Genomic DNA, 115,343 nt, shown 5'->3' on the forward strand with positions numbered 1-115,343 from the left:
CACGTTGTCTTTGACCGCCAGAAAGCTCCCTAGGTTTCCGTTTCAGCAAACCACTTAACCCTAGCATTTCTGCAGATTCTATAAGCCTTCTTTGTTGTTCTTTTTTATCCACTTTCCTTGCTTTTAAGCCAAACAGGATATTTTGTTCTACAGTTAAATGTGGATATAATGCATAGTTTTGAAAGACCATAGATAAATCTCGGTTCTTTGGGGGGAGCAGATTCACGACTTCATTATTGATCTTCAATATTCCACCCGAAATCTCCTCAAGACCCGCAATCATCCGAAGCAATGTACTCTTTCCCGATCCAGAAGGACCAACAAGTACGAAAAATTCACCCTCTTCTATCGAAACATTGATACCGTCCAATACACCCTTCTGTTTATCATAGGATTTAGAGATGTCAGTTAACTCAACTCGACTCATGCCAAACCTCCTTTCTAATCACATCAACATTTAACCATAATTTTTGCTATAAAAAAGCAAATTTACAGTTTTTTGACAATCTCTTAAATCTACTTGATTAACTAAAAATTAAATTCACAAATTAAACGAACCTTTACACAAAACAGGACCGATGCACTATTTACAAAAGAGGACAGGGATATGCCTATTCCTCTGGTTTTATTCACCTTGCATCGTATAGGTAGCCATTTTTTGCAAGTTCCTCTGATAGTACTACGATTTTTATGTGTTCAAGATGTGGAAATCGACCAATTTGATTGGACATCCGTCTTGAAATTTAAAAAATTGTTTTTCCCTCTGATGTAAAATTCATGTAGGGTTTTCCTCTAGATGCCCCACCGTTAAATTGATTGCCACCTTTTCCTTGAAAACTTCCTGGGGACAACAAGTCTTTCTTCCTCTATCCTTTGATGAAGATTCACTTTTCCCGTCAGATATATCAATAGCCGCACTGATTACAAATCCACTTTCTTCTATTTCTACACAATCCAACAACCTGTCACCAGTATTAGCAAGCAAAGGATTAATAAGCTTTTAATTACTTTCATTCCCCTTCCCCCCACCTATTTTAGAAATTAACAGAAGTAGTAGTGGAATCAACATACTTAATACAATTCCGAAGTACCTTTACCACGGGAAACCTGTTGAACAATTTCACGTGTACTTTGGTAACTTCGGACTGCGCTAGGCAATTTCTGCTGAGCTGTGTCCGAAGCTTTGGTATCTTCGGACAACGCTAGGCAATTTTTACGCATGGGTGTCTGAAGGCGAGGTATCTTCGGACAGTACATGGCAATTTCTGCTGGGCTGTGTCTGAAGTTGAGGTATCTTCGGACAACGCTAGGCAATTTTTGCGCTTGTGTGTCTGAAGGCGGGGGATCTTCGGACAGCACAAAGTAATTTCTGCTGAGCTGTGTCCGAAGTTTGGGGATCTTCGGACAACGCTAGGAAATTTCTGCTGAGCTGTGTCCGAAGTTTTGGTATCTTCGGACAACGCTAGGCAATTTCCACAAGAGTGTGTCTGAAGTTGAGGTATCTTCGGACAACGCTAGGCAAGATCTGCTCATGGGTGTCTGAAGTCAAGTAATTCCTTTTAATGATAAAGTTTTGTAGTACTTCAGCAGCAGCTGCTGGTTCTCAAAAAAATTAAAGCGTGAATTCGTATGTGGATTCGTGCTAGAAATGTATTGTAATTTACTGTTTTGATCGTTGAATCGGAATCCGTTAACTATTCAGTAGGCCCTTTGTCTAAGTTCTTATACAATTCATTACTCAAGTGACCGAATCCGATAATGTTTCTCCGCGACGTTTTGGATCGATATTTGAAGTGGCTAAACACCCTTCAATTACTTCTTTTAAAGCTTTCCCGTTTGATCCATTCACCAAACTTCGAGGTTTCTAATACATTTTGCGGTGCCATCGCAATGATATACATAATAGGAGAAAGAATAAAAATGAATTTCACTCGTTTCACCTTCTTAAAAACAGACCCCAACGCAAGAAGCGATACATCAAAGGTCATTGAAGCGTGCTGAACAGTGTCATAACCTAAATTGTAAAAAAGATTGATTCAAACCTCTCAAAGAATCCTCCCGGATCCTTAGATTTTATTCCATAATTTGTTTTAAGTTTTTTTGGTAAATTTAAAAAAACAATTGAAATATTTTTGAATCATGTTATTGTTGTTATATCGAAATATTATTCTATAAATAACAATTCTACTTTACTATTAATAAATGTTTATATTTTTTTTAGTGTTTGTAACCGATTACAAAAATAACAGAAAAGTCTATTAAAATCGATTTCAATAAAAAATCAATCAGCTTTCGGTCCAATCGACTAGTATAGAAGGCATGACCGAGAGAGTCTTACACAACTTTTGAAAACGCATTCAAATAAACTATTTTAGAATAATAAAAATCAATTTAAAGGAGATTTATTCATGGATATTATTAAAGGTACCGCATTATTGTTACTAGTTTTAGCCTGCTTTTCCCTATTTAGCTATAAAGCACCAAAGGGAATGAAGGCAATGGCAGCTCTTGCTGGAGCGGCATGTGCTGCGTTTCTTGTTGAAGCATTTCAATTATTTGTAGGTGGAGATTTATTAGGAATTGAATTTCTTGGTGAAGTTGGAAAAGCAGCAGGGGGTATGGGCGGCGTTGCAGCAGCAGCTCTTGTTGCACTTGCAGTTGGAGTATCACCAGTATATGCCTTGTTACTTGGGGTAAGCTGTGCTGGGCTAGGATTATTGCCAGGGTTTGTTGCTGGATATTTAATTGCATTCCTTGTTAAATTCATTGAAAAGAAAGTACCTGGTGGTTTGGATCTTATTGTCATTATTATCCTTTGTGCACCTTTAGTTCGTTTAATTGGAGAATTCATGACCCCTGTAGTGGATGCGACTTTATTAAATATTGGTGGAATTATTACAGAGACAGCAAATAGTAATCCAATTTTGATGGGAATCATTTTAGGTGGAACAATTACAGTGGTTGCAACAGCGCCACTTAGTTCAATGGCTTTAACTGCAATGCTTGGACTAACGGGAGTACCAATGGCCATTGGTGCCTTGGCAGTATTTGGATCATCTTTTATGAATTACGTGCTTTTTGATCGAATGAAGTTTGGAGATCGTAAGACGACTATTTCAGTAGCTGTTGAACCATTAACTCAGGCTCACATTATTTCTGCAAACCCTATTCCAGTATATGTAACGAACTTTGTAGGCGGGGCAAGTGCCGGTGTTATTATCGCGCTATCTGGTCTCATCAATAATGCAACTGGGACAGCAACGCCAATTGCTGGTCTAGCTGTTATGTACGGATTTAATGATCCAATGAAAGTAACCATGATTGCACTCGCATGTGCAGCAGTTGGTGTATTGTGTGGGTATTTAGGTTCACTAGTCTTTAAGAATTACAAAATTAAGACAGTTGATCAATTACAAGGAGAAGCAGCATCAAAAGAAGCGGCATAGACTTGCATTATTTTTTTGATAAAAGGAGAGTTTTACATGAAATATCGTTCGGCTTTTGACATTATTGGTCCAGTGATGATTGGCCCTTCTAGCTCTCATACAGCTGGAGCAGCACGAATTGGGAGGATCGCTCGTACTTTATTTGAAAAACAACCGAAGAAAGCCATTGTTTCTTTATATGGTTCATTTGCAAAAACCTATAAAGGACACGGGACAGATTTAGCTATTGTAGCTGGCTTGTTGGATTTTGATACCTTTGATAAACGAATTCCGGATTCTTTGGCAATAGCAGAAAAGTCAGGAATGGAAGTTATTTTTCAAACCGAGGAAGCTGTACCAGACCATCCTAATACGGTTAAGATAAATTTATTCGACAATGATAATGAGTTAGAATTAATCGGGATTTCCATCGGTGGAGGCACCATTGAAATTACAGAAATTAATTCCTTTAAGCTTAAACTATCTGGTGATCCAGCCATACTGGTTATGCATAAGGATCGATTTGGAATTATCTCGTATGTGACTTCAGTTCTAGCAAAATATGAAATTAATATTGGTCATATGGAGGTCGCCCGTAAGGATAAGGGAGAAACGGCGATCATGGTGATTGAAGTCGACCAAAAAATAGCGGATGAAGTGATACAAGAATTAAGAAGTCTTTCTTACGTATCCAGAGTCATTAGAATGGTTGAGTAAAAATAGAGATTAAGAGTAAATTTGGACAACAGGAGGACAAACGATGTTTCGAAATGTAGCGGAACTTGTTACGTTAGCAGAACAACACCAAGTGAAAATTGCTGAAATTATGATACGGCAGGAAATTGAAGTTACGGGGTTAACTCGCGAAGAGATAATTGCAAAAATGGAAAACAACTTAACGGTAATGGAACAAGCATTAGAGCGCGGACTTCAAGGTGTGAAGTCTCAGACCGGGCTTACTGGCGGTGATGCTGTCTTGCTTCAAAAATATATCAAAAGTGGGAGAGCATTGTCTGGCCATATATTATTGGATGCCGTGAGCAAGGCAGTTGCAACAAATGAAGTAAATGCAGCCATGGGAGTTATTTGCGCTACTCCAACAGCAGGTTCAGCTGGAGTTGTACCAGGCACATTATTTGCCGTCAAAGAACAGTTAAATCCGTCACGCCAGGAAATGATCGAGTTTTTATTCACAGCAGCTGCATTTGGTTTTGTTGTCGCTAATAATGCAACAGTATCCGGCGCTGCTGGTGGATGTCAGGCAGAGGTTGGTTCAGCAGCAGGTATGGCCGCAGCTTCGATTGTTGAGATGGCAGGCGGTACACCACAACAAGCGGCCGAAGCCATGGCCATCACACTAAAAAACATGTTAGGACTCGTTTGCGATCCTGTTGCAGGCCTAGTGGAGGTCCCATGTGTAAAGCGTAACGCTATGGGTGCATCGAATGCAATAACTGCTGCTGATATGGCTCTTGCAGGAATTACGAGTAGAATTCCATGTGATGAGGTAATAGGTGCAATGTATGCGATTGGCAAATCAATGCCCTCATCTTTACGGGAAACGGCAGAAGGTGGATTAGCAGCAACACCAACAGGACGGAGATTGGAGGCAGAAATTTTCGGACAACCCAAGGAAAGCTTGATGGATTATCTAGTTAAATAAAAAAAGGAACGTGATCCAATTGGATCCGTTCCAACTTCCTCATATATTAAGATTCTTTCAATACAGGTTTTCCCGCTTCAATTAATACATGATTTCTACCTAGGAAAATAGCTAATATAATAATGAATATACCCGTTCCTACTAACAGCCATTCAATTTTGATGAAATCCGCAATTGGACCGAATATTAACATTCCAAGTGGCATCATCGATGTTGAAATCATCCCCATTACACCAAAAACTCTTCCTAAATATTCTTCTTCTACTTTCTCCTGCAACAAAACAGTTGCTGGTGTATTAAAAATTGGCATCGCAACCCCGAATAAAGCCATGAACGCAAAATAAATCCAAAAGTTCGGAACAATACCAAGTCCAAATGTGCAGACACCCATTATGACACTTGCGAATCCCAAGGTTTTAATTTTATTTTCAAATCCTCCCCAGGAAGCAATGATTCCTCCTCCTACCATCATACCAAGGGAGAAGGCAACTTCGATTGCAGCAAGTCTCCATTCATCACTACCAAAACTGCGTGTAACCTGCAGTGGCGTCAAAAATGCTGCTGGTGCCATTAACACAAAGAATACAGCAAAGAATAGAAAAAATGTCTTCAGAAAAGCATGACTGTTCACATAGTGTAAACCTTGTTTAAAGTCACTAAAGTAACTAGTAGTTTGTTTTTCAGCTGCTTTCTGATGTACAGGAATTTTCAAAAAGAAAAGCAGTGTAAAAATCGCTATCGCTGCCGTTATGACATCAATAAAAAATATCATTTCTAACGAAGCGAAACCTAAAAGTGCTGCACTAACCATTGGAGATACGAACATGATAACCGCTTGAATACTTCCATTTGCTCCATTCACTTTTGTCAGTTTATCCTTCGGAACAATTTGCGGTAAAATCGCACCAACAGCTGGCATTTGAATTCCCGTTCCAAAGGCACGAACCGCTGCCATCACAAATAGCAACCAGATTGCATTAAATCCCAATAAGAAGAGAATAGCAAGGATTAATGTTGAAATTGCAATAAGTCCGTCTGCTATAATAATGAGCATCTTACGGTTATAGCGATCCGCCCAAACCCCAGCAACAGGTGACAAAATAAAGGTTGGAATAAAGCCACAAATGATAAACAACGTCATCATCAAACCTGATTTCGTTTCTAAAGTTATGTGCCACATTATGGCGTATTGAACCAGTGACGATCCGAAAAGTGAAATCGTCTGGCTACTTAAAAAGAGAATGATATTCTTTAACCAATTCTCATGTAGCTTACTTTCTACTGTATTCATTTACTATCAACTCATTTCTATCGAATTTTTGTATTTACTCTACACCTACATTCATATTTTTAGACAACAAAAAAAGAGGGAATCCTCGTCCCCTCTTTAATTAACCGTAAAATATTGGTTTTCTTAAAAAATGACAGACCAATCCCATTGCTCTGAACGTAGGCAGAGCTTCAAAACGTATTAAATTAACGAATGATACCTGGGAATTGTAATCTCATTGATGCTGTCACAAGAAAAACCTCCATTTCTTTATAATCGTTATTATCATAACAAATTCCCTTTTTTATTACAATTACTTTTTTGGGGATATCATGTTGAAGCAAGAATGTATCACTTAAGCTGGTATAATACGAAAGGGAACCGATTTTTTCTTTATATTTTTAGTAGGATAATGAGCCAATTTCCCCTCGTATTTCAATTTAAGTGACGAAATGGCCATTAAGTCATTTGGTTCAATAAGTGAAAGTGGTTTTTCAAAATCAATGCTGGTACATTCATTTAGTACGGATGCTACAAACTGAGAACAGAAAAAGGCTTTCTTTCTTCTCAGTGGCCTATTTAGCACAACTCCAAATAACCCCAATAAATTGTAGCGATAAGATTCCTTCTGCTCTTCAATTTCATTAATATAGCGTCTCATCTTTTGGATTTCGGCTTCTGTTACTGTAAAAGAATAGATAACACAATCAGCATGTTTAAATAATCCTTGTTTCACATCCTCTTTTACAAATCCCCCAATAAATGGATTTCTGGCAGTCTTTCTACCAAAACTATATACCTCGGTCAATTCTGTATCGAAGGAAATCGAAGCATGATTATATGGCTTTTTCGTATATAGCTTTATCAGTCTTGTAAATACTGTCCCCGTATCTGTTAAAAGAATATATACCTTCTTATCTCTCAAAATAATTCTCCCCTTTTATTTATCAAAAGCTACCTTATAAATAACAATATACATATGAAATCTTAAGAAGAGCCTAATTGTTTTCTTAAGAAAATCTTAAGATTATAACCTTATTAATTGCCGTTAGTTCAAATTAAATTTCTTGTACTGAAATTGTAAGTGTCAAATGAAATCATATAATTTATCATACAAAATGTTAGGAATACGTTTAACCAACCGGAGTCTAAATTAAGACTAAGTCCCTAGACCTATTTAGAAAGGTGGACTGCATCATATTTCAGAAACAAAGAAAAGACTGAACCCTAATTGGTTCAGTCTCGAAATTATGTTGTTTTTTATTGAATGGGAAATTACAGCACTTCTACAATACATATTTTGTGACTAGGAATAGCGAAGAATTGATCATCTTTGCAGATAAACATTTCTCTGATATTTCTCTCTCTGATTTTCCTTTAGTCCGTTAGCAAGAAGATAGAGAGAAAATAGAAATAACAAATACCCTAACAGTGGAAAACCAATAATCCATTTTGCAGAATAATATGCGAGCCTAGATTGACCAATTAGTCCAGCCCATTCATTTGTAATAGAAAGATATATCGTTGGGGAGACCTGCAACTCGGTTCCTCCAAAGAATAAATTAAAAATAGCTAATTGACCGATTAAATTTAATACAAGAATAACCTCGTTAACTAATATAAGTAGTAAGTTCCCTTTTAATGTGGGAAAAATATGTTCTTTTACTATATGAATCTTATTACCACCGACCGTTTGAGAAGCCAACACAAACGGACTCTCCCTTATTTCAATCGTTTTAGCAAGTACAACTTGATAGACTCCTGGAATTCCAAGAATAATCATCAACATGCATTGAAACAACACTAACGACATCGTTCCAACCGACGGCTGAATATTAATTCCTATCATCACAAAATAAATGATCACAAATGGTGGAATCCCACTTAATACAGTGACTCTTGGCGTCCATTGATGCTCCTTTTTTTGCAAGCCGTGGTACATCCCGAAGAAACCACCAATGATTACTCTGATAATAGCTACTGCTATTGAAGCAAACACTGTATACTTTGCTCCATAAAGCATTAATGTTAAAATATCATATCCCCATTTATCCGTACCAAATACATGCTCCTTTGAAGGCGGGAATGGCGCTGCGCGAAGCTGCTCCCCTTCATCTGTTTGAACGTATTTAATTTTCTTTGAATAATCCTCTTCGTACGGTGCAAACGATGGCCCAAATATGGCCAGCACTACAAATAAAAGTAGCATCACTAATCCCACGACCAGCTTTATATTATGTAGCGTACGCATGTTTAAGTGCCCTTTCAATCAGAATCACAATAAACTTCATTACAAAATACACTGACATATACAAGATGAAAAATGAAAGAAAACATAGTACGACTAAATTGTATTGGTATTCCATTCCCATTGGAAATAACATGGACGTCAGCCCTTTATTATTATATAGATATTCAATGATAAATAGGTTTCCTACCATAATTGAAACTACTTTATGCAAATCAGCTTTTAAATAAGGAATTACATTAGGTGTCACATGAAAAAGATAGATATGTCTTTTGCGAAATCCTTTTGATAACGCCGTTCGAATATAATCTTCTGTTAATACATCAAAGGATTTTTCACTTAAAGATCTAACTAAATAGACAAACGGAAGGATAAACATAGTAACCAAAGGAAGGATTATTGCAGGTTCGTCCATATTTGATGATGCTACTCTTACAGTTTTCAAACCTGTTGCTTCATAAATATAGACCACAAGTAGTTGAAGTAAGAACACAAGAATAAAATCCGGAATTACTCCGATAAAACCCATTATGGTATTTAATCCCTTTTCACTTCTTCTCCATAGCCAAATTCCAAAAATAATGGAAAGAATAATCACAAAAACTCCAGCAATTAGTAAATAGATAAATGAAGTAAGGAAATACCCTCCTACCGATTGAAAAAAGTACAGTTCTCTCTGCCCATCCATGTAGTAATAGGAACTACCATCAAATAGTCCCTGTAGAAAAGGGACTATTTCTTTCGGAATTCTTTCTACCAGAAATACCACCTTATCCTTACCGCTAAAAATAACTAAAGGGAGAGTCCCCAATATGAGTAGAAAAGTCAGGCTCCACACTTGAAACAATATCTTTTTGATATTCATTTTGCCCCTTTCAAAAATACATCTTATATCTTCAATATTATATTCTTATTGGATAATAAGAATGCGCATATGCACTTGACTTTTAATACGAACATAGGATATAAAAGAGGAGTAAGAAAAAACGCCTTAAATAAAGGGGTATGAGTTTATGTTATCGGTGGTTCTTAACTAATCCATAATTGGATAACTGGAAGAAGCGAAAAACGTAGCAAGGCTATGTTTATTTCACTATGGCTTCTTTTAGATTGTTAAGAACACGCATCATAGCTACGAAAAATGGATCTTGCTATGGCATGTTTGTCATGGTTTTTTTGTGTCTAAAAAAACCATCGATATCTATGCCAGGGCTAGGTTTATCTTCAGCCGTCATGAGCGATTTGTTCATGACGGCTTTTTTTGATTATCGCCTGTGAACATCTCCTCATGAACAATGTTTTTTATTAAAAGGAGGATTTACCATTGAATAATCAAACAATGGAAGCTTTAGGTTATTATCAAATTTTGAATGAGATCTCACAATACGCAAGAACAAGCCGGGGAAAAGAAACGTTACATTCTTTAAGACCTACACAAAACAAAAAGAGAATCGAGCATTCTTTACATGAAATTTCAGAAGCGATGAACATCCTTGAAATCAGCGGAAGTATCCCGATACACTCCTTGGATCAAATCGAGCACTATATTGAGCAAGCAAAAAAAGGAATCGCAATAAAAGTGGACCAATTCACACGGATTGTTTCATTCCTAGATCACTGTCAAAAGCTAAAGCAATTTATGAAGGATAAAGAATATGCCGGTCCAATGGTAAGCATGTATGCTGCATCCATTGGAGATGTATCAGAACTAGAAGGAGAAATTAGCCGTTGTTTGCGCAATGGCCAAGTGGATGATTATGCATCAAGTGACCTTAATTATTTACGACGGCATCTCTCCAGTCTACAGGAGAAATTAAAAGAAAAAGCACAGTCACTGGTGAAAAGCGGAAGAATTTCTCCATATTTACAGGAAACAAATGTTGCAGAACGATCGGGGCGCTATGTTCTTGCGGTAAAAAAAGAATTTAGGAAGAAAGTTCAAGGAACCGTATTAGATACTTCAGCTTCGGGTTCTACCCTCTTTATCGAACCTGTTGAATTAAGCTCGCTTCAGGAGGATATTGAACTTATTAAAATTGCAGAAGAAACTGAGGTAGAGCGGATTTTATATGAACTAACTCAGCTGTTTCTATCCTATGAACAGGTTATCCAGGTTGCAGTTGAAACCATGCATCATTACGATGTTCTTTTCGCAAAAGCTAAGTACAGTCAAAAGATTCAGGCAAACACGCCTTTAATTAATGAAGAGTTCAGGATCCATTTAAAAGAAGCACGTCATCCGATGCTTGGAACCAATGCCGTTCCGCTCACGATTCCAATCGGAGGAAAAGAACGGGCCCTTGTCATTACTGGCCCGAACACTGGAGGTAAAACCGTTACGTTAAAAACGGTAGGACTTCTCACATTGATGGCTCAATCCGGTCTCCCTATTCCGGCTAAAAAAGGGAGTCAAATTGCCATCTTTCAACATATCTTTGTCGATATTGGAGACGGTCAAAGCATTGAGCAAAATTTAAGTACGTTTAGCTCCCGTATGGTTAATATCATTGAGATTTTGAAAACAACAAACGATTCTTCACTTGTATTAATTGATGAACTTGGTTCCGGCACAGATCCAAGGGAGGGTATGGCCCTAGCCATCGTTATTCTAGAACAACTTTTTGAAAAAGGCGCTACCTTATTTGCGACTACCCATTACAGTGAAATGAAGAAATTTGCGGATGAAACGGAAGGATTTTTAAATGGTTCCATGGAGTTCGATATCCACACCTTGCAACCCACGTACAGACTTTTACTAGGGAAAAGTGGGCAAAGCCAAGCGTTTGATATAGCTGCTAAACTTGGGATGCACCCAACACTTATCGAACGTGCACATAAGAAAGCGTATCAACAGGATAAGGATTATCATCAAAACATTGCACACGAAACATTGCAATCACCTGCCTATCAAAAGCAAATCATTGTAAATAAGTATGCTCGAAGCAACGTTGAAAAAAGAAAACAAGAGCCGCCTGCATCTAAGATCACGATCTACAATCAAGGGGATAACGTCTTGGTTGTTGCAACTGGTGAAACCGGCATAGTGTACAAAGGACCAAATGACCGTGGAGATTATATTGTGCAAATTAAAGGGGAAAAACGTACTGTTAATTATAAGAGAATGGAGTTAAAGATCTCGGCAGCAGAGCTTTACCCTTCTGATTACGATTTTGACATCATCTTCAAAAGCAAAGAATATCGAAAAATAAAAAAAGACATGAACCGCAAATTCGTAGAAGACAAATGGTTAGAAGAAGATGAGTACTCTTAAGCTAAAAAACGGTCAGTAACAGGTTCGATTTAAAAACAGAAACTCCCAATCCATTATTAGCGTGAATTCTCATACGAATTCACGCTTTAATGCGTTTTTTATAAAAAATGGGTTGGTTAAAGTCGCGATTGACTTTAAATTCGGACACAATACCGATGATTTTACTTTCGCTTGTCTGAAGATACTCCAACTTCGGACACTACTCCTTTGAATCCGCCTTCCCTTGTCCGAAGATAACTCAACTTCGGACACTACTCCTTTGATTTCCCCTTCCCCTGTCTGAAGATACCTCAACTTTGGACATAACTCCTTTGATTTCGCCTTCCCCTGTCTGAAGATACTCCAACTTCGGACACGACTCCTTTGAATCCGCCTTCCCTTGTCCGAAGATAACTCAACTTCGGACACGACTCCTGTGATTTGGCCTTCCCCTGTCTGAAGATACTTCAACTTTGGACACTACTCCTTTGATTTTCCCTTCCCCTGTCTGAAAATATTGCACCTTTGGACACAACTTCTTTGATTTTGCTTTTCCCTGTCTGAAGATACCTCAACTTCGGACACGACTCCTTTGAGTTCGCCTTTCCTTGTCTGAAGATACTCCAACTTCGGACACTACTCCTTTGAGTTCGAGTCAAGTCCTTAATATTGTGTAAAAGTGTCAACAATGATTTTCAACTTATTTATAAATTTGTATAGCGAGTTAGAATTATTTCGAATTTACATTGAGGGGTGGGCATGATAGCCTGGTGGCAAGCCAGGTGTTGTTAAACTCCTGGCTTCCTGGCTTTTATTCATGCCCACCGGAGGCTCAATGTCAATTCGAAATTAGGCGTTCACACTTTACTTGGTAGGTGGCGCTTTTCTCAACCTTTCCTACTTCTAATGATTTTTTTCATTTCTTGTTCCTCATTTATTTGCATGAGGACTGCTCCAATCATTCTAAACGCGGATTGAGTATTTGGAAATATTCGGATTACCTTTTCCCTTCTTCTAACCTCTTGGTTTAAGCGTTCCAGTGAATTTGTGCTGCGAATATATTGTTGAAACTTATTGGGTTCATTTAAAAACTGGATAGCATCTTCGAAGCCATCTTCTAAAATTCGGGTCGCTTTCTCCAGCTTTGAATCTTCTCCAAATCGTTCAAGAAATTCATCTTTAAACCTTCTGGCATCATTCACACTAACAGCTTCAAAAATTCTCTTTAATCCTAGTTTTTCTTCATCTACCCCTTTTTTAGGTAGTACATTAAAAATATTTCGCTTGAAATGGACAGTGCAACGTTGCCAAACAGTTCCAACGAATACTTCTTTTAGAGCCCTTTTTAATCCGGGATGTGCGTCTGTAATAAATAGTCTTGGAGATTGTACTCCTCGAGATTGTAAGTGATGTAAAAATGCTTTCCAAGCATCATAGCTTTCTACGTGATCGACTCTTATTCCTAATATTTCTCGGCGGTTTTCTTCCGTAATGGCAGTAGCGATATAGACAGCCTTTGATACAACACGATTATGTTCACGCACCTTAATATACATGGCATCAGCGAAAATATAAGGGTAGTATGTTGTATTTAAAGGCCGGTTTGCCCAAGTTTGAACAATTGGGTCGAGTTGTTCCGTAAGAGAAGAAACAAAAGACTTCGAAACACTTTCTCCACAAAGTTGTTGGACAATATTCTTTACTTTACGAGTAGACACACCGTTTATAACCATTTCGAGCATTGAAAGCACAAATGCTTGGTCACAACGTGCATATTTTTCAAACAAGGAAGGTGAAAATCCCCCATTGCGAGTACGAGGAACTCTGAGATTCACCCTACCAATACTCATAATGAGCTCTCGCTCATAGTAACCATTTCGAGAATCAAATCGGTCAGTAGAACGTTCATAAGATCCAACTTGAAGAAAGTCATCACGTTCTTTCTCCATCACAGAATTTAAAACAAGAACAATCGAAGCTTTAATAACGGAGTCAATATCAGAATTCATTACTGATTCTTTTAAAACATCAATATCTAGGTTAAACTGTATTTGAGTCATTTTTATTCCTCTTTTCAATGTTTTACTTGGTCGTTAAACATTGTTGACAAAAAGGAATAAAATGACTCTTTTCTTTTACACAATTATATGGACTTAATCTGAGTTCGCCTTCCCTTGTCTGAAAATACTCTAACTTCGGACACTACTCCTTTGATTTCCCCTTCCCTTGTCTGAAGATAACTCAACTTCGGACACTACTCCTTTGAGTTCGCCTTTCCTTGTCTGAAGATACTCCAACTTCGGACACTACTCCTTTGAGTTCGCCTTCCCTTGTCTGAAGATACTCTAACTTCGGACACTACTCCTTTGAATCCGACTTCCCTTGTCCGAAGATAACTCAACTTCGGACACTACTCCTTTGATTCCGACTTCCCTTGTCCGAAGATAACTCAACTTCGGACACTACTCCTTTGACTTCCCCTTCCCTTGTCTGAAGATACTCCAACTTCGGACACAACCCCTTTGAGTTCGCCTTCTCTTGTCTAAAGATACTCCAACTTCGGACACTTCTCCTTTGAGCTCGTCTTCCCTTGTCTGATGATAACTCAACTTCGGACACTACTCCTGTGATTTTCCCTTCCCTTGTCTGAAGATACTCCAACTTCGGACACTACACCGATGATCTTGCTTTCCCTTGTCTGAAGATACTCCAACTTCGGACACAACCCCTTTGAGTTCCCCTTCCCTTGTCTGAAGATACTCCAACTTCGGACACTACTCCTTTGATTTCTCCTACCCTTGTCAGAAGATACTCCAACTTCGTACACTACTCCTTTGTTTTTACCTTCTCCTGTCCGAAGAACCCCAACACCAACTTTTGACAAAACACCGGAGATTTTCTGTTTTATTTCTTAGTTTTGACTTTGATTTTTTTGTACTTTTTACGTTAAAAACGTATGCTTTTTTAATATTTTTGTTGGACTGTTCGCAACTCAATACGGAAACGTTGATCCTTTATTGAATTATTGTTTTTTCTATCTAGTGGGATATCACAAGCTTCTTAGTTGACATATATTAAGTTTAAAAACGACAGGAGCCACCTCAATGATTTATATTGTTCTACCTGGAGATACTCTTTATCAGATAGCCCAAAGATTTAAAACCTCTATTGCATTATTGCTCATGTACAATCCCCAAATTACGAATTCAAATTTCATTTACCCTGGGCAAATCATTAATTTACCTCCGACAGGTCATTCCTACAAGCTCTGCCCTATTTTACGACAAGGCGATCGCGGTCCAGCTGTAAGTAGAATACAAATTCTCTTAAGAAATCAAGGACTTTACACCAGAGCAATTGATGGCATTTATGGACCATTGACACAGAGAGCACTTTTAACCTGGCAACAAAATACAAAGGAGCTTGAGGTTACAGGGATTGTAGATGAGGAGACTTGGGTATCGTTAGGTTTTGAATGTAACGAACGTCCGGAGATTGTGCAATACATTGTGCGTCCTGGGAGTTCCTTATTTGCAATCGCCATTTGGTTTGGAGTATCTGTGGATAGCCTTTTACAAGTAAACCCTCAAATTACAAATCCTAACCAAATTCTTCCTGGACAGATAATTAATATACCGGCATCATTTTTAGATTTCTAAACACAGTAAAAACTCACAGGGAAAACATTCCATCAATAAATACAACAAATAATCCCCAACCTAGTAAAGTGAAAAATTATTATTTGGAGGTAATTGATATGGCACAATTAAGAGAAATCATGACATCAAATGTAGTTACAATTAACGAAACACAGTCAGTCCAAGAAGCTGCTGCATTAATGAGCCAACACAATATCGGGTCTGTTCCGGTAGTAAATAACAATGGACAAATGGTCGGAATTGTTACTGACCGTGATATTACACTGCGTACAACTGCGCAAGGAGAAAGTGCACAAACACCCGTTTCTCAAGTTATGACTGCTCAACAAATTGTTCAAGGTACTCCTGACATGGATGTACACGATGCAGCAAATTTAATGGCTCAGCAACAAATTCGTCGCTTACCAGTCGTTGAAAATGGGCAAATAACAGGAATGGTTGCTTTAGGCGATTTAGCAGTACAAAATCAGTACGCAAACGAGGCCGAACAAGCGTTACAAAACATCTCAACCCCATCCGCACCACAAGAATAACGGGTTTGGGTCAGAGGGACAGGTCCATTATCCCTAAATTAATGGGACGCAGTAACAGCGTCCCTAAAATAAGATTTGAAACATTACCATAATAGAATTGTTCCCCCATCTAGCTCTCCCCCCCCAAATATTATCAATCAAACACTTGTAGGCCCAAGCCCTAACAGTAAAGGACTTCTGAATTTTATACTCTGATTCATTTAATACCATTAAATCCATTCAAAAAATAATTGTATGTATTACAATTATTTTTGGTTGCACAGTATTGTGTTTGTTAAAATGGTAGTACTATACGAATGGGACAGAGGGACAGGTCCCCTGTCCCAGATATAAAATCATTTGTTAAAAAATGGTGGGACGCGGGACCTGTCCCCACGTCCCTTAGAGAAGGAGAACGACATGAAGAATCGCCCCAACATCCGTCTTTTTTATTTTATTTCTATAATGGTTTGTGTGCTGTTGTTTGTTGGGGTTAATGGGGTAATCGAAACCTTCCTTTTACCTCAGGAAAGTAAAGCAACGATTCAAGAATCTGGATCAGTCCACGATTCTTCAGTCATTCAAAAGCTATATAATAGTCAACCAGTGACGATTGTTGCGTATGGTGATTCCATTACATGGGGGTATGAACGAGATTCTAATACCGGAAGAGTAACTCAAGTAAAGAACCCTTATCCAAAAATCCTAGAGAATGAGCTAAGAAAAAAATATGGCTATCGTCATGTAAAAGTGATTAATAGAGGTCATCCCGGCTGGACATCGATCCAGGCACTTAAAAATGTTGAGAAGGAAGTGCTTAGCTACCAACCCGACCTCGTCATTTCAATGTTTGGTATAAATGATGCAAGAGGTCATTCAAAATACAGTCCTCATTCTCAACCTATCCCTGTCGATCAATATAAAGAGAATAATCAACAATTATTACGAAAGCTTCAGGAAAAAGAAATCGAAGTGGTTGTCATCTCACCGACATTGTTTACTAGTAAAAAAAATAGTGCAAATAAAACTCAGGAACACTATACAAATGTGATAAAGTCCTTAGCCATAGATGAAAGAGTCTACTATATAAATGGTTCGGAAATTCCTGTTAAAAATAATCTTAAAGACGGGATTCACTTTAAAGCCGATCAATACAAGCTAATCGCGGAAAAAATAATATCTGAGCTATTTTAACGATTGCAGGAGTTCCCTTAGCTCAATTTCCGAGATATGGTGGGACGCGGGACCTGTCCCCTTGACCCACTTGGGAGTTCGCTGAGTTCTATGTTCCGTTACATTTGTTATTTAGAAGTAATTTACGTCATAAAACGTAGCTTTCTTCAGTCCTGTCAATAGTCATATTCTAGTATTTTCTACCTCTATTACCAATGGTAGACAAAGGCTAGTTATGAATTTCAATTAGTCAAATCTATTAATTTTCAATGATTGCTAGAAGTTAATATAGTAAAAAAGTTTTAAGTTATCATTGAAGGAAAAGTCTTCCTCAAATATTACAAAATTCACATGCTATGATTGGGATGTATCTTGGTACAAACAAGAGGAGGACTGAACATGAAGAAAACTGTATTATCATTAGTAGTGGCAGGTGCACTATTAGTTACTGGGCCATTAGCTAGTTCCGCGGAGCAAGTAAGTGATCAAAAAAATGTATATGAAGGTCGTTATGTTGTATCTGTTAACAACTCTACTGATTGGAATAACCTTATTCAAAACTTACTTAAAAAATATTATTCTGGGAACTATCAAACTCAGCCTAAAGTAGAGACCCCTTCCCAACCAACTGAGGAACCAACTCAACCAAAAGCTGAAGAACCTGTTCAGGAAAAACCTGTTGTTCAACAACCTGTACAACAGCAACCATCAGAACAGCCAAAAGAAACTGAGAACCAAGGCGCTTATTCATTAAGTCAGTTTGAGCAAGAAGTTGTAACTCTAACAAATAATGAACGTGCGAAATATGGCTTACAGCCACTAAAAATTGATTTAAAATTAAGTGAAGTTGCAAGAACCAAATCTACTGATATGAAGAATAAAGGGTATTTTTCACATACAAGTCCAACTTACGGATCACCATTTGAGATGATGAATCAATTTGGTATTCAATATCGTGCAGCTGGTGAAAACATTGCAAAGGGTCAACGTTCACCCCAAGAAGTTGTAAATGCATGGATGAACAGTGAAGGGCATCGGAAGAATATCTTAAACTCAAACTTCACTCATATTGGTGTAGGTCATGTAGAAGGCAATTATTGGACACAGATGTTTATCGGAAAATAAATAGTAATGTTTTTAATAAGGTCACATTAAAGAAAAACTAACTAAAATTTTCTATTCTAGAAAAAAAAGAAGCAGGTAACCTCTATAAACTGTACCCTGTGTAGTAGACACATTAAAAAAAGTCTGCTGCACAGGGTCTTTTTATGTACAATAGATTAAAAATAGTGCGGGAGAGATAGTATGAGTAAAAAAATATTCTCGGAAAAAGAGATCGAATTACTAGCTAAAAATCCATATGTAAAATCAGTAAGTCCCAAAGGTATTACCTATTCAGATGAGTTTAAGGAGCACTTTATAACTCAAAATGACCTGGGGAAGTTTCCTAGAGAGATATTTGAGGACTGTGGGTTCGATACTGAGGTATTAGGTATGAAACGGATTGAGTCTTCTGGAAAAAGATGGCGAGAAGCTTATCGTAAGCACGGAATTCTAGGACTTCGTGATACAAGATCAGGAAACTCAGGTAGACCAAGGGAAAGAGAGCTTTCCACTGAAGAAAAATATGCAAGGTTAGAGGCCGAAAATAACCTGTTGAAAGCAGAGAATGAACTATTAAAAAAGATACGATTCGCAGAAAGGGGGATGAAGAAGAAATAAAATTGTCAGCTGACCAGAAATTTAACCTTATTCATTCCGTTATCGAGAAATACAATCTAACAAGGATGGTAACCCACCTCTGTAAAGTAGCTGGTGTGTCCCGTCAGGGATACTATAACTACTTTTCTGCTAAACAAGTTCAGAGAAGGAAGGATCGGGAGAAAAAGGATGAATCCCTTCGGGACCTGGTTTTAAAAGCATACAATTTCAAGAACCGTAAGAAAGGGGCTCGTCAAATTAAGATGGTATTGGCAGGTCAGTTTAGTGTTGTTTTCAATCTTAAGCGAATCAGAAGAATCATGAAGAAATACGGGATTGAGAGCCCTTTTAGGAGAGCGAACCCCTACAAGCGCATCATTAAGGCTACGCAGGAGCACAAGGTCGTCCCGAACTTACTTAACAGGGAATTCAAACAAGGAATCCCACACAAGGTCCTTCTTACGGATATAACCTACCTATATTTCGGAAAAGGTAAAAAAGCTTATTTATCAACCATTATTGACGCTTCCACCAATGAAGTCTTAGCTCATCAGGTCTCTGATCGAATTACTTTAGATATCGCTACGGATACACTTAAGAAGTTAAAGAAAAACAGGAGAATCAAACTGGCTAAAGGAGCTTATATACATTCTGATCAGGGAGGTCACTATACCAGCCCTGTTTATCAAAAGCTGGTGAAAAAATTCAAATTGGAACAATCAATGTCTAGGAGAGGTAACTGTTGGGACAACGCCCCACAGGAATCATTCTTTGGTCATTTTAAGGACCTGGCTGATATAAAATCATGTGAAACTTTAAAAGAACTTAAGCAAGAAGTGAAAGCTGCCATCCACTACTACAATCACTACAGATATCAATGGAATATGAAAAAGATGACCCCTGTTCAATACAGAGATCATCTTCTTAAAGTAGCCTAGCTTTTTTTAAAATGTCCTTTACAAGGGGTACAGATTACTATTGGGTTCCTGCTTCTTTTTGTTTCAGCAAAGCATTTCCTCATTTTGAAGGAATCTTATTTGCGATCCTAAAGATTTTAGGTTTCTTCATTTAGTAGAATAAAACTATGCAATTTTACTTTCTGATTTCGTATCAGGAAAGGCTAAACTTACAACAATTCCAACAATTAAACATATGAAGAAGGTTCCCGCTCTCGCTGAGACAATTGCTTCTAATGGAGAAAGTGTCCATATAATGGCACTAATAAAACCGGTAATAATAGTAGCAATAACTCCTAATCCAGATGTTTTCTTCCAGAAAAATATTAATAAAACAACAACAGAGAAGGTATTACCAATTCCAGCCCAAGCAAAGCCCACTACGCCACCAACAAATGAATCAGATAATAATGAAATAATAATTCCTAGAATACCACCTACAACAACCGTGATTCGAGAAATAGTTACTATTGTACGTTCATTTAACTTTATACCCATAGATTTATGAATAATATCCTCACTAACTGAAGTTGTTACAACTAATAATTGTGAGGAGGCAGTTGACATAATAGCAGCCAAAATAGCTGCAAAAATGATTCCGGCAATCCAAGGTGGTAATAAATGAGATACCATATAAGGTAAAATCATTTCTGAGTCTGCAATTGTATCTTGCTTATAAAGAACAGAACCGAATATCCCTACTAAAAATGCACCAATATAAACAATAATTGTCCATATGTACGCAACCCACTTAGCAGTTTTAAGTTCCTGTTCGCTTTTGATTGCCATAAAACGTGTACTTAATTGTGGTTGACCACCTAGAAATCCAAAGAACCATGAAAAGTTCGTTAATAACATGGCGCCAAGTGCCAAACCAGAAATTCCACCGAACCATTGGTCAGCTCCATTGTCCATTGAAGCTAATGATGCTGTGATTGATAAATCATTATTTTTTATTTCAATAAATGCTGCAATTGGCACAATAATAAATGCCAATACCATGAGAGCACTTTGTACAGCATCTGTCCATACAACAGACATAAATCCTCCCATACAAGCGTAGGCGATAATAATGATGGCAACTACTATCGTTCCGAAGGTAATATTAATACCTGAAATGGAATATAATGTTTTCCCTGTTCCTGAAAATTGGCCTGCGATATAAAATAGAGAAAATGCACCCATAATAATTGCAGATAACAAACGTATGATTGTTCCATGTTTTGGATATTTAGCAGCAAAATAGTCCGGTAGCGTAAAAACACCGTACTTTTTCCTCTCATTCATAAATTTCTTAGATAAGAAAACCCAAGAAAAAATAACTCCTAAAAACATTCCGGATAATAACCAGATCCCTGATAATCCGGCAAGATAAATGAATCCGACAGCTCCTAAAAACATATATGCTGATTCAGCTGTGGCCCTTTCTGAAAAGGCTAGAACCCAACCAGATAATTTATCTCCACCAAGAAAATAATCTGAAGAATTTAACCTTTTTCTACTAAAGTAAATACCAATTCCTATCAATATTAAAAGATAAATTGCAATTTCCGCATAAATAATAACACTATCTGACGTGAAATTCATGATGCTGCTATATCCCCTTTATAATTCATATTATCCCTATCTGATTTACAACGTAAACTCAGTACTATATACTATAGTTGTTCAAGACCTGTGTCAATATATTAATATATAAATATTTTAATAAGGAAGTGCTTTAAATGAATAAAGAGAGGGTTCAGATCCCCCCTTTGTCAATGCATAATATTACAACTAAACTCTTTACCCATGTTGAAAAGTCTGTAGTTTCAAAGTTTGGGGAAGAAGGAAAAGCTTTGATACAAAAAGGTGTTGAGAACTTTGGATTTAAAGATGCAGAGATAATTGCCACACAAGGTACTGTAGATGGCGAGAATCATACACTATTTAATTACATTCCTCTAAATCATTCTATGGAGAATAAATATCAAAATCTAACAATCTATGCTTTAATGGCGAAATTATTTGCTCAAATCAGCAAAGCAGTTGCTGACAGATTTGGAGAACAAGGGAAAGATGCCGTTCGTGAAGGTGTCCGTACATTCGGAGAAGAACGTGGTCGTGGGATTGCACAACGGGCACGTGTTAATGGAGAAGTGAATTCACGAGAAAATTATTTAACAAACTATGATATGGGTAGAAGTGAATTATTTACCTATACCACAGAATATAAGCTAGGCGAGATTGAACAAAACTTTACTGTTTGCCCATTTGGACAACAATGGGCTGATGACGATATGCATGAGTACGGAATTTTATATTGCCAAATGATTGATCCAGCTGTTGCAAAAGGATTTAACCCTGAATTTGAGGTTGAACATGATAAATATATCTTGAAAGATGGAAACTGTCATTTCCGCTTTAAATTGGCTGACAAAAAGTAACTTTAATTGGAACGAATAATTAAGATACGTATACGCACTCAGTTAGTCTAAGAAATTGATGAAAGTTAAAATCGGTTTTCTAAAGTGCCTAATACAAAAAAGATTTGAAGGTAGGGTGATTTCCCTACCTTCTTTTTGGGGAGAAAACTGCTTTTCATTCAGAAATCACCCACTTTTATAACCAATTCGTTATTGAAGTTTTCCTCTACAGAGGATTGGGATTTGGTCTACGACTTCGTCTCCAGAGATAAGGTAGGCGTGGTCATAGAGGTTGCAGACTGGGCATATATGATTTGGTATGACTTCTAATGTTTCACCAATTGCAACTTGATTTCTAAATTTTTCATTATAGATGATTGCATGCTCATCATAAAGTTGGTCAATATGAACCCCATAGTTCTTGATATAACCTATCCCCGTAGTTGCACATATTCCTTCACTTCGCGATTGCATGGTGAGTCCCTTTGCACCGACATCTGTAATGACGCGTTCATTTGTTGGTTTGCTTATGACGGTAGTGAGGACAGTTGCCGCACATCTATCGTATGAACCAATTGCATTTCCTTGTGAAACATCCATGAGGATATAAGTACCAATACGAAGTTCAGTGATTCCCTCCATTACTCCAAAATCATGCATGAGCGGTGGAGTCGATCCAATGCTAACGGTTTCAAGTTTACAACCTAACTCCTCAGCTAAATGTGCAAAATGAAGGGTACGTTTTTGCGCTTCATCATAAAGGCGGCGACATTCCTCAAGGTCCTTGGCTTTGTATGTATGACCATCGTGAGAAAAGATCCCTTTTACATTCAGATGAGAGCAATTTTTAATATAGTCTACTAAACTTGTATAATCACTTTCTTCTATAACACCTGAACGATTCTCACCCACTTCAATCTCGATAAGAACTTGAGCTGGCTTTTGACTATCACTAAATACTTTTTCAATCATTTCACATTGCTCAATACTGTCGACACCAAAGGAAATATCAATTGTTTCAGCAAGCTTTTTAATGCGATTTAATTTGACCTCTCCCACGATTTCGTTTGCTATAAAAATATCCTTCAGCCCGTGTTCAGCCATGACTTCTGCTTCGCCAACCTTCGCTACTGTAATACCCTTTGCACCTGCTTGCACCTGTAATTTAGCTAGTGCAGGCATTTTATGCGTCTTCGTATGCGGGCGTAGTTTTACACCATATTTATTAGCATAATTTTGCATTCTATTAATGTTGTCCATCATGATTTCTCGATCAATTAATAAGCTCGGTGTATCTAGTTCATACTTTTTCATTAAAACCACTCCTCACAAATTAATATAGTCTAGCTTCTAGTTACTTTTTAGACCTGCTCCACATAAAGGAAAGACTAGTTGTTGGTCTTTTAATTCGGGATATTTCTCTACATATTGTAAGTATCCGGCATAATTGGCTGCTGAAGTGATTTCAACATATATTCCTTTTAATGCAAGCTGCTTTCTTGCTTCTACTATACTTTCTTCAGACACACCGATTATGTCTCCACCCGTTTCTCTCACAGCCTGCAAGATTTCTGTTCCTCTTGCCGGTGCTGCAATGGCAATGCCCTCCGCTAAGGTTCCTGAATGTTCAATAGGTTCCACCGTGTTTTTACCTTCAACAAAAGCCTTCATAAGAGGTGCACAAACTTCTGCCTGTACAGCGAGGAGTTTTGGCATTTTCTCGATTTGCCCATTTGCTAATAGCTCTTGAAAGGCAATATAGGCTCCCATAAGCAATGTCCCATTTCCTACCGGGATGATGAATGCTTCAGGCATTTTGTTATTCAATTGCTCAAATACTTCATACACATATGTTTTCGTACCTTCCCAAAAAATCGGGTTGTAGATATGACTTGCATAGAATGATTTTGTAGTTTCAACCATCGATATTGCTGCGTTTGCAGTATCTTCTCTATTTCCAGGAATCTTATGAATAACCGCACCATGTGCTTCAATCTGGGCTATTTTTTTACTAGAGGTTGATTCTGGAACGAAAATATCACATTGGATTCCGGCCCTTGCTCCATAGGCTGCAATGGCCGTTCCAGCATTACCGCTACTATCTGCAACGACCCTCTCAATGCCGAGTTTTTTCGCCATGGCAATGAGCAGTACAGCACCACGATCTTTAAAAGACAAAGTAGGCATATAGTAATCAGCTTTGGCGTAGACATTATCATCAATTTTAATGAGTGGAGTCCCCCCTTCCCCTAACGTTATCTCCTGCCATACATCCTCCTGTTCAAATGGAAGTGCATCGATATATTTCCAAAGAGAATGATTTCTAGATGACGAGGTACCAGTAAAATCTACTGCCTTTTTCTCATATTCAAGGTTTAATAATCCGCCACAATCACATTTCCATTTATTACTTTCCAACGGATATGTTGAATGACATTCAAAGCAGATATAGTTCATCATCAATCTTCCTTTTCTTAATCAATATAGGCTACCGCTTCAAGTTCTATCGAATATCCATAGTGTAATTGGTTAGTTGGAACAACTGCTCGTGCAGGCTTATGATCGCCAAAATACTGTTTGTATAATGAATTAACTGTTTCCCATAATGAAATATCTGAAATATAAATCGTAACCTTCATGATGTCCTCTTTTTTGGCTCCTGCTGCTTCTAAAACATGGTCTAGATTGGTTAATACTTGTTTAGTTTCGGCAGTAATATCACCACTGACTCCTGCTCCTGTAAAAGGATCAACCGGAAGTTGACCTGATATAAAAAGTAAATTCCCCTTTTGTGTTGCAGCGGAATAATGCCCTGGGTTTGGCTTCGCACCGTTAATTGTGATGAATTTCATTGAAAAAGCCTCCTTGAGATTAGAGTTTTTATGAATAAGAGGTTTTACCTTTTGTTACTTTTTTTCTTTAATTTCTTCAATATAGCTGTACACCGTTACTTTTGAGATATTCAACTTCTCGGCAACTCTATCGATTGTTCCACGAATTAAGAAGATACCTTTTTGTTCCATAAATCGAACCATCTCAACCTTTTCATCACGTCTCAGCTGTTCTACTGGTCTATTGCCAATAATTTTATCAATCAAATCATTGGCTATTTCCTGAATATGCTCCGTTTCTTGCACATTTACCTGCTGAGGACTGTATTTTGAAGGCTGATCCGGATGTTGAGGAATTAAGCTACTTAACCAGTTTATATTTGCAGTAATTTGTGTAGTATCAATGTTAATGCAAAGGGCGCCAACGACCTTTTTGTCCTGATCTCTAATTAATAAAGTAGAAGATTTTATTAATCTTCCATCATCAGTGTGGAAATAATAATTTGCTGAATAATCATTCGTAAAGTTTTGAGATAATAACACTTCTGTAACGAGATGGTTAAAGCTTTGTCCTACATTCCTTCCGGTTACATGGTTGTTAACGGTGTACACAACTGAACTTTGAGGCACTGTTAAATCATGCAGTACAACTTCGCAATCATTGCCAAATGTTTTGGCAATCACCTCTGCCACTGGAATGTACTGTTCAAGTATAGAATTCATAAGTAAATTCCTTTCATTAGGTCTGTTCAATTAAAATATATATAAATTTTTATATAAAATCAATATTTTTTTATATATAAAAATTAGAGTTAACGCTTATTATAAATAATTTAATAAATTTATATTGACTATTTATATAATTTTTTATATAAAAAGAATAAGCAGTGTATAAGTTTATATATTTTTTATTCCAAAATGTAAGCGGTATCATAGGAAGGGGGGATTTAAGGAATTTAGCAACATTTTTCACCTATTATTTTCTTAATCTTAAAGTATATATTTAAGGGCGAGGCAACTTGTCCTACAAAGGAGGTTCTTATGAGAAAAATTGGTTTGCTTTCACAAATTTTAATTGCTTTTGTAATTGCTATTATTGTTGGTGCTATCGTTGGACCGAGTATTGAGGTTGTTAGACCTCTTGGTGACTTATTCTTGCGGATGATCAAGTTTATTATCGTTCCTTTAGTTTTAGCTTCCCTTGTAGTGGGTGTGGCTGGTACGGGAGACATCAAAAAAATCGGTCGTATGGGTGGAATCACATTCTTTTATTATATTTTAACCACTGCTTTTGCTGTCACCATTGGATTAATTCTTGCAAATATCTTTTCTCCAGGTAAAGGTTTAAATATTGATGCAACTGTTGACAAAGTCGAGCCGTCCGAGGCACCGGGGGTAATTGATACCTTGTTAAATATTATCCCCACTAATCCGATTGCTTCATTAGTAAACGGGGATATGTTGCAAATCATCTTCTTTGCCATCTTCCTTGGCCTAGCAATTACAATCTTAGGAGATAAAGCAAAAACGGTTTATAACTTCTTTGATGAACTTGCTGAAATTATGTATAAAATTACTGGTATCGTAATGAAATTGGCTCCAATCGGGGTTTTCGGTCTAATTGCACCAACTGTTGGAGAATATGGGGTTTCAGTACTCCTTCCACTTTTAAAGGTAATTGTAGTCGTTTATCTCGGATGTATACTTCACGCTATAATAACTTACTCAACCTCTGTTAAACTTTTCGCTAACATGAATCCACTTAAATTTTTTAAAGGAATTGCACCTGCTAGTCTAGTAGCATTCAGCACAACAAGTAGTTCAGGAACTCTGCCAATAACAATTAAGAACAGTGAAGAAAACCTTGGTGTTTCTAGAAAGGTAAGTAGCTTCGTTCTTCCGTTGGGAGCCACCATAAATATGGATGGAACCGCATTATATCAAGGGGTATGTGTGTTATTCATCGCACAGTTTTTCGGATATGATCTCTCATTCGCTCAACAGTTAACCATTGTACTAACAGCAACTCTTGCTTCAATTGGTACAGCAGGTGTACCAGGGGCTGGGTTGATTATGCTTACGATGGTTGTGACTTCAGTTGGACTTCCAGTAGAAGGTATTGCTCTCATTGCAGGAATTGATAGAATCCTAGATATGATTCGTACTTCTATAAATGTCACAGGGGATGCCTCCGCTGCTGTTGTAGTTAATGCGATTGAGGAAAAACGAGATATTAAAATATCAAATCAAGTAAGCGTATAATGACATATAGTGAAAAGAATAAGGTTGTTGGAGATTTGTATAGTAAATCTTCAACAACCTGTTTTTATAAGGCGGGGATTACATGACCAAAAAAACACTAGGTATATTGGGCGGAATGGGGCCGCTTGCCACTGTTGATTTAATGACTAAAATCATTGCATTAACACCTGCTCAAAAAGACCAAGATCACATTCATATGATTGTTGATAACTACCCACAAATACCGGACCGGACCGAAGCCATATTGGGTAAAGGTACGAGCCCCCTATCTTTTATGATTGATTCCGCAAAACGATTAGAAGCAGCAGGGGCAGATTTCATTGCAATAGCGTGCAATACTGCCCACTATTATGTAGATGACATTCAAGATTCAGTCAACATCCCGATAATGAGCATGCCTAAAGAAACTGTAAAATTCATAGACACAGCCGGCTTTAAAACAATTGCGTTGTTAGCTACCGACGGGACAATTTCAACTAATTTATACCAAGAGTCACTTCGAAAACGCGGATTTACTGTTGTGGTACCGGACAAACTTACACAAGTGAGCATCATGGAAGGAATTTATGCTGTAAAAAGTGGAGATCTTAACAAAGGAAAAAAACTATTCCTTCATGCATCGAAAACAGTCATCGAACAAGGGGCGGAAGCAATAATCGCAGCTTGTACTGAAATCCCGCTCGTGTTAAGTGAATTAGACGGTACTAGCCTGATAGACCCGACACAAATCTTAGCGAAAAAAATTGTAGAAGCCAGTATATAAACAAATAACATGAAATCTTAACCAAGCACCCTCCTCTACTTGTATCACAACTCTTTTGGTATGATAATGGGACAGAGGGACAGGTCCCGTGTCCCACCTTGAAAAGTTGGTCGGACACGGGCATTGTACCAAACATAATAAAGAGGTGTGTATTTGATGGAACAATTAATGTTTATTGAAACAGGAATGGGAATTGATGTTCATGGCCAGAACATTACGAAGGCAGCCGTTCGGGCCGTAAAAAATGCAATTCATTTTAATTCAATGCCAGGAATTCGATCTGTACTACCAGGCAATAGCTTAGACAATATGGTCGTGAACGTAAAGCTAGCGGTCCCTTGTGATAAAGAGGCATTGGATATCAATGCAGTTAAAGAGTGTATACCGTTTGGAAAAGTGTCAGTGGAAATTATGGATGGTGGAATGCTAACAACAAGTGGCATCGTCATCGAGGAAAAAGGCGATCAAAACGATTTAATGTACATAGTGGTTGCTTCAGTTGAAGTTGGGTACTAATGGGACACAGGGACAGGTCCACTGTCCCTCACCCAAAAAAGTGGATCAAGGGACCTGTCCCCTTGACCCACTTAATGTCTTCTTTTATAAACTATTTGTTTAGGTATGCCCAAGCGTATTGAGCGTAGAGCTCTGCTCCTGTGACCATTGCATCTTCGTCGATGTTGAATTTGCCGTGGTGGTGTGCCCATTGAGTGTCTTTTTCTGGATTACCTGAACCAACTAAGGCAAAGCAACCTGGGACTTCATCCAGGTAGAAACTGAAGTCTTCACCGCCCATTGTGGGCTTTTCTTCATAAAGTACTTCTTTTCCAAATGCTTCAGCTGCAACTTTCTGTACGAGCGTTGCACTTTCTTCACCATTAATGACAGCCTGTGTGCCACGGATATAGTCTACTTCAGCGCTTGCTCCGTAAATTGCAGCAACCTGTTCTGCATACACCTGGAGCTGCTTTTCAATATGATCACGAACTTCCGGATCAAAACAACGAACGGTTCCTTCAATTACTGCATTTTCAGCAATTACATTAAAGCGCGTGCCCACCGTCATTTTTCCAACCGTTAATACAGCTGATTTTTGAGGGTCAATCGTTCTTGAAACAACAGATTGAACATTCATCACAAAGGATGAGGCAACTATTGCGGCATCGATGCAATCCTGTGGAATTGCCCCATGTCCCCCTCTTCCTTTAAATTTCACCGTAAAAATATCTGCTGACGCGAACGAAGGTCCAGGGTTGCAGGACACTTTGCTTGTTGGCATTTGTGACCAAATATGCATTCCAAATACATTATCGACTCCCTCAACCGCTCCTTGTTTCACCATTTCTAAAGCGCCTGTTGCCACTTCTTCAGCCGGTTGGAAAATCAAGCGGACATTGCCTTGCAATTCCCCTTTTATGTCATTCAATGCCTTTGCAGCAATGAGAAGCATTGCAGTATGAGAATCATGGCCACATGCATGCATTTTGCCTTTTGTCTTAGAGACATATGGCAAATCCGAATTTAATTCTTCAACAGATAAAGCGTCCATATCCGCTCTCAATGCTACAGTTTCTCCTGGTTTTCCGCCCTTTATTTCTCCGATAACACCTGTCGGACTTGTTTTACGATACTCGATTCCTAGATCATCAAGATATTGTGCTACAAAAGCAGATGTGTTGTACTCTTCCCAAGACAATTCTGGCTCACTATGCAACTTCCTACGGATAGCTGTTAATTCTTCACTATAATGCTCGATTGCTTGTTTTACTTTTTCATTTACCATGCTATTCAACTCCATTTACATCATTATTTGCAGTTAAAAGGTTATTTAAGTTTTATAAAAATGATACAAATACTCCAGCTAGAATGACTGAAACGATTGTCACTGTAATAAATCCACCAACGAGCATCGGCGGTAACATATGACTAGTTAATACTTCTCTTTCTTTTTCATCCTTCGTCAATGAGTTAATAACTTCATTTGTGATAATATAATCAGCCGGAAAGCCATATAAGGCTGTTAGTGATACAGCAAATGCCATGTGTTTGCTGACTTTGAGTAATTTTCCTACGATGAATGAAAAAACATACATCCCGATCACGGCTAATCCAATTAAAACCACAAGAGGAGTTAAAATTTCAAGCATCATCCCAGGTGTTGCATTCTTGAGCCCATCAAAAACAAAAAGCATTAACCCCATAATCGCTAATCCGAATCCATTTGCCTTTTGTAGTGAGTGTGTTTCTAGGAAACCAATGCTCTTTCCGATAACCCCGAAGAGTAAGCACAGAACAAGAGCATTCACAGTCACAACCGGTGCTAATAAAGTTGAAACTAAATAAGCAAGATATCCAACAACTGCTAATCTCAAAAACTTGAAATATTCAGTATTATATTTTTCTGGAATTTTATCAATCCACTTAATCTTTGGAGCAATTTCGGAAGTTGCCGCAACTTCTGCTTTTACTTCTTCCACTTTTGAAAGCTGACCACTGCGATATTGCTGTAATAGTTTTTTTCCTTCTTTTTTCAAAACAATTGAAGTAATTGGGTATCCTGCAAAACCTTGCATTACATAGATCACAATCGCAAAAACAGATAAGCTTGTAAGTCCTGCATTCGCTGCACCTTCTGACATGATTAATGCCGAAACAAGGCCACCAACTAATGGTGGAATGGCTACGATTACTGTTTGTAAATCAAAAATTAATGTTCCTATTCCAAAAAGAATCGCAATAATTCCTAGAATACCAGATAAAGCTATTACAATTGTTTTCCACTGTGCCACTAATTCTTTAATTGATAACAATGTTCCCATATTTACAATTAAGAGATACATCAACATCGTAGCTACAACAGACGGTATTCCTGCTAATGCGACAATGTCTTGCGGAAAAAAAGTCCAATATCCTATTAAAAATAAGACTGCACACACAAACACGGATGGGATCCATGCTTTTGTTTTTATAGATATAAAGTCTCCGATAAAAAGTACAATAAGTAAAAGAACTAAAGCTAGCATTTGAGACATTATAAGTTCAACCCCTTTTTGTGTAAATTGTTATTATTTTTTAAATATAATAACATCTCAATGATAGAAATGAAAGATTTTTTTGAAAATAATTGAAATACCAAGTAATTACCAACTTATCATTCTTTTATTATCTTCATTTATTGTATGCGTTTACTATTTTAATATATATTTAACAAATCCCAACACCTCTTAAAAAAGAGTAAATGGTTGTTCTTAGTCATGGCATTCGTTCGGATTACTTTCAACCGATGAAGGACTTTACGGGCTCGAGCTCTGCTCATGCGGGACTTCATACACTCGATGAAGGACTCTACAAGCACGCACTTCGCTCCGTCGGGACTTCATCCACTCAATGAAGGACTCTATATGCGCGGGCTACGCTCAAGCATGACTCCATCCACTATGTAGAATTAGAAGATATATATTAATGCATAATGACACTATTTTTCACAAAAAAAAAGAGATTGGTTCATTGCCAATCCCTTTAAAATCAATAACTGTGTTCATTATTCAACAGGTGAAAGTTCGTCTTCGGTGACCCACATATGATTGTTTATCTTTTCTCCGGTAGCTTCATCGGTGAAATCCACCATATAAACAGTTGTTTGTTCTGCTGTATCAATGGTTGCCTTAGCACCTTTCATGCCTTTCATATGATCAGCATGTAACACAACTTCATCGCCTGGTTTATAAGGTTCAGCACCTGCAGTTTCAATTTCTTCGTGAACCACCCATTTATGATTTTCTACTGGTTCACCACCATTTGTTGGAGTATATGTAACTGAATAGACTGTTGTAGTGAAGGCTCCTGATACTGTTGCTTCAGCACCATTCATCCCTGGCATATGATCCGCATGCATGATCACTTTACTACCAACTGGATAGGTTGGATTTTCTGCCTCCTCTAAACCTTCCGGAACCTCGTCAGAACCTGAGTGATGCATACCTGAATGATCCATTTCCTTATTAGAATCAGATTCTCCTCTATTATTATCCATAATTTCATGAGTGTCAGATTCTGTATCCGCATTTTCATTAGGTGTTGTTGCTTCATTACCTGCACATGCTGCTAAAAGGAAAAACAACAATAATGAAGCTAATCCTAATAATCTTTTTTTCATCATTACCTTCCTTTCAAACTTATTTAATTGTCCATATTAAATTATCAATAAATTGTGCAGATTTTATACAGTCATCATAGAATTTAATTTCCTATTTTCAATACTAAATTCCACACCCCTTTTTTGTAAAAAAAAAGACCCATCCAGGTCTTTTATCTACTTCTAACAAGCAGTTCTACTGCTTCTTTTACTAGTTCTTCTGTATTTTCACCTTTTTCATCTGCTTCTCTTACACATGAAACGAGGTTCGAGCTTACAATCACACCAATTGTACGATCAACCGCAGTTCTTGCAGCAGATAACTGAGTAATAACATCCTTACAATCTTTATTCTCCTCCATCATCCTTAAAATCCCACGTAACTGACCTTCGATTCTTTTAATCCTATTTTTTGTTTTATCATCATATTTCATATAAATGCCTCATCTCTAATAGTTTAATGTATCGGTATGTGACCGCATATTTACGGCAAAATTTACGAGAATTGATTATTGAGTATCCACTTTCTTGAAATGCTTTCAGTCTTAAAATTCGTATGGCAACATTTTTCTCAAGTCTTGCTGATGCCACAACAGTTATTTCATAACAATGCCTTGCCAAATAAGCGAATTCTCGATTACAACTTTGTATGAAATATTATAGTCTCTTATATCTATAACCTCAATATTCGTAAATCAACTTTTAGTACATCTTCACAGTGTATTCCGATTAAAGGAAAATACCTTTTGTATAGTTCCCATACTATAAATAGTAGCAAAAGACTAAATAAAATCAAATGCTACTAACCTCATTCCTATAAAGTTGAATCACTATAAAATATCCATCCAAATCTTTACTGCAGTTGCAGTGATTAATACGGCAAGGATAATTTGTAAAACCTTTGTGTTCATCTTCTTCCCTGCGTTTGCACCAAGCGGTGAAGCAATTAAACTTGCCACGATCATGATTACTGCTGGAAAATAATCAATTTGTCCTGTCGTGATTTTTCCTACAGTAGAACCAATTGATGAAATAAATGTAATCGCAAGTGAAGATGCGATTGTCATTCTAGTAGGAATTTTTAAGACAACGAGCATAATCGGAACGAGTAAAAATGCGCCGGCTGCTCCAACTATCCCCGCACCTAACCCTACGATAAAAGCAAGTATAGCAGCTAACCACTTATTAAACATCACTTGATCAAACGGAGTATCGTCAACATTCTTTTTCGGAATGAACATCATGATAGCAGCAATTAACGCTAATATTCCATAGACAACGTTAATACCACCTTCTGACATATATTTAGAGCCAAATCCCCCAACAAAACTACCTACTAAAATACTAATTCCCATATAGAGAATAAGTGTTTTATTTAAATAACCACCCTTACGATAAGCCCAGACACCGCCGATTGTTGCAAAGAATACTTGAACAGCACTGATTCCTGACACCTCATGAGCACTAAAAGCTGCTAATCCAAATAGAGGCGGAATATATAATAGCATTGGATATTTAATGATAGATCCACCGATTCCTAACATTCCAGAGATATATGAACCAATAAAACCAATTAAGAAGATTGTAATAATGAATGCAAAATCCATCGTATTTCCCCCATTCTATAGAAAAGGGAACCCAATAATGGTTCCCTAGACATATTCATTAACGTACTGCACAACGATTTGGTCCGATTTCCATTTCACGTTGTTTTTCATCATCAGGAGAAATTTTCCCCATATTTGTTTCACGAATCTCTTGATATGCATTTGGTTGTGGTGGTAGATTTTCTGTTACGATTTTTCTAAATTCTGCTTCTTCCTTAATATTCAGACCGTGGTTTTTTGCAAATAGTGTTCCAAGTTTTTCAGATACACTTCCATCTTCATTTAATTCGTCAATAATCATGAAGTGAGCTGGTAAAACCACAAGATCATCAGACAACTCCCTATAACGGTTATAAAGAGTTTCTCTTAGGTCCCCTACCCAATCCTGCGCTAAACCAGCAAGGTCCGGTCTACCGATTGAATCGATGAACAGAATATCTCCAGAAAGTAAGAACTTCTCATCTACAACGAAAGAAGTAGAACCAATTGTGTGACCTGGAGAATACAAGGCATGAATATTTATTGTCGTATTACCAATTGTCACGTCTTGACCACCTTCTAGAGCCGTGTATTCAAACGTTACTTCTGTAGCATCTTTTGGTGGTAACCAGTAAGTTGCATTTGTGGCTTCTGCGATTTTTCGTCCTCCTGAAATATGGTCAGCATGTAAGTGAGTATCAAATACATGTGAAATTTTTGCACCCTTACTCTCGGCAAAATCAAGGAAGATATCAGTCATACGAGTTGCATCGATAATCGCTGCTTCACCGTTTGATATAACCATGTAAGACAGACAGCCTTTTCCGATACGAACGAATTGATAAATTTCTCCGCCATCATTTAATTCACCCACTTTAACTGGCTCTAAATGCTCACTCCAAGCCTTCATACCACCTTTAAGGTATGATACTGTAAGTCCAGCTTCAGAAAGCATATTGGCTACCATGACAGATGAACCTTCTTTAGCACACACAACTAAGATTTCCTTATCTTTTGGCAGCTTTTCTAGGATTTCCTCAACCCCATCTAGTAGTTCAAAGTAGGGAATGTTTAAATAGTCGAAGTTTTCACCTTCAATTTTCCAATCGTTAAAATCATTTTCGTTACGAACGTCTAAGATAAACAATGAATCTTTATTAAACACTTTTTTCGTAACATCTTTTGCAGTCATTATGTGAATAGTCATTTCTCAAATTACCCCCTATGGTATATTTTTGATTAAAAAAATTTATACTTCTTATTTTGTAATACTTGTTGTGTTACCTGCCCAATTGCTCATTCCAGGTACGACATTCTTTACGTTCACAAATCCATTTTCAGTTAATTTTTGTGATGCTAAATCACTTCGACTACCAGTACGGCAAATCACATAAATCTCTTTCTCTTTACTTAATTCAGCATATCTATCTTCTAATTCTCCTAATGGAATAGAGATTGCGTCAGGAATGTGACTAAATGCATATTCAGCAGCTTCACGTACGTCAAGAACAAGAATATCCTTTCCTGAAGAAATAGTAGCCTCCAGTTCTTCGTTTGATACTACATGAGGATGTTTTTTCTCTGCTACTTCTTCACCGCTAGCTTTACGAATATAATGTTTCAGTACATCACCTTCTTCGATCGTACCAAGGTATTGATGTCCCGTACCCTCAGCCCATGCTTTAAGATCTGCTTTTGAACCCTTATCAGTTGCTTGGACCTCTAGAACCTGACCGCCCTCTAGATTATTCATTGCTTTTTTCGTTTTCACGATTGGCATTGGGCATGCTAAGCCTTTTGCATCTAATACAGAATTTGTTTTTAATGATTCCATTTATATTCCTCCCAAATATTCGTCAAGTAGACATATATGCAATGATTGCATATATGTCATGATATCTATCGCCTTTACCCACGAAGGTATTCTTACATCAAAAAAATTATTCTACTTTACCTTCCCAAGCGAGCATGCCACCTTCCATGTTGATCACTTTGAACCCTTGGCCTTCAAGGAATTGTGAAGCTCTGCCACTTCTACCACCTGAACGACAAACCATTACATACTCCTTTGACTTATCTAGTTCATGCATACGGAATTCAATTAAACCTAATGGGATATTCACTGCTCCAGGAATTTTACCTTCTTTCACTTCGTCCACTTCACGTACATCAATAATATTTAATGTTTTTCCTTCTGTTAAAATTTCTTCAACTTCTTTTGTAGTTAACTGTTTCATGGTTATTCCTCCTAAAATAGATTATCTCCAGGCGCTTACTCCGCCTTTTACATTTGTAATATTCTTAAAGCCCATTCTCTTAAGTTGTTTACTCGCTTTTTGACTTCTCATGCCACTTTGGCAAATGACAACGACCTCTTTTTCCTTTGAAAGTTCAGTTGCTTTTTGACCAAGTTGATGAAGCGGCATATTTTTAAATCCGTTAATATGGAACCCTTTGTACTCTCCAGGAGTACGAACATCAATAAATTGTTTATCTTTATTTTTAAGTTCATTCTTTAATTCAGTTGTGGTTATATTTCGAACACCTTTAGTAGGTATCAAACGTTGTACGATAAAAATGGCAATTAGTGCAATTAGAATGTAATTGATATAATCCATTTTTTCAGCCTCCTGTTTTGTTAGGAAATTTTATTTGTGTTACCCTTTTTTAATATAAAACTTTAATACTCCATCTTCTTCTTTTGAATCGATTATTTCGTGTCCAGTAGATGAAGCCCAAGCAGTTAGATCATTTTTTGCTCCTTTATCCGTTGCAAGTACTTCTAGGACTTGACCTGACTCTAATCCGTCAATTGCTTTCTTTGTTTTCACGATTGGCATTGGACACGCTAAACCTTTTGCATCTAAAACTTGATCAATATTCATATTACATACCTCCAAGTATTTTGTTTTTACCATTACCCCTATGGGTATATTATTATCGAAAATAAAAATGGGCGTCAACCCGATTTTTCGTATCAATTAACAATGATCACAAGACTTATAATATACCCCTAAAGGTATTTTGTCAACACCTTATTAGTCATTCATTTATTTATGCACAACCACTTTTTTTATAAAAAAGATAGGGTTTAGAATATCCTAAATCCCTACCATTCAATTTTAGAGTGGAGATTATTTAAAATTATACTCAGTTACTATTTTTTCTCGACCTGTAACTACATCATTAAAGTATTCATAAAGATTAACACCTAAATAGGATCCCGAAATATTGTATACATTCTCATATCCTAAATGCTGTAAGGCCAACACCATATTATAACTTCTTTGACCAGAACGACAGTGAATATAGACAGGTTGGTCTTTTGGAATTTCATCTAACCTGTTCCTGAATTCACTTAATGGGATATTGACCGCATTATTAAAATGGCCTGCTTTATATTCACCTTTTTCTCGAGCATCCACAATAAACGCATTGTTTTCAACTAATCCTCGAACTTGCGAAACTTTTACTTCTTTATATCTTCCTTGAAGTAGATTTAAACCAACTAAAGCTGCGTGATTTACGACATCCTTAGCCGTTCCAAGCATTGGAGAATAGGTCAGTTCAAGCTCCTTCAGATCTTCCAGTGTTCCGTTCATCGTTATCATAGTTGCGATGACGTCGATTCGTTTATCTACATTTCCTTTTCCGATTGCTTGTGCACCCAGAATTCGACCTGCTGGGTATTCAAAAATTAATTTAAAGTGCATTGGATTACTATTTGGCATTAGTCCTACTTTATCCCCTGGCATGAGATAAACATAGTCATACTGAATTCCTGCTTGTTCAGCTACTTTCGCATTTATTCCAGTAGAAGCAGCATTTAATTCAAAAAGATGGATGGATGATGACCCAATTACCCCTATATTTTTACTTGGAATTCCGTACATATGGTCAGCGGCCGCTCTTGCTTGCTTCTGAGCCGGGCCAGCTAATGCTAAACGTGTTGGCTTGCGTAATAAGCGATGGTACACTTCTATAGCATCACCAACGGCATAAATATCTTTATCACTTGTTAAATAATTGTGATCAACCTTAATTGCACCCGTTTCACCAATCTCAAGTCCCGCTTCTGTAGCCAGACTAGTTTCAGGTCTTACACCAATTGCTAAAACAACTGCCTGTGCCTCAATTTTTTTACCTGAATTGGTTGTGATGAATCCATCACCGATTTTAGCTAATCCATCATCTAGAACAAGTTTTACACCGTGATCTGCCATTTCTTTATGAAGAATTTGTGCCATATCGTAATCAAAAGGTGCCATAACTTGATTAGCAAACTCAACTAAAGTGACATTATAGTCGGCTAATTTTAGGTTTTCCGCAACCTCTACTCCGATAAAGCCACCGCCAATAACTGCAATATCTTTAATTCCGTTATGCTTAATATATTGATCAATTCTCTCGATATCTACCACATTACGGACCGTAAATACATTGGAATTGTTAATCCCTTCGATGTTTGGACGAATTGGTTTCGCCCCAGGAGAAAGGACTAATTTATCATACTTTTCTTCATAAGTTGTATCCTTCATTATATCTTTTACCGTGATCGTTTTCTTATCGCGGTTTATTTGGATAACCTCTTGATGAACCCTAGCCTCAATATTATAACGATTTCTAAACATATCAGGAGACATTAAAACTAGTTTTTCACTATCTTCGACAATACCGCTTAAGTGATAAGGTAACGAACAGTTCGAAAAAGATACGTGAGGACCCTTTTCAAACATGATAACCTCTGCACTTTCATCTAATCTTCTAACTCTCGCAGCAACAGAGGCACCACCAGCGACTCCACCAACAACTAATACTCTTTTTGACATAGATATGATCCCTCCGTGTTTAATTTACTACCTATATCTTACCTGAAAATCCTGTGATTATTTAGTTGAAGAATGAAGAATACATCCTTAACTCTCATTTACCCTCCACGGGTATATTAATGCGTTTTTTTTTTGCAGCGAGGAACCGCTCACTGCAAGTAGTAAATCATTAGAAAGTTAATGTTGGTGACGCATCTTTTGCGTATTCTAGGAACGTTACGGCTCCTCCAACCTCAATACCATCAACGAAATCATCTTTAGTTAGTCCCATAACATCCATTGTCATTTGGCAAGCAATAAACTTCACACCTAATTCTTGTGCCATTTCAACTAATGCTGGAATACCTGGTACATTTGCTTTTGAGAAACCTTCTGCAAAATGTTCTTTCCCTGCTGGCATTTCTAATGCATGCATTCCTTGTTTATGGATTAGATTTAAACCTTCAAATGTGAAAAAGATTGCAACCTCTTTATCCGAAGCCGCCGCTGCAGTTGCGATATTAAATACCTTATAAGCATCAAACATTCCACCGTTTGCTGCAATAATTGCTACTTTATTTGACATATTATATTCCTCCAATAACATTTTTTTATTATATTCGCTCCACTCGGTTCACCTAGTAGAACGAAGTATATACTTTTTAAAAACGCCTCATCAAATACCCCACTAGGTATACATACAGTTAAAAAAATAGTCTTAATTGAAAATCACTACATGTGTAATGATATACCCCACAGGGTAAAATGTCAACCCGTCCTTCTTAATTATTTTTAAAGTTAACTATCTCCCTGACTCGCACCTTATTCTTCAACAAAAAAGATACCCCGAACCATGATTAGTCCGAGGGTACATTTAAATCTAGAGAACTACAATATTTTGCAATCAGGCTATCAATAGCCTTTGATACATCATGTAAAATCGTTATCCATTTTTCACTTAATGTTTGACTTAAGCCAATATGGAACTTTACCTCATCAGGCTCCACTCCTATGAGATAACCCTTTATTGAACTTTTTTGTTGATACAAGGCTTGAAACAAGTGAAAGTTATGCGCTGATATATCTAAATTTTGATATTCATGTAAATTGGCAAGAGGAAAAACAGTAACATCTCCTGTTTTTTTTCCTGAATATACAGCATCCACAATAATTACAAAAGTAGCTTTCATGATTAGGTCCAAGCTGTAATCAATATCTGATTCTCCAATCAAGAAAGACACATGAGATGTAGGGTTCTGCTTGGATAGTTCCTCAGTTAGATAAATTCCAATGCCATCATCCATCATTAATCGATTGCCAATTCCTAAAACGATTATATTCTCCATTAAAACACCTTTATCGTTTTTACTTGTTTTCCTGGACTATATACATGAGTCGCACATGACATACACGGATCAAAGGAACGAAGGATTCTGCCAATCTCTGCTGGTTTATCTGTATTCTGAATCGGTGTACCGACTAATGCTTCTTCAGCAGTACCTCGATACCCATTATTATCTTTAGTTGAAAAATCCCAGGTGGAAGGTGTAATGATTTGATAGAAGGAGATTTTTTTATCTTGAATCTTTAACCAATGACCAAGTGCCCCTCTCGTTGTATCAACTAATCCTCTTCCAGATGCCGATTCTGGAAGAGCATATTTTTTTTGCACATCCACCCCTGGAATAATTTGCTGAAGTAATGTCTTCATAATTTCTGCAATTTTCTTTGCTTCTAGCGCTCTGGCAATCGTTCGGTCCATTGCGGAGATTCCGTTGTTATACTCTCCACTTAAGATTAATCGTGCCAACGGTCCTACCTCAAAGGGCAGACCATTATATCTTGGCGCCTTCACCCAAGAATATGCCTCACTTTTATCCATATCTGGCTCTGTCAATGCTTCAGCTGGTTCATTGGTGTTATTCATTGAATTAAAATAAGAATAATCTACTTTTTCTTGAATTTTATTTTCGTCAAATGGCTCGATTGTTTCCATAGTCGATACAAGCGGATCGACATATAATGTGCCCAATTCTTTATAATGATTAAAAGCACCGTATGTTAAAAGATTGCCATATCCTCCGCCTAAACGAAAATAGTCCGGATAATATCGTGCAATGTCATAGACATCTGGAATCATTTTTTCATCAATGAACCGAATAATCTTCCCTAAAATAGAATCGATATGAACAACTTGCTCTGCTGTTGCCTGCGTCGTGATTCCTCCAATAAACACCCCATGATTATGAGGAGCTTTACCTCCTAAAACAGCTAACATCTCGTGTGCTAGACGACTGAATGTGAGGGAATCAAAATAATGCTGTGATATCCGGTCATTGATATTTATAGGTAATCGAAAATCATCATGGTCCGTCTCTAAAAGAGAGTTTTGTTCAATTTTCACAAAATCAGGAACAGTGTATTGATAAAAATGGCGAATATGGTTTTGTAAAAACTCACAACAATGAATGATATCTCGTAAGTATTTCCCCTGTTCCATTGGTTCTATTTGTAAAGCATCTTCTAAAGCATGCGATGAGGCGATTGAATGTGCTGCAGAGCAAATACCGCAAATACGTTGAGTAAAATAAACGGCATCGAACGGACTTCTACCTACTAACATTTGTTCAAAGCCTCTAAATAGATTTCCTTTTGTTTTGACATCAACGACTTGATTCTGATCAATCATCACATCAATTTCCATAAAGCCGCTAATTCGGGTCAACGGATTAATGACAATTCGCTTACTCATTCTTCACCACTCTTGTTGTGTCATAGCTAATGAATGGCGCCATGGCATCTGGAAAACCAAACTGGGCGCAACCAATGCATGGCGTATTAGCTCCTATCGGCCAATTTACATGACCGTTCCATTGCCTTGTTGGACAATCCACTCTCGTCACTGGCCCTCGGCATCCGAGCTTAAATAAACAAGTTTTATCCCCTAATTTTTCAGCAAAGATCCCCCGGTCAAAAAATGGTCGTCTTGGACAGCGGTCATGGATAAGTGTGCTATAGAACATTAAAGGACGGTCTAAGTTATCTGTTTCTGGCTCACCGTATAATAAAAGATGCGCTAAAGTCCCTAGGAACCAATCCGGATGAACCGGACACCCCGTAAGTTTAATTACATTTTTGTCAGGCAGAACCTGTTGTAGCCCCACCGATTGGGAAGGATTTGGCTTTGCTGCTGAGACCCCACCATCTACGGCACAAGCCCCAACTGCTAAAATATGTGAGGCTTTTTCTCCGAGCATCTTAGCTGCTTGAAGACCTGTAAGAGGCTTTCCTTGCCAACTACCGATAATATTGTATAAACCATTATTTTTTAATGCGACAGCTCCTTCCACTGCTAAAATATACTCTTCCTCCATTGCCTTCATTAGCTTGTCGATAGCCAACTCACCTTCAGCAGCCATTAAACTATTCGAATACCGAAGATTCACCATCGAATTCAACGTATACTCAAAGTCGGGATTTTGCCCGTTTAATAAGGAAATGATATTCCCAGAACAACCATTTAATTCTAAGTAAATGAGGTTTTTTTTCTTAATAATCCCCTTATTCAGGCTTTCCAAAGCATCACCTGTTAACCTTGCCGCAATAGCTTCATTTGTTAATGACTCTGGTGGCAATACTTGTTCTTTCATCAAACCAGCCTCCCTACAATAGGTAGTGTTGCTAAGATTGATTGTTGCCCAGCATGACACGATGCGAATTCCTTTGTATAGTCTTTACCCGCAATTAATCCAAAATGGGTAGCTGCTGCCCATGCCCGGTTATTTGTCACATCATAGACGATGCCATTCACCGCAACATAAGCTGGCCTCCCATTTTTTCCTGTAAATGTGGACAATTCTTCAATGGTAAACGTGCGTTGATTCGATTGGGACATTGGTGTAGGTAAAGGTGTAATTGGAGGAATTTGTGCTTGATTTCCATTTCCTGTTGGATTTTGAGTATATGGTTGTGCAGGTAAAGTAGGATGATTGGAATTTGCTTCTTTTGCGAGCCATTCACTAAGAAAATGAATCGTTGATAGTGCATCCCATAACCGCTGAAGAATTTGCGGCTTCAGAGAATTGTCACTCAATGTTGATAACGTGTAGATATCTTGACGGGCTTGAGTAACAAGAAAATTCAATTGCATTCTTATGATTTCGATGTTTCTCATGGTGTTCTCCCCTTTTGACCATTTCCCCCTATCCTATGCATACCTATAAAAATGATTAACAAATCCTAGGTAAAAGCTGACCAGACAACCGATTAAGTCTTCTAGTTGTACCAACAGATGTCTTTAAAAGCAGTTTCCCTGTTTGAACATGACATGATGTAATCTGACCAATTTCACTTGCATCCTTTCCTAATTCATGGTTCTGCAATATTTCAAGGGCCTTTTGTTTTTCATTTGAATCAACGATGATAACTACTTTCCCTTCATTTGCAAGATAAAGAGGATCATAGCCTAAAATATCACATGCACCTTGAACATCTTTACGTATTGGCAGAGAATATTCATCGATTTCAACTGTAAAATGAAAATCTTCACATAGTTCAACTAGCGTTGTAGCTAACCCGCCTCTAGTCGGATCGCGCATGATCCGAATCCCGTTGATTTTTGTCAAGAGTTCTTGAATTAGGTGGTTTAACGATGCACAATCACTCTTAACATCTGTCAGTAACCCAAGCTCGTTACGTGCACTCAAAATCGCGACCCCATGATCGCCGATTGTACCGCTTACGATTACAGAGTCTCCTTCTTGAATCATTTCAGGCTTCAATCGATGCTGTTTTTGGATCACACCGATTCCAGTCGTATTAATAAATAAGCCATCCACACTCCCCTTTTCGACTACCTTTGTGTCACCAGCAATGATGTTAACCCCAGCTTTTTCTGCTTCTCCCGCCATCGTATGAACAATCTCTTTTAGACTTTTAATTGGAAACCCTTCTTCGATCATAAATCCAGCTGTTATCGCATGTGGAATAGCCCCACTTACAGCTAAATCATTGACTGTACCATTTATCGCAAGCTTTCCGATATTCCCCCCCGGAAAGAATAGAGGCTTTACTACGTAACTATCTGTTGTGACAGCGATGGTTTGTGATGAAATGGTAAGAATCGCAGAATCAAACTGTGTTTGCTCAGAATGTCCAAATGCTCGGATAAAAATGTCTTGTATGAGTTTGTGGGTTAATTCTCCACCTTCTCCATGGGCTAGACTAATTCGCTGCACTAGGTATTACACCTCCCTCATGAATTGATAATGGGCCGCACAGGTTCCTTCTGACGATACCATACAAGGACCAATCGGATTTGAAGGAGTACAACCTTTATTAAACAGTACACACTCTTCTGGTGTAATCAATCCCCGCACAATTTCACCACAGCGGCATTTGGTTACTCTCGGCTCCCCTATCGAAATAGTAAACTTCTTTCTTGCATCATATTGGGCATATCGTTCTTTTAACACTAAGCCGCTTTTAGGAATCGTTCCCATTCCTCTCCAAGCTTCATCATCTGCTTCTAAATATTCTTCTAGTAACTTTTGTGCAACCACGTTCCCCGTATCACTTACAACATATGTATAATCATTGATAATCTTAACCTTTGTTTCCAACTGAAGATGCAGCAGCTTATAAATCGCACTTAGCAATTGAACAGGTTCAAAACCGGTAATGACACCCGACATACCAAATTCCTCCGCTAAATAACGATAGCTTTGTTTTCCTAAGACAACGGAAACATGACCAGGCAAAAGAAAACCATCGAGTTTCACATCATCTTCAGAACTAAGGAGTGCTCTTAACACGGGTTCGACCAATTTTGTTGTCATCCATACTGAGTAGTTTTTTAACTCCTTACTCGCTGCATCGCGTACCGCAAGTGCAAGAATCGGAATGGTTGTTTCAAATCCAATCCCTAAAAAAACGACTTCCTTATCTGGATTTTCTTCTGCTATTCTCACACTATCCAATGGAGAGTAAACCACTCTAATATCCTTTCCTTCGGTTTTGGCCTTCATTAACGTAGCTTTGGAACCGGGCACACGCATCATATCGCCAAATGTACAAAGAATGGTGTTAGGTTCTTCAGATAATTGAATCATCGCATCAATTGACTTCTGATCTGTGACACAAACAGGACAACCCGGCCCTGCAATCAACTGTACATACTCTTTCAATCTCGTTTTTATTCCTGTTTTTGCTAAAGCCATCGTATGTGAACCACATACTTCCATGAAAACTGGAACTCTGCCTTTTTCTTCTTTAAACCTTTTTGCTAAATCGATAACTGCTTCAACTGATTTACGAGTTAAGGTCGGTTCTGAAAAAAGCTCCATGTTTGCCATCTAACACATTCCTCCATTCTTTTATACTCTCTGTAGCAAATTCCTCATTTACGATCGTCATGGCCTGCCCCGCATGGAGTAAAACATAATCATCAATCCTAACCTCTGGAACAAAAAAGATCCCAACATACATCCTCGAACCCATTACATCAACTAGTGCTCTTTGCCCTTCTATTTCAATGACTTTCGCCGGTACTCCTAAGCACAAAGGATTTCACCACCTTCCTATTCTTTTATCAGCCATTTACCTGATGAGCAGCAATGATGATTTGACCTAAAGACAGGCCTCCATCGTGACAAGGAACATGTCTATGTGTATAGACGTTAAATCCCTCTTTTTGAAGACCTTTCTGAATCTCATTGGCAAGAAATACATTTTGAAACGAGCCCCCAGACAGTACGACCTTTCTATTTAATTCCGGTCTAGTAGTAACTAGTTTTAGGACCATCTGAATACAACTAGACACCAATGTGTTATGAAACTTTTGGATGATTTTAGGAATGGATAGTTGTTGAAATTTGTCTTGAATGATTTGATAAATCATCGGAGATAAGTCTAGTTGAAGTTGATTTGGATTGTGTGTGTTTAGATGATATGAATACATCTCACTTGTATTTTCAAGCTCGATCTTGTTCATATAATCAGATACTTTGATCGCAGCCTCTCCTTCATACGTTGAAATCGAACATATACCGAGAATGGCACTAATGGCGTCAAATAAACGGCCGCATGTTCCAGCCAAAGGCGTATTCATCCGATGGACGATCATTTTTTCGATAATATCTATTTCTTTTACTCTCTCAGGAAAAAGCTTTTTACATAATTCTTTTCCCTCTTGTGGCCAATAATGCAGCAACATCCCTACTGCATTTCTCCATGGTTCTTTGACGGCTTTTTCTCCACCAGGAAGGGGCGTGTATGTGAGGTAAGCCAACCGTTCAAAAGACGTTGCATCCCCATATAGAAATTCAAACCCCCAAATATGTTGGTCTTCACCATATCCTGTACCATCTAAGATGATTCCTAGACAAGGTTTGTTAAGACCGTTATCTTCCATACAGGATACATGGTGTGCATGATGGTGTTGAATGGTGATAATGTTACGATTGAGTTTTTTTGCGATTGAAGTAGTTGTGTAGAGTGGATGTTTGTCGACGGCTAGCTTCACATCTTTAACCTTTAAAAAAGCTTTATAATGTTGGAGCTGTTCTTCAAAGGCGGCAATCATCTCTTCATTTTCTAAATCACCTATATGAGGACTCATGACAATGTGATTCTGTTTTCCGACGGAGAATGTATTCTTTTGATTTCCTCCCAGTGCGATTATCTGATCCACATTGGATGTAGTTTTGAATGGCTCCGGAGCATAGCCTCTTGCACGACGTACAAATATCGTATTTTCTCCATCACATTGAACAACTGAATCGTCAATTGGAAATTCGATTTTACGGTTATGAGTTAAGATATAATCACATATGTTTTCAAAATAATTTAATTGATCATCTTTATAAAAAATGGGAAGACCAGACGAATTCGCGCTCGTCATTACCATACAGTCTAGCTTACTATCTTTAAATAAAAGGTGATGTAATGGAGTATAGGGAAGCATCACTCCAATCGTCGTTAATCCGGGAGAAATAGTTTGTGGTAATACTCCATCTCTTTTTTTCTGCAAGACAACAATTGGCATCTCAGGACTCGTTAAGAGCTTTTCTTCTTTACTGGAAATATGACAAATAGCACGTGCCACCTCTAGAGACTTGACCATGATAGCTAGAGGTTTCTGTGGTCGCTTCTTTCTAAGCCTTAATTGGTCAACTGTCTTCTCTTGATATGCATCACAAGCTAAATGAAAGCCGCCGATTCCTTTAATTGCAATAATTTTTCCTTGTTTGAATAGGTCAACTGTTTGGCTGATCGCTGTTTGGTTTTCAGCCAACGCTTCCCCACTTTGGTTATAGAGCATAACAGTAGGTCCACAAACGGAGCAACAAATAGGCTGAGCATGATGACGTCGATTTGATGGTTCTTCATACTCCACTTGGCAATCTTGACACATCGTAAATTCCTTCATCGTCGTATTTGGACGATCATATGGAAGGCGCTCAATAATCGTATAGCGTGGTCCGCATTGGGTGCAATTAATGAATGGATATTGAAAACGTCGGTTAGATGGGTTGTTCATTTCTTCTAAACAATTCTCACAAATGGATGCGTCACTAGGGATCCAGGGAATAGAACCTCCGTTTTTGCGGCTGGGGATAATGGTAAATTGTTTATAATTGGTGCGTGGAATTTGATGGATGTTGATCTCATTAATTTTCGCCAATTTAGGTGGATTCCTCTTGATTTCATCCACCATTTTTTCTAACTGGCCCTCCTCTCCTTCAGCCAAAATGATGACACCATCAAAATTATTTTGAACCGTACCATGAAGTTGAAATTTTTGTGAAAGAGCGTAGATAAATGGACGAAAACCAACTCCCTGCACCCTGCCTTTCACGATTATTTTTATTGCTTTGCACATTGACGATAAGCATCCTTTATCCAATTGATCCATTCTTTCATCCCTTCACCTGTTTTTGCGGATAATGCCTTCAATTTCGCTTCTGGGTTAATTTCGTTTAAGTTTCTTTTCGCTTTTTCTAGATTGAAAGATACATAAGGTATAAGGTCAATTTTATTAATGATCGTGACATCTGTCCGTCTAAACATGACAGGATATTTCGGAATTTTATCATTTCCCTCAGGTACACTCAAAATCACAATTTTATAATCTTGTCCTAAATCATAACCAGATGGACAAACTAAGTTCCCAATGTTTTCGATAAAAAGAATATCAATGGAGTCTAGTTCAAATTCTGGTAATGTTTTCGTAATCATTCTTGCATCAAGATGACAGCCCCCTACCGTATTGATTTGAACGGTTTTGACTCCCAGTGAACGTAATCGTTCTGCATCCAGTTCCGTTGCTAAATCGCCTTCTATCACAGCCATCTGAAATTCATTCTGTAAGGCTTTAATGGTTTCTTCAAGTAAAGTCGTTTTACCCGCTCCTGGAGAGCTCATTAAATTAATGACAAGCATATGGTTTTTCTTAAACATTTCTCTATTGAAGGCAGCTGCCAAATTTTGATCTTTTAGCACATCTTCTTGTAGCATGATTTTCACTGTTCATCACATCCTTCATATGATTCGACCCTAAATGTTTCACCAGAGATGAGTAAACAATTAGGTAGTCTGCACTTTGGACACAGTGCCAATCTATAATCGGGTGTAAACTCAAACATACATGTTTGACATTTTGCTTTCGCTTTCTCACGTATAATATGTAATTCCGTTGTTTCATCAAGAATCTCTAACCCTTGTTTTTGAAAATAGTAAAATGCTAACTCAAGAGCATCAGGCAGTACATTAGATAAATCACCCACAATCACATCGATCTTATCCACTTTGCGAAAGCCCTGTAATCTAGCATCTTCGGAAACTATCTTAATAACCTCCGACATAAGCGACATTTCATGCATCCTTCACACACCTTCAGTTGTAATCTCTCTTAAATGTTTATGCATATCTTTAGTAAAAAGAACACTGTGGGACAGAGGTTCCCTGTCCCAGTTCCCAATATATGGTGGGACGAGGGACCTGTCCCTGTGACCCAGATGAATTAATTTGTTAAGCCACCTGCTACGATATTTCCTTTATAGAAAACGGCTTTTCTTTCGGAGCGTCTAGCAATTGTTTCTGCCGAACAGCTTGAATCAACTAAAATCATATTCGCTTCTACTGCTGGTTTTGGCCAAATTTGATTGCCCTCTCGATCTAATGGTGTTATTCCTCCCGTGATAAAACGTAAAGCCTGGGATAGTGCAACCTCATTCGTCCAGCGGTATTTTTCAAGTAACCGTCCTGCTCTCTCAAGAATATCCCCATTCCCTGTTGGCCACCATGAATCAAAGATATTATCGTTTCCAACAGCCACATCAACCCCACATTCATCAAGAAGATCGACAGGGACTCCTCTACCAATCGGAAGACTCGTAATGATTGAAATACCCGCGTCTTTTAAGATATAAGCCATTTCACGCGCTTCTTCTTTTGAGACATCACCTAATCCAAAGGCATGACTCACTGCAACTCTTCCCTCCCAACCAGCTTGCTTTGTTAAATATGCAAGGCGTTTCATGGTAAAGGTGCCCAAATGACCAGGATCATGTAGATGTAAATCAATATCAACATTTCCTTCAACAGCTATATCGAGTAACTGGACCAATGATTCCTCGATATTATTATCTACCGTCGCTGGGTCTACAGAGCCAACTATTCCTGCACCGTTTCTTACGGCTTCCCTCATTAATTGTACGGTTCCATTCTTAAGCAACCCGTGCTGTGCGAAAGCTACAACCTCTGAACTTACTTTATCGGCATATGTTTCAAGCGCTTGAATCACACCTTCTAGGTTTTGGAGTTGCACTTCAGGGTAGATATCAACATGCGTTCTCACATGCGTAGAGCCTGCAGATAATAAGACATCTAACAATCTTTGAGCACGAGTCTTTGTACTGGAAGGCATCGAAGCTAAAATATTCTTTTCAATTTCACATCGCTCTAGTACACCTGCAGCAGGGGTACATGCCTTCCATTTTTCACCCATATACGTTTTATCCAAGTGAACATGCTTTTCAACGAATGAAGGAAGCAGTAGCAACCCCATTCCATCCTTAACTTTTACATCACCCGGTATAGGCTCATTTGAGTCTACAATCCTACTAATTTTCCCATCTTCAATAACTAGATGCTTTATCTCCGTTTCTGTGCCCGTTACGATTCCATTTTCTTTTTTATAACCCGTTTCTAATCTTACGTTTTTTAACCAGTAACCCATTATTTAATGATCTCCTCTCTTTTTTTAACTTGTATGTATTCTTGATTCAAAGTAAAAAGGCATTCTTTATCTATACATGCCTTTCTACCATTTTCACTATTTTCATTATAATCGCAAGTTTTTTATAATTACTACCTCATTTGTTTAGAAATGTTCAAGGAGCCTTCCACTCAGAGAAGACTCACAAGGTTTATGGTTATTCATGCATCTCTCTTTTATCCTTTTCAAACCAGCCGAATGCAACTTCCGCTTGAATGACTTCATTATTCGGCGACACTAAAAATATCATAAAGGATCCGCCAGGCGGAAAGATAAATTTCCCATCTTCATCACTGGCCAAAGTACTTTGCGGAGGTACAATCCGTCTAAATGCCATTACCCCTCTTGTTGGAAATCCTTTAACAAATTCAGCATATGCAATTTTCACTGCGGGTTTTGGAAGCGGAGAGAGGGCTGTGTTCGCGGGCGTGACATTAGTTGATAGTCTTGGCTTGCCAGGCGGGATAGGGTTAAACCAAATTTCAGCTTCAAAAGGTTGGTTGGAATGATTAGTTATGGTGAACGCATTTACAAATAAATTAACATCGGATTTAATCGGGTTAACTAAGCTTCCCCATGCATTCTTTCCTTTTCCAAATCGAATATGTTCGGTTTGTCCAACAAAATATCTTCCCTCTAAGGATTGATACAATGGATTAGGTATGTTGATCGCTTTATTGAATCTGTCTTCGTTAAACATGAAATTCACTCCTTTCTAAAATCCACATCTATTTTTCAAGAAATAGGAACCTTACTTCCTATTAAGATATTCATGAAGGGAGACAAGGGTATGGTCATTTATCTAGGAGAGTAAGAAGTTGGGTAGAAGACAAAAAGTGGGACAAGGGACCTGTGACCCACTCTTGACATAATGATTCTATGTGCAGTTATATAGTTAGTAGAGTGCTTATTTCCTATTTTAGTAAAAAGTGAGGTCTTTAGATGTATAAACTGTACTGCCGTACGTTTCAACGTTCTATGAAATTTGCTTCATTCATTCTTCCTTGGCGAAAACCTGAATTACTAAAGGGTGAGAACAGCTTACTGAAGCTACCCCATTTGATCAAAAGTCTTCAAATCGAAAACGTTTTAATTGTTACTGATACGGGAATTACCTCGATAGGATTGATGGATCCATTTCTTCAAAGATTGCGTGAGGAAGGCGTGAACTTCTTTATCTATGACAAAACAGTTCCAAATCCAACAATAGATAATATCGAGGAAGCTCTTCAACTATACCATGAGAATCACTGTCAAGGGATTGTTGCTTTTGGAGGCGGTTCGCCAATGGACTGTGCCAAAGGAGTGGGAGCGCGGGTGGCTAAACCAGGTAAAAGTATTCCTCAAATGAAGGGGATATTTAAAGTCATGAAAAAGCTACCACCACTGTTTGCTATACCGACCACAGCTGGTACTGGTAGTGAAGCAACTCTAGCTGCAGTAGTCTCTAATAGCAAGACACATGAGAAATATGCGATTATGGATACATCTCTCATCCCCCATTATGCTGTTCTGGACCCTTTACTTACCGTTAAACTTCCGCCACATATAACGGCAGCAACAGGAATTGATGCACTAACACATGCGGTAGAAGCCTATATTGGCAAAAGTAATACGAATGAAACGATCGAATGCAGCAGAAAAGCTGTAAAACTGATTTTTGAAAACCTTTATGAAGCCTACTCGAATGGATCAAATATTACAGCGCGAAAAAATATGCAAACAGCCGCTTACCTAGCAGGTATTGCTTTTACCCGTGCTTATGTAGGCAATGTCCATGCCATTGCACATACTCTTGGAGGCTTTTATGCGGTGCCTCATGGCCTTGCAAATGCTATTGTTTTACCTTATGTATTAGAGTATTACGGAGATTCAGTACATAAACCTTTAGCAGAACTGGCCGATTTGATCGGCATTAGCGAATTAAGTGATTCCGAAGAAAAGAAGGCAAAAAAATTTATTGATGCTATAAAAAAGCTTAGTGAAGAAATGAAGATACCTAAAAAGGTAAGTGGAATTGTAGAAGATGATATCCCACTGATGGTTGATCGGGCTTTAAAAGAAGCAAATCCTCTTTATCCAGTGCCGAAGATACTATCAGAAAAAGAAATGAATGAGCTTTACCAATTGATTAAAGAATAGTGAGATCCCCAGTACATATAAAACCGAAAAATCCAGCTAAGGTGGAAACTCTCGACAATAATTTCAATAATTATCCGTTTGCGTATCATTTTTAAGTAGAAAAGCGAGAAAAGCATACGCAAATAAGAATTGCGTATGCTTTTATATAGATTGGCAGTATAAAACCATTCGAATAATCCAAAAAAAGGTAGAATTGATCTTAAAAGTGACAAAAATTGTAACAATTATCCATTTGCGTATCATTTTTTAGTAGAAAAGCGAAAAAAGCATACATAAATAAGAATTGCGTATGCTTTTATATAGATTGGCAGTATAGAACCATTCACAAGATACAAAAAAAGGATAAAATGATTAAACTTTACCAATCGATTAAAGAATAATGAGGTCCTAATAGTAATGAAAAACCCATCTTATAAAAAAGACGGGTTTTTACTCTTACTCGTTATTGATCTTATAATTGAATTAAACCAATACTGCTGATAATTTTTTTGCAACAGCTTCTACTTTTTCTAACCCTTCAGCTACAATCTTATCAGCTTGATCTGGTGCTGCAGCATGGCCTTCAATAATGACTTCATCAATAATTTCCATTCCGAATACGCCACCAGCCACATTCTTAATATAAGTAGCAGCCATTTCCATAGGCGCTGCTTCAGGTGTTGAGTATATACCACCACGAGCACTTAGGATAACAGCTTTTTTGTCAGTCAATAATTGGACAGCTTGGCCATTTTCATCATATTTAAATGAAAATCCAGCTTGGTACACATAGTCGATGAATGTTTGTAACTTAGCTGGAATTGTTAAGTTCCATAATGGGAATGCAAATACAACTACGTCTGCTGCTGTTACAGCATCCATTGCTTTTTGTTTTGCAGCTAAAATACGTTTTTCTACGTCTGTCATTTCTTCGCCTGATTCTAATTTACCAAAAGCATTGAATAAATCTTGACCAAGGTAAGGCATGTCTTCAGCAAAAACATCATAAGTTGTTACATTTACACCTTCAATGTTATTCATGAAAGTCTCATACATTTTACTTGAAACAGCTTCTGAAGCTGGACGGTTATTTGCTTTTACTACTAATATATTCATTATATGAAAGTCTCCTTTATTATCTTAAAATTAATTATCTCGAATTAATGGTATATTGAAATACGACTTAAGTCAACTCAATACACGTAATTCACAAATATTGGAACCTTAGTCCTATAACGAATACTAGTACTTTAGTACGGGAATTTATTACCGATAGTAAATTATATTAATATATCAAATTACATTTAAAAAACAACAGAACTTAGCTCTTTTATAAGATTAAGCAGATACTTTTATTTGCTGTACAACTTCATTCTTGTTGAACACAGCTTTTATAAATGGGATAGCAAATCGATCAAGTCCATAGTAATACCTTGCTGTTCCTACAAATAATAGAATCATTGCCACTGTTAGAAGCTTTGTATCCAGGCTCGCTAATCCAACACCTGCCATGATGAAGTTCGCATTCATAAAAGCACCGCCAATTAATGCAGGAATTGTAGCTAACCCTAAGATTAATCCTAAACCAACAAGGAACTCACCCCAAGGGATAAGGATGTTGAATAAATCTATATTTGGCAACGCAACTTTTTCAAGAAAGCTGGCATACCATCCTTGCACTGTAGGGGAATCACCATTTGCATTTGCTATTGCACCTTGTATAAAACCACCTGCATTAAATCCAAGTGTAATTTTATAATAACCCGCTTCTATCCATTGAAATCCTAACCAAATGCGTAAGATTGTCCAAGCTATCGCCATTATGGGTCCTTTGATAAATTTTATCATCATTCGTTTCTCCTTTTAATTGTGAATTCCTTCACAAGAATTATGAATTTTTTATCGATGAGCTACTATATCCTCTCTATCGATATTTTTATTCTAAGATGTTCGTTTTTTGCTTTCTTTGACGTAGGTCAAATTTTTATGAAATCATCAGGAGATTGAACAGAAAAAAGCCCCGAATGAAAAAATTCAGGGCTTTTTTAGCAAGAGAAGATACGCTGATTTGAGGATATAATTTAATTATTAAACGTTATATAAAGCACCATCGACTGTGAATGAAGATGAGCTTACATAAGAAGCTTCGTCAGAAAGAAGGAATGCAATTACGTTAGCAACCTCTTCTGGTTCACCGTATCGTTTCATTGGAACTGCATCGTTATAAGCTGCTTGCGCTGCTTCTGCTGCACCTGGTGCAACATTTGATTCAATTTTACGCATCATTTGTGTATTAATTACACCTGGGTTTACTGTATTAACACGAACATTAAATGGCGCTGCTTCTAAAGCCGCAACTTTATTAATACCCATTACAGCATGTTTTGATGAGTTATATAAGATCATGCTTGGTGAACCTATTAAACCAGCTACTGATGAAGTATTAACAATTGCACCAGATTTTTGTTCCTTCATTACTGGTAATACATATTTAAGACCAAAGAGTACGCCTTTTACATTAATACCATAAACAAAATCAAAATCTTTCTCTGTAACTTCTTCAAGTGATTTTGCCGGACCTTCAACACCTGCGTTATTTACAAAGCCATCAATGCGTCCAAACTTTGAAACTGTTTGTTCAACATAATTTTTAACATTTTCTTCATTAGAAACATCAGCTTTGACCACTAAACTATTCTCTTCTGTTAAACCAAGCTCAGCTTGTACAGCTTTGATTGCGTCTTCATTTAAATCTACTAATACTACTTTTGCTTGTGCGTTCGCTAATTTTCTTACAACTTCTTTCCCGATACCGCCTGCTGCACCTGTAACAATAACTACTTTACCTTCAAAATTCATTCTTAACCTCTCCTTATTTATTCGGATTAGCCACTAAATAATCTCGAATTTAATTATCTTGAATACAAGATATATTAATATTGTAATCCTAAATTTTAAATATATCAAAGAAAACGCTTAGCCTGCCCCCAGCACACGCTATCGCTGATATGAGTCAGGCCTATCGCCATATACAAAAATAGTTATTCCTTATCAATTGGAGAGAAAATATCATCATGATATGTATCAACATACATATTACCATTTGCTGAAAGTACGGCATAAACCACATCATGTTTTGTTAGATTACGCTTTTTTAATTCCGCCTCTAGCCATGGAATTGCCAGTTTATTTTGTTCTAAATTTTCCTTCATAATTTCTCCATCCATAATAAGCTCAATCGGTAGTTTTGGCTCAGGAGTTACTGCAAGCATCATGTCATTTCGCGTTACGTTTCTAAATTGTGGCTTCTTTAACACTGTTAACGTGCCATTCGTTTCAACGATTGCAAAGAGAACTTCTTCGATGTTAAAAACATCTTTTTCCCGTAGTTGTTGATTTAAATAATCTAAAGTGTAACGCATTTTTTTCATGTTTCCTTCTAAAATTTTCCCGTTTTGTATTACAATAGTGGGATCACCAGCCAGCAATTTTCTTCCTTTTTTACTATTTAAAGAAATGACGGCAATTAGAAGGATAATTGCCACATAGATAATAAATGCGATGATTGCATGATGAACTTTAGTTGAAGTATTAAAGGCTAGATTAGCTGATATGGCTCCTAAGGAAATGGCCGCAACAAAATCAAACATGGTCATTTGCGCTATCGTTTGTTTACCTAAGATTCTTGTTCCAATTAGTAATAGAACGAAAGAAGTAATGGACCTTAAAATTACTTCAATATGTTCAGGCATTTTACCACCCCGATTTTAATCCATCATCAGTCTTAGGTTAGCCATGAGTTTCGTATTTTATAAACGTATAAAAACAGGGCCTGTCCCAAAGCAGTCAGCCCTTGAAATGAATATTTATAGATAGGGTAGGACGTTCGTTCTGAAGTCCACATAGTTGTCAATGTGAAAGTCCGCCTCAATATCCGGATTTTCAAAGGCAACGGTTTTAATTCCTAAATCTCGAGCAGGAATTAAATCTAACTCACGATCACCGATCACTAAATCAATGGGATAATCCTTGATTACATGTTGATATGACGCTGCATGTGGTTTCCGCTCAAAGCCCTCTTCCTCGACGGAAACAACCACCTTAAAATAATGTAATAACTTAAACTTTTCCAAGAGGGACAAAGTGGACTCCTTGTCGCGGTGCGTAACGATAAAATTGTCATCCGCAATTTGTAAAACCTCTTCTAGTTGTTCAAACGGACGGCTGTCAAAAGAGTATTGATTATAAAGCTTGATGTATTCCTCTCGCTTGCTTTCATCAATTCCATAATGCTGAAAGGCCACTTTTGAGTTGACCTTTAGCCATTTTAGAACCTCGCTCGGATCCAAATCCTTGCCGCTTAAATGGATAAAACCCTTGACCAGTGCTGGATATGTGTTAAACAATGTTCCGTCAAAATCCCATAGAATATTGATGTGAATCCCTCTCTCTTTTACATAGTACATACCATTATAGGAATGATGCTCATGAAAATAAAGCTTTATGTACAAAGGCTGTCTGAAAAGTCTCCTATAAACTATCACCGCATTTCAAAAATATGCATAAAAAAAGAAACTCGTCCGGAATGTAATTGAACAAGTTTCTTCATATTCTTATTTTATAGGAGATAGAGATCTTTTTAATGCTTCTAATTCCTCTTTGAGTCGCTGATTTTCAGATTCAAGGTCTTGAGAGTCATTTGATGTAGTCTTTTCAAGAGGTAGTAGATTAACTTCATACCAGCACTTTCCATCTGGTGATTCCGTCGTGTCACACTTTTTCATACTAGCTTTTGGAAACTTTTTTAACACATAGTCTGCTTCTTCTTGGGATAACCTTAACTCCCGAAAATATACATCATTGGCAAATGAATTCGTCAGGAACTCATCAAATGTTTCTTCTTTTGGTATCATCCTTTTTCCTCCAATCCGCTACTAACTCTACTCTATATATTCTTTTCTCATGATGGACCATCGATTTTAGTCTATCATTTCAAATTTCGATTATCAGCACTATGCTAATCTATTTCATTCTATGCTTGTCTGACTTTTTCTATGTTTCATTTGACATAAAAACCTAAAGCTACGCTTTTGAGACTCCTACTTGTGCGTTTTCCAGCAACGTCCGAAATTCATTCATGTTGAATAACGTTCCAGGACAGGTTGTATAGTCGAAGCCCTCAAGTTCTCGGTGCCCTAGAACATCCTTAGGTTGAAGGTGGTATTGTTCCATAAAATAGTGACAAATATCAATTAAAGATGTAATCTGTGCGCTTGTAGGATACTCAATATCAAAATCACCTGTTGCACAGATGCCAAGAGTTTTTCGATTATACCCGTACGTATGGGCTCCCACATGGAGTCCTCTGCCTTCGAAAATGGTTCCATCTTTTTCAATGAAATAGTTATATCCGATGCCGCTCCAGCCTCTTTCATTTTGATGAAATTGGTGTGTTTTTTCTAGTGTAAAATCAACTCGTGATGTATGATGAATGATCAATTTTTCAATTTTCTCTAATTCCTCAAATGGTTCCTTAAAATGAAAGTTGTTGGGCTTAATCGTAATCATGCTGCTCACCTACTAAAAGTTAAATTTCAATTGATCATAATCAAGCTTGTCTTCTTGTAATAACTGATTCATTTCCTGGCTATAGCGATAGTTTAAATTATCCTCGCTTAGGGTCTCTACGCTGACCATTCTATTTTTTATTTCAAGGCACTTTTTCATATTATCAATGCTTTTGATGTCGTTTTTTAACAGCTTAAATGTTATGGACATGTTATGCAAAACTTTTGACATTTCTAGACTTTCTTCTCCTAATCGACTATTGAAAATGTCATAGGAATTTTGAAGGAATTCAAGTGCCTCATCGTACTGACCAAAGGCCGTTTTCGTAATAGCAACTACATTTAATGCCTTTGCATAATTGATTGGATTGAAATTCTCGTCATTCTTTACAATGTCCATAACCCTGTTGGAAAATTCATAGGCCATATCGTATTGATGCAATTCATGATAACAGCTAATTAAGTTCATCATGCTGGTAGAAATGTTACCATAATCTGATTTATTCAGTGTTTCATAGATTTTAAGTGCTTTTCCATAATACTCTAATGCTAATTCATATTCCTTCTTATTTTGATAAAGCATAGCTAGTCCATTAGAAGAATATGCTAGACCGATTAAATTGGATGAATCACAATATTGTTCTCGTAACGAAAAGGCCTTTAAATGAAGTTCTTCCGCTTCTAGATTTCGTCCCATTCGTTGATACAGAGTGGCTAAGCCAAAATAAGATTTTGCAAGCATTAATTTATCATCAGGAAATTTCTGTTCACGAAGCTCCAATGCCTCCTTAAATAGCGGCTCTGCTTTTTTGTAATCCCGATTTTCATGCATATAGACAAAAGCAAGATCATAGAGAATAACACCTAAATATTTTTGAGCCTCTCTAATGGAACTGTTCTCTAAGAATGTTCTTAACTGGTTTAAAAGAGGCAATGTTAAATAATTTGCCTTACTATTTAAAAAGACAATATCGTAATCCCTAAACCAATCAATAAAGGAAGACTGTGAAATTTCTCCTTGCTCCATTAACAGAAAGCCTTGGTGAAATGCTTGATTAATGATTTTGCCAGCGTAATGCGTATCGTTTCTAACCAGGTTTTTTGATAGCTGTTTTTTATAATAATCAAATAAAAAGGTTCTACCTTTTACCACTTTTTGAGGCGGCTGAAAGTCAATTAGACTATCTCTCATTAATCGATGCATATCCCATGTATCACCATCTAATGTTGTAATAAATGAAAATCGAGTCAAATTATAATGATCATCCTCATTCATTTGGATTCGGAAATTATTCATTAACGCGTCAAATGTTCCAATGTCCCATCCAGTCGTGAGTGCTAATAATTCTAACGCCTGTTTTTCAGGCACTAAAAGATATCTTATAAATCTTTCAAATAATTGGACTGGCGTTTTTAATCCTTTAAAATCGGAAACAATTGGAACGCGATTATTTGATATATTATCATAGGTATCAATTGATAGTTTAATAGAATAGGGGTGCCCCTCGGAATTTCGATAAATTTCAGCTTGAATACCTTCATCAAAAATTTGGTGTTTTCGTAATAGTTCCTTTGTTTCTGCTTCTGATAATGCGTCAAGTGGCACTTGGCCAATATAAAGATTCCATACTTCTTCATAACGTCCCCAATCAATAGGTTCTCGGCCAAATACTACCCAAAACACATTAGGAAGTTGTCTCACCAAATCTCGTATCCATCCATCTACCCCAAAATCATAAGCCTTCATTCTCTGATCCGTCCATAAAGATTCATATGTATCAATAAAAATGACGAATTTATGATCTGATTTCATTAAATATTTTTCCAAGTCTTCTGCAAAGATGAACGGTAATAGTTTAAGTAGTTTATGTTCTGGTAAGGATTCGAATTTGCGTATCTTCATCATATCTTCTTTTGATAGATAATTTGCTAATCGTTTTGAGATCGTATTAATCAGTCTCGTCCCAATCGATACATACGTGTTATCTGCAACTATATTAACAAAATCCGCTAACCAGGTACCTTTTTCAATAAAAGGCAACGTCTATTCATTTATGGAAACAGCATTGTTTGTTTTTTCCATGTAGATGATGTAGGCAGCATCAAATAGTGTAAACTGTACACCATATTTTTTACCAATTTCTGTTCTTAAATAGACAAGCGCTTTTTCTACCTGTTGCAGTTCGTTGGTTTCAAAGTCAATATAAGTGGATTCCGCTTCGGAGCCGTTCTCCAATTTTTTCATTATTTCCTTACGCAATTCCGTTTTCCCAATTCCTCCGACCCCGTAATAGGAAAGGATCTTATACTCATTCCACTGTTTGCTTTCCAAGGATTCAAAAAACAAATCTAATTCTTTTTGTCGACCGGTATATGTATCTTCTTCTTCCAATAGTTCAAGTAAGTCTATTTTCATTTCTTTACCTCTCCAACCAAGATCTCTATACTCTTCTAAACCAAGTGTTTCTAAATACCGCTGAGTACTTTTTCATGGGTATATTCTATCATTCCTTCTGCTATTTTTGGTAGAATTAACCTAAAAAATACAAATCTATTTAATTATGAAAAAAAGAATCCATTTTGAAAAAGATTGATCAAAATGGATTCTTTCTTTGTGCCCCCTGGCAATCAAGGCTATAGTGATATTTCCCTCTATAAATGTATAACTGCTCTATTGCCCTACTTTCTCACCCTGATAGATCCGAAACGCTGGAACAATCGTGTCGGAAACAATTTCTTTTCCATTTTCACGAATGAAATCAAGTTTGTAGTAGGCATCGAATCGTTGGCTAATCTCCGTTTTTACCAACTCTGGTGGAGTAACGACGATAAATTGGAATTTCAGCTTCTCTGCAACGGCGAAAATTGGGTCAAGAACATGGGCCGATGCAGCTTGTCCAAATGGATTATCACACACTAACGGAACCCAGCTCTGGTCCGTTTCGCTCTTAACGGATAATAACATCATCATCATGACCATACGGGCTGATAGTTTCTGTCCACCGCTCCCATCGGATTTCGTCTTTGAGCCTTGATTAATCGTCTGCCATGTCGAGTAATGCTCTCTTTGTGGTTTTCCGTACATAAAGGCATTATCTGTTCTCATATTATAGACGAGCAACTCCGGATATCGATTCCGAAGAGAGACAAATAAAATTTGCTCATCACTAATGAGCTCTTTTATTTCTTGGTCTAACACTCGATTCTGGTCATCAATCATATCAAATTGCTTCGTAATTTTGTTAATGGATGATACGAAATGCTGTTTCAATAATGGCTCGACGTCCTCTGGCCGTTTTGGTAAAATATCCTCTTTTAGCTGAACTAGTGGGAATGAACCTCGTTCATTTTTCAGCTTCATTTTTGCAACCATCGAACGGATCGCCTCTGAAATACTCATCACCTTCATACTGGCACGACTTGCCCAGAAGTTTTGAGCCTTCTCCGCCCTTTCTTTGTCACGTTCTAATTGCTCCAAACCGCTTTGTGAAAAAAGTTTCATATTCTTTACGACGCTTTGGATATGAGTATAGTGCCTAGTGTCCAAATGATCTAGTGTCGTTAATACCTCATTTTTGAAGCGAATCTCCCAATCCTTGCCTTCAATCGTCAGTTTTAAATTACGCAATGATTGCTCAATTTTCGCATGCTTCTCCTGGCCTTCCTCCTGAATGGCCTGATGCTCATCACACCATGCTAAGATACACGCTTTTCCCTGGCTCTTAATTTTTTCTATCTCATCATTTGTGAATATTGTTGCTTCTTCCTTGAGGATAACAGATAAGGTTAATAAATCCCCTTCATAGCCAGTTATTTTGGTTTCTGTTTCTTTTTGAAGCTTCTCAGTCTGTTTAATCTCATCTTTTGTTTTCTTTGTTTGGTCTTTTATTTCGATTTCTTTTATCTTTAAGTCAAGGTCTTCCCATTCTTCTGGCTGTTTTTCAAGCTTTGTAACTTTTTTCCCTGCCTTGGCACGCTGTTCCTTCTCATGTTCCAGGGTCGTTTCTGCTTTCGTTACAGCCGTCCCCTGTTCACGTTCTTCCTTTTCTGCTCGTTTTGCTTCCTTCTGTGCTGTTTGTAGCATTGTTTCTAATATACTAATTGGTTCATTTGGCTCCGGTTCTTCATTCCAATTCTGTCCGATTGCATTTAGTTTTTTCTCTAATTTCTTTTGCTGCTTTTGCTCAGATTCTTTCTTAGCCTGAATAATAAGTAATTCCCTGGCCTGCTCTTCCTTTGACTTTTGAAGCTGTTTAAGTTCATCCATGCTTCCATTTATCTCTTCTAATAGATGGGGAGATAGGCGGGGAATCTCCTCACTTTGGTCTGCTTTTTCATCAGTAGGAAAAGTCGCTCCATCTATAAAGTTTGCAACCTCTTTTATATTTTGTTCCGTTTTTAGTTTCCATTCCAAATAGGTTTGGTTCCACTGGGATTCTAGGCCAACAATTATTTCATGCTCTTTACCGATTTCCTGTTGTTTGACAACGATTGTTTTCTTTTGTTTCTCCTTCTCCAACTTCACCCGTTTGTTTTCCTCGTGGACGGCTCTTTCCCGTTCAAAATCCTCTAACACGTCTATATCCTTTGAAAGCTTGTCTATCTTTCTTAAAACTTTCTCCAGTTGCTCCTTCAGCTGGAGTTGTAGTTCCTTTTCTTTTTCGGTTTGTTTCGTGATGTCCTGTAGTTTTACTTTTTTCAATTGAATCGTATGCAGTTCTTGATTGATTGCCTTTTCCATATCAATAGAAAGATCGCTTGATAGAAATCGATCGATTTCTTTTAAAATCCTACGAAGTGAGTTTTCTGTTTTTTCGATTTCAATGAGGGTATCTTTCTTTTCTTCTATGTTTTTTGCAATCTTGATTTTCCAATTGGTGAATTGATTTTTATCTGTAAGTAGCTCTCTTTCTGTACCATTAATCATTACAAAAGGTGTATGAGCATTTTCGTTTCCGTTCATATCCTCACGTAAAAAAATCGGAACTGGACTGTTAAACAATCTTACTGAGAGCACCTGCTGATTTATTTTTTGCCATTGATGCTGGTTGACGACTAATCCATAGGGAAGAAATGGGTAAGTAATGAGGTGATTTGCCATTTCCTCGGTACTTAATGACTGAAGAAATTGCGAACCATAAAACACATCAATGCCTGTTTTTTCATCAATCCATTCCTTTAATTCCTTCACATCCTTATTAGCAATCCAAAAAGGTTCATCATTTAAGGAATGGTCGAGCTGAGATTCCCAAAGCTCTTTTTTTATTAACTCCCCTTCTTGTCGATTTTGTCCAAGCATTTCTTCAATCTGCATCGAATAATTCGATAACAGAGAGTTTGTAAATGGGAGCGATATATCAGTCAACAGCCCATGGAGCTTATCGTATAGCTTTGTTTCCTTCTGCTTCTGAACTTCATTTGCTGTCTTTAATTCTTCCCATTTTTCTTCTGAATACTGAATCGATTGAACAAGCGTTCCATGTGTCTCAGCAAGTTGATTTTGTCTGTCACTCGATGCTTTTTCCTCAGCTTTTAGCTCTATGAGTCTAGTCTTTTTCTCCTCTTTTTGTTTCATCAAACTTTCGATGAAACCCTTTAAATCATAGGTTAAGCGGTCACCATATTCTTCAATAAGTGCCTCTTCCTTCGTCTCAAAGGCATGAATTTGAGTATAGAGGAAATCAATTTCCGTAGAAACTTGAGCAATTTCTGTTGTCATTTGTTTATCCTGCCTAGAAAGCTCTAACCCTTTTTTCTTTAAGAACTTTTGATAGCCAAAATGTTGTTTCACAGCTTCTTGTAATTTTTGAAAGGCTTGCTCCCACTCGACTGTTACTTCCTTTTTAATCTCATCCATTCTTTGATTCACTTGCTCTAGGCCACTATTTTGCTCCAGTGTTGCTATCTGCTGTGAAAGAGAGCGAATGGTTTGTTCGAATTCATGCCACTCTTTCAAAAGAAGTTGAAAAGCGAGTTCATCTTTTCGTTGTTGTTTTTCTACAACAACACCCTCTAAGGTTGTATGTTTCTTCTTTTCTTCTTCTACCTTCTTTTCCCAGCCTAAAACCTCTTGATGGGCTTTGGCGTACTCCAAATTGTCCTTTTGAAAGCGTAAATCCTCTTGCTTTTCCGTTAATTTTTCCATTTCCTTCTCTAAATTGAGCTGTGTTTCTTCTTCCATTTGCTTCAAATGCTCTAAAGCTCCGAGAAATTGTCTACCTACTTTAATGCTTTCTTCCACAATTTCCTTATGTTCAATTCCTTTTGCTAGGTACTCTTCAAACGGGACAATATCCTCTAGGAACTCCTTGTGGGCTTGTTCTCTTTTTAATAGGATTGGCAGGTCCTTCGCGATGCTTGCCTGACTTTTGAAGATTTCCACGAGATCGTTCTTTTGATGCTCGGTTCGATGTAACACCTGACTAACCGTCGGAATGATTCTTTTTTGGAATAAGGAATGGTCATCCTCCGCTCCTTCAAAGTATTTTCCAACTCCACCTTCATCTTTATTGATATCCTTCATAATATCCCAGTCTTTACGGTTAATCCCATATGTATCTAGGATGCGAAAATGTTTCTTCGTATCTCGGTAAACATCATAGCCATTCCATTTTAAATAATCCTTTAATTCTTCTGTGTCCGCCACTGCATCATTTTCATAGAGCGGAATATGCTCAAGGGCTGCTACTTCGTTCCGTTCAAATTCTCTTGTATAAAAGGTAATATTCGGAAGGATTTTCGCTTCTTGCTCCAATGACTTTCTTTCATTTTCACCCTCATCACTCATGGAAATCCGTTGTTCTGCTGAGAACATGCCCCCAGTGATCAAATGCCTTCGGTCAGCCCCGTCTAATTCCCACTCCATGGCGACATGAAACGTATAAGGAATAAACTGCTCTTTATTATTAAAAAAGAACTGCTGATAATACCGATTATTTTGCTTACCCCATGCTGTGCCTGGCTTTATGATTTGAAAGATTGTTTGCAAAAACACCCCTTTTCCACCACCGTTCATCATCGCTATAAGTCCATTTGATGATGTTTGCTCATTATGGAAATTGAAGGTAGTATCCTTATATTGCTTTTGCATGCCATCATACTTAAGGCCAACAATTCTAATTCGATGAATTTTCGGCATGCTCATCCTCCTCTGTTGTCATCAATTTTTTAAACATTTCATAACGGTCATAATCGTGATAGAGGTATTCAATACGCTCAAATAGCTCATTCTTAGGAATCACCTTTGGAACATCGTCCCGGTCTAGAATAACAATCAAACCTTCCGTCTCTAATAACCGCATACTACTCGCAATTAAACCAATTCTCGTACGGCGATTGCCTTTCTTCATTCTATAATCGTCTGTGTCAACCTCCATGTACTTCCAGGTTGTTACAGCTTCCTTCATATCAATTCGTTCTTCTTCACCAAAACGAGGGTTCCCTTTCAGAAGGCTATCCCAATTCATCATAAGGTCGTTGACTTGACGTTCTAATGCGTAATAGCTTATACCTTCCCGCTTTGTACGAACTTTAGCAGCTTGGTTCCGGTCGATGCTTGCTAAAAAGGACATAATAATGATGCTCATAAGATGGAAATGTTTTTTCGTTTCGACTTGCCGATGTTTATCTTTCATATGAGTGAAATTAGTAGCAAAGACAGATCCGGTAGGCTGGACAACCAAGTGAATGCGCTTTGGTGCTTCAATAATATATGTACCTGATTCATCTGCCAATAAAAGGACCGTTTGCCTTACTTCCGGATCAAAATAAGTTTGAAAATGCTCACTGTTTTCGTCAATAACTTTATCTTTTAAGAGAGTAAAATAAACAGTCGATGCTTTTTTGATTGTTTCTGTGTTCATCGCTTCTCCTCCTGTACACAAATTTTAAAAGGGGTTATTTTCATACGATGCCAAAGGAGTGGTTCCGCTCGATGATCAAATTCTGTATAAATCTTCATGCCCTCAAACATTTGAAATTGGGGATATTCCTTCATTAACTTATAAAGAAGGATCTCCCTTTCATCACCTAATGACTCTTCTTTCCGATGGATGACTTGAATTTTCAGTGGCTTTTTATCAAACATCATCCATAAATCAATTGTTTCTGATTCCTCTAACCATAAATCCTGCACCTCTAATGGTAAATCCGCTAGATCCGCTAGAGAAAACTCACGGTGTGTTTGTAAATATTGAAAAACATAGCTCCAAGCCTTAATAACAGAATCCCAGTTCGTCACGCGCTGAGTTGTGATGGTTTCTTTTGGTTCCTCTTCTTCAACTACATCAGGTTGAGGATTTTCATCGAATTCTTGTTCACCCCAAATCCAATCAAGAGGCAAAACAAACTCATTCTTCGGCGAAAATAAAGGAGAGAGAACATTTTCAATTTCATCAAAGCGATTAAAGCCTTCCTTCATGAACCAATTTTCATAAAAATGCTCTCGAAATGAAACGAGGCTGTTTTCCCAAAACAAGGAAGGGTTTTCTACTTTCAGCTTCATCTCATAGGAAATATTTTGAATAACAAGCTTTGCAAACCGATCATGCAATTGCCTTGTATGGCCAATTTTTTCCTGGAGAAGAATCAGTTCCTTCTGAATATAATCATCTTCCTCGTTCCTTCGTTTCGTTTTTTCAATCATACTTGTAATCGTACGGAAATGATTTTTTTCTTCTTCAAATTGGTTTTCAATTTCTTCTCGATTGTCAGCCCTTTGCCATTCCTCTTCAATTAAAAGGATCTTGGGATTGTTAATCATTTCCTTTTGAAAAGAAAACTCCCTTGCCATTAAGCGGTTCACTCGTGAAATAAGGTGGTCGAGGTTTCGGGTAGCCTTTCTGAAGTTCCCATTCTTAATAAGCTGCATACTATAGAGCTGCTCAATAGTAATCGAGAATTCCTCTGCCATTTCTCTGCTCATAAAGATCATCTCTTGAGCAACCTCTGTGAGCTTATAAACAATGGAGCTGCCTATCTCTAAATTCGTATAGAGTTCATCCATTGTGACATATCGGAAGGTTTGCGTCTCCCATGAACCTCTTATTTCATCGTAATATAGCGCTTCAAATGGTTTACTAAACTCTTCTTTTCCTTGATACAGAAGTCCGCTTGTAATTCGATCGATTTGTTTTTCGTCTGCTAAAAGCTTCATCTCCTTGATTGTATCTTCAACCATATACTTAATATCAGATTTACGTCTATTGTCGTCATCATTTAATTCTCGGTAAAAGATGGTGAGGAGCACCTGCATAAGAATGGTCTGGATATGTGGCTTTAGCTCCCCTATGTCCATTCCCCTCCCAAGCTCAAACAGAGGATTCAATCGTTGCATTCTCTGAGCAAATCCTTCCCATGACTCGTTCACATCCATCTCCTCCATGTTTCGCTTGTTAGTACTTCCTGTGGAATCCGTTTATTTTCTTTCCATAATTGGAGTAATCGTGCTTGCTCCTCCTCAGTAAACCATTGAAGAAATGCATCACGGTATTTAAGGTTTTGTGATTGTCCTTGTTTTTGGTCATTCCTTTGTTCGAAACAATCGAGCATTTTGCGGTAAATTTTCAAGGCTGGCTGAATCGAGCAATCCGGATATTTTTCAATCAGCCTAATGAGGATTCCGTACCCTGCTGCATCTAAGTCCCCAGCATAATAGAATAAATACGGCTTTGAGGGAAACATTCGAAAAAAATAGGAAAAACTCCGTTCAATTTTCGTTCCTTCACCATAAATAATCAGCTCTGGTTCATAATCTAGTTGATTAGCTTCCAATAGCTTAATTGATGTATGAAAGAATGATAGATTTTCAACAATAAGAACCCTTCGAATATCATGTATTTCTTTTCCTTGCTTCAACCAAAAGACAAAAGGCTCCCCGTAGTTCACCATTTTCAGCTGATCTTCAGAGATTCCAATTCTCGCTAAAAAGCCTTTTCCCTCAGGGAAACTATCTGAGTCCAGTAAAAACTTTTCATGTCCAAAGAGTTCGAGGCTTCTTTCCTCAACGGATACAATTTCCCGTTCTGGAATAGACTTTAAAAATGAATATACATTTTGGATTCGCATCCATTCCTCTTTCGTTTGCCATTCAGGATGATGCTCATAATAGGAAAAATCAAATATATCGCTTAATTTCATCATTTCGAGACGATCCCATTTGTCTTCCTGTACCTTAATATTCACCCAGTAATATAAGGAAAGTGATGGTGTTCTTCCATTATGTTGTTTATTTAGAATCGGAGTCAGTACCCCTTCAGTTTGCAATGCTTCAATTGATTGATAGAACAATGAATACCCGTCCATATCAAAATAGTCATCTAAAAGCTTCCGTAGCTGAAGCTCTAAATCATTTATATTAATCTTCTTTTTCTGCTTCGGGTGCTGAATATCCTCGATAAACCCTCTCACCCTTGCTTCAATGATATTGATCATACTCACCTACTTGTATCTTCTTTTTCCTTGATAATTGGACCTTTTATTTAAAAAGGGATATCTTTTTATTATAAACTAGTTATTTAAAAGGAGGTAAATGGATTTTTCTTCTAGTATCTATTTATCCTTCAGTGTCCTTTATATATTTTTTATAATAGGTTGTTCTGGCTTATGATACCGTTTGAAAAAAAGCCGAAAATAGGCATATTATGAAATACATTGCCTATTTTTGGCTCGTTGTAATTTAAAATATAGAGTTACAAAACCCTTGCCTATATACAAAAAATCCATATCACATACTAATCAAAAGTATGTGATATGGATTCTTACTCTCACTATTAATCTAATTGATAATAATTGCAGACAACTTGTCCAACAGCTTTCGCAGCTACGAGAAGGGCATCCTCATCGATATCAAATTTTGGATGGTGATTAAAATATGGATTTTCTACTCCTTTTGGAGTGCACGCAATGTAGAAAAAGCATGCTGGGAATTTTTCAGCATAATATGCAAAATCCTCAGATGGAGACATTGCAGGGAACTCTTTTACTTCTTTAATATCCTTATCGTCCATGCTTCGTAAACTTTCTGCAACCTTAGCAGTTAGCTCAGGGTTATTGTATAAAGGTGGATAATCTGGAAGATAAGTGAGCTCACAAGTTACACCGAACTCTTCTTCTATTCCTCTTACAATCCGCTTCACTTCCTTCTCAATTGTTTCTTTTGTTTCTACCGTCATATAGCGAATATCACCTTCAAGCTCAACACTATCCTTGATTACATTGAATGTGCCTTTTCCATCAAAAGAACCAATTGTGATAACACCGATATCAAATGGGCTTAATCTCCGACTAATAATAGTTTGTGAAGCTGTAACAAAATGAGCAGCAGCAACGATCGCATCGTTAGCTAGATGTGGGGATGATCCGTGCCCGCCTCTTCCTTGCACTTTTAATTTCATATAAGCTCGTCCATTAAAGGAATATCCAGCATGATATCCTACTGTACCTGCCGGTCCCATTGGTAATAAATGAATGCCGTATACAGCATCTAAGTCATCTATTAAACCAGACTCTACGATACTTTTCGCTCCACCAGGCGGAACTTCTTCTGCATGTTGGTGAATGATTTTAATTGTACCTGGAATGGAGTCTTTTAATTGAATTAAGCAATCCGCTAAAACTAATAAGTAGGCAGTGTGTCCATCATGTCCACATGCATGCATAACGCCCTCATTCTTTGATTTAAACGGTACATCCGTTTCTTCCACAATAGGAAGAGCATCAAAATCTGCGCGTAGACCAATGGTTTTTCCGGGTTTTCCACCTTTAATCGTTACGATAATACCATAGCCATTTCCAACATTAGTATGAACTTCAACATCTTTTCCTCTGTAAAAATCTGCAATAAATTGAGCCGTTTTCTCCTCTTTAAACGAAATCTCAGGATTTTCATGTAAATAACGACGGATGTTAATGATTTCCTCTTTACGTGATTCTAGCATGCTCATTAATTCACTTTTCATCATGTTCGTCTCCTTTTTTGACGGTACAGAATGAAGAAATTCTCCATTCTGTACCAAATTATAAAAATGAGCTGAATCGGACTTCTATTTAAATTCTACTTTCAATCTAGCAACCTATTTGTGTTTATGCTGTTTTATCTAATGAAACGTCTGAAGTTTTACCAGCATCTTTTGGTACCATGAATGTAATTGAAAGAATCGATAGGATACCAAAGATCACATTAACGATAATCCCTACTGATGCCGCTAACTCAACACTTCCAGCTGCTGCTACTGAGCTATAAACCGTTGCGGAAATAGCTACACCAATCGCACTTCCTAGTGAGCTTGCCATTTTGTAAACCCCGGCAGCTTCCCCAACTTTATCTGAGGGAGCATTTGAAACAGAAGTATCAGTAGATGGAGTAGCATATACTCCAAGTCCAAGGCCAAATAAAACGAATCCAATAAATACAACAACTGTATACGCAAGATCAGGTAAGAAGGTTAGACCCATAATTGCTACACCAACAGTAGTGATTATTGCACCCCAGACCATTGGTGATTTCGCACCTACTTTTTGCAAGATTTTTTCTCCAACACGAATCATCGCAAGAACAACGATTAAATATCCGATTGATAGCATTCCTGATTGAAATGCAGTGAATCCTCGACCGACTTGAACATAGGTGTTCGCCACAACTAGTGTTCCAGCTATCGCATTTAATAAGAAGTTTGAGTAGGTTGCACCCGCATAAGGTTTATTTTTAAATAATGAAAAATCAATAAGTGCGATAGACTTTCCTTTTTCTACTTTGAAGAAGACAATTGCTCCAACTATGGTTACTACTGCAAGAAGAATCGTGATAGGACTTGTCCAACCTAGATCTGCACCAAATGTAATAAACACGTTCAAGGCAATCATTGTAATGATAAAGATGGCTAAACCACTATAATCAAATTTAAAAGAACCATTGCCTTTTACCTTGCTTTCAGGTGTATCTTTAATTAACCACATCGCAAGAAGGGCAAAAATAATGGAAAAGATAAAGATCCATCTCCATCCCATATACGTTGCGATGGCACCACCTGCGAATGAACAGACACCTGAGCCACCCCAAGATCCAATTGACCAGTAACTAAGAGCACGCTGTCTTTCTTTTCCATCAAAGTAAGCTTTCATTAAAGCAATCGTTGCTGGCATAATACAAGCTGCGGAAATACCTTGAATGATACGTCCGATAATTAATAAAACCGAACCTTGCGCTAGTACAAGACATAAAGAACCGATAACACTCAAAATTAAGCCAATATACGTAATTTTTTTGCGTCCAATTTTATCTGCGAGCCCACCAGCAGCTACGATAAACATACCTGAGAATAAGGCTGTTAAACTTATGGCAATGTTTAGCGTTCCATATGATATTCCTAAATCCGATTGAACAGCCGGAACGACATTGACCATCGCCTGTGCAAAAAGCCAGAACGTGATAACCCCGAACACAATACCTGTAATTAACTTATCTGTACCTTTATATGTTGTCTCCATTGTATAACCCCCATTTTTTTCTCCTAGAATTTTTGTTTCGTTTCTATACTTGTATTATAGAAATTTAGGTTTAAACTAGAGAGTCGTTAATTGTGCAAATCACTATACAAAAGAGGAAAAATATTAACCTGTCATATTATTAGTGAAAAAATAAGGGGTAGATTATTGTCATTTATCCTTCTCATAAATGGGAATAAAGAATGGCCAGACACATATCGTGCTGGCCATTAACGGTATTATTGAACACTCTTACTAGTAAACTTTTCGAATTTCAAAAAAGTGAACGGCATTACTTGTTAAGTAGGAATAAAAAGACCAATCATCAACAATCGACTCATCAAAGATTTCTAAGGATGGTCTGCTGGAATTGATAATATAGTCAATAATTTCAGCATCCAAACCATACTTACTATTCAATCGCCACCACTTTGTGTAAAGGGCTCCATGATTTTTATCAAACACATGCTTACGTATTTGATAGTCTCCTTTCGGAATTCCAGAAATCGTGACGTAAATTTCTTTATTAAGTTTTTGCAGAAACGTCTCTTCAATTGAAAGATAAGGATTAATAATATTACAGTTCAACAGGATCAACTGATATCCCTGCTCATTCCTTGTCATCACATAATCCTTATCCTGTGCAACAATTTCGCCACTTAGACGTTTCAAAAACATCAATGCAAAATATGCTGGACGTTTTCCTTTTAAGTAATGGAATAATTCAACCGCGTCCATTCGATAACGTGGGTCTTTCCCGGCATCCTCATGTGCAATGGTGTTAATCCAGAGAGCAACTGATTTCACGTCATTGGAGATATCCAATACATTTTTCAACAACAATGCTCCTCGAAAAAACGTTCCATTCGTATACCGAGTATTGCCTGACAATGTGTTCCATGAAACGAGATGAAGTGGTTTTTCTAGATGGTGTTTCTTTAAATAGAGCTTCAGCTTGTTTGTTTTTTCTTTTATGTAATCTTCAGCTAAATCAATTTTCATACCCGCCATATCTTTAAAATCTATGACCTCATTTTGATTCGCATTATAACCGATAAAATCAATAAACTCGCCATGTTCTAGCTGCCAATCATGATGAACTCCCGTCTTTTCTTTACGGAAAGAAAATGGCATATATACACCGACCTGAATTGAAGGAAGTAGCGCTTTTAACACCTTATGTAATTTTAAATAAACTCTCTGAAGTTCACTTGCTTTAACTCCTGTATAATATGGCTCATGAAAGATTACATGCCAGTCCTTTACAAACGATTCACCATAAAGTTGTATACAATGTCTGATGAATTGAATAAGTTTTGAAAAGTATTGTTCTTCATTTCTTGAAATATCTAGATAATCGGCACGAATAAATAATGATAAATCATGCTTTTTCATAAATTCCAAAGCACTATCAATATTAAAATAGGGTGATGTTGTCGGAATCTCTTCATCCGTCTCTACTTCAGGAGGGATAACAGTATTACTCATGAGACGATGAACTCCGATATACTTTAATTGTAAATCCTTTTTGACCTCTATTATTTGAGAACGAACATCTTCCTTTAAGAGTTCAAAAATTTCTCCCACAATTAATGTATGTTCAGGATATTGTAAATTCACTGGTTTAGCTTCAGACAAGGTTATCGTTAGCTTTTCATATCTTGTCTCTGTATGGTTATATGGTTTTTGGTCATCTTCATTCAAACGACTTAGTCTCGCAATAATCTCTGAAGATTGGATTAAATTTGAAGCATCTTCCTTCGTATAGCTATGAACCGAATCCTCTTTTTGAACCGAATGGCTCTCTCGATAGGCATGGGGTGTCATTCCGTGTTCTTCTTTAAAAAAGGTGGTAAACGATTTTGTGTTTGGAAAGCCATTATTCATAGCAATTTGTGAAATAGAGTCAGTGGTATAAAGTAAATCCTTCAAACAACGCTTAAGTCTGATTGCCGTTAAATAACGACTAAATCCCATTCCCATTTTCTGTTTGAAGTAGCGGGAAAGATAGCTTTTTGACAGAAAGTATTTCTGCGCAACCTCATCTAACGTGATCATTTGATCATAATTTCTTTCCATAAAGTCAATGATTTGCAAGAGGCGTTGATCCTCTGTATCTATTTTCTGGACGACGCTTCCTACTTCTTTAAAACTCCGAATCAAAATAAGTAGCATTTGACAGATATAGCTTTTCACTTCTATTCGGTAGCATTCATCTTGTCTGTAATAGCTAATCATCACATTAGCCAGTAGTTTACGAATGGCATGAATCATCTCTTCTCTTCCAAGATCAATTTCCCTTGAATAACATTCAAACTGCTGATTTCGATAGTCAGCATAATGATGGTCCATGAAACCGTCAGAAATGGTTAAGGTCATGACCCGATTATCTTCGTGTCCTTGAACCTGGTAAAGTTGATTTCTATTGATTACAAGTAAATCGTTTTCTTCCAAATGATAAAAGCGACTGGATGTCTCTATTTTTAACTTTCCACTAATGACGAGAATAAATTGAATCCCTTTATTTATTCGTGGAACAAGTGATTTAATATGTTGAAATGATAGTTGAAAATCTGACAATGGATCGTTCAATCCACTCACTCCTAACTTGTTCGTTCATATCATGATCATTAACATTCATAGTATGAATATATTTTCAAAAATTTAGGCTTTGTTGAACAATTAATCATTCTTCCCTGTAATTATAAACGGTTGGAAATAATAATTTCACGAAAAAGAGGCTGGGACATAACTAGCTTCGAATATTGAAAAAAGTGAATTTTCTTAAATTAACTGCCATTAAAGCTAGACCCATTTCGTTTTCTACCTTCGATTTTCCCCGTACAGAAAATCGGGAGAAACGCAAATTAGCCTTCAAGAATCCAAAAACTGGTTCCACATCGATTTTTCGTTTTCGATAGATGGCACTCGTTTTCTCATCTGAAAGCTTCGCTCTTACATATTCTTTTTGATGTTCCCACTTTTCATTCACCCTTAGTTTTCGATTGTTGCCTTCTTTGACTTTTGTACATGATAATCGGAATGGGCATCCCGAACAATCCTCGTTCTGAAGGTTGAAACCAAAACTGAACAAAGGACATCTATTTCATTCTTATAAGCTTTGTTCCAATAAAGTAAAGAGAACTATCCCAACTGTTATGCTTTTGGCATATCGCAGTTAGGATGGTTCTGCTTTTTACATTTCGATTGATTCAAGGATTCTTTGCAATTTAATAGATATATGTTCGGCTATATCTGTTTCTTTTGCTTTCTCAAATTGTTTGATCGCATCTTGTAAATGTTTTAAAGCTTGTTCTTGTCTGCCCATGTCCCAATGATGGATTGCTGAAGTTAAAGAATTAGACAATTGCATACTTAATGAATTTGTAATATCTCCCTCATTAGCATGCTTTTTAATAAATTTCAGCGCAGATTCTAATGTTTCTGCTACTTCAATTTTCATTAGATTGGCTTTGTCGGCATAATAAATATTTCCATCATCACCAATGGTCATCAACTCAGTTTCCGCTAGCTTTTTAGATTCCAAGGTCTCAGGGTCGATTACTGTTAGATTGCCAGCAAGAGTTGTGTACATAAGTCCGTCCTCACTCCAGCGGATATGAATTGGTCTCCATCTGCCAAAATCTTTAATTTCAGGATAGACACTTTTGCTCTTCACAATTTCTAAGCTTTCAGGATCCATTGCAAAGATTGTTCCACCCGCTGCTGACCATAATAATCCGTCAGGTCCCAGACTCATTCCACTAATCAGCTTCGGTTGGACGGTAACACCTGGTATTTCCGGAACAAACTCCGTAATTTTTTCACCTTTTTCTATATCCCATACGAATATTTTAGCTGCAGGCTCAGTTGGGTCTATTCCTAATCCCCCAGCAACGGTCGTTGAACCATATAGCTTTCCATTTACTTCTTCCAACCCTGCAATAGCTTGATTATGGACAACATTTTCATACACGACTGGATCTTTTGCACCGGTAGGATCAAGTACTGTTAATGAACCTCCCAAATGGCCATAATCCGGTATGGTACCAATATATAATTGATCGTTGACTGCAGACATTATAAATGGTCTGTCCTGATTAGGAATATCATAAATTTGTTTAGCAGAGAGTGCTGGGTTGGAAGGATCCATTTCAAAAATGGTAGCACCTGGATAAACCCCAAAATACATTTTGTTGCCAAGGGGTACCATACCTTCTGCTTGCCCCAAGGTGAAATTTTTGTACTCATTTGTTTCGGGATTATACACTGCACCCTTTCCTCCTGGATAACCGCTTAAATATAAATTACCCTCGGGACCTTTCTCTAACGTTTGTATAGGAATTGGATTACCGACAATTGGATATTGAATGGTTTTTACTTTTTTGGTTTGTAAATTAAAATAACTGACTTGGCCACCAAATTGAACGGTAACTAATGATTGTCCAGGTAAGTCAGGATCATTTTCAACTTCAACCCACGTTGTATTTCGTAAAAAGGTTCCAAACACGACTCCTGTATCAACCCCTTCTAGGGTATCCAGGTCTACCTCCTTTAATCTACTACCTTGCAAGAAGTAGACTTTATTGCTTCCTGGAAGGCCATGAATCAGGCGTAACCCTTTATTGTTTGTATAGTATTTGTCACTCCATTGACCTGTTTCTGTATCATAAAAGAGAAGTGTATTACTACCACCGCCAACACCAGCTATGATATACTTTCCTGCCGCGTCTAATTGCCAAACACTGCTTCCAGGTACAACATGATCTGGTACCGCTATTGCTTCATACTCACCTGTTTCCACATTCAATTTCACGATCCGATTGTCAACACCGATACCTACATATAAGTAACCATTGTGATAGGCCGTGGATCGTGAGTAGCTCTGTCCCGGAGCAACCGATCCATAGTCTTTCATCTCCCCAGTATTTGGATCATATCGTCCAGCTTTTGCATTTGGGTATGAACCAAAATAAACCCGGCCCTGTTCATCATAGGATAAACCGTATACAACACTTTCTCCTATACTCCCAACATTTTTTACTTCCTGTGTATCTGGGGAATATTCATAAAGATACCCATTGCCCCCAATATAGACGTTGCCATTTGGTACCGTAATATGTGTCCAAACTGCACCCGTTCCTTCTAAAGGATATGTCCTAACTACTTCCTGGCTTTCAAGATCGATAACCTGAAAAATAGCTGGGTCTCCACTAGCAGTTGTATACATCATATCTCTTCCATTTTCAGTACCATAGGTAGAATCATAGATTGCGATACTTTGAATAGTAGACCCCAAATTTATAGGATCTTTAAATCTTTTTTCTACTTCTGCATGAACGGGCAAACTATAGAGTAGAGAAGAAACAATTAACACACCTACAGCTAATAAAATCCCAAAACCCTTTGTAAACGCTCTCATTTTATTCGCTCCTTTTTATTAAAGTTTTTATTATTTGTCGGTTACTAAGATCCCTCCCTCTTTTTGGTATATTTTAAAGGTAACAAATCTAAAATTATATGGATATGACGATAAATAGCCCAAAAATAATACAGGAATATAGTCTTAGGGAAATATTTGGAACATGAAGACTCAACGTCTTTTTATAGTTCTTATGAACCACCACCAAACAACTGTTACGAATTACTTTACTTTCTTGATTACGGTAACGGATATAATTATCAATTGATACTTAATTTTAGGTTCTTTTTAAGTCTAATGTTGATATTAATTATAAAAATGGAACCTCCACAAATTAGGAAGTTCCATTTTATAACATTGGCTGTTTGACTAAAGCACCTTTTACTTTAAGTACATTCTTTCACAATATCAATAGAGTAAAGTCTATTGATACATAATCAAATCACCTTAAAATAAGACTTCGTAATGTCTCATAAGACTTGTATCAAAATGCTTAGCGTTGTAAATCCGATTTCCTATGCTTTCTCTTAGAAAAATTAAAGCAAAATAAATCCAATAGATATTATTTCTCAATTTGCTATAATGAAACGTTGGTAACATTATTGAGGAGGAATATTTTTTTATGGCAGTAGAAGTTGGAAGTAAGGTACAAGGTAAAGTAACAGGCATCACTAATTTTGGAGCATTCGTTGAATTACCAGAAGGAGTAACAGGTCTTGTGCATATCAGCGAAGTAGCAGATAGCTATGTAAAAGACGTTAATGACCATCTCAAAGTAGGCGATTAGGTTGAAGTAAAAGTGATTAGTGAGAAGGAAGGGAAAATAGCTTTATCCATCAAAAAAGCTATAGAAAAACCCAAAGAACAAACCTCCACTTATTCAAAACGTCCATCTCGACCTGGAAGACCAAACAGCCATTCCAATGATTTTCGTTCTAAAGGAAATTTCAAACCAAAAGAAAGTTTTGAAGATAAAATGACAAGTTTTTTAAAGGCTAGTGAAGAAAATTTATCAACACTCAAACGTAGCACCGAATCAAAGCGTGGTGGTAGAGGCGGTAGACGCGGATAATCTAGATTTGTTTTGTCATTAAGATCATATAGGGTAGCGTCAGGATGATGCGGTTATCTTAACTTAGATGTGAGAACTATTAGAATATCAATGGTTCTCACATCATTTACATATATTCGATGTAAAGGTTTAAATAAGTTTGATTATTTATGATGTCTTATAAAAATAAATTAACGCCACCGGTAGCTTGAAAAACTACTTTTTCTATTTATTTGTATTTAATTTTTCCCACTCACTTAAATACATCCGTTTTGTTATTTTATTAGGATTTTCGAGTTTACAAATCAATTCCAAACTATTACCATCAGGGTCATTAAAATGAATTTTAGCGTGAGCATAGTTATCATGTGCCATTACAAAAGGTTCTACTGGCTCAAAGCCAAAAGCCTCCCTTGGTTCACATCCTTTACTTTTGAGCCAACTAACCGAATTTTTTAATCCTTCTAACGATACTTGAAATGCTATGTGTCTTATTGAAGGATGATATTCAAGTTCTACCTTATCGGTTTCCCATAAGCCCAACCAGCTTTTATTTTTTTCAATCCATAAAAATGCCAAACTATCCTCTACGCTGTGGTCAAACTCTAAACCAAGTTCTTTATAAAATTCGATAGACCTTTTCAAATTACTTACTGGTAAATGTGCTTCGTATAATCCTTTAATCATTAATAAAACCCCCTTGTATTAATAATACAACCATATAAATTTATTACTTCAGAGAATAGTTATAAATTCTCTACAACTTTATATGTAGAATAAAGAATGATTATATTTTACTCTACAAACATCCATTAGCACACTAAGGAAAACCGATACAATAGTAAAGTTCTTTATTCTTAAAATTTGTCATAGACCTTACCACGTAATTTCAATAATTCATCCTTCAGACGTTTGTTTTCTTCTTCAAGTTTTTTTATTCGATTATTTTTAGCTACGATAAGCGAATCTTTATTGGCATCCGTCATATTACGTTTTATGGTTTGCGGTGTATTTAACCCTTCTTGCTGCTTTCGTAATCTTTCTATTCGGTTCCGTATTTCTTGATTGTTATAGAGAAAAGCCTTAGATACACCTGATTCCATGGCAACTTGATTAAAGTTAATTTTAGCCTTCGTTTTGATAAGACTTTGAATAGCCTTGTCTACCTTTTGAGCCGCCTCTTGGCTTTTCATCTGGGCATGTTTTTTTACACCTTCGGTATTTCTAATATGCTTACTTCTCATGAGTGCGTTCCTCTCCAATATATTCGCGGCCTTTTTTCCCGGCTAAATGATGGGATGTACCATTCTTCAAAGTTTCTAGAATAGGCTCTAGGCGATCTAGAGTGGTTTGATTCTTATCTATCCATACTTGTCGCCCCAAAGCCCTGCCTCGCTCAATTATATTTTTTACTTCCTTAATTTCCGTTTCAAATTGGGGTATAAATTCGGGTGTTGTACAGAAATTACGACAGGATAGACATGGGTTCGCTTGAGTAGGGCATGGCTGCTTAATTGGTTTCATACAATAGCCAAGCTCCATCTTTACAGCGTCTAAATTATGGCGTATATATTCCCATTCAATGATGTCTTCATTCTCAATATCCGTAAGTTCAACTTTAACTGGTCGTTTGTTTTCAATGTCTATCCGAAAAATACCTTGTTTTGTAGCTTCTTCCCAAGATTTACGCATGGTAGTATCGAGAATTTTTGCATAATGTAAAGTCATTTCAGGGGAAGCGTGGGCCATCCATTTTTGAACATGCAATATGTTCATTCCGTTATTAAGAAGCTCTACACCCTTGGTATGCCGGAAGGCATGATTTTTAATAAAAAAGGGATTCCCTGAATCGTCAACTATGTTTTGTTCTTCGGAAAAGCGCTTCAAACTTCTGTGAATGTCATAATAATTATAGGGTCTGCCTCTCCGGACACCTTCCAGCTGTACGAATAAATAGTTTTTAGGATTATTAATTGTATTGCTTTGATCTTTAGTCACTTTTATTACAGCTTCTACTACCTCTGCTACTTCTTTTGTAATTGGTACACGATGATTCATTACCTGTGTTTTCCTTATATCCCCGCATAAGTACCATCCTTGAGATGTTTGTTCCAAACAATTATCGTAACGTAGATTAAGAATATCTGATATTCTCCAACCAGTAGCTCGAAGTAATACAATAATCGGTACGTATTTTGATGGTTTTAAGAACTCTAGCTTTTCCTCAATTTGTTGAAGAACCCCTTCAGGAATATATTTGATATCATTTTCAGACTTTTTTATCGGTCTAGGGATATCTTCTTTAAATAACAATAGATTTACAGGTAACGCAGGCGCTTCATCGAATTGCAGTTTTTCAATTGTTTCCAAGAATACATTTAGGACAATTAAATAACTTCTCTTTGACTGTATTTTTTCATGAAACTTCTTATTATGAAATATTAGATAATCTTCGATATCCTTTCGTGTTAAGGCATTTAAATCCTTCCAAGAAGGATTTTTATCATGTATAAATGTCAAAAATAACTTTAATATTCTAACGTCAAGATTACATTGGCCCAGAGATAAATAACTGATCCTAAATTTTAAATATCTTTTTGCTAAAGGACGAAAGGGATTAGGGATATCCTCGAAATTCAGGATATGTCTTGATTCGTGATCGGGAAATCTTGCACCAGGAATATTTCTAACATCCCAGATATCTTTTTCAAATTCATCTCTTGTATCATAGAAGTCTTTATAAAACAAAAATAAACGATTAAGTAGATTTTCGTAATTAGAAAGTTTCCTTCTCCCATAAATTCGTATGCTCAAACCTAATTCACTTAAATGTGATCTTAACTGCATCAAAGCCTTGTTTATGTCTAAATCTGCAAAACTATTAATATTGGGATAAAATTTCTTAATGAATTTAGAAAGCTGTTTAAAAGATCTGGCATAATTATGTATAGCTGAGTACAATTGCAGATCATCTTTTTGAATACGAGTAAGAATAAAAAATTTAATTTCATTTTTAAGCTTAGATGGAAGTACCGAAAAATCCATTTTGCGGTGGGTTTTTCCCCATTCTGATTTTCTAAAATCATTAAAAGCTGCATTTTCTGCATCCCAAATATCATTTTCAAAATATCCAGTGACTTTTCTGGTAATTTCATTGACTTTACCTTCTGGTAATAAGTATTCAACGGATAAATTCATTCGTCATTCCCCTTATATTCTTTGTTGATTTTCATTCGTTCTTGAGCGTTTTCCCAGTCTTTTCGAATGTCTTCATCCGAAGGATGGATATACATCTGCATTGTTGTTTGTATATGGGCATGGCCAGCTCGATTCATTAAATGTTCATCTCTCCAACCAGACTTTCTGAGTTCTGTTAATGATGTATGGCGTAACATATGTGGTGTGAAATAAATGCCTGTTTTTTTACGTATTCGTTGAACCAGTGCTACTACATCGGTATATTCTAACGGTTGTCCTTTATTTTCTCCTGACAGTTTAATTAAAACGTGATTTGTATCAACTTCATCAGTATGAAATTGAGCAATATAATCAAAGTACATATTAATTAGATCCTCAGATACATCAATACTACGGGGACTACATACCGTTTTAATTTCAGCTAGATTAAGCAATTCGCCCCGATCACGTATATGAATTTTTCTCGCATCGACTTCGAAATCCTCAAGCCATAAAGTAAGTGCTTCACCAATACGCATAGAACTTTCCCAAAGGAGCTGTATTAAAAATAGATCCCGTAGATTTCCACAAGCATTCATAATTAGTGCAATCTGATCTTTTGAGAGTGTCTTCGGCTGCTGTTTAGGCACTTTTAATTTCAGAATATGAGAGGTAAAGGATTTATTTTTGTTTATATGGTGCAGAAAACTTTTAAACCCCTTGCGGGATCCAGATACTTGTTTCTTTAAACGTTCTGTCAGCTGAATACTATAGTCCTCATGTCTCATTAGGTAGTCATAAAATCCGAGAACAGTATTGATGATGATATTTACTGTCTTCGCTTTTCTAATTGGCTGTTTAGGGAAGATAGGGGACACTTTTACATCCTGGTGAGGGTTTTGTAACCACCGCATAAAATCCGCCATTTCATCTATTCCGATATCACGATAATCTTTGTTTATTTGTTCTAGGAATTCAAAGAATAGTTTTAACTGATATGAGAATGACCGTAAGGTATTCCGTGAAGCCCCACTATTGTCCTTAAACTTTAAATACTGTAAAACTGGTTGGACTGGCTCATTGTCATTATCTAGTAACATGTACCGAGTCTTTCCTTCTTTTGTGCAAAGGGTAATTACTCTCATGAAGTCCATCCTCCTGTGGCTGAATTGTCTAAAATGGCATGATTCCCAATTGATCTTCTAATTCAGCTTTTTCTTCTTGTAGTTTTACAATTTGCTTTTTAAGATCGGTAATTTCTTCTAGTAATCTCCCAATCATAGTTTGATCATCAATGCCTTCCTCAAAGGCTGTACCTTCCAATCTGTATGCTTCTATAAATCTATAAACTTCTTCCTCCAAAACTTCGTATGCTCCACCGTTTTCAATGCTTTTAATATTCCCCTCACTTATCCAATGGCTTACCATTTCTGTATCACATTTGAAACCATACGAGTGTAACAGAGCTGTTGTTTCTTTTAGGTTGAACGTATTCATGATTGTTGGATCCTCCTGATTAATGATGTTTTTTCAAGTCTTTTCTGCTTATTAAGGGAACCATCAAATCTTCCAAGTCAGCCCCTTAAACATAAGCTTTCTTAATTTACTATAAATACTATAAAACTGAATATAGTTATCTGGGATTTAAAGAAACAAAAAAACGGATAACTTTACATTGAATACTGTAAAGTCATCCGTTATGGATGGTTAAGATAAGTGCGGATTTACAACGTTAAGAATTTGCCCATAATAAAAACCCCAATTTTATCTATGAGATACAAAGATAAAATTGAGGTTTTTTTTTTTACTAAAGCACCCGATCGTAATATAAGGTTAGCCGGATTTTTCTGGTTGACCTATTTAGCTCTATAACTTAGTTGAAATTTTTAATTTATTTGGTGGCCTCATCGTCCATTGACCTAAATACAAGGATCCAAAATCTTCATTGGACTCAATTGTTATTAATTTCGAATTTCACCCATTGCACTTTCTTCAAGTCGTCAACTTCGACAGTTTTTACGTTTATCTTATAGCGGCTTCCTTTGCCCGATACAAACAAGGTTGTCGTCCCATTATGAAGGTGTCTCCCTTGCCACCGTTGCGTTTTACAAGTGTTTCAATATTTCTTTGGTTTCCGCTTCGTCAACTTTTAGAAATGAATCCAATTCGTCAACCTTGTCCCCGTTCAATTGTTCCGACACGCCGAACGGTTCGCCCACGCCATTGACAACAACGTTAATATCGTTCAACAATTCCGTAATATATTGTTCTGCTTGGTGATATCGTTCACTTGCAGGCTTCCAATGTCTAACCGCTTCACGTGTAGATTCAAATGAATCCCGATTAGGATCTTCGGGGTTGAAGTTTATATGTTTCGTTCTTTCATATTGTTCGTGTTGGATAACCGCCGCAAGCATTTGCAATTTGTAGAAATCTTTTTCGAGGTCAACACCTTCAACCCGAATATATTCGTCCACGACTGAAAGGATTCCGAATGACTGCATATAATGATCATATTCCGGCGGATATCCCTCTTGTATTAGATTTTCGTCGGGTTCAGCCGTCCAATGCATTAACGTATTCGCGATATAATCTTTCACATTCGTCGGGAAATCGGGTGCGACTAAATCCTCTGTTGTCGATACGTCTTTCCATTCCTTCGTTGGCACTGATGGTTGATCTCCTTCTAACGCTTTAACTTCCTTCAATATTTTTTTATGACCATTCTCTGTTACTATCATCACTTCTACTTCTTTCAATGGGCTAATGGCATACCAAAACCTTTTATCTCCTTCGATTGTAATAATTTTTGCTTGCTCCTCACCTGCGTATACTTCTATTATAGAATTATCACTTAATACCCCAGAATAAATATAGGGTCTTTGGTTCATAGAAGACCAGTTAATACGTGAATCCCCCCCCGCTCCCCTTGTTTGTTTCCATTCCCATTGATTATCCTGTTTCTCAAAATAAGCAATGTAAATCTGTTCACCGTTATTGTTATTTTCTTTAAAAACTGCAATAGCATCATCTTTCTGAACTGCATTTAACTCTGTATGAATAAGTGTGTACGAATAGTTTTTTTCTTGTTTATGCATTTCTTCCATCTTTTGATGAAAATATTCTTTAAATGTTCCTATTTCAGGAACAGTTGCATTGTCTGAATCTCCACTTATTGGAATAAAAATGACACAAAATAATATTAAAGCAGCTATACTTGCTACCCCAGCTGTTATACGGTTCATTAAATCTCTTCTTCTCTTCTTTAATTCAAAACTTCTTGAAAACTTCATAAGGTTATCATGAATATTATTTTGTTTATTTATATCAAAATCCTTCTCATAATCTGGTTCTGGAAGCGTTTGTAAATCATCAACCACTTGGTTTACCCACTCATTATCTTTCATCTTGAATGTCCTCCTTCTTATCCTTTAGGGCCTTTAAGGCTCGGTGATAAGTAATACGTACCTTGTTTTCATTCCAATTTAAAATGTCTGCTGTTTCAGAAACAGATAAATCCTTTATGGCCCTGAGAATGATCACATCACGATAGTTGGACTTTAATGAATGAATTACTTTATATAAATTTCTATTATTTTCGTTCAATTGAAGCATGATGTCTGGTGTTTTCTCCTCTTTGGGTTCATAAACTGTGAAACTAAAAACATTTTTAATTCTATTCCGCTTTCTTTTTCTAATCTCATCAATTCCAACATTTCGTGCAATCGAAAAAAGCCAAGTTTTCACGCTTGATTTCGATTGATATGTATCAAATCCTTTGATTGCACGTATAAAAACTTCTTGAACTAAATCATCTATATCTCCTGATCCAACATAATAAAACAAGAAATGGTATACATCTTTGTTGTATTGATAGAACCATTCTGAAATTTTGTCACTGATCATCCATTTCTCCTCCATGGTATATTATTCAATAATTAGTCGAATCAACTGTCTTAATTATTTCACTTTTGCTTAAAAGGTTTTATATTTTCCATTATTTTTTTGCATAAGGGCAATTACTCTGACTTTAAAAAAATAAAGAAGCTTGGATTAGATGCACCAAGCTTCCAGAAAGATTATAATTTTACAAGAGATTACACTGTGCTTTTTTCACTAAAGCACCCTTTAGTTGAATAACCTCTGCGATTATTCCTTATTTTTTTTAAAAAAGGCTTATCGACGTTCGATAAGCCACTTCCATACATATTGTATTATTTTGATAATGCGATTTTTATATGAGCTAAGTGATGCTCTTCGTGCCAAGCTAACTTTGCAACTTTTGTTGCAACCTTTATTTTACCGTTTATCTGGTGGGTAAAAGTCCGATTTGATTGCTCTTCAGTTAAACTATGTCCTAAAGATACGATACGTTCATTTATACCTTCTAACATTTTAATAGAACTTTCTACAGAAAGCTTTGTATCCGGTTGAATAGCCCACTTTTCTTCGTCAAAAGCTGGAACTGTTGGATTCTCATCTGTTAAAGCCAGCTTCAAACGTTGATACATATTCAACTGAGAATCTGCAATATGATGAACAAGTTGACGAACTGTCCAGCTACCTTCACGATAAGTTTTGCTTAATTCCTCATCACTTAATGAATCGACAGTTTCTCTTAACCGAACCGTGTAAGTTTCGATTTCCTTTAGCCATTCTTGAATATTTTCTAATGTTACTTTTTCATGTACTTGTAGTTTCCCAATTGGATATCTTACATCCATTTTCAATCCCCTTTTCACTATTCGTTATTTTTTCACTTATTTACTAATAACTAAATTATCTCATAATCCTCGTTATAATTTAACTTAAATATCTAATTACCTTATTTAGTGTTATTTAAGAAACTGGTCCGATTGTTGAATAAGAACTAAAGCCAATTTTTAAACTATCCTGCTTCGATAGTTTAATAGGATTCTTACGTTTAAATTTCTAGAATCAGGTCAATAATTCCTTTAAAAATAGAATATTAAAGGGAGAGATATATTTTGTTACTATCAAAAGCATGGGATACTTACGAATCGGATAAGCGAATAGAGGGATTTTCACCCCAAACTTTAAAAGCATATCAACTTCAGGTCACTTTACTAATTCGTCATTTTGGAGATGTAGAAATTGATTTACTTTCAACAGACCAATTAAAAGCTTACCTCTCCAAGTCTAGTAAAACATTAAAACCCTCATCATTAGCACATCGTGTTCGTTCAATGAAATCACTCTTTCGTTGGACACATGAAGAAGGACATATCAGTAAAAATCCAACAGCCAAGATTAAAGAACCAAAGTTAGGGAAAAGAATCCCAAAATTTTTAACAGATAGGGAAATTGAACATCTACGAGAAGTTTGTTTTACACCTATGGAGAAAGCTCTATTTGAGTTTATGTTTTCAACAGGTTGTAGGATTGGTGAGATCTTAACACTCGACAAGAATAGCGTTAATTGGTCTAATCACTCTGCAATTGTTAAGGGTAAAGGTGATAAGGAAAGGGAAGTATATTTTAATATTCGTTGTGACATTTGGCTTAAACGATATTTAGAAAGCCGAGAAGATAATGATGCGGCTATCTTTGTAACCGAAAGACATCCTCATCGAATGAGCAAAGCACAAATGAGATATATCATTAAACGAATATCAAAACGGGCGGGTATTAACAAGGTAATCCATCCGCACCAACTAAGACACAGTTATGCGACACACTTACTAAATAATGGGGCACCCATTGAAGTGATACAGAGTTTGATGGGACATGAGAAAAGTGAAACTACTCGAATATATGCCGAGCTAAGCGGTCGTCTCAGAAAGGAGTTTTATCAAAAATATTTCTAACTAATTTAATGGAGCAACTTGTTTTAATAACTGGTTGCTCCATTAAACTATTGCACCCTTTAGTTCAACAAGCTGTTTCTGTTTTTATTTGTATTTATCTAGGATTGCAATAAACCACTTTTTGATTAGGTGTTCCACTGAATAAATTCACTCCTCAGATTAACAATAACCTTAGTGTTATCATTTAACACTAAACTTCAATGTGGAGGGATATACTTTGAATATTCTTTTTAGCTTATTATCAACCATATTTATTATGGGTATTAGAGCAGCATTCTTAATTAGTAGTATAACTTCCAGATTAACATCTTTGTTAAGAATGCCATCTTTAACTTAGGCAATGAGTATTCCACAAGTGTTGTCTATTTCGCATTGTTGTTATAAAAAGGTGAGCATATATTATTAAAGGGTTCCGTTTTGAGGTGCTTTTTCAAAAATTGCTTATAGAATGACATAATATTTGACATTCAAAATGGCACAATAAACAAGAAAAAACTCGTCGATTTTGACGAGTTTTTTTATTGGTCATAATTTTTCATTTTATTCTCTAAATTTTTGTGTAAGCTACTCTACAAATTCATCAAACGATAAAAGCCCTTAAAGTAACGTGCGTTTTTGTTCAATAAGAAATCTTATTTCCAAATTAATACATCAGAACGTATATTCGTGTTATAATTTCATTATTAAGCTAACTAGGGGGAGAATAAATGAAATTAAAAAACATCAAAGTTGAAGAACGAATGGAACATTATAATGTAAACGGTTTAAGTATTGCACTTTTCGAAGAAGGGCAAATCAGTGGAACAGAAAGCTATGGTTTACTTGAGGTAAAAAGTGATAGAAAAGTTAGTGATGATTCTATTTTTAGTGCGTGTTCCATTAGTAAATTCCTAACTGGAATGATAGTAATAAAGTTACTAGAAGAAGGGTATCTTGATCTGGATGAAGATGTAAATGAAAGACTTGTTACTTGGAAAGTGCCTGAAAATGAATATACAAAAAACAAAAAAGTTACTTTAAGAAACTTGCTTAGTCATCAATCTGGAATCAAGGACCCTGAAGGTAGTTTTCCAGAACTAAAACCAGATAAAGGTCTTCCTTCGATGGTTGAATTGTTAGAGGGAAAATCCGATTATTGTATAGTTCCTATTGAAGTTCAAATAGAGCCAGAGAGTGAATTCCATTATTCAGATGCAGGGTATTGTATTATTCAGCAACTAATAGAAGATGTAATGAAAATGCAGTTTTATCAAGTGGTAAATGAGTTCATATTTAAGCCATTGGGAATGGAAAGTAGCTTTTTAAATACAACGATGTTAGAGATAGATAAAAGAGAATTTTCTTGTGGTCATAATAAAAATGGTAAATTGGTAGAAGGAAAATACCCTATCTACCCCTATCCAGCAGCTTCAGGATTATGGACGACTTCATTAGATTTAGCTGTATTAGTCCTTGAGCTAATAAATGCTTTAAAAGGAGAAAGTAAAATTGGAATATCAAAAAGTTTAGCTAAAGAAATGATAACCTCTCAAAGGGGGAAAAACTGGGCTGGACTAGGTGTATTTTTAGAGGGTTCCGAAAAAGAATTAGAAATTACATCAATGGGTTGGGGAGTAGGTTTTCAGTGTATGATGGTGGCGTACCCACGCATAGAAAAAGGTGCCGTCATTATGACGAACGCAGAATTAGGTGTTCATCAATTGGAAGGGATTATTGGAGAGATTTATAATTCTCTTATATCTTAACAAGCGTTACTTTAAGGGGGTGGATAGGGTGCAAATAGCATTAGCAGTTCCAACTCAAATATCTGAAGTTGTGACTTTCTTTAATGAAAATTTAGACCGTAATAACAGTGCAGTTTATTCTGAAGAGTTTGTATGTCCTCTTGGAATTCAAGCAGCTATAAAACGAAAGCAAATGATAGTAGCAACTGTGGAAGGTCAAGTAGTGGGAGCATTTCGTTTTTATCGAAAAAAAACACAAAATAAAATTTCTTTATATCAATTTGCGATAAGTGAGGTTTATCGTGGTACAGGCTTATTAAAAAAGATGTTAACAATGATAAATGATTTACCAATCGTTGCATTATGCCCGACAGATTCAAAATTCAATGACTACTTTCATAAGATGGAATGGAAATTTCAGAATCAAAATGAAGAATTTAAAACGTGGGTTTTTAATAATTAAAGTTGAATAAGGGATTATAAATAATCACAATAAATAGCTCGGTAACTACTGAGCTTTTTTACATACAAAAAGCACCGAAAATTGCGTTCTTAGTTCTTAGTTGTTCAAAATAAAAAAGGCCGTTAGTGGCCTTTTTCGTAACAAGACAATCTGGCTATTATTGCACTTGCTACACTAGTCATAAATTAATTATTCCCATTTTTAGATGAAGTAAATACACATTCTAACTATCTGAAATAGATAATATCTTTCCAATCGAATATTTTATCAGTTATGCCAATTCTTTGTGCCGGTGTTGCTAATTCTCCGAAAGCCTTATATGGCATACAAAAATTGTAATAAGTTCTTAAAATGGTTATAGCATATTGTGCATACTTAGGATTGAAATTAGAATAGATGTAACTTTTGCCATCACCCCTTGAGGTAACTAAAGGTCTTTCTAGGATTGAAATTCTTCTTCTAATTTGATTGATAAAGGTATCGGTTGATTTATTATTTACCTTTTGTATCATTCTAGCAAGATCTTTTGGTTCGTAAGAGCTAACGTCTGTTGTACAATCAACTGTTGCGTAACCAGTGTCTTTAAAAGGAAGTGGATGGACTATAGGATTTTGAGCCCATTTTCTGATTGATCTACCTTCTTTTTCTTCTTCAGAATAAAATTTATGTCTCATTAATTCTTCAGCCAACATTAATCTTGCCAATCGAGTAATATTTTTATCATCGATATTTGAATTCAATGCCCAATTTCGTATTACAGCTCGTGAGTCTTTATAATCTTCCATTGATTCTCTTAAGGATTTACTCTTATCAATTTTATATATGAAATGATGGGCATCTCCCAAATCAATCTCCTTCAAAAACACCCTCATTAAGGCCGAGATAATAGTTGAATCGTGATCTGTTGAAAATCTCCATTCTTTTGCGTTTAACATCTGTTTTAAATGCCAAAAGTGAGCAATGTTCGTGTAAGTAGAATTAGTGTGTAAACCATCTATATAGTTTGACCTACCGAAAAACTCAGACCTTTTCATCTCATATTCGGTTTTAGTTTGGGTATCAAATTCTGTTGGTGGCTGTGGAGCATATGAATATCTTAAATGACCATATCTCTGTGCAAAAGTATGAAGATGATCATCCTTATACATTTTTGTTTGTTCCGAAATTTCTTCTAAAGTGATATCCCAATCATAGGCAATGTCAGACCTAAATACATATCTGGTCAATAAATCGCTACTTATAACTACTTGTGTAGGGAATTGCTTTTCTTCTTGTTCTATAAGATATTTCGAACCAGCATTCTTTTTCCTGACATTATTAAGGTAATAAATCATCTTATCGGTATTAATCCACAGCTCATTAAATTCTTTGTCCTTCAGTTTAGTTTCGTGCCTCTCTTGGAACTCAAGGCACCTTCTATAGAGCCATTCTAATTTGTGATAATAAGTTTGTGCTCCGATATCCAAAATTTCAATAACCCTGTTTACTGGTGTTCTGTTTGTAATTAATTCTGCAAACAAAGGAAGTACGTCGTTTCTTTGTTGATGATAAGTTGTACTTTCTTTAGTAGAAGGAAGTACATTAGTGATTTTCTTACAACATTTACATTGATACTTTTGACAATTACTGCTACTTTTCCCGCATCTTCTAAATGCTTCTTTTTGTGTGAAAGGGGTTAAATCTTGATTATCGCATCCTTCCTTATGAAATTGGTATTCAGGTTCTATTGGCAAAACCGAATTAACCATTGCAAGTCTCTTGATTTCTTCAGCAATGGACCAATTAGACATTGAATTTGTTCCGCAACCTAAAACAGCTCCAAATGCGGGTTTGACAGGATCTGGATTACAAACAAGCCTGGATTGGGTACCTAATTTTGCTTGTACAGATTTATATCTTTTAGGTTTCCCTTTCACATCGTATTGCTTCTGAGGTAAACCATAATTTTTGCAATATGGATTAATGCAGCTATTCATCTGAATTTTATATTCTCGGTCTTTATACTTAACGACCACTGGTTCAAATAATGCATTTCTGAATTTGGTCGCAAATCGATTATCTGGTATTGAAGGATAATCCATTTCTCTTTTTAATCGTTCTTCCTCAGAAACGGGAACCATAACTTCAATAATCCCATCGTTTTTATTCGTTAATCTTTTCAATTTCGCCATCTATGCTTCCTCACTAAGTGCAAGTTGTTGAACAATCCTTTTGTTTCGACGTTTTTGAGTTATCCAATTAATAAAATTTTCATCTTCCAAAAGATTCTTTAAGAACATATCAACAACCTCATCTTCTGTATATCCTGTGTATTCAGCATAATGCTTTACAGTTGATTTTGTGTGTTCTGAAACACGCCAATCAGCTTTTTTCTCTAATCTCTTTTTAGGTTCGATAAATTGCATAATGACCTCCTAAATGACAATAAATTTGACACTATAATTGGCATCGAGTTTTCATTGTACAACAAGTATTGTCCGAAGTGGAAAACTCTAAACATTATGGTGTCAAAATTAAATAAAAAGGTTAAAAAACCTTGATACAATAAGAAAATGACGTATGCCAATTCATACGTCATTTCTTATGTCATTTATTAAGAAAGCACCTTAAAACGGAACCCTTTAAATATATTATGCTTACCTTTTTTAGTGATTTCGTTATTTCTAAAGAGTGTTTTTCTTCTTCGTAAAAATCAAACAAAAAATTTCATACCTCTTGATGAATTGGTAAATAATATCTTAGAGGTGACGGAATGGAAAAGGATAAGTTAAAACTCACATCTTCCGAAATAGGAACTTTATGGGGAGAGTATTTAAATGGAACAGCCGTTGATATTGTAAATAGATATATGGTCTCTATTATTGAGGATGAGCAAATTAAAGCTATTTTTGAGGATGCTATCAAAACATTCGAAAAGCAAAAACAACAAATCGTTACTTTTATAAAAAATGAGGGGTTTCCAGTTCCAATTGGATTTACTGAATCTGACCTTTTTAAAGGTAAACCGAGGTTGTTTACGGATATATTTTGCCTAAATTATTTACATATCATGACATTACATGGTTTGCTAGGACACTCCACCTCATTGGGCGTTTCTGTAAGAGAGGATTTAAGATTTTTTTACGACTCGTGTGATAATGATGGGAAAAGGATGTATCATCAAACCATTGATTTATTGCTTGAGAAAGGAAATTTTCAGAGAGATCCTTTATTTTACCCTGCCAAAAATCCTGAATTTATTTCTAGCCAAGATTTCATAGATGGATTTTTCGGAAAGGGTAGAATGTTAGCAGCGACAGAAATCATAAGCATATCTTTTAACCTTAAAAAAAGTATTATGGCAAAAACTCTTTCAATCGCATTCAGTCAAGTCGCACAAACAAAAGAAGTAAGAAAATTTTTAGAGGATGCCGAAAAAACGTCTGACCAACAAATAAAAAGTTTTTCAAAAATTATGCAAACGGATAATTTACCAGTTCCTAAGTCTTGGGAGACTGAAGTTACAACTTCAACAGATTCTCCTTTTTCTGATAAGTTAATGTTGTATCATACTGGTTTCTTATTCCAAGCCGCACAAGCGTATCACGGGGCAGGTTTAGCATCCGCAATGCGAACAGACCTTGTAGCCACTTACGAAAGCACCATTCTACAAAATCTTATGCTTACTAAAAAGTGGTTTAATATTATGATGCAAAATAAATGGTTAGAGCAGCCTCCACTTGCTCCTAATAGAAAAGAAATTGCAAAAGAAAAGTAACAGAGATAATTATTATGGTGTTTATAAATGAATAAGAATGCATTTGAAAGACTAATGTGGAGTATTGCACTTCCTGGGTTTGGGCAGTATTTAAACGGAAAGTATTTTAAAGGCACAGTTTTATTGATACTTGAATTTTTGATTAATGTACAAGCTAATTTTAATCAGGTCATACTTCTAAGTTTTCATGGAGAAATTGGGGATGCCATAAAACATGCTGAATATCAGTGGTTGATGTTTTATCCTTGTTTATACTTTTTCTCTATGTGGGATGCGGTGAAAGATGCAGGCGGAGGAAAAGACCCTTATTCTTTTCTTCCGTATGTGTTTGCTGCATTTTTTGTAACCGTTGGATTGATTTTTTCCTCGAACTTAATGATATTTGGAGTGTTATTGGGGCCTGTTTGGCTTCCAATATTGTTTGTTTTTCCTGGAATAATCACTGGATTTATTACTAGAAAAATCATAAAAAACATTCCTTAGAAAACCATCCACTATTTACAATCAAAAGTGGATGATTTTTTACGTTCCAATTAGCGAAGTTTATTAAACTAAACTGCCCCGGTAGTTAAATAACTACAAAAAAAAGGTGCGTAATCCTTCTTGGATCAACGCACCCGTTACTTTAAGTATATTTCTTCACAAATTATCTCTTTAAAAAGTACTATTTATTTATAATTATTGATAATTTATAGTTCACATGCTTATTCAAACCTACTAAGAACTCATCTAATTCTTTAGTGGAGGGGAATTTACATTCTAAAAGGTAGCAACTATCCCCACTAATTTTATAGTTATTTATTACATATTCTTTTTGTGCATTTAAGAATGTCAGATAAGGTTCGTGATACGAGCTTACTGTAATAATACTTATCATTGCGTGAATTGAATAGCCCAACTTTACTTGATTAATTTTAATGGTATATCCTTCAATGATTCCGCTATCCTCTAACTTTGCCACTCTAGCTGAAGTAGCTGGTCCAGTCAAGTGGACTTTCTCACCTAACTCTTTCATTGTTATACGACTGTTCTTGGATAGTTCATCTAGGATAATCAGATCCGTGTTATCTAACATCTATCTAATTCCTTTCATAAATAAAGTCAAACAACCAAAACACTTTATTTAATCCATGTATCGGTCATTAACCATAGTATAGAATATAAATTGTTCGAAGGAAATTATTATACAAAAGGAGATAATAAACATGAATATACATCAAATTCGTAATGCAACAATCGTTGTGGAATACGCAGGGAAAAAGTTTTTAATCGATCCAATGTTAGCGGAAAAAGGTACTTACCCACCTTTCCCAAATTCGCCAAGGCAAGATCAAAACAATCCTTTAGTAAGCTTACCAACATCCATTGACAATATTATAAAAGATATAGATGCAGTTATTGTTACTCATTTGCACTATGATCATTGGGATGATGCTGCTAAAGAAGCTTTACCAAAAGAGACCAAAATATTTGCCCAAAATGAAGAAGATGCGACAGAGATTCGAAACGCTGGTTTCCAAAATGTAGAGGTTTTACAAGACGATACAAAGTTCGAAGGTATCCAATTAGTGAAAACAAAAGGCGAGCATGGAAGAGGAGAAATCTTAAAACTTGCTGGTCTTGTATGTGGCGTTATATTTAAACACCCAACGGAGAAAACATTATATGTTGCAGGAGATACTGTATGGTATGAAGAAGTCCAAAAAGTAATTAAGACGAACAAACCAGAAGTAATTGTTGTAAATGCTGGGGATAATCAATTCTTCCAGGGTGGTTCTCTAGTCATGGGGAAAGATGATGTCTATGAAGTGTACAAAGCTGCTCCAGAAGCAAAAATCATTTGTGTTCACATGGAAGCTGTTAACCACTGGGGACTATCTAAAGAGGAACTGAAGAGCTTTACTAAAGAAAAAGAAATCGCATCTAATGTATTAGTACCAAATGACGGTGAATCATACACGTTTTAAATATATTGGACAGGTCATAAAGGAGAGATAGCAATGTCGGTTGAGGCAAATAAACAATTAGTTCGTCGTTTTTATGAAACCATCGAACAAGAAAATTATGAGGCACGTAAAGATTATTGCCATGAGAACTTTGTATTCTATCCACAACTGGATACACCTTTTCCTGGTTTAGAAGGACTTGTAGAATCAGAGAAAAAAAACTTTGATGCATTCCCTAGCTTTAAAATGCTATTCAATCCATAATAGCTGAAGGTGATCAAGTAGCAGCATATCTCATCTTTGAAGGAACTCACACAGGTATCCCGTTGTTGGGTGTTCCTGCTACTGGAAAAACCGTTAGATTCTCTCTTATGATGAAGTTACGAATTGAAGATGGTAAAATCATTGAGAAAAGATCACATGTTGATGTAAATGATGTTCTTCGACAGCTTAAAGATTAATTTTTTTATTAAATCAAATGTATCAGTATCAAATTGACCCTTTTTGGGTCTTTTTTAATTTTTTTCTCATCTAAGTTCCCCTAATGTTAAATCACCATATTCAGATCCGTTATTAAACTAAACTGCTTCTTTAGTTCAACAATGAAAGTGTTTTTACTTCATAATTTATTCGTAGTGCGTCGTAATTCTAAATCTCAGTATTTATAAGAATACTACCTTCGCACTATTTTAATTAACATTCATTGAAAATACATGTTTAATCGATTATTCTAAAATTATAAGTTCTTGGGCATTTGATTTCGGTCACTTAGTCCAGGGACTTCTTTATTTTCATATTTCTCATCAATGTCGCTTTTTCTTTCTGAAGAATCGCTCCTAATTAGTTGAATACTTTTTCATACAGATAAAGTTATCGCTCCCTTTTCCCCCCGTTCACACCGTACATGAAACTTTCACCTCATAAGGCGTTCCAACTAACCCAATTCGATTTAATCATCAACACTTTAAATATTTTAGTAACCTTATGTGTCTCAATTCTTCCGTTTCACGACACTTCAACTTAGTAACTTTTGTTTCTGACTATTAAATTCTTCATCTGAAAGGATACCTTCTTTGTGTAATTCTGATAACTTTTTTATTTCGTCTGCAATTGAACTAGATTGATTCTTGTTGATATAATCATGTTCTTTGTCTCTATTAATACTAATATCCTCTTGGTCTGCACGATTAATTAAATGGCTTATTAAATTATGCCAATGAGTTACGTTCTTGTTAGCATTTTTATAAACTAGATTGTCTTTTTTCACACTACCTTCTAATGACATAAAGTAATCCTATTAAATGATTTTTTCGTATCGTTTACAACAACTTGAAGTTGTATCTTTTTTACTTCATTTGTTGAAGTTTGACTGCCAGATAAACCACCAATTACTGCACCAACTCCACCTGCTACTATACCACCTAACATTGCACCTCCAATTTGACTACCTCTTGATGTCTTTGTAATTGTTGCACCATCTTCTAGTAATTCATTCTTCCAAATTCTAATGCCTTATTAATTTCTTGTTTCCTCCTAATCCTTCTCATTTAAAACATCCCTCTTTTCGAGTATTCAATATTCTCTTGGGAGTAGTAAGATTAACTTTTAAATTTGCAACTTGACTTTTTTAAACTTTTTTTCCGTTAATAACAGTTTACTGGGTTTTCCGATAACTCTTCTTCTATGATCTCCTTAATTCTTTCATCAATATCAATACATGGATTTTGATGTAATAAAGAAGTATTGATTATATCGCTTTTCCTATATATATACCCATTCCCTCCATTAATTGCTGGTCCGTGAATAGGCAAAACTCCGTGTTCCTGAAACATTTTTAAAACTTTTGTTACCGATGTCTTTAGTGAATTAACTAAATATGTCATAGGCAAATAGTTTAATAAAAAATTTTCAATAGCATTATAATCAACTGTCTTTTCCAGTTCCTGAATGTTTAACAATCCATTCTTTACCCAAGAAGCCACTTGCGGATTAGATACTTTTAACATATGGCATACTTCCCCTATATGTAAGTTAATCGTTCTTTCACTAAACTTTTTGAATCTCTTAACTTTTATAAATGAAACGGCATCTGTTAAATTGAAAAAATAGCTTTTAAATGGTTCTTTATCTTTAACCTTATAAATAATGATAGCGCTATTAATTAATGCATCAACTAACTCAATAAAAGTTATTCTTCCTGCTGCTGCCCTGTTATGAAAATTCGAGAAATTAATATATTTATCATTTTTACTTTCCTCTTCTGAAATCATTATAATTCTGTCACTTTCGATTTTTTCAATTAAATCATATCCAAATCTAATATCATAATAAGATTTTTTATCATTCCTTTTGCTGAACAATTCTATTCTTTCTATCCAACCTGCATTTTCAAATAGATTGATGTGTTTTCTTTGTAGACCAAGTAAATCTGATAATTCCTTTTTAAACACAATATATTTTTTTAGTTGTATAAAACGATTAACTGAGTCCGTTGTAATACTTCTAATCACAAACCCAGTATCTTTTACATCTCTATATTCTGTTAACACACCCTTCTCGATAAGGATATTAACTGCATGTTGGGACATATTTAGTATTTTTATGACATTAGTTAAAGAAATAAAGTTATGTGTAGATTTACTAAATTTTTTAAAAATTACAGGTCTCTTTTTTTGATCTTCTAAAGTTTTTCTGAATTCTTCTCTAAACTCGGTGAAATTTTCTTCATATAGTTTTGAATAAAAGTCTCGTTTAATGTTCTTAGTCGTTGTTGAATTATTAGAATCATATATATATTTTCTGAAATTATAGGGCCAGTTAATAAATAAATTATATACGGATGTAAGCTGTTCTAACAATTCATTCTGCTGAGTGTTTATTTGGTTTATTCCAATACCATTTCTACCTTGATTTATTCTAAACCAAAATGTGTTAATTAACTTAGTTAAAGAAAAATATTCTAGAGTATGTATTGGAGAATTGTCGTCTATATGGAATCGCTTTATATTGAAGTATGCATTATATAATATTTTGCTATGTAAAACCTTTCCCTCACTTAACGGTAATTGAGGGAGTTTGTTTAAAACGAATCCACATTTACATTTTTCTAAACTGCTTCTTATAGACGAAATCTTTTTATTACATTTTGGGCAGATGTTTATCAATAATAAAGAGTGTATAGGACAAGCCATATTTATCTTAAGATTCCAAAACTTTTTCACATATGAATTTTGTTGAAAACATAATGGACATATTTTATCGTACTCTGTATTTCCATGATCTTTAAAACTACTAATACTCTCATTATTACTAAAGCAGACAATATCATTAAAGAAAGTTAAATCCCATAAAACACTTTCTTCAATATCCAAAAAATTTGCTAAAGTATTCATATTTATCTTATTTGGGTTCGGCTTTGCTAATTGCCTTGGAACAATTCCTAAGTCACTTGTAATCCAAGATAAATTATCATACTTATTTTCTCTACATATCCTTAATAAAAAACTTGATAACGTTTCATCTTCTAATGGAACTTTCGTAATTAATAAATTAGACATACAACTAACATCCTTCCCTACAATCCTGGATAAAATTAATCAAAATTTTCAGTTAAATTAATACTAAAATAGAGAGATTATTAAAAATCTCTCCTTTTTAGTTCCGTAAGTTTTTGAAAAGTATTCCAGCGAATTTTGAACAAATTCCGGAAGATTATGAACAGATTCCGATTAATTATGAAAAATTACACTTACACCGCTTTATGCTTCCACCCTTTGCCCTCTTCAACAAAAAGGATTCCTAACTCGTGATGCTCGCCTTCGTAAAGGGCTCGTTGTACATACCTGACCTCACCGTTAATATCTAACACATCAACCTTACATAAGGCACGATTTTTTTGAAGAGCCATGTAAAATTCCTGAACGGTTTTTACGTGAATGCCGTTCACCTTTGAAATGGTCTCACCAATTTTAATCTGCATTTTGTCAGCTGGTGATTGTGGAATGATGCCTAAGACGAGTAGGCCATGATTTCGTTTTGAAAAGATGGATTGTCTCGCTTCATCGTTAAAATGGTGTTGCAGGTAGATGAGTTCCCGACCTGCCAGTGCAAAACAGGCGGCAATAATTGCCGTAACAGGATACCAAATGCTAGCAAGTGCTAACCCTGAAATTACGATACCAAGAATGATCACGCGTTTCCCGACAACGGGGATACTCTCGGTTGGGAGCATGCTTTTTACTTTATGAAAAAATCCAATTCCAAACGGCACTAAAATGAGCGAGTAAGCTTGTCCAGATACATTGAACACTGGCCACCATTCATATTGCGTGGTGAGTGCCTCACCTGGAATAAGTAAGAACACAGGTGCAAGCCATAGTCGTTGTGAAATATGGATACCGACCGGAAGCCCACGTTTACTTTTTAAAAGATCAGGTGACGTGCCAATATGACCTCTTTTCAGAATCAATATTCCTTCTGCTAGTATAAGGGCGCCAAGTAAGATTGCGATCGCCGCCAGACTTGTATTGCCCATGTCATCTAGTAATCTCGCAATGAATTTATTTTCAATTGATAGATTTGATAATAAAATAATTCCGAAAAACGATACCCCTAAAATATAGGCTGGAGATAGTAGCCGTGTATTGATCGGTAAACTGAGTAGGAAAGTGACAATTGCAATTAATACGATGCTACCAAGTGGAATGACGACCCCAGCTGCAAGTGTTACCACTGATATAAGCAGTCCCGCAAGCCAACCACCCGGAAGTAGTGATCTCAGGTCATAAAAGCCATCTTCAACTCTTATATGGAATGCGCGTCGCTCACGTTTAACGCGGAAATAGCCTAGAAGTACACAATATCCTGCAAAATAATAAAACATTGGAGTAAGAAAAAAGCGCCCAATCCCCTTTGCAAATTCGAGTAACCATGCTTCAATCATTCTTTTTCACCACCTATGGATATGACTTGATATGTAAAAATTTTCGTTCGATTTACTAACTTTTATTGTACCAAATACTTGATATAAAGTGAAACTCAATCAGTGAGGGATTTTCTTCCTCCCTCACTGATAGTTAGTTGGGTCCCGGAAGGCTTTTAACATGGATGAAAATAGGTTTTGTCCGATAAAAAATGGAGAATGTCCGCTATATTTGGAATTATGTCCGATATCCTGGCAACTGTGTCCGATAAAATCGAAATATTGTCCGATAACTAAAACCTATTTAAATAGTCTGCCTTCCGGGTGAACCGGAAGGCTTTTAATTTTACCGAAAATGGAGTTAGTCCGATAAAAAGTGGAGAATGTCCGATATATTCAGAGTTGTATCCGATATATTTGGATGAATGTCCGATATCCTGGCAACTGTGTCCGATAAAAACGAAATATTGTCCGATATCGAAAAAACTGATTAGATAGTCTGCCTTCCGGTGAACCAGAAGGGTTTTAATTTTGCCGAAAATAGGTTGTGTCCGATAAATAGTGGTCAATGTCCGACATATTCAGAGTTTTGTCCGATATCCTGGCAACTGTGTCCGATAACTAAAACCTATTTAAATAGCCTGCCTTCCGGGTGAACCAGAAGGGTTTTAATTTTGCCGAAAATAGGGGTATGTCCGATAAAAAGTGGAGAATGTCCGATATATTCAGAGTTGTGTCCAATATATTTGGATTTATGTCCGATATCCTGGCAACAATATCCGATAAAATCGAAATATTGTCCGATATAAGAGTTCACCTGCCTCTCGGATAAAGATCTGAATGCTACTAATGCAAAAAAACACCTCTCCGACTGGGAGAGGTGCACGTAAATCTTATTTAAAGAGTACTTCCATTGCTTTTTGGAGTTGTAGGTCGTTCTTTTTGTCTCGAATGGACTCGATGACTTTTGCTTCGATTGCGCCGGCTGTTTTTTCGTTAATTGTGCCGGTTGCTTCTATATTATTTGCTTGTTGGAAGGCTTTTACCGCAATGACGGTTTCTCCACTGAAGTAGCCGTCCTCACGCCCTGGGTCGAATCCTAATCCCTTCAGCATAATTTGTGCGTTTTTGATTTTTTCATTGTTCATGTTTTGCGTTAGCTCTTTTTCAAATTGAATTGGGTTCGCATAGAAGTATTCAGGTTGCTTTGCCTCGACTGTTGGCTCAATTCCTTTTTTGTGAATCCAGTTGCCATCTGGTGTTAACCATTTGAACATCGTTAACTTCAGGTTACTGCCGTCGCCCATGTCGCGCGCTTGCTGAACAGTTCCTTTTCCAAATGTTTTTTCACCGACGATGTCATAGCCACCTGCTTCTTTTAAGGCACCTGCTAAAATTTCAGATGCGGAAGCACTACCTTGGTTTGTGAGTACAACAATTGGGTATTCCTTTTGTTTTTCAAGAGTGGAGAAGAAGCGCTGTTTTTCACCATCTCTGTTTTCGATTTGAACATATGGCTTATCCTTTGTTACAAGTTGTTTTAGAATTTCTTCAACACTTTCTAAAAGTCCACCAGGATTGCCACGAACATCGATGACCAGACCCTCAATGCCCTTGTCTTCTAGCTCATTCAGACCAACAATGAAATCCTCTGCTGTTTCTTGAGCGAATGATGTGATTTCAATATATCCAAGCTTTTTATTATCATATTCCTTCAAATCTGTGTAGACTGTTTCAATTGGAATGGTATCACGGGTTACTTTTACATTCATAAGCTCGGTTACACCTGGTCTCATGACTTCTAGGGTAACAACTGTTCCTTTTTCACCGCGAATTTTTAATACGGCTTCATATAGATCAAGGCCTTCGATGCTTTCGCCATCAATTTTGATGATTTGATCATTTGGCTTAAGACCTGATTTTTCAGCAGGAGAATCCTTGAATGGAGCGACAATTGTAACCTTGCCTTCCATCATACTTACCTCTGCGCCAATTCCTTCAAACGATGATTCTAATGACTCATTGAACTGGGCAGCTGTTTCTTCATCCATATATGCAGAATACGGGTCATCAAGTGTGCTGACCATCCCCTGAATGGCACCCTCAATTAATTGTTTTTCGTCCACCTTTTCAACATAATTAGATAAAATCATGTTGTATGCTTGACCGATTTTAGATAGATCGTTTTTGTTTTCCTTTGTATTTTCATTGTTTTGGCTTGGTTGCTGAACGAGTGGTTGTTCGTTGTTATCAAGCAACTGAACCACTAAAAACGTGACACTCGCTCCTAATAGTAAGGATAGTACCATGTATAATGCGACAACTTTACGACTCACCTATTTGTTCCTCCTCCGTTACGAATACAAATGCATACCGTTAATTTTTGTAGCTTTTACGTTCTTATTCATCCCTTACCCATGATTAATAGTCGAAAAGTCTTGTTTGATCATTTTGCCTGGACCTTTTTGACTATCCAGTGAGAGTTGCAGGAAAAGGCACCACACCTGCGTTAGTGCGATGCCTTTGTATAAAAATATGTAATGCTTGTACACTTTATGACAAAAATGAGGCCACGCCTCAACGTGTAATAGGTAAAAATTTTTGTTCCTTTTCCATTATAAAAGTTTTATTAGAATGAAGTAAAGAAAAATGTAGTCAGTTAAGGGCTAGTGCAGTAAGATAGAAGAAATCTTTTTTCTAGGAGTGGTTTTGGTGGCATATGAAATTCGCGAACTAAAGACGGCTGAGGAATGGAAAGTAGCGTTTCCTGTTATGAAGCAATTACGGACACATCTGGACCTCGAGGAGTTCGTTGCATTGGTGACGGGCATGAAGCCACAAGGGTATAGAATGTTTGCTTTATTTGATAACGGTAAGGTTGCGGCGGTTACTGGGGTCGCGCAACAGCTCAATCTTTATTACGGAAATCACATGTATGTCTATGATTTGGTGACAGATGAGGCCGGGCGGTCAAAAGGCTATGGTGAAACACTACTTTCTTATATTCATGAGCTTGGTCGTGAATTGGGCTGCGGGTTGGTTGCATTGACGTCTGGACTGCAGCGTGTGGATGCGCATCGTTTTTATGAGGAGAAGATGGGATATGAGCGAAAGAGTTATGCGTTTGTGAAGCAATTATAGAGTAGGACGGTCTCATTAAAAAGTTTTTTTCGCTATCGTCCATAAAAATTTTTTATTGGCCATATTTTCATATTATTAGCTATATTTATGAACTATCAGCCGTATTTCATTATTAGTAGCCATAAGTTGTATTCTCCGGAAATTTCAAAGCATCGATCCCCTTAAGGACCGATGCTTTTATGTTAATATCTGTCTGATTCTTGTCCCATATTTTTAGATTTCTCCACTGCATCTTTTGCAGCAGCTGAACTTGTATCAGTTGTGTCCATTGCTTTTGCGAGACCTTCTCTTACACGTCTGCCATAGTCCTCGTCTGCATTGGTGAAGTACTCCAGCATTTTATTTTGGATTTCTGGTCGACAAACTTTTAAGTTATCAACCAAATTACTGATGAGTTCATCCCTCTCTGCGTCCGAAAAGGCACGATACGTCTCACCTGCTTGTCCAAAGTCATTTGGGCGGTCAATTTTTTCACGAACCAACTTATCATTATAATGAGGCTCATGGATCTTACCCTCCTGCTTCGCTTCCTTCAGACCGCCAATCGTGGACGGTTCATAATTGACGTGCGGATTACCGCTTGGTGGTACATCCACATGGTAAGACATTTGGCCGCCACGCTGGTTGGTTGCAACCCGTTTTTTCGGAGCATTAATTGGCAGTTGCAGATAGTTCGTTCCGACTCGATGTCGCTGCGTATCTGAGTAAGAGAATGTTCTCCCCTGTAGCATTTTATCATCTGAAAAATCAAGTCCATCCACCAGTACCCCTGTACCGAACGCAGCTTGCTCAACCTCGTTAAAATAATTCTCAGGATTCTTGTTTAATACCATTTTTCCAACCTTTAAAAACGGGAACTTATCGGTTGGCCAAAGTTTTGTATCATCGAGCGGATCAAAATCGAGCTCCGGATGGTAATCGTCAGTCATAATCTGCACACAAAGCTCCCACTCCGGATAATCTCCACGCTCGATTGCTTCATATAAATCCTGAGTAGCATGGCTTACATTTGTCGCTTGGATTTCATTTGCTTCTTTTTGTGTTAAGTTTTTAATACCTTGCTTCAGCGGCTCCCAGTGATACTTCACTAATACTGCCTCGCCATCCTGATTTACCCATTTGTATGTATTCACTCCAGAACCTTGCATTTGGCGGTAGTTTGCCGGAATTCCCCATGGTGAAAACAGGAAGGTTATCATATGTGTGGCTTCAGGTGTCTTTGATAAAAAATCAAACATTCTTTCAGGGTTTGATAGATTTGAGACTGGGTCTGGCTTAAAAGCATGAATCATATCAGGAAACTTCATCGCATCCCGGATAAAAAAGATTTTTAAATTGTTCCCTACTAAATCCCAGTTCCCATCCTCCGTATAAAATTTGACTGCAAAACCACGCGGGTCTCTTGCCGTTTCTGGAGACTCCATCGCCCCTGCGACGGTTGAGAATCGCACAAAAACTGGAGTCTTTTTTCCTGCTTCTTGGAACAATTTCGCACGAGTGTACTTAGAAACCGGTTCGTCGCCAACTTTTCCATATGCCTCAAAATATCCATGTGCACCTGCACCCCTTGCATGAACTACACGTTCCGGAACGCGCTCTCGGTCAAAATGAGACATTTTTTCAAGAAAATCGTAGTTCTCTAGTGTTGATGGGCCGCGGTTGCCGACTGTTCGGATATTTTGATTATCTGTAACTGGATGTCCCTGCCTGTTCGTTAATGAATCAGCCGACTCACCAGTTCCAAGTCGGTTATCATGAGGTCCGCCTACCCCTTCCACACTTCCATGCTGCTTTTTATCGTCCATGTTGCACTTCCTCTCTTAAACGAAAATTCATTGTCATTATTTCCCTTACAGCATTTTCTATGTATAGTTAGCCATTTTTTCACTCCAATTCTCAAGTATGGACTAAATATGACGTTTAAATGAAAATCAACAGAGTAAAGATGTATTAAGAATAATTTACAATACTTGTTAATCTTATGTAAGCAGAGAGTATCAGAGCTTACACATTACCAAATTCCAATACTAAATCTATGAGGTCTTTTAACCCACTTTATAATTATTATAAAAAGATATTGATTTTTTATTTATAGGTGTTATTATAATATATGTATTCAAAATTAATACGAGGTGATCAAGTTGACATACAATAAACTCACTACAAGTTGGGGCGCTCCAGTAGGAGACAACCAAAACTCAATCACAGCTGGTTCTAGGGGACCGGTACTCATCCAGGACGTACACCTCCTTGAAAAATTAGCACATTTCAATAGAGAACGTGTTCCTGAACGTGTTGTCCATGCAAAAGGTAGCGGTGCACACGGTTATTTCGAAGTAACAAATGATGTATCCAACTATACAAAAGCAAAACTATTCAACGGAATTGGCAAAAAAACACCTCTATTCATTCGTTTTTCAACGGTTGCTGGGGAAAATGGTTCTGCTGATACTGTTCGTGACCCACGTGGTTTTGCGGTAAAATTTTATACTGAAGAAGGCAACTACGACATCGTTGGAAACAATACACCGATTTTCTTTATCCGTGATGCGATTAAGTTCCCTGACTTCATTCATACACAAAAGCGTCATCCACAAACACATTTGAAGAATCCTACAGCAGTATGGGATTTCTGGTCTCATTCTCCTGAATCTTTACACCAAGTTACGTGGTTAATGGGGGACCGCGGAATTCCAGCGACATGGCGTCACATGCATGGTTATGGAAGCCATACGTTCAAATGGACAAACGCTGAAGGTGAAGGAGTTTGGATTAAGTATCACTTCCGTACTGAACAAGGCGTTAAGTCCCTAACAAATGAAGTAGCTACTAAGCTTGCTGGGGAAAATCCAGATTATCATACAGAGGATCTGTTCAACTCAATCGAAAAAGGTGACTACCCTGCTTGGAAGCTTTATGTACAAATCATGCCGTTGGAGGATGCGAATACATACCGCTTCGATCCATTCGATGTAACAAAAGTATGGTCACAAAAAGACTATCCATTAATCAAAGTGGGTCGCATGGTATTAAACCGCAACCCTGAGAACTATTTTGCAGAAGTTGAACAAGCCACATTCTCACCTGGAACGTTGGTACCTGGTGTTGATGTATCACCTGACAAAATGCTTCAAGGTCGTCTATTTGCATACCATGATGCACATCGTTACCGTGTCGGTGCAAACCACCAAGCCTTACCAATCAACCGTGCAAAAGTTGATGTGAATAACTATCAACGTGATGGTCAAATGCGCTTTGATAACAATGGTGGTCGTTCCGTATATTACGAGCCTAATAGCTTTAGCGGTCCAAAAGAAGCACCAGAAGCAAAGCAGCATGCATTCGCTGTTGAAGGTATTGCCGAAAGTGTAGCTTATGATCATAACGATCATTACACACAAGCTGGTGACCTATACCGCCTAATGAGTGAAGAAGAACGTACTCGTCTTGTTGACACAATTGTGGCAGCAATGAAGCCCGTTGAATTAGAAGAAATCAAACTTCGTCAAATTAGCCACTTCTACAAGGCAGACCCTGAATACGGAACACGTATCGCAGAAGGCCTTGGATTAGCGGTTCCTGGTGAAGTAGTAGCGAAGTAGTAGCGAAGTAGTAGCGAAGTAATAAGCATAGAACATTTCATTTTATTCTCACATAAAATAGGTATCCACAGCCGGATACCTATTCTTATAAATATGAACAAAGAGGTTGTTAAACGTGGAAGACAAACAAATGGCTGAACTAATCCCTTTTTTAAAAGAACGCGGGTTACGCATTACACCTCAACGAACGTTAATACTACAGACCTTCCTTTCCTTAAAAGGCCATCCGACTGTGGAAGAGATACATCGGCAATTACCACAAATTAGCCTTGCCACTATCTACAACAATGTCAAACTATTTGTATCGTTACGGATTTTAAAAGAACTGCCCTATGGGAACGGGTTAAGTAAATATGAACTCGCGAACCAACCGAATCACTATCATATTTTATGTGAATCATGTGGTGAAATAATTGATTTTAATTACCCAACTCTAAGCCAAATCGAGCATGTAGCTCACAAGCTTACTCAATTTAATATTTACTCTCACCAGATGGAAGTGTACGGACTTTGTAAATCATGTCAAAACCAAGAAGGTGACTTTTTAAATGCCAAAAACAATTTGTCCAATATGTAAAACGGAAATCAAAATCCTCAAACACAGTACAAGCTGCGCGTGTGGAATGAAATTAAAGAAAAACAAAAACCGTTATGTAAGTTAAGCTCGACTATGTGGTCGAGCTTTTTTAGTTTGCAAATAACAGGTGGATTACATTCCTCTAAAAGGTCGTAACGAAACATCGATTGGGTGAATAACCTAATAGTGCAAAGGAGGGATCATATGAACTACAATCCATACGGCATGCAAATGCCACAAGGGCATAATATTCAAGACACTTGTCATCGACTACGGAATTACTATGTCATCGGACAAATGAGAGATGGTTCTCAAATGCAAGGAATCATCGAGGACATGGATGATGAAGGCGTAACAATGTTAGTACCTGAAGATGTGGAAGATACTGAGATGGATCGTCAATTCGGAGGATATGGTGGTTTTGGGGGCTATGGCGGTTATGGACGCAGACGTTTCCGTCGCTTCCGCCGTCGTCGTTTTCCATATAACTTTTTCGTATTCCCATTCTTCTTCCCTTTTCCATTCTATTATTAAAGTTAAGCACGAAAAAGCGCACCTTAGCAGATGCGCTTTTTTAGTTCGTGTTCAAAAAGAAGGATGAAAAGGAACGAGAAATTAGATGTTTCATTTTCACAGGACTTTCTGAACATCATCTTATACTTTTAAGAACTTACGGACAGACATTAAGCTTCCCCAAACCCCAATGAACGCACCAATTAACAGTAAGAGTGCAGTTACTTGGAAAGCAAATGGATTAAATGGCAATAGCTCTAGGAATGTTCCGTTTAATTGTGGTTGAATCATGTCATATAAGTAATTATAGAATCCTAGGATTATTCCAATAGGAATCAAAGAACCAAGAACTCCAAGGAATAGTCCTTCTAGGAAAAACGGCCAGCGAATAAACCAGTTCGTTGCTCCTACTAGCTTCATAATCTCGATTTCTCTTCTTCTCGCAAAGATCGTAATTTTAATTGTATTTGAAATTAAGAACATCGCTGTAAAAAGAAGCCCGATGATCAATCCGATTCCAACGTTTCGTGAAACACCAACTGTACTGAAAATCTTTTCAACTTTTCCTTTTCCGTAGTTCACACTGTAAACATACTCCATTTTTTCAACTTTATCAGCAACCGCCATAATCTCTTGAGGTTTTTTCGTTTCTACGATAAACACATCATGAAGTGGATTACTTTGTTCGTATAAAGCAAAAACTTTTCCATCTTCTCCAAAGCTATCAATCATCTTTTCTAACTCTTGATCCTTTGATGAGAAGGTGACAGTTGCAACCTCAGGAATTTTTACAATTTCTGCTTTCAAGGCTTCCTGCTGTTCTTTTGTTGAGGTTAGTTCCGTGTGAACACTGATACGAACATCTTTTTCAAGTGATGTCGCCATGCTGTTCAGATTCATCATGATGACTAAAAATACACCTACTAGGAGTAGTGTAACGGTAACGGCGCTGACAGATGCAAATGTCATCCATCCGTTTCGCCCTAAGTTTTTTGTACTTTCACGTAAATGACGGCGGAGTGTGTTAAGCTTCATAACCGTACTCCCCCTTTACCTCGTCACGCGCAATTTTTCCACTTTCAATGGCAATTACACGTTTTTTGATCGTATTCACAATTTCACGGTTATGAGTCGCCATTACAATGGTCGTCCCACGGAAATTGATTTCTTCAAAAATGTTCATAATTTCCCAAGACGTCTCTGGATCAAGGTTACCCGTAGGCTCGTCCGCAATAAGCGCACCTGGAGAATTTACGATTGAACGCGCAATCGACACACGTTGCTGTTCCCCACCAGAAAGTTCATCTGGTAAATGTCGTGCTTTGTGTTTAAGACGAACAAGGTCAAGCACATCCATTACACGTTTTTTGATGTTCTTCGGATTTTCTTCGATAACCTCAAGCGCGAACGCCACGTTTTCATAAACCGTTAGACGTGGTAACAGCTTGAAATCTTGGAACACGACGCCAATATTTCTACGTAAAAGAGGAACCTTCTTTTCTTTTAGTTTAGCAAGATCAATCCCGTTAATGATGATTGAACCTTTTGTCGGCTTCTCTTCACGATACATCATCTTAATGAACGTCGACTTCCCCGCACCACTCGGACCAACGACATACACGAACTCACCTTGATCAATTTTTACATTTATTCCATTAACGGCCATGACACCATTCGGATACTTTTTAAAAACGTCTTTCATTTCTATCATTGCTAATCACCTATCATCGTTTTTTTATCCCTCGTTTAACCGGAAGTAAGAACCCCACCGATCTCAGTGGGGATTATATTTTTCTTGTTTAGTAATCTATTTATATTATAATGTAAGCGCTTATGTCCATATAGACATACTTGTGCTTCTATTGAACTATGCAACTAGAAATTATAAGCCAAAATGAGGATAATTTCATTACTTTTTTCATTATAACATCATTTTTCGTCAAAATACGACTCAATTTTATTACATTTTTATTTCATACTAGTTAATGTTTGATGGGATAGGGGTTAGCTGGTGGGGTGTAAATATTGGAATTGGGGCAAACGGTACATCCTTCCTTTTTTCTCTCCTACATACTCGAGATTCATAGTTTTTATCAATCGAAAGACAAATTTACTTGATGGGATTTGTAAAAAATCACGTATTTCCTCGTTCGTAAATACTGGTTTTATGAGCAAGCTATAATCCTGAAGTGCTTGAATAAACGCATCTTGAGATTTCGTATAACAATTATCACAATACCAATAGCCTCTTTTTCTTTCAATCGGGAGAGCGGAACATTTTGGACAATGAACCCCTCTTAAAATTTCAGTTTGAGAGATAGAAAACTGTACTAGTGGGTCAGGCTTTTTAGGGTATCGTGTTTTTCAATGGTCCCCGCTATTCTCTTCATTTCCTTCATTGTCAACGATTCTTTCGTATGTCTATTTTGAAATTTTTCAAATGTAAATGGGAGATTTGCACTATGCATTACTTTTGTGAAGATACTTGGTCTTGACGCTTTAATGATTGTCTTTGGATCACTGATAATGACTAAATGTTCGATGGGCAATAGCGGTAACTTCCTTTGAGTGAGCCAGTTTTTGAATTGGCGGGAATGTCGGAGCGATTGCAAAATTGGATTATGCATACCCTCTTCTTCATTGTTCAAGGTTCGTATCATTTGATTAGAATCATCTTCAAAATATAAAGTTCCTGTTATATTTTTGATTTCTAGGATTAGATAAAAATAAGGTGTAATTATGAGGGTGTCAATTTGGAAGAAGCTTTTGCCATCTGTAAGTCTGATATCGTGCAAAATGAGGAATTCGGGTGTGTCGATGAGCTCCAAATAATAATTTAACGAAAGTTCTCCCCGGTAACCCTTCTTTCTTTTGACTAATTCGACTTGAATTTGTGGTCTTTTGGGATGATCTTGCGGGATTCTCTGTAATAATGCTTCAAGGATTAAAATAATAATTGGAACTGTACGCACTTTTCTTATCAAATACATCTACTCCTTTCATTTTTATTGGGTATTCGACATTTTTTTCGCCTTTCCTGCAATTTTGATAAAAATATTTCACCTGGTCAATGGAGAAAGTTTTAGATATCGGACAAAGTTTTGATTTTATCGGACATTGTTGCTGGGATATCGGACATTCATCCACATTTATCGGACACAACTCTAAATATATCGGACATTCTCCACTTTTTATCGGACATAACACTATTTTGTCCATATTAAAAGCCTTCCGGTACATCCGGAAGGCAGACTATCTAATTAGATTCTTCGATATCGGACAAAACTTTGATTTTATCGGACATTGTCGCCGGGATATCGGACATTCATCCACATTTATCGGACACAACTCTGAAGATATCGGACATTCTCCACTTTTTATCGGACATTACACTATTTTCGGCCATATTAAAAGCCCTCCGGTTCACCCGGGAGGCAGACTATCTAATTAGGTTCTTCGATATCGGACGAAGTTTTGATTTTATCGGACATTGTTGCCGTGATATCGGACATTCATCCACATTTATCGGACATTACACTCTTTTTGGACATATTAAAAGCCTTCCGGTACATCCGGAAGGCAGACTATCTAATTAGGTTTTTCGATTTCGGACAAAGTATTGATTTTATCGGACATTGTTGCCGGTATATCGGACATTCATCCACATTTATCGGACATTGTCGCCGGGATATCGGACATTCATCCACATTTATCGGACACCACTCTGAATATATCGGACATTCTCCACTTTTTATCGGACATTACACTATTTTTGGACATATTAAAAGCCCTCCGGTTCACCCGGAAGGCCTGACATTCTACTTATTTTTTCTCAGCTAACCAAGCAGCTACTGCGTCTTTTTCTTCACCTTTAATGATGCCACCAGGCATTGCGCCTTGACCATTTTCGATGATTCCAGCAATTTCATCTTGGCTGTATTTAGATCCGACCTTTGTTAGGTCAGGACCTGCTCCACCTGACAAGTCTTTTCCGTGACAAGATGCACAGTTTTGTTGAAAGATTTCTTCAGCGTTAACGGTAGCTTCTCCACCGCCATTATCACTTGCTGGTGCTTCTCCTGCATTGTCGTCCCCACCGCCACATGCAGCTAAAGCGAAAACAAGTGATGATCCTAATAGAAAACTAAATAGCTTACGTTTCACAGAATTTACCCCCTGTAATAAATTTTTCCATTATACAATTTTTATTATACCCCTTTTACGCTCTTTTAAAACCCTCTCCTAATACCTCTGAAGCGTCCATAACGACGACAAATGCAGATGTATCAACACTTTGAACCACTTGTTTCAATTTTGTGAACTCTTTTTGATCGACTACACACATGAGCATCGGTCGCTCATCGTCAGTGTAACCCCCATATCCAGAGAGCTTTGTCACACCTCTGTCCAGTTTGTCAAAAATCTCCTGTCGCACTTCGTCCTGACGATTCGTAATAATGAGAGCCATTTTCGAATTACCTAGACCTACCTGTACCAAATCAATCGTTCTACTTGTAACGAAAAGTCCAATTAACGCATAGAGCCCACTCTCAATATCGAACACAATTGCCGCGGTCAGAACAATCAAGCCGTCAATAAAAGCAACACTTTTGCCAAGAGAGATTCCTGTAAACTTATGAACAATCTGAGCGGCGAGGTCTGTCCCACCTGTCGACGCATTGCCGCGGAAAGTAATACCGAGTCCCAAACCTACTCCAATTCCTCCAAATAAAGCACCAAGCAATGGATCGAATGTTGCGGGTTCCAGATTTCTAGAAAGATAAACAACAAATGGTAAAAAAAGAGTGCCAATTAACGTCCGTGCACCATACACCTTCCCTAGAAAAATGATCCCTGCAATGAATAATGGGATATTAAATGCCCACTGGACATAGGCTGCTTCCCAACCGAAAAGGGAGTTCAGGATGGTACTAATCCCGCTCACACCACCAGATGCCACCTTGTTCGGTAGTAGAAACAGATTAAACGATAGAGCCACTGTGGCCGAACCTAGTAGTATGTATATGAATTCCTTTACCTTTTGAAGTGTTGGGTGAACTTCGTGCTGACGTCTTCTTCTATTCATGAAACTACCCCCGTATACAATCCTAGCAATTAGCTTCATTTTAAATAATAGATGCCTCTTGCCTTGCCTAATTACGCCAAAATAACCTTTGGAAGTATAACACGGCTTCAAAAGCAAGTAAACGCCAGCAAAATAACGTGGTAAAGCAACAAAATATACACCTACATCATTAGTTTGTAACGATAAATAAATTATTATTACAAAATAATGATTCTTCCCAACTACTCGCTTAAATTTTTACGAAATGTCCAAATATCTGAGACTACCCGTCCTGTAAATTTATCTTCAACCACAGTATACCACGAGTATGAACGGTCATTTTCAAGCCCCGTCCACAAGGCCTTTGCGGTTTTACCACTTTTCGCCTTATCAGTCCCGATTACCCTGTCTGTATAAACATTGACCGTAAAGTAATCAGTTGCGACCCGCTTCGTGACTGGTGCTAAATCCATTTCAATTACAAATTGGTCTTTCTGCGGATAAATATCTAGGTCATAAAAATTATAGTCATCCATATAAGGTGAGTATGTTTTAACCAAAATGCGATTGTTATCTTGGTCAAAATGCAGGAGCCTCATATAGCCTTGGCCACCTTCTGGACCTGCTTGATAGTCGGCCAACATTTGCGTAACGGTGCGATCTGGATTACCATCACCATCATCATCAATTTCATCGATAAAGGTTTGTGCTTCATGATAATGACCGCTCAATACCGCCATGACATTTTTGTTTGGTACGACAATTTCATTATAGAGTTTATCTCCCATCGGATGTCTCGTACCTGTCGCAAGTAAATATTCATGAAAGCTTAAAATCGCTTTGCGATCCGGATAGGCTGCAAGCACCTTATTGACCCACTCTATACCTTCATCCGTTACGTCCCAGCCAAGGTAGACCATGATAAAATCATTGCCACCTACCGAAATTAAATCGTAGTGCCCACGATTATTTCGGTACGAACCACCATAATATGGCTTATTGTTAAAACGGTCCTTCCCAAAATAACGATAGAACTCGGAATAATCATTATTCACCTGGTCAACGTCATGGTTCCCGGCTAACACACCGTATGTAATGTTGTTCTCATCCAACACCTTCATATATTTATCCGCATTTCGCCACTGCTTCTTTTTCCTCGATTGATTGACCAAATCACCGGTATGAAACACATATTTGATACCTAGCTTTTTCTTCATTTTTGCAATCCATTCCGTTTGTTCCTTAAAAATCTCCGGATAGCTCTCAGCGTAAAATTGGGTGTCGGACATCCAGACGAAGGTGTAATCAAATTCTTCAGCAATTTCGTCTTGAATCAGGACATTGATTTTCGAATCAAGTACATAGTTACGGACAGACACATCAGAAGCAAGTTTAAAATCTTTTGAGCCTGCTATCTTAAAATCAAGCAAAACCCATTTTCCCTCATTATGATTCCATGCGTACATCGAAACTTTTCGACCTTCAAGTGAATTCCCTTTCCATAAAAGCTCAACCCTGTCATTGTCACCGAGAGACTCATCAACCGTGACATCAAAACGGTGGTACGGGAATTTTGTGTCAGAATCCGTAACTAAATAGCGGCCATCTGCTTTTGAAACGAGTGAGATGTCTTCTGTTGTGAAAGCATCCTCTCCTTCTGGAAGCATCCTTTTAGGTGGCTCATGCTCGGTCGCATTTTTAAATCCTTTCACACTGGAAGTTACGTCATGCTTGTAGGCTTCATAAAAGGTAACATCAAGCTTATCCTTTGTTGGATCTTTCACCTTCACTTGTAAAAGTGGATCCCCTTCACTCTTTCCCTTCGGAGAAATGCGCTCTGGTTTTTTTGGGTTTTCATTCACCACTTTAAAATAGAAAACATCCTTTGTTTCATTTCCTACTTTGTCAATCGCATGTACTTTGAGCTTATGTTTACCTGGTTTAAGCTTTGCGGACGATGTTTCAAACGGAACCTCAATTACTTCTCCATCCAAGATTACCGTCTTTTTTTCAATACCAGAAAGCTTATCCCTCACGTCAATATTAATTGTAAAGGCCCCTTTGTATGGTTTATTTTTCAGATTTGTTTTGACAGTTGGAGCCCTATTATCGACCAAAACTTGTGAACGAACCATTTTGTCACCAGCCTGTACTGTGACGTTATGTTTTTTGTCGTGCACCTCGGTTGTGTTCCATTTATAGGTGAACGAACGGGCCTCTTTTTCCGTAATCGTAAAGGTAAAATCGACATGCTTACGCTGATCCCCCATGTTCAAGATGCGATTTGGGTCGTTGTAAATCGGATCTTTGATCACCGTTCCATCGCCTAGAATGAGTCGAACGTTTCGCAATTGAAAGTCATCGCGATTTTCCCTCGACCAAAGTTCAAACGGCGAAGCTTTGTTTCCAGAACGAATCGTGATTGTTGTGTTGCCTACGGGAAGTCGCTCAGGCTCAATTGGAATCGTGAATGTCTTCCATTTCGTAAGCCAATCCTGGTCCATCACATGTAATACTTCCTTGCCCATCGTGACAGCATTTTGAAAATACGTATTCAACCCATTTACCTCAAACGCAAAATAGGCGGTGTGTTCAAGTGAACGATAGATGCCTTCCTGAACCTCATTTCCGTTAATCATCAGCTTCAAATGCGTATTTTCTTCTGAAGTAGCCTTGATTATTTTCTCTCCCCGAAGCATTTCTTCATTTTTCAGATTGAGTCGTAGACTTGAGTGGTCATGTTCATTCTTGATGTTAACCCGATAAGTCTCACTTTTCACCTCATTGCTTCCATCGGAAACGACATAGTAATAATCGATATACTCGCGGCCAATTAATGCTGGTGCATCAATCGTGTGATGAAACAGTAAATCATCGTAATTCTCATGTAAAATGACTTCATCGAACTCGTTATCCTGGTCGATTTTATAATGTAATTTAACAGATTTAACGGTATGGTCGTCTGTAGCTTTTGCGATGAGCTCCAGGTTGTCTTTTTGATTGACTTCAGAATTTAATGTTAAATCCTCAATACTCGGTGGGACAGAATCTTCCTCAATAT

The 115,343-nt window shown here is 37.0% G+C and carries 103 protein-coding genes and 2 pseudogenes (2 of these 105 running past the window's edge); 27 read left to right on the forward strand and 78 right to left on the reverse strand.

The genetic code is table 11. From position 1 onward, the window contains the following. From NST91_RS21975 to NST91_RS21980, 3 genes are all read right to left on the reverse strand, one after another. A protein-coding gene (locus NST91_RS21975) for an ABC transporter ATP-binding protein (RefSeq protein ID WP_341332844.1) crosses the window boundary here: on the reverse strand, window positions 1-427 show its start. It extends 695 nt beyond the left edge of the window; the window shows 427 of its 1,122 coding nt (coding positions 1-427); it begins with the start codon at window positions 425-427; its stop codon lies off the left edge, out of view. A 202-nt stretch (window positions 428-629) separates the two neighbouring features. Further along, complete coding sequence (locus NST91_RS26335; protein ID WP_440273956.1) at window positions 630-731, reverse strand: hypothetical protein; 102 nt, start codon at window positions 729-731, stop codon at window positions 630-632. A 1,077-nt stretch (window positions 732-1,808) separates the two neighbouring features. Then, entirely contained in the window at window positions 1,809-1,931 is a 123-nt protein-coding gene (locus NST91_RS21980; protein ID WP_341332845.1) for a hypothetical protein, read from the reverse strand. Between the two features lie 477 nt (window positions 1,932-2,408). Between NST91_RS21980 and NST91_RS21985 the strand changes: the two genes are divergently transcribed. The 3 genes from NST91_RS21985 to sdaAA are packed head-to-tail and all read left to right on the forward strand — an operon-like array spanning window position 2,409 to window position 5,088. Then, window positions 2,409-3,446 carry a PTS sugar transporter subunit IIC gene (locus NST91_RS21985; protein WP_341332846.1) on the forward strand — a complete coding sequence of 346 codons (1,038 nt, stop codon included), beginning with the start codon at window positions 2,409-2,411 and terminating at the stop codon, window positions 3,444-3,446. 36 nt (window positions 3,447-3,482) lie between these two features. After that, window positions 3,483-4,142, forward strand: coding sequence for an L-serine ammonia-lyase, iron-sulfur-dependent subunit beta (gene sdaAB / locus NST91_RS21990; protein WP_341332847.1), 660 nt, complete (start codon window positions 3,483-3,485; stop codon window positions 4,140-4,142). Between the two features lie 43 nt (window positions 4,143-4,185). Then, the gene (gene sdaAA / locus NST91_RS21995) at window positions 4,186-5,088 is read left to right on the forward strand and encodes an L-serine ammonia-lyase, iron-sulfur-dependent, subunit alpha (protein ID WP_341332848.1); all 903 of its coding nucleotides are present in this window, start codon (window positions 4,186-4,188) and stop codon (window positions 5,086-5,088) included. 46 nt (window positions 5,089-5,134) lie between these two features. On the opposite strand, the gene NST91_RS22000 is transcribed toward sdaAA, so the two are convergent. The 4 genes from NST91_RS22000 to NST91_RS22015 form a co-directional block, all read right to left on the reverse strand. Beyond that, a complete protein-coding gene (locus tag NST91_RS22000) occupies window positions 5,135-6,379 on the reverse strand; it encodes an MFS transporter (protein ID WP_341332849.1) in 1,245 nt (414 codons plus the stop codon). Between the two features lie 334 nt (window positions 6,380-6,713). Then, the gene (locus NST91_RS22005; RefSeq protein ID WP_341332850.1) at window positions 6,714-7,283 is read right to left on the reverse strand and encodes a hypothetical protein; all 570 of its coding nucleotides are present in this window, start codon (window positions 7,281-7,283) and stop codon (window positions 6,714-6,716) included. 402 nt (window positions 7,284-7,685) lie between these two features. After that, complete coding sequence (locus NST91_RS22010) at window positions 7,686-8,609, reverse strand: ABC transporter permease subunit (RefSeq protein WP_341332851.1); 924 nt, start codon at window positions 8,607-8,609, stop codon at window positions 7,686-7,688. Further along, window positions 8,593-9,471 (reverse strand): ABC transporter permease subunit, encoded by an 879-nt coding sequence (locus tag NST91_RS22015; protein WP_341332852.1) that lies wholly within the window; start codon window positions 9,469-9,471, stop codon window positions 8,593-8,595. The genes NST91_RS22010 and NST91_RS22015 overlap by 17 nt, the downstream gene beginning before the upstream one ends. Window positions 9,472-9,930: 459 nt before the next feature. On the opposite strand from NST91_RS22015, the gene NST91_RS22020 reads away from it, so the two are divergent. Then, window positions 9,931-11,877 carry an endonuclease MutS2 gene (locus tag NST91_RS22020; protein ID WP_341332853.1) on the forward strand — a complete coding sequence of 649 codons (1,947 nt, stop codon included), beginning with the start codon at window positions 9,931-9,933 and terminating at the stop codon, window positions 11,875-11,877. Window positions 11,878-12,743: 866 nt separating this feature from the next. On the opposite strand, the gene NST91_RS22025 is transcribed toward NST91_RS22020, so the two are convergent. Continuing rightward, the gene (locus tag NST91_RS22025) at window positions 12,744-13,916 is read right to left on the reverse strand and encodes an IS256 family transposase (RefSeq protein WP_341332038.1); all 1,173 of its coding nucleotides are present in this window, start codon (window positions 13,914-13,916) and stop codon (window positions 12,744-12,746) included. Window positions 13,917-14,960: 1,044 nt separating this feature from the next. On the opposite strand from NST91_RS22025, the gene NST91_RS22030 reads away from it, so the two are divergent. From NST91_RS22030 to NST91_RS22050, 5 genes are all read left to right on the forward strand, one after another. Next, complete coding sequence (locus NST91_RS22030) at window positions 14,961-15,515, forward strand: LysM peptidoglycan-binding domain-containing protein (protein WP_341332854.1); 555 nt, start codon at window positions 14,961-14,963, stop codon at window positions 15,513-15,515. A gap of 98 nt (window positions 15,516-15,613) precedes the next feature. Then, complete coding sequence (locus NST91_RS22035; protein ID WP_341332855.1) at window positions 15,614-16,048, forward strand: CBS domain-containing protein; 435 nt, start codon at window positions 15,614-15,616, stop codon at window positions 16,046-16,048. A gap of 399 nt (window positions 16,049-16,447) precedes the next feature. Beyond that, entirely contained in the window at window positions 16,448-17,221 is a 774-nt protein-coding gene (locus NST91_RS22040; protein WP_341332856.1) for an SGNH/GDSL hydrolase family protein, read from the forward strand. Between the two features lie 378 nt (window positions 17,222-17,599). Further along, complete coding sequence (locus NST91_RS22045) at window positions 17,600-18,325, forward strand: CAP domain-containing protein (protein ID WP_341332857.1); 726 nt, start codon at window positions 17,600-17,602, stop codon at window positions 18,323-18,325. Window positions 18,326-18,505: 180 nt separating this feature from the next. Further along, window positions 18,506-19,839, forward strand: a protein-coding gene (locus NST91_RS22050; RefSeq protein ID WP_445724474.1) for an IS3 family transposase whose coding sequence is annotated in 2 segments (ribosomal slippage) — window positions 18,506-18,916 and window positions 18,919-19,839 — 1,332 coding nt in all. Because the reading frame shifts where the segments join, the coding sequence is not laid out codon by codon here. Between the two features lie 144 nt (window positions 19,840-19,983). Here NST91_RS22050 and NST91_RS22055 read toward each other — a convergent pair. Then, the gene (locus NST91_RS22055) at window positions 19,984-21,444 is read right to left on the reverse strand and encodes a sodium/proline symporter (protein WP_341332858.1); all 1,461 of its coding nucleotides are present in this window, start codon (window positions 21,442-21,444) and stop codon (window positions 19,984-19,986) included. A gap of 137 nt (window positions 21,445-21,581) precedes the next feature. Between NST91_RS22055 and NST91_RS22060 the strand changes: the two genes are divergently transcribed. Continuing rightward, the gene (locus tag NST91_RS22060) at window positions 21,582-22,283 is read left to right on the forward strand and encodes an L-2-amino-thiazoline-4-carboxylic acid hydrolase (RefSeq protein WP_341332859.1); all 702 of its coding nucleotides are present in this window, start codon (window positions 21,582-21,584) and stop codon (window positions 22,281-22,283) included. Window positions 22,284-22,472: 189 nt separating this feature from the next. Here NST91_RS22060 and NST91_RS22065 read toward each other — a convergent pair whose 3' ends face one another. From NST91_RS22065 to NST91_RS22080, 4 genes are read right to left on the reverse strand one after another with little or no spacing between them, the layout of a single operon-like run. Continuing rightward, window positions 22,473-23,576 (reverse strand): D-TA family PLP-dependent enzyme, encoded by a 1,104-nt coding sequence (locus NST91_RS22065; RefSeq protein WP_341332860.1) that lies wholly within the window; start codon window positions 23,574-23,576, stop codon window positions 22,473-22,475. A gap of 36 nt (window positions 23,577-23,612) precedes the next feature. Beyond that, window positions 23,613-24,722 carry a threonine synthase gene (locus NST91_RS22070; RefSeq protein WP_341332861.1) on the reverse strand — a complete coding sequence of 370 codons (1,110 nt, stop codon included), beginning with the start codon at window positions 24,720-24,722 and terminating at the stop codon, window positions 23,613-23,615. A 14-nt stretch (window positions 24,723-24,736) separates the two neighbouring features. Further along, entirely contained in the window at window positions 24,737-25,114 is a 378-nt protein-coding gene (locus tag NST91_RS22075; RefSeq protein ID WP_341332862.1) for a RidA family protein, read from the reverse strand. A gap of 54 nt (window positions 25,115-25,168) precedes the next feature. After that, window positions 25,169-25,816, reverse strand: coding sequence for a helix-turn-helix transcriptional regulator (locus tag NST91_RS22080; RefSeq protein WP_341332863.1), 648 nt, complete (start codon window positions 25,814-25,816; stop codon window positions 25,169-25,171). A gap of 318 nt (window positions 25,817-26,134) precedes the next feature. Between NST91_RS22080 and NST91_RS22085 the strand changes: the two genes are divergently transcribed. From NST91_RS22085 to NST91_RS22095, 3 genes are all read left to right on the forward strand, one after another. Then, window positions 26,135-27,355: a dicarboxylate/amino acid:cation symporter gene (locus NST91_RS22085; protein WP_341332864.1), complete on the forward strand. Its 1,221-nt coding sequence runs from the start codon at window positions 26,135-26,137 to the stop codon at window positions 27,353-27,355. A gap of 82 nt (window positions 27,356-27,437) precedes the next feature. Next, a complete protein-coding gene (cuyB, locus tag NST91_RS22090) occupies window positions 27,438-28,118 on the forward strand; it encodes a cysteate racemase (protein ID WP_341332865.1) in 681 nt (226 codons plus the stop codon). 156 nt (window positions 28,119-28,274) lie between these two features. Continuing rightward, complete coding sequence (locus NST91_RS22095; protein ID WP_341332866.1) at window positions 28,275-28,634, forward strand: Lin0512 family protein; 360 nt, start codon at window positions 28,275-28,277, stop codon at window positions 28,632-28,634. A 91-nt stretch (window positions 28,635-28,725) separates the two neighbouring features. Here the strand turns inward: NST91_RS22095 and NST91_RS22100 are convergent, their stop codons facing one another. The 24 genes from NST91_RS22100 to NST91_RS22215 form a co-directional block, all read right to left on the reverse strand. Continuing rightward, window positions 28,726-29,901, reverse strand: coding sequence for an amidohydrolase (locus NST91_RS22100; protein WP_121446900.1), 1,176 nt, complete (start codon window positions 29,899-29,901; stop codon window positions 28,726-28,728). A 52-nt stretch (window positions 29,902-29,953) separates the two neighbouring features. Further along, a complete protein-coding gene (locus NST91_RS22105; protein WP_341332867.1) occupies window positions 29,954-31,150 on the reverse strand; it encodes a hypothetical protein in 1,197 nt (398 codons plus the stop codon). Window positions 31,151-31,659: 509 nt separating this feature from the next. Next, window positions 31,660-32,277 (reverse strand): YdhK family protein, encoded by a 618-nt coding sequence (locus NST91_RS22110; RefSeq protein WP_445724499.1) that lies wholly within the window; start codon window positions 32,275-32,277, stop codon window positions 31,660-31,662. Between the two features lie 149 nt (window positions 32,278-32,426). Beyond that, window positions 32,427-32,687 (reverse strand): metal-sensitive transcriptional regulator, encoded by a 261-nt coding sequence (locus NST91_RS22115; protein ID WP_341332869.1) that lies wholly within the window; start codon window positions 32,685-32,687, stop codon window positions 32,427-32,429. A gap of 396 nt (window positions 32,688-33,083) precedes the next feature. Continuing rightward, window positions 33,084-33,860, reverse strand: coding sequence for a sulfite exporter TauE/SafE family protein (locus NST91_RS22120; RefSeq protein WP_341332870.1), 777 nt, complete (start codon window positions 33,858-33,860; stop codon window positions 33,084-33,086). A 58-nt stretch (window positions 33,861-33,918) separates the two neighbouring features. After that, window positions 33,919-35,046, reverse strand: coding sequence for an MBL fold metallo-hydrolase (locus tag NST91_RS22125; protein ID WP_341332871.1), 1,128 nt, complete (start codon window positions 35,044-35,046; stop codon window positions 33,919-33,921). A 51-nt stretch (window positions 35,047-35,097) separates the two neighbouring features. Further along, window positions 35,098-35,673: a sulfurtransferase TusA family protein gene (locus NST91_RS22130; protein ID WP_341332872.1), complete on the reverse strand. Its 576-nt coding sequence runs from the start codon at window positions 35,671-35,673 to the stop codon at window positions 35,098-35,100. Between the two features lie 106 nt (window positions 35,674-35,779). Then, complete coding sequence (locus NST91_RS22135; protein WP_341332873.1) at window positions 35,780-36,076, reverse strand: rhodanese-like domain-containing protein; 297 nt, start codon at window positions 36,074-36,076, stop codon at window positions 35,780-35,782. Window positions 36,077-36,097: 21 nt separating this feature from the next. Continuing rightward, complete coding sequence (locus NST91_RS22140; protein ID WP_304219568.1) at window positions 36,098-36,457, reverse strand: rhodanese-like domain-containing protein; 360 nt, start codon at window positions 36,455-36,457, stop codon at window positions 36,098-36,100. Between the two features lie 39 nt (window positions 36,458-36,496). Beyond that, window positions 36,497-36,724: a sulfurtransferase TusA family protein gene (locus NST91_RS22145; protein WP_341332874.1), complete on the reverse strand. Its 228-nt coding sequence runs from the start codon at window positions 36,722-36,724 to the stop codon at window positions 36,497-36,499. Window positions 36,725-36,973: 249 nt separating this feature from the next. Further along, window positions 36,974-38,668, reverse strand: coding sequence for an FAD-dependent oxidoreductase (locus NST91_RS22150; RefSeq protein ID WP_341332875.1), 1,695 nt, complete (start codon window positions 38,666-38,668; stop codon window positions 36,974-36,976). 169 nt (window positions 38,669-38,837) lie between these two features. Continuing rightward, window positions 38,838-39,233, reverse strand: coding sequence for a DsrE/DsrF/DrsH-like family protein (locus NST91_RS22155; RefSeq protein WP_341332876.1), 396 nt, complete (start codon window positions 39,231-39,233; stop codon window positions 38,838-38,840). 271 nt (window positions 39,234-39,504) lie between these two features. Then, window positions 39,505-39,993: a hydrogenase maturation protease gene (locus NST91_RS22160; RefSeq protein ID WP_341332877.1), complete on the reverse strand. Its 489-nt coding sequence runs from the start codon at window positions 39,991-39,993 to the stop codon at window positions 39,505-39,507. Beyond that, entirely contained in the window at window positions 39,993-41,399 is a 1,407-nt protein-coding gene (locus tag NST91_RS22165) for a nickel-dependent hydrogenase large subunit (RefSeq protein ID WP_341332878.1), read from the reverse strand. Before NST91_RS22165 ends, NST91_RS22160 begins: the two co-directional genes overlap by 1 nt. Continuing rightward, a complete protein-coding gene (locus NST91_RS22170; protein ID WP_341332879.1) occupies window positions 41,392-42,297 on the reverse strand; it encodes a hydrogenase small subunit in 906 nt (301 codons plus the stop codon). The genes NST91_RS22165 and NST91_RS22170 overlap by 8 nt, the downstream gene beginning before the upstream one ends. Continuing rightward, window positions 42,297-42,821: a cytochrome b5 domain-containing protein gene (locus NST91_RS22175; protein ID WP_341332880.1), complete on the reverse strand. Its 525-nt coding sequence runs from the start codon at window positions 42,819-42,821 to the stop codon at window positions 42,297-42,299. The genes NST91_RS22170 and NST91_RS22175 overlap by 1 nt, the downstream gene beginning before the upstream one ends. A gap of 55 nt (window positions 42,822-42,876) precedes the next feature. Beyond that, window positions 42,877-43,884, reverse strand: coding sequence for a hydrogenase expression/formation protein HypE (hypE, locus tag NST91_RS22180; RefSeq protein WP_341332881.1), 1,008 nt, complete (start codon window positions 43,882-43,884; stop codon window positions 42,877-42,879). A gap of 6 nt (window positions 43,885-43,890) precedes the next feature. Further along, window positions 43,891-45,000 carry a hydrogenase formation protein HypD gene (gene hypD / locus NST91_RS22185; protein ID WP_341332882.1) on the reverse strand — a complete coding sequence of 370 codons (1,110 nt, stop codon included), beginning with the start codon at window positions 44,998-45,000 and terminating at the stop codon, window positions 43,891-43,893. After that, a complete protein-coding gene (locus NST91_RS22190) occupies window positions 44,957-45,208 on the reverse strand; it encodes a HypC/HybG/HupF family hydrogenase formation chaperone (RefSeq protein WP_341332883.1) in 252 nt (83 codons plus the stop codon). Before NST91_RS22190 ends, hypD begins: the two co-directional genes overlap by 44 nt. Before the next feature lie 28 nt (window positions 45,209-45,236). Further along, the gene (gene hypF, locus NST91_RS22195) at window positions 45,237-47,528 is read right to left on the reverse strand and encodes a carbamoyltransferase HypF (RefSeq protein WP_341332884.1); all 2,292 of its coding nucleotides are present in this window, start codon (window positions 47,526-47,528) and stop codon (window positions 45,237-45,239) included. After that, window positions 47,513-48,172 (reverse strand): hydrogenase nickel incorporation protein HypB, encoded by a 660-nt coding sequence (gene hypB / locus NST91_RS22200; protein WP_341332885.1) that lies wholly within the window; start codon window positions 48,170-48,172, stop codon window positions 47,513-47,515. Before hypB ends, hypF begins: the two co-directional genes overlap by 16 nt. Next, complete coding sequence (locus NST91_RS22205) at window positions 48,169-48,519, reverse strand: hydrogenase maturation nickel metallochaperone HypA/HybF (protein ID WP_341332886.1); 351 nt, start codon at window positions 48,517-48,519, stop codon at window positions 48,169-48,171. Before NST91_RS22205 ends, hypB begins: the two co-directional genes overlap by 4 nt. 149 nt (window positions 48,520-48,668) lie before the next feature. Beyond that, entirely contained in the window at window positions 48,669-49,886 is a 1,218-nt protein-coding gene (locus tag NST91_RS22210) for an amidohydrolase (RefSeq protein WP_341332887.1), read from the reverse strand. 196 nt (window positions 49,887-50,082) lie between these two features. Continuing rightward, window positions 50,083-50,625, reverse strand: a complete 543-nt coding sequence (locus NST91_RS22215; protein ID WP_341332888.1) for a DUF6143 family protein — start codon at window positions 50,623-50,625, stop codon at window positions 50,083-50,085. Between the two features lie 242 nt (window positions 50,626-50,867). Here NST91_RS22215 and NST91_RS22220 point away from each other — a divergent pair, with 242 nt between their 5' ends. Continuing rightward, window positions 50,868-52,067: an iron-containing alcohol dehydrogenase gene (locus NST91_RS22220; RefSeq protein ID WP_341332889.1), complete on the forward strand. Its 1,200-nt coding sequence runs from the start codon at window positions 50,868-50,870 to the stop codon at window positions 52,065-52,067. A 462-nt stretch (window positions 52,068-52,529) separates the two neighbouring features. On the opposite strand, the gene NST91_RS22225 is transcribed toward NST91_RS22220, so the two are convergent. The 18 genes and pseudogenes from NST91_RS22225 to NST91_RS22310 form a co-directional block, all read right to left on the reverse strand. Beyond that, the gene (locus NST91_RS22225) at window positions 52,530-53,162 is read right to left on the reverse strand and encodes an FMN-dependent NADH-azoreductase (protein ID WP_341332890.1); all 633 of its coding nucleotides are present in this window, start codon (window positions 53,160-53,162) and stop codon (window positions 52,530-52,532) included. A gap of 222 nt (window positions 53,163-53,384) precedes the next feature. Beyond that, complete coding sequence (locus NST91_RS22230; protein ID WP_341333586.1) at window positions 53,385-53,891, reverse strand: DoxX family membrane protein; 507 nt, start codon at window positions 53,889-53,891, stop codon at window positions 53,385-53,387. 243 nt (window positions 53,892-54,134) lie between these two features. Beyond that, window positions 54,135-54,905 carry an SDR family NAD(P)-dependent oxidoreductase gene (locus tag NST91_RS22235; protein ID WP_099354436.1) on the reverse strand — a complete coding sequence of 257 codons (771 nt, stop codon included), beginning with the start codon at window positions 54,903-54,905 and terminating at the stop codon, window positions 54,135-54,137. 182 nt (window positions 54,906-55,087) lie between these two features. Beyond that, entirely contained in the window at window positions 55,088-55,798 is a 711-nt protein-coding gene (locus NST91_RS22240) for a DUF421 domain-containing protein (protein ID WP_304219550.1), read from the reverse strand. A gap of 114 nt (window positions 55,799-55,912) precedes the next feature. Beyond that, window positions 55,913-56,557 carry an HAD-IA family hydrolase gene (locus tag NST91_RS22245; protein ID WP_341332891.1) on the reverse strand — a complete coding sequence of 215 codons (645 nt, stop codon included), beginning with the start codon at window positions 56,555-56,557 and terminating at the stop codon, window positions 55,913-55,915. Window positions 56,558-56,659: 102 nt separating this feature from the next. Next, window positions 56,660-56,959: a hypothetical protein gene (locus NST91_RS22250; protein WP_304219546.1), complete on the reverse strand. Its 300-nt coding sequence runs from the start codon at window positions 56,957-56,959 to the stop codon at window positions 56,660-56,662. Between the two features lie 169 nt (window positions 56,960-57,128). Further along, the gene (locus NST91_RS22255; protein ID WP_445724519.1) at window positions 57,129-57,611 is read right to left on the reverse strand and encodes a peptidoglycan recognition protein family protein; all 483 of its coding nucleotides are present in this window, start codon (window positions 57,609-57,611) and stop codon (window positions 57,129-57,131) included. 15 nt (window positions 57,612-57,626) lie between these two features. Beyond that, a complete protein-coding gene (locus tag NST91_RS22260; protein ID WP_341332893.1) occupies window positions 57,627-59,654 on the reverse strand; it encodes a tetratricopeptide repeat protein in 2,028 nt (675 codons plus the stop codon). A 3-nt stretch (window positions 59,655-59,657) separates the two neighbouring features. Further along, complete coding sequence (locus NST91_RS22265) at window positions 59,658-60,029, reverse strand: hypothetical protein (protein WP_341332894.1); 372 nt, start codon at window positions 60,027-60,029, stop codon at window positions 59,658-59,660. Window positions 60,030-60,284: 255 nt separating this feature from the next. Continuing rightward, the gene (locus NST91_RS22270; protein ID WP_341332895.1) at window positions 60,285-64,751 is read right to left on the reverse strand and encodes a hypothetical protein; all 4,467 of its coding nucleotides are present in this window, start codon (window positions 64,749-64,751) and stop codon (window positions 60,285-60,287) included. Then, the gene (locus NST91_RS22275; protein WP_099354439.1) at window positions 64,729-65,475 is read right to left on the reverse strand and encodes a DUF6063 family protein; all 747 of its coding nucleotides are present in this window, start codon (window positions 65,473-65,475) and stop codon (window positions 64,729-64,731) included. The genes NST91_RS22270 and NST91_RS22275 overlap by 23 nt, the downstream gene beginning before the upstream one ends. Continuing rightward, window positions 65,472-66,986, reverse strand: a complete 1,515-nt coding sequence (locus tag NST91_RS22280) for a hypothetical protein (RefSeq protein WP_341332896.1) — start codon at window positions 66,984-66,986, stop codon at window positions 65,472-65,474. The genes NST91_RS22275 and NST91_RS22280 overlap by 4 nt, the downstream gene beginning before the upstream one ends. After that, the gene (locus NST91_RS22285) at window positions 66,977-68,044 is read right to left on the reverse strand and encodes a Wadjet anti-phage system protein JetD domain-containing protein (RefSeq protein WP_341333587.1); all 1,068 of its coding nucleotides are present in this window, start codon (window positions 68,042-68,044) and stop codon (window positions 66,977-66,979) included. Before NST91_RS22285 ends, NST91_RS22280 begins: the two co-directional genes overlap by 10 nt. Before the next feature lie 338 nt (window positions 68,045-68,382). After that, window positions 68,383-69,570, reverse strand: coding sequence for an amidohydrolase (locus tag NST91_RS22290; protein ID WP_341332897.1), 1,188 nt, complete (start codon window positions 69,568-69,570; stop codon window positions 68,383-68,385). A 124-nt stretch (window positions 69,571-69,694) separates the two neighbouring features. After that, window positions 69,695-71,098 carry an MFS transporter gene (locus tag NST91_RS22295; protein ID WP_341332898.1) on the reverse strand — a complete coding sequence of 468 codons (1,404 nt, stop codon included), beginning with the start codon at window positions 71,096-71,098 and terminating at the stop codon, window positions 69,695-69,697. A gap of 252 nt (window positions 71,099-71,350) precedes the next feature. Beyond that, the gene (locus NST91_RS22300; protein ID WP_341332899.1) at window positions 71,351-73,687 is read right to left on the reverse strand and encodes a helix-turn-helix domain-containing protein; all 2,337 of its coding nucleotides are present in this window, start codon (window positions 73,685-73,687) and stop codon (window positions 71,351-71,353) included. A gap of 181 nt (window positions 73,688-73,868) precedes the next feature. Then, a pseudogene (locus NST91_RS22305) lies at window positions 73,869-74,159 on the reverse strand (transposase); the annotation flags it as partial. Between the two features lie 132 nt (window positions 74,160-74,291). Beyond that, window positions 74,292-76,517: an FIMAH domain-containing protein gene (locus NST91_RS22310; RefSeq protein ID WP_341332900.1), complete on the reverse strand. Its 2,226-nt coding sequence runs from the start codon at window positions 76,515-76,517 to the stop codon at window positions 74,292-74,294. Between the two features lie 622 nt (window positions 76,518-77,139). On the opposite strand from NST91_RS22310, the pseudogene NST91_RS22315 reads away from it, so the two are divergent. Then, window positions 77,140-77,589, forward strand: a pseudogene (locus NST91_RS22315) (S1 domain-containing RNA-binding protein). Window positions 77,590-77,793: 204 nt separating this feature from the next. On the opposite strand, the gene NST91_RS22320 reads toward NST91_RS22315, so the two are convergent. From NST91_RS22320 to NST91_RS22355, 8 genes are all read right to left on the reverse strand, one after another. Continuing rightward, window positions 77,794-78,255 (reverse strand): VOC family protein, encoded by a 462-nt coding sequence (locus tag NST91_RS22320; RefSeq protein WP_061792571.1) that lies wholly within the window; start codon window positions 78,253-78,255, stop codon window positions 77,794-77,796. 170 nt (window positions 78,256-78,425) lie between these two features. Further along, window positions 78,426-78,812, reverse strand: a complete 387-nt coding sequence (locus NST91_RS22325) for a DUF6262 family protein (protein ID WP_341332901.1) — start codon at window positions 78,810-78,812, stop codon at window positions 78,426-78,428. Next, window positions 78,802-80,766: a site-specific integrase gene (locus NST91_RS22330; RefSeq protein WP_136381326.1), complete on the reverse strand. Its 1,965-nt coding sequence runs from the start codon at window positions 80,764-80,766 to the stop codon at window positions 78,802-78,804. Before NST91_RS22330 ends, NST91_RS22325 begins: the two co-directional genes overlap by 11 nt. Further along, complete coding sequence (locus NST91_RS22335) at window positions 80,763-81,890, reverse strand: tyrosine-type recombinase/integrase (RefSeq protein WP_136381327.1); 1,128 nt, start codon at window positions 81,888-81,890, stop codon at window positions 80,763-80,765. Before NST91_RS22335 ends, NST91_RS22330 begins: the two co-directional genes overlap by 4 nt. Before the next feature lie 28 nt (window positions 81,891-81,918). Then, on the reverse strand, window positions 81,919-82,242 hold the full coding sequence (locus NST91_RS22340) for a hypothetical protein (RefSeq protein ID WP_136381328.1): 324 nt from the start codon (window positions 82,240-82,242) through the stop codon (window positions 81,919-81,921). Between the two features lie 608 nt (window positions 82,243-82,850). Then, complete coding sequence (locus NST91_RS22345) at window positions 82,851-84,152, reverse strand: hypothetical protein (protein WP_341332902.1); 1,302 nt, start codon at window positions 84,150-84,152, stop codon at window positions 82,851-82,853. After that, window positions 84,142-84,651, reverse strand: coding sequence for an RNA polymerase sigma factor (locus NST91_RS22350; RefSeq protein WP_341332903.1), 510 nt, complete (start codon window positions 84,649-84,651; stop codon window positions 84,142-84,144). The genes NST91_RS22345 and NST91_RS22350 overlap by 11 nt, the downstream gene beginning before the upstream one ends. Before the next feature lie 308 nt (window positions 84,652-84,959). Beyond that, window positions 84,960-85,469: a YfiT family bacillithiol transferase gene (locus NST91_RS22355; RefSeq protein WP_341332904.1), complete on the reverse strand. Its 510-nt coding sequence runs from the start codon at window positions 85,467-85,469 to the stop codon at window positions 84,960-84,962. 264 nt (window positions 85,470-85,733) lie between these two features. On the opposite strand from NST91_RS22355, the gene NST91_RS22360 reads away from it, so the two are divergent. The 3 genes from NST91_RS22360 (at window position 85,734) to NST91_RS22370 (ending at window position 88,760) form a co-directional block, all read left to right on the forward strand. Then, window positions 85,734-86,573, forward strand: coding sequence for a tyrosine-type recombinase/integrase (locus NST91_RS22360; RefSeq protein ID WP_341332905.1), 840 nt, complete (start codon window positions 85,734-85,736; stop codon window positions 86,571-86,573). 707 nt (window positions 86,574-87,280) lie between these two features. Continuing rightward, the gene (locus NST91_RS22365) at window positions 87,281-88,318 is read left to right on the forward strand and encodes a serine hydrolase domain-containing protein (RefSeq protein ID WP_341332906.1); all 1,038 of its coding nucleotides are present in this window, start codon (window positions 87,281-87,283) and stop codon (window positions 88,316-88,318) included. 28 nt (window positions 88,319-88,346) lie between these two features. Beyond that, complete coding sequence (locus NST91_RS22370) at window positions 88,347-88,760, forward strand: GNAT family N-acetyltransferase (RefSeq protein WP_341332907.1); 414 nt, start codon at window positions 88,347-88,349, stop codon at window positions 88,758-88,760. A gap of 227 nt (window positions 88,761-88,987) precedes the next feature. On the opposite strand, the gene NST91_RS22375 is transcribed toward NST91_RS22370, so the two are convergent. Together NST91_RS22375 and NST91_RS22380 are read right to left on the reverse strand one after the other, a co-directional pair. Beyond that, window positions 88,988-90,931, reverse strand: a complete 1,944-nt coding sequence (locus NST91_RS22375) for an insertion element protein (RefSeq protein ID WP_341332908.1) — start codon at window positions 90,929-90,931, stop codon at window positions 88,988-88,990. Beyond that, window positions 90,932-91,165, reverse strand: coding sequence for a hypothetical protein (locus NST91_RS22380; RefSeq protein ID WP_341332909.1), 234 nt, complete (start codon window positions 91,163-91,165; stop codon window positions 90,932-90,934). Between the two features lie 347 nt (window positions 91,166-91,512). On the opposite strand from NST91_RS22380, the gene NST91_RS22385 reads away from it, so the two are divergent. Both NST91_RS22385 and NST91_RS22390 read left to right on the forward strand, forming a co-directional pair. Then, window positions 91,513-92,517, forward strand: a complete 1,005-nt coding sequence (locus NST91_RS22385) for a DUF3231 family protein (protein WP_341332910.1) — start codon at window positions 91,513-91,515, stop codon at window positions 92,515-92,517. A gap of 27 nt (window positions 92,518-92,544) precedes the next feature. Next, window positions 92,545-93,000, forward strand: a complete 456-nt coding sequence (locus NST91_RS22390; RefSeq protein ID WP_341332911.1) for a hypothetical protein — start codon at window positions 92,545-92,547, stop codon at window positions 92,998-93,000. A gap of 181 nt (window positions 93,001-93,181) precedes the next feature. On the opposite strand, the gene NST91_RS22395 is transcribed toward NST91_RS22390, so the two are convergent. Then, window positions 93,182-93,592: an Lrp/AsnC family transcriptional regulator gene (locus tag NST91_RS22395; RefSeq protein WP_341332912.1), complete on the reverse strand. Its 411-nt coding sequence runs from the start codon at window positions 93,590-93,592 to the stop codon at window positions 93,182-93,184. A gap of 130 nt (window positions 93,593-93,722) precedes the next feature. Between NST91_RS22395 and NST91_RS22400 the strand changes: the two genes are divergently transcribed. From NST91_RS22400 to NST91_RS22410, 3 genes are read left to right on the forward strand one after another with little or no spacing between them, the layout of a single operon-like run. Beyond that, window positions 93,723-94,484 carry an MBL fold metallo-hydrolase gene (locus NST91_RS22400; protein ID WP_341332913.1) on the forward strand — a complete coding sequence of 254 codons (762 nt, stop codon included), beginning with the start codon at window positions 93,723-93,725 and terminating at the stop codon, window positions 94,482-94,484. A 33-nt stretch (window positions 94,485-94,517) separates the two neighbouring features. After that, the gene (locus NST91_RS22405) at window positions 94,518-94,727 is read left to right on the forward strand and encodes an ester cyclase (RefSeq protein ID WP_341332914.1); all 210 of its coding nucleotides are present in this window, start codon (window positions 94,518-94,520) and stop codon (window positions 94,725-94,727) included. A 32-nt stretch (window positions 94,728-94,759) separates the two neighbouring features. Further along, window positions 94,760-94,924 (forward strand): ester cyclase, encoded by a 165-nt coding sequence (locus tag NST91_RS22410; RefSeq protein ID WP_341333588.1) that lies wholly within the window; start codon window positions 94,760-94,762, stop codon window positions 94,922-94,924. A 554-nt stretch (window positions 94,925-95,478) separates the two neighbouring features. Here NST91_RS22410 and NST91_RS22415 read toward each other — a convergent pair. The 5 genes from NST91_RS22415 to NST91_RS22435 all read right to left on the reverse strand — a co-directional run bounded on the left by NST91_RS22415 (window position 95,479) and on the right by NST91_RS22435 (window position 101,720). Then, window positions 95,479-95,748, reverse strand: a complete 270-nt coding sequence (locus NST91_RS22415) for an SHOCT domain-containing protein (RefSeq protein WP_341332915.1) — start codon at window positions 95,746-95,748, stop codon at window positions 95,479-95,481. Then, on the reverse strand, window positions 95,739-95,972 hold the full coding sequence (locus tag NST91_RS22420; RefSeq protein WP_503421004.1) for a hypothetical protein: 234 nt from the start codon (window positions 95,970-95,972) through the stop codon (window positions 95,739-95,741). Before NST91_RS22420 ends, NST91_RS22415 begins: the two co-directional genes overlap by 10 nt. 134 nt (window positions 95,973-96,106) lie before the next feature. Further along, entirely contained in the window at window positions 96,107-98,020 is a 1,914-nt protein-coding gene (locus NST91_RS22425; RefSeq protein WP_341332917.1) for a TniQ family protein, read from the reverse strand. A gap of 191 nt (window positions 98,021-98,211) precedes the next feature. Continuing rightward, a complete protein-coding gene (locus NST91_RS22430; RefSeq protein ID WP_341332918.1) occupies window positions 98,212-99,405 on the reverse strand; it encodes a PDZ domain-containing protein in 1,194 nt (397 codons plus the stop codon). Window positions 99,406-100,277: 872 nt separating this feature from the next. After that, complete coding sequence (locus NST91_RS22435; protein WP_341332919.1) at window positions 100,278-101,720, reverse strand: S41 family peptidase; 1,443 nt, start codon at window positions 101,718-101,720, stop codon at window positions 100,278-100,280. A 376-nt stretch (window positions 101,721-102,096) separates the two neighbouring features. Here NST91_RS22435 and NST91_RS22440 point away from each other — a divergent pair, with 376 nt between their 5' ends. Continuing rightward, window positions 102,097-102,525 carry a GNAT family N-acetyltransferase gene (locus NST91_RS22440; RefSeq protein ID WP_341332920.1) on the forward strand — a complete coding sequence of 143 codons (429 nt, stop codon included), beginning with the start codon at window positions 102,097-102,099 and terminating at the stop codon, window positions 102,523-102,525. 182 nt (window positions 102,526-102,707) lie between these two features. Here NST91_RS22440 and NST91_RS22445 read toward each other — a convergent pair whose 3' ends face one another. Then, window positions 102,708-104,330, reverse strand: a complete 1,623-nt coding sequence (locus NST91_RS22445; RefSeq protein ID WP_341332921.1) for a catalase — start codon at window positions 104,328-104,330, stop codon at window positions 102,708-102,710. Window positions 104,331-104,666: 336 nt separating this feature from the next. Here NST91_RS22445 and katA point away from each other — a divergent pair, with 336 nt between their 5' ends. The 3 genes from katA to NST91_RS22460 all read left to right on the forward strand — a co-directional run bounded on the left by katA (window position 104,667) and on the right by NST91_RS22460 (window position 107,238). Beyond that, window positions 104,667-106,127: a catalase KatA gene (gene katA, locus NST91_RS22450; protein WP_341332922.1), complete on the forward strand. Its 1,461-nt coding sequence runs from the start codon at window positions 104,667-104,669 to the stop codon at window positions 106,125-106,127. Window positions 106,128-106,242: 115 nt separating this feature from the next. Beyond that, entirely contained in the window at window positions 106,243-106,704 is a 462-nt protein-coding gene (locus tag NST91_RS22455; protein ID WP_341332923.1) for a Fur family transcriptional regulator, read from the forward strand. Window positions 106,705-106,908: 204 nt separating this feature from the next. Continuing rightward, on the forward strand, window positions 106,909-107,238 hold the full coding sequence (locus NST91_RS22460; protein WP_341332924.1) for a hypothetical protein: 330 nt from the start codon (window positions 106,909-106,911) through the stop codon (window positions 107,236-107,238). Between the two features lie 120 nt (window positions 107,239-107,358). Here NST91_RS22460 and ftsX read toward each other — a convergent pair whose 3' ends face one another. The 6 genes from ftsX to NST91_RS22490 form a co-directional block, all read right to left on the reverse strand. Next, window positions 107,359-108,252 (reverse strand): permease-like cell division protein FtsX, encoded by an 894-nt coding sequence (gene ftsX, locus NST91_RS22465; protein ID WP_341332925.1) that lies wholly within the window; start codon window positions 108,250-108,252, stop codon window positions 107,359-107,361. Next, complete coding sequence (gene ftsE / locus NST91_RS22470; RefSeq protein WP_341332926.1) at window positions 108,242-108,928, reverse strand: cell division ATP-binding protein FtsE; 687 nt, start codon at window positions 108,926-108,928, stop codon at window positions 108,242-108,244. The genes ftsX and ftsE overlap by 11 nt, the downstream gene beginning before the upstream one ends. 619 nt (window positions 108,929-109,547) lie before the next feature. Continuing rightward, window positions 109,548-110,201 (reverse strand): nuclease-related domain-containing protein, encoded by a 654-nt coding sequence (locus tag NST91_RS22475; RefSeq protein ID WP_341332927.1) that lies wholly within the window; start codon window positions 110,199-110,201, stop codon window positions 109,548-109,550. Window positions 110,202-111,039: 838 nt separating this feature from the next. Continuing rightward, on the reverse strand, window positions 111,040-111,381 hold the full coding sequence (gene cccB / locus NST91_RS22480; RefSeq protein ID WP_121445819.1) for a cytochrome c551: 342 nt from the start codon (window positions 111,379-111,381) through the stop codon (window positions 111,040-111,042). Between the two features lie 55 nt (window positions 111,382-111,436). Further along, window positions 111,437-112,303: a YitT family protein gene (locus NST91_RS22485; protein ID WP_341332928.1), complete on the reverse strand. Its 867-nt coding sequence runs from the start codon at window positions 112,301-112,303 to the stop codon at window positions 111,437-111,439. Between the two features lie 221 nt (window positions 112,304-112,524). Beyond that, a protein-coding gene (locus NST91_RS22490; RefSeq protein ID WP_341332929.1) for a lamin tail domain-containing metallophosphoesterase family protein crosses the window boundary here: on the reverse strand, window positions 112,525-115,343 show its 3' portion. It continues 940 nt past the right edge of the window; the window shows 2,819 of its 3,759 coding nt (coding positions 941-3,759); the start codon falls outside the window, past its right edge — the gene reads right to left on this strand; the stop codon is at window positions 112,525-112,527.

The sequence above is a fragment of the Ferdinandcohnia sp. FSL W7-1320 genome, assembly GCF_038050315.1.
GTDB classification, from domain to species: Bacteria; Bacillota; Bacilli; order Bacillales; family Bacillaceae_L; genus Ferdinandcohnia; species Ferdinandcohnia aciditolerans.

Coding starts and splice junctions, on each gene's coding strand:
- ftsE (WP_341332926.1), bottom strand. CDS start 108,928: ATGATAGAAATGAAAGACGTTTTTAAAAAGTATCCGAATGGTGTCATG.
- NST91_RS22400 (WP_341332913.1), top strand. CDS start 93,723: ATGAATATACATCAAATTCGTAATGCAACAATCGTTGTGGAATACGCA.
- NST91_RS22070 (WP_341332861.1), bottom strand. CDS start 24,722: ATGATGAACTATATCTGCTTTGAATGTCATTCAACATATCCGTTGGAA.
- NST91_RS22285 (WP_341333587.1), bottom strand. CDS start 68,044: ATGATCAATATCATTGAAGCAAGGGTGAGAGGGTTTATCGAGGATATT.
- sdaAB (WP_341332847.1), top strand. CDS start 3,483: ATGAAATATCGTTCGGCTTTTGACATTATTGGTCCAGTGATGATTGGC.
- NST91_RS22075 (WP_341332862.1), bottom strand. CDS start 25,114: ATGAAATTCATCACAATTAACGGTGCGAAGCCAAACCCAGGGCATTAT.
- NST91_RS22385 (WP_341332910.1), top strand. CDS start 91,513: ATGGAAAAGGATAAGTTAAAACTCACATCTTCCGAAATAGGAACTTTA.
- hypD (WP_341332882.1), bottom strand. CDS start 45,000: ATGGCAAACATGGAGCTTTTTTCAGAACCGACCTTAACTCGTAAATCA.
- NST91_RS22445 (WP_341332921.1), bottom strand. CDS start 104,330: ATGGACGATAAAAAGCAGCATGGAAGTGTGGAAGGGGTAGGCGGACCT.
- NST91_RS22395 (WP_341332912.1), bottom strand. CDS start 93,592: ATGTTAGATAACACGGATCTGATTATCCTAGATGAACTATCCAAGAAC.
- NST91_RS22105 (WP_341332867.1), bottom strand. CDS start 31,150: ATGTCTCAAATGCTAGCTTTAGTTCTTTTACTTATTGTACTTTTTATC.
- NST91_RS22045 (WP_341332857.1), top strand. CDS start 17,600: ATGAAGAAAACTGTATTATCATTAGTAGTGGCAGGTGCACTATTAGTT.
- NST91_RS22270 (WP_341332895.1), bottom strand. CDS start 64,751: ATGCCGAAAATTCATCGAATTAGAATTGTTGGCCTTAAGTATGATGGC.
- NST91_RS22335 (WP_136381327.1), bottom strand. CDS start 81,890: ATGAGAGTAATTACCCTTTGCACAAAAGAAGGAAAGACTCGGTACATG.
- NST91_RS21985 (WP_341332846.1), top strand. CDS start 2,409: ATGGATATTATTAAAGGTACCGCATTATTGTTACTAGTTTTAGCCTGC.
- NST91_RS22375 (WP_341332908.1), bottom strand. CDS start 90,931: ATGGCGAAATTGAAAAGATTAACGAATAAAAACGATGGGATTATTGAA.
- hypF (WP_341332884.1), bottom strand. CDS start 47,528: ATGTGCAAAGCAATAAAAATAATCGTGAAAGGCAGGGTGCAGGGAGTT.
- NST91_RS26335 (WP_440273956.1), bottom strand. CDS start 731: ATGTCCAATCAAATTGGTCGATTTCCACATCTTGAACACATAAAAATC.
- NST91_RS22040 (WP_341332856.1), top strand. CDS start 16,448: ATGAAGAATCGCCCCAACATCCGTCTTTTTTATTTTATTTCTATAATG.
- NST91_RS22355 (WP_341332904.1), bottom strand. CDS start 85,469: ATGGATGTAAGATATCCAATTGGGAAACTACAAGTACATGAAAAAGTA.
- NST91_RS22405 (WP_341332914.1), top strand. CDS start 94,518: ATGTCGGTTGAGGCAAATAAACAATTAGTTCGTCGTTTTTATGAAACC.
- NST91_RS22165 (WP_341332878.1), bottom strand. CDS start 41,399: ATGAGTAAGCGAATTGTCATTAATCCGTTGACCCGAATTAGCGGCTTT.
- cuyB (WP_341332865.1), top strand. CDS start 27,438: ATGACCAAAAAAACACTAGGTATATTGGGCGGAATGGGGCCGCTTGCC.
- NST91_RS22225 (WP_341332890.1), bottom strand. CDS start 53,162: ATGAATATATTAGTAGTAAAAGCAAATAACCGTCCAGCTTCAGAAGCT.
- NST91_RS22145 (WP_341332874.1), bottom strand. CDS start 36,724: ATGAATATTGATCAAGTTTTAGATGCAAAAGGTTTAGCGTGTCCAATG.
- NST91_RS22235 (WP_099354436.1), bottom strand. CDS start 54,905: ATGAATTTTGAAGGTAAAGTAGTTATTGTTACAGGTGCAGCAGGCGGT.
- sdaAA (WP_341332848.1), top strand. CDS start 4,186: ATGTTTCGAAATGTAGCGGAACTTGTTACGTTAGCAGAACAACACCAA.
- NST91_RS22295 (WP_341332898.1), bottom strand. CDS start 71,098: ATGGAGACAACATATAAAGGTACAGATAAGTTAATTACAGGTATTGTG.
- NST91_RS22415 (WP_341332915.1), bottom strand. CDS start 95,748: ATGTCATTAGAAGGTAGTGTGAAAAAAGACAATCTAGTTTATAAAAAT.
- NST91_RS22265 (WP_341332894.1), bottom strand. CDS start 60,029: ATGAAAATAGACTTACTTGAACTATTGGAAGAAGAAGATACATATACC.
- NST91_RS22015 (WP_341332852.1), bottom strand. CDS start 9,471: ATGAATATCAAAAAGATATTGTTTCAAGTGTGGAGCCTGACTTTTCTA.
- ftsX (WP_341332925.1), bottom strand. CDS start 108,252: ATGAAGCTTAACACACTCCGCCGTCATTTACGTGAAAGTACAAAAAAC.
- NST91_RS22320 (WP_061792571.1), bottom strand. CDS start 78,255: ATGATTAAAGGATTATACGAAGCACATTTACCAGTAAGTAATTTGAAA.
- NST91_RS22205 (WP_341332886.1), bottom strand. CDS start 48,519: ATGTCGCTTATGTCGGAGGTTATTAAGATAGTTTCCGAAGATGCTAGA.
- NST91_RS22055 (WP_341332858.1), bottom strand. CDS start 21,444: ATGAATTTCACGTCAGATAGTGTTATTATTTATGCGGAAATTGCAATT.
- NST91_RS22290 (WP_341332897.1), bottom strand. CDS start 69,570: ATGAAAAGTGAATTAATGAGCATGCTAGAATCACGTAAAGAGGAAATC.
- NST91_RS22240 (WP_304219550.1), bottom strand. CDS start 55,798: ATGCCTGAACATATTGAAGTAATTTTAAGGTCCATTACTTCTTTCGTT.
- NST91_RS22110 (WP_445724499.1), bottom strand. CDS start 32,277: ATGATGAAAAAAAGATTATTAGGATTAGCTTCATTATTGTTGTTTTTC.
- NST91_RS22325 (WP_341332901.1), bottom strand. CDS start 78,812: ATGAGAAGTAAGCATATTAGAAATACCGAAGGTGTAAAAAAACATGCC.
- NST91_RS22425 (WP_341332917.1), bottom strand. CDS start 98,020: ATGTCTAATTTATTAATTACGAAAGTTCCATTAGAAGATGAAACGTTA.
- NST91_RS22155 (WP_341332876.1), bottom strand. CDS start 39,233: ATGTCAAATAAAGTAGCAATTATTGCAGCAAACGGTGGAATGTTTGAT.
- NST91_RS22010 (WP_341332851.1), bottom strand. CDS start 8,609: ATGCGTACGCTACATAATATAAAGCTGGTCGTGGGATTAGTGATGCTA.
- NST91_RS22025 (WP_341332038.1), bottom strand. CDS start 13,916: ATGACTCAAATACAGTTTAACCTAGATATTGATGTTTTAAAAGAATCA.
- NST91_RS22130 (WP_341332872.1), bottom strand. CDS start 35,673: ATGGAATCATTAAAAACAAATTCTGTATTAGATGCAAAAGGCTTAGCA.
- NST91_RS22460 (WP_341332924.1), top strand. CDS start 106,909: ATGAACTACAATCCATACGGCATGCAAATGCCACAAGGGCATAATATT.
- NST91_RS22430 (WP_341332918.1), bottom strand. CDS start 99,405: ATGATTGAAGCATGGTTACTCGAATTTGCAAAGGGGATTGGGCGCTTT.
- NST91_RS22350 (WP_341332903.1), bottom strand. CDS start 84,651: ATGATCAGTGACAAAATTTCAGAATGGTTCTATCAATACAACAAAGAT.
- NST91_RS22275 (WP_099354439.1), bottom strand. CDS start 65,475: ATGAACACAGAAACAATCAAAAAAGCATCGACTGTTTATTTTACTCTC.
- NST91_RS22115 (WP_341332869.1), bottom strand. CDS start 32,687: ATGAAATATGATGATAAAACAAAAAATAGGATTAAAAGAATCGAAGGT.
- NST91_RS22000 (WP_341332849.1), bottom strand. CDS start 6,379: ATGAATACAGTAGAAAGTAAGCTACATGAGAATTGGTTAAAGAATATC.
- NST91_RS22060 (WP_341332859.1), top strand. CDS start 21,582: ATGAATAAAGAGAGGGTTCAGATCCCCCCTTTGTCAATGCATAATATT.
- NST91_RS22030 (WP_341332854.1), top strand. CDS start 14,961: ATGATTTATATTGTTCTACCTGGAGATACTCTTTATCAGATAGCCCAA.
- NST91_RS22330 (WP_136381326.1), bottom strand. CDS start 80,766: ATGAATTTATCCGTTGAATACTTATTACCAGAAGGTAAAGTCAATGAA.
- NST91_RS22080 (WP_341332863.1), bottom strand. CDS start 25,816: ATGAATTCTATACTTGAACAGTACATTCCAGTGGCAGAGGTGATTGCC.
- NST91_RS22210 (WP_341332887.1), bottom strand. CDS start 49,886: ATGGGTTACTGGTTAAAAAACGTAAGATTAGAAACGGGTTATAAAAAA.
- NST91_RS22085 (WP_341332864.1), top strand. CDS start 26,135: ATGAGAAAAATTGGTTTGCTTTCACAAATTTTAATTGCTTTTGTAATT.
- NST91_RS22140 (WP_304219568.1), bottom strand. CDS start 36,457: ATGGATTATATCAATTACATTCTAATTGCACTAATTGCCATTTTTATC.
- NST91_RS22220 (WP_341332889.1), top strand. CDS start 50,868: ATGTATAAACTGTACTGCCGTACGTTTCAACGTTCTATGAAATTTGCT.
- NST91_RS22065 (WP_341332860.1), bottom strand. CDS start 23,576: ATGAAAAAGTATGAACTAGATACACCGAGCTTATTAATTGATCGAGAA.
- NST91_RS22390 (WP_341332911.1), top strand. CDS start 92,545: ATGAATAAGAATGCATTTGAAAGACTAATGTGGAGTATTGCACTTCCT.
- NST91_RS22310 (WP_341332900.1), bottom strand. CDS start 76,517: ATGAGAGCGTTTACAAAGGGTTTTGGGATTTTATTAGCTGTAGGTGTG.
- NST91_RS22250 (WP_304219546.1), bottom strand. CDS start 56,959: ATGATACCAAAAGAAGAAACATTTGATGAGTTCCTGACGAATTCATTT.
- NST91_RS22125 (WP_341332871.1), bottom strand. CDS start 35,046: ATGACTATTCACATAATGACTGCAAAAGATGTTACGAAAAAAGTGTTT.
- NST91_RS22150 (WP_341332875.1), bottom strand. CDS start 38,668: ATGTCAAAAAGAGTATTAGTTGTTGGTGGAGTCGCTGGTGGTGCCTCT.
- NST91_RS22340 (WP_136381328.1), bottom strand. CDS start 82,242: ATGAATACGTTCAACCTAAAAGAAACAACAGCTCTGTTACACTCGTAT.
- NST91_RS22160 (WP_341332877.1), bottom strand. CDS start 39,993: ATGGAGAATATAATCGTTTTAGGAATTGGCAATCGATTAATGATGGAT.
- NST91_RS22135 (WP_341332873.1), bottom strand. CDS start 36,076: ATGAAACAGTTAACTACAAAAGAAGTTGAAGAAATTTTAACAGAAGGA.
- NST91_RS22485 (WP_341332928.1), bottom strand. CDS start 112,303: ATGAATAGAAGAAGACGTCAGCACGAAGTTCACCCAACACTTCAAAAG.
- NST91_RS22280 (WP_341332896.1), bottom strand. CDS start 66,986: ATGGATGTGAACGAGTCATGGGAAGGATTTGCTCAGAGAATGCAACGA.
- NST91_RS22365 (WP_341332906.1), top strand. CDS start 87,281: ATGAAATTAAAAAACATCAAAGTTGAAGAACGAATGGAACATTATAAT.
- NST91_RS22035 (WP_341332855.1), top strand. CDS start 15,614: ATGGCACAATTAAGAGAAATCATGACATCAAATGTAGTTACAATTAAC.
- NST91_RS22175 (WP_341332880.1), bottom strand. CDS start 42,821: ATGAGAAACATCGAAATCATAAGAATGCAATTGAATTTTCTTGTTACT.
- NST91_RS22120 (WP_341332870.1), bottom strand. CDS start 33,860: ATGGATTTTGCATTCATTATTACAATCTTCTTAATTGGTTTTATTGGT.
- NST91_RS22380 (WP_341332909.1), bottom strand. CDS start 91,165: ATGCAATTTATCGAACCTAAAAAGAGATTAGAGAAAAAAGCTGATTGG.
- NST91_RS22170 (WP_341332879.1), bottom strand. CDS start 42,297: ATGAAAGAACAAGTATTGCCACCAGAGTCATTAACAAATGAAGCTATT.
- NST91_RS22100 (WP_121446900.1), bottom strand. CDS start 29,901: ATGGTAAATGAAAAAGTAAAACAAGCAATCGAGCATTATAGTGAAGAA.
- NST91_RS22345 (WP_341332902.1), bottom strand. CDS start 84,152: ATGAAAGATAATGAGTGGGTAAACCAAGTGGTTGATGATTTACAAACG.
- NST91_RS22095 (WP_341332866.1), top strand. CDS start 28,275: ATGGAACAATTAATGTTTATTGAAACAGGAATGGGAATTGATGTTCAT.
- NST91_RS22215 (WP_341332888.1), bottom strand. CDS start 50,625: ATGTTTAACGAAGACAGATTCAATAAAGCGATCAACATACCTAATCCA.